The sequence below is a fragment of the Pontibacter oryzae genome, from assembly GCF_003576375.1.
GTDB lineage: Bacteria > Bacteroidota > Bacteroidia > Cytophagales > Hymenobacteraceae > Pontibacter > Pontibacter oryzae.
On record NZ_QWGE01000006.1, the window covers coordinates 57672 to 173014 of the forward strand.

At 47.2% G+C, this 115343-nt stretch carries 98 protein-coding genes, 4 tRNA genes and 1 pseudogene (2 of these 103 cut by a window edge); 54 read left to right on the forward strand and 49 right to left on the reverse strand.

Going from position 1 to position 115343, the window contains the following annotated elements:
* The 7 genes from D1627_RS16590 to lpdA form a co-directional block, all read right to left on the reverse strand.
* Positions 1-911: the 5' portion of a YpdA family putative bacillithiol disulfide reductase gene (locus tag D1627_RS16590; RefSeq protein ID WP_119433407.1), read on the reverse strand. The gene continues 76 nt to the left of window position 1, outside the view; 911 of the gene's 987 nt are visible here — the first part of the coding sequence; its start codon is at positions 909-911; its stop codon lies beyond the left edge, outside the window.
* Between the two features lie 79 nt (positions 912-990).
* Positions 991-1515: a GNAT family N-acetyltransferase gene (locus D1627_RS16595; protein WP_119433408.1), complete on the reverse strand. Its 525-nt coding sequence runs from the start codon at positions 1513-1515 to the stop codon at positions 991-993.
* Positions 1516-1578: 63 nt separating this feature from the next.
* The gene (locus D1627_RS16600) at positions 1579-1971 is read right to left on the reverse strand and encodes a response regulator (protein ID WP_119433409.1); all 393 of its coding nucleotides are present in this window, start codon (positions 1969-1971) and stop codon (positions 1579-1581) included.
* Between the two features lie 16 nt (positions 1972-1987).
* Complete coding sequence (locus tag D1627_RS16605; protein ID WP_147383355.1) at positions 1988-2779, reverse strand: hypothetical protein; 792 nt, start codon at positions 2777-2779, stop codon at positions 1988-1990.
* A gap of 80 nt (positions 2780-2859) precedes the next feature.
* Entirely contained in the window at positions 2860-3447 is a 588-nt protein-coding gene (locus tag D1627_RS16610) for a carboxymuconolactone decarboxylase family protein (protein WP_119433546.1), read from the reverse strand.
* Positions 3448-3594: 147 nt separating this feature from the next.
* Positions 3595-4707, reverse strand: a complete 1113-nt coding sequence (locus D1627_RS16615) for a fatty acid desaturase family protein (protein ID WP_119433411.1) — start codon at positions 4705-4707, stop codon at positions 3595-3597.
* Positions 4708-5023: 316 nt separating this feature from the next.
* Positions 5024-6418, reverse strand: coding sequence for a dihydrolipoyl dehydrogenase (gene lpdA / locus D1627_RS16620; RefSeq protein ID WP_119433412.1), 1395 nt, complete (start codon positions 6416-6418; stop codon positions 5024-5026).
* A gap of 195 nt (positions 6419-6613) precedes the next feature.
* On the opposite strand from lpdA, the gene D1627_RS16625 reads away from it, so the two are divergent.
* On the forward strand, positions 6614-7222 hold the full coding sequence (locus tag D1627_RS16625) for a tetratricopeptide repeat protein (RefSeq protein WP_233555674.1): 609 nt from the start codon (positions 6614-6616) through the stop codon (positions 7220-7222).
* 103 nt (positions 7223-7325) lie between these two features.
* Here the strand turns inward: D1627_RS16625 and D1627_RS16630 are convergent, their stop codons facing one another.
* A complete protein-coding gene (locus D1627_RS16630; RefSeq protein ID WP_119433413.1) occupies positions 7326-8663 on the reverse strand; it encodes a M23 family metallopeptidase in 1338 nt (445 codons plus the stop codon).
* 281 nt (positions 8664-8944) lie between these two features.
* Here D1627_RS16630 and fabG point away from each other — a divergent pair, with 281 nt between their 5' ends.
* The 3 genes from fabG (at position 8945) to D1627_RS16645 (ending at position 13110) form a co-directional block, all read left to right on the forward strand.
* The gene (gene fabG / locus D1627_RS16635; RefSeq protein WP_119433414.1) at positions 8945-9691 is read left to right on the forward strand and encodes a 3-oxoacyl-[acyl-carrier-protein] reductase; all 747 of its coding nucleotides are present in this window, start codon (positions 8945-8947) and stop codon (positions 9689-9691) included.
* Between the two features lie 444 nt (positions 9692-10135).
* The gene (locus D1627_RS16640) at positions 10136-12130 is read left to right on the forward strand and encodes a vWA domain-containing protein (protein WP_233555675.1); all 1995 of its coding nucleotides are present in this window, start codon (positions 10136-10138) and stop codon (positions 12128-12130) included.
* Between the two features lie 305 nt (positions 12131-12435).
* Positions 12436-13110, forward strand: coding sequence for a pseudouridine synthase (locus tag D1627_RS16645; protein WP_119433416.1), 675 nt, complete (start codon positions 12436-12438; stop codon positions 13108-13110).
* Positions 13111-13116: 6 nt separating this feature from the next.
* Here the strand turns inward: D1627_RS16645 and D1627_RS16650 are convergent, their stop codons facing one another.
* Both D1627_RS16650 and D1627_RS16655 read right to left on the reverse strand, forming a co-directional pair.
* Positions 13117-13659 carry an RBBP9/YdeN family alpha/beta hydrolase gene (locus tag D1627_RS16650; protein ID WP_119433417.1) on the reverse strand — a complete coding sequence of 181 codons (543 nt, stop codon included), beginning with the start codon at positions 13657-13659 and terminating at the stop codon, positions 13117-13119.
* 104 nt (positions 13660-13763) lie between these two features.
* Complete coding sequence (locus tag D1627_RS16655) at positions 13764-14357, reverse strand: porin family protein (RefSeq protein WP_119433418.1); 594 nt, start codon at positions 14355-14357, stop codon at positions 13764-13766.
* A 162-nt stretch (positions 14358-14519) separates the two neighbouring features.
* Between D1627_RS16655 and D1627_RS16660 the strand changes: the two genes are divergently transcribed.
* Positions 14520-15077, forward strand: coding sequence for a GNAT family N-acetyltransferase (locus D1627_RS16660; RefSeq protein WP_119433419.1), 558 nt, complete (start codon positions 14520-14522; stop codon positions 15075-15077).
* Positions 15078-15147: 70 nt separating this feature from the next.
* Entirely contained in the window at positions 15148-15774 is a 627-nt protein-coding gene (locus D1627_RS16665) for an L-threonylcarbamoyladenylate synthase (RefSeq protein ID WP_119433420.1), read from the forward strand.
* A 152-nt stretch (positions 15775-15926) separates the two neighbouring features.
* Here D1627_RS16665 and D1627_RS16670 read toward each other — a convergent pair whose 3' ends face one another.
* The gene (locus D1627_RS16670) at positions 15927-16835 is read right to left on the reverse strand and encodes a lysophospholipid acyltransferase family protein (RefSeq protein WP_199688458.1); all 909 of its coding nucleotides are present in this window, start codon (positions 16833-16835) and stop codon (positions 15927-15929) included.
* Positions 16836-16998: 163 nt separating this feature from the next.
* Here D1627_RS16670 and D1627_RS16675 point away from each other — a divergent pair, with 163 nt between their 5' ends.
* Together D1627_RS16675 and D1627_RS16680 are read left to right on the forward strand one after the other, a co-directional pair.
* The gene (locus D1627_RS16675) at positions 16999-17604 is read left to right on the forward strand and encodes a WbqC family protein (RefSeq protein ID WP_233555676.1); all 606 of its coding nucleotides are present in this window, start codon (positions 16999-17001) and stop codon (positions 17602-17604) included.
* 126 nt (positions 17605-17730) lie between these two features.
* On the forward strand, positions 17731-20328 hold the full coding sequence (locus D1627_RS16680; RefSeq protein WP_119433421.1) for an ATP-dependent Clp protease ATP-binding subunit: 2598 nt from the start codon (positions 17731-17733) through the stop codon (positions 20326-20328).
* 204 nt (positions 20329-20532) lie between these two features.
* Here D1627_RS16680 and D1627_RS16685 read toward each other — a convergent pair whose 3' ends face one another.
* Entirely contained in the window at positions 20533-21579 is a 1047-nt protein-coding gene (locus tag D1627_RS16685; RefSeq protein WP_119433422.1) for an AI-2E family transporter, read from the reverse strand.
* 93 nt (positions 21580-21672) lie between these two features.
* Between D1627_RS16685 and D1627_RS16690 the strand changes: the two genes are divergently transcribed.
* The 5 genes from D1627_RS16690 to D1627_RS16710 all read left to right on the forward strand — a co-directional run bounded on the left by D1627_RS16690 (position 21673) and on the right by D1627_RS16710 (position 25080).
* On the forward strand, positions 21673-22971 hold the full coding sequence (locus D1627_RS16690) for a M20/M25/M40 family metallo-hydrolase (protein WP_119433423.1): 1299 nt from the start codon (positions 21673-21675) through the stop codon (positions 22969-22971).
* A 98-nt stretch (positions 22972-23069) separates the two neighbouring features.
* The gene (locus tag D1627_RS16695) at positions 23070-23450 is read left to right on the forward strand and encodes an NTF2 fold immunity protein (RefSeq protein WP_119433424.1); all 381 of its coding nucleotides are present in this window, start codon (positions 23070-23072) and stop codon (positions 23448-23450) included.
* A 97-nt stretch (positions 23451-23547) separates the two neighbouring features.
* Positions 23548-23979 carry a DUF4279 domain-containing protein gene (locus D1627_RS16700; RefSeq protein ID WP_119433425.1) on the forward strand — a complete coding sequence of 144 codons (432 nt, stop codon included), beginning with the start codon at positions 23548-23550 and terminating at the stop codon, positions 23977-23979.
* A gap of 108 nt (positions 23980-24087) precedes the next feature.
* Positions 24088-24543, forward strand: coding sequence for a DinB family protein (locus D1627_RS16705; protein ID WP_119433426.1), 456 nt, complete (start codon positions 24088-24090; stop codon positions 24541-24543).
* Between the two features lie 135 nt (positions 24544-24678).
* The gene (locus tag D1627_RS16710) at positions 24679-25080 is read left to right on the forward strand and encodes a hypothetical protein (RefSeq protein ID WP_119433427.1); all 402 of its coding nucleotides are present in this window, start codon (positions 24679-24681) and stop codon (positions 25078-25080) included.
* Positions 25081-25226: 146 nt separating this feature from the next.
* Here the strand turns inward: D1627_RS16710 and D1627_RS16715 are convergent, their stop codons facing one another.
* Entirely contained in the window at positions 25227-26090 is an 864-nt protein-coding gene (locus D1627_RS16715) for an endonuclease/exonuclease/phosphatase family protein (RefSeq protein WP_199688459.1), read from the reverse strand.
* A gap of 386 nt (positions 26091-26476) precedes the next feature.
* Between D1627_RS16715 and priA the strand changes: the two genes are divergently transcribed.
* The 9 genes from priA (at position 26477) to D1627_RS16760 (ending at position 38979) form a co-directional block, all read left to right on the forward strand.
* Positions 26477-29008, forward strand: coding sequence for a replication restart helicase PriA (priA, locus tag D1627_RS16720; RefSeq protein WP_119433428.1), 2532 nt, complete (start codon positions 26477-26479; stop codon positions 29006-29008).
* 34 nt (positions 29009-29042) lie between these two features.
* Positions 29043-29876, forward strand: a complete 834-nt coding sequence (locus tag D1627_RS16725; RefSeq protein ID WP_158607206.1) for a glycosyltransferase — start codon at positions 29043-29045, stop codon at positions 29874-29876.
* Between the two features lie 167 nt (positions 29877-30043).
* Positions 30044-31150 carry a glycosyltransferase gene (locus D1627_RS16730; RefSeq protein ID WP_119433430.1) on the forward strand — a complete coding sequence of 369 codons (1107 nt, stop codon included), beginning with the start codon at positions 30044-30046 and terminating at the stop codon, positions 31148-31150.
* A gap of 21 nt (positions 31151-31171) precedes the next feature.
* A complete protein-coding gene (locus D1627_RS16735) occupies positions 31172-31540 on the forward strand; it encodes a hypothetical protein (RefSeq protein ID WP_119433431.1) in 369 nt (122 codons plus the stop codon).
* 3 nt (positions 31541-31543) lie between these two features.
* Positions 31544-32878, forward strand: coding sequence for a glycosyltransferase (locus D1627_RS16740; protein WP_119433432.1), 1335 nt, complete (start codon positions 31544-31546; stop codon positions 32876-32878).
* 32 nt (positions 32879-32910) lie between these two features.
* Positions 32911-35238 (forward strand): glycosyltransferase, encoded by a 2328-nt coding sequence (locus D1627_RS16745; RefSeq protein WP_119433433.1) that lies wholly within the window; start codon positions 32911-32913, stop codon positions 35236-35238.
* A complete protein-coding gene (locus tag D1627_RS16750) occupies positions 35239-37389 on the forward strand; it encodes a glycosyltransferase (protein ID WP_119433434.1) in 2151 nt (716 codons plus the stop codon). It abuts the gene before it with no gap.
* Positions 37390-37392: 3 nt separating this feature from the next.
* Positions 37393-38190: an ABC transporter permease gene (locus tag D1627_RS16755; RefSeq protein WP_119433435.1), complete on the forward strand. Its 798-nt coding sequence runs from the start codon at positions 37393-37395 to the stop codon at positions 38188-38190.
* Between the two features lie 6 nt (positions 38191-38196).
* Positions 38197-38979, forward strand: a complete 783-nt coding sequence (locus tag D1627_RS16760) for an ABC transporter ATP-binding protein (RefSeq protein WP_119433436.1) — start codon at positions 38197-38199, stop codon at positions 38977-38979.
* Positions 38980-39046: 67 nt separating this feature from the next.
* Here D1627_RS16760 and D1627_RS16765 read toward each other — a convergent pair whose 3' ends face one another.
* The 5 genes from D1627_RS16765 to D1627_RS16780 all read right to left on the reverse strand — a co-directional run bounded on the left by D1627_RS16765 (position 39047) and on the right by D1627_RS16780 (position 46163).
* Positions 39047-40165 carry an O-antigen ligase family protein gene (locus D1627_RS16765; RefSeq protein WP_158607207.1) on the reverse strand — a complete coding sequence of 373 codons (1119 nt, stop codon included), beginning with the start codon at positions 40163-40165 and terminating at the stop codon, positions 39047-39049.
* Between the two features lie 491 nt (positions 40166-40656).
* Positions 40657-40836: a hypothetical protein gene (locus D1627_RS18300; RefSeq protein WP_147383357.1), complete on the reverse strand. Its 180-nt coding sequence runs from the start codon at positions 40834-40836 to the stop codon at positions 40657-40659.
* A gap of 23 nt (positions 40837-40859) precedes the next feature.
* Positions 40860-42302 (reverse strand): SLC13 family permease, encoded by a 1443-nt coding sequence (locus tag D1627_RS16770; RefSeq protein WP_119433438.1) that lies wholly within the window; start codon positions 42300-42302, stop codon positions 40860-40862.
* Between the two features lie 85 nt (positions 42303-42387).
* The gene (locus D1627_RS16775) at positions 42388-42921 is read right to left on the reverse strand and encodes a DinB family protein (protein ID WP_119433439.1); all 534 of its coding nucleotides are present in this window, start codon (positions 42919-42921) and stop codon (positions 42388-42390) included.
* A 686-nt stretch (positions 42922-43607) separates the two neighbouring features.
* Positions 43608-46163 carry a M14 family metallopeptidase gene (locus D1627_RS16780; RefSeq protein WP_233555677.1) on the reverse strand — a complete coding sequence of 852 codons (2556 nt, stop codon included), beginning with the start codon at positions 46161-46163 and terminating at the stop codon, positions 43608-43610.
* Positions 46164-46588: 425 nt separating this feature from the next.
* Here D1627_RS16780 and D1627_RS16785 point away from each other — a divergent pair, with 425 nt between their 5' ends.
* Positions 46589-47284: a TIGR02117 family protein gene (locus D1627_RS16785; protein WP_119433440.1), complete on the forward strand. Its 696-nt coding sequence runs from the start codon at positions 46589-46591 to the stop codon at positions 47282-47284.
* A gap of 63 nt (positions 47285-47347) precedes the next feature.
* Here D1627_RS16785 and D1627_RS16790 read toward each other — a convergent pair whose 3' ends face one another.
* The gene (locus D1627_RS16790; protein WP_119433441.1) at positions 47348-48061 is read right to left on the reverse strand and encodes a pirin family protein; all 714 of its coding nucleotides are present in this window, start codon (positions 48059-48061) and stop codon (positions 47348-47350) included.
* Positions 48062-48065: 4 nt separating this feature from the next.
* Positions 48066-48668, reverse strand: a pseudogene (locus tag D1627_RS16795) (nitroreductase family protein).
* Between the two features lie 282 nt (positions 48669-48950).
* Here D1627_RS16795 and hisC point away from each other — a divergent pair.
* Together hisC and thiL are read left to right on the forward strand one after the other, a co-directional pair.
* On the forward strand, positions 48951-51098 hold the full coding sequence (hisC, locus tag D1627_RS16800) for a histidinol-phosphate transaminase (RefSeq protein ID WP_119433442.1): 2148 nt from the start codon (positions 48951-48953) through the stop codon (positions 51096-51098).
* A 136-nt stretch (positions 51099-51234) separates the two neighbouring features.
* On the forward strand, positions 51235-52260 hold the full coding sequence (thiL, locus tag D1627_RS16805; protein WP_119433443.1) for a thiamine-phosphate kinase: 1026 nt from the start codon (positions 51235-51237) through the stop codon (positions 52258-52260).
* 133 nt (positions 52261-52393) lie between these two features.
* Here the strand turns inward: thiL and D1627_RS16810 are convergent, their stop codons facing one another.
* Positions 52394-52762 carry a hypothetical protein gene (locus tag D1627_RS16810; RefSeq protein ID WP_119433444.1) on the reverse strand — a complete coding sequence of 123 codons (369 nt, stop codon included), beginning with the start codon at positions 52760-52762 and terminating at the stop codon, positions 52394-52396.
* A gap of 163 nt (positions 52763-52925) precedes the next feature.
* The gene (rlmD, locus tag D1627_RS16815; RefSeq protein WP_262697047.1) at positions 52926-54338 is read right to left on the reverse strand and encodes a 23S rRNA (uracil(1939)-C(5))-methyltransferase RlmD; all 1413 of its coding nucleotides are present in this window, start codon (positions 54336-54338) and stop codon (positions 52926-52928) included.
* Positions 54339-54641: 303 nt separating this feature from the next.
* Between rlmD and D1627_RS16820 the strand changes: the two genes are divergently transcribed.
* The gene (locus tag D1627_RS16820) at positions 54642-55451 is read left to right on the forward strand and encodes an SDR family oxidoreductase (RefSeq protein WP_119433553.1); all 810 of its coding nucleotides are present in this window, start codon (positions 54642-54644) and stop codon (positions 55449-55451) included.
* A gap of 78 nt (positions 55452-55529) precedes the next feature.
* On the opposite strand, the gene D1627_RS16825 is transcribed toward D1627_RS16820, so the two are convergent.
* Complete coding sequence (locus tag D1627_RS16825; protein ID WP_119433445.1) at positions 55530-56267, reverse strand: SH3 domain-containing protein; 738 nt, start codon at positions 56265-56267, stop codon at positions 55530-55532.
* 73 nt (positions 56268-56340) lie between these two features.
* Here D1627_RS16825 and D1627_RS16830 point away from each other — a divergent pair.
* Both D1627_RS16830 and D1627_RS16835 read left to right on the forward strand, forming a co-directional pair.
* Positions 56341-56413 (forward strand) — tRNA-Lys (locus tag D1627_RS16830).
* 133 nt (positions 56414-56546) lie between these two features.
* Positions 56547-56619 (forward strand) — tRNA-Lys (locus D1627_RS16835).
* A 95-nt stretch (positions 56620-56714) separates the two neighbouring features.
* On the opposite strand, the gene D1627_RS16840 is transcribed toward D1627_RS16835, so the two are convergent.
* The gene (locus tag D1627_RS16840; RefSeq protein ID WP_119433446.1) at positions 56715-57146 is read right to left on the reverse strand and encodes a BLUF domain-containing protein; all 432 of its coding nucleotides are present in this window, start codon (positions 57144-57146) and stop codon (positions 56715-56717) included.
* Between the two features lie 250 nt (positions 57147-57396).
* Between D1627_RS16840 and D1627_RS16845 the strand changes: the two genes are divergently transcribed.
* Genes D1627_RS16845 through D1627_RS16855 form a run of 3 tightly spaced genes read left to right on the forward strand, consistent with a single transcriptional unit; the run spans position 57397 to position 60430 of the window.
* Positions 57397-58491: an efflux RND transporter periplasmic adaptor subunit gene (locus tag D1627_RS16845; RefSeq protein WP_119433447.1), complete on the forward strand. Its 1095-nt coding sequence runs from the start codon at positions 57397-57399 to the stop codon at positions 58489-58491.
* A gap of 2 nt (positions 58492-58493) precedes the next feature.
* Complete coding sequence (locus tag D1627_RS16850) at positions 58494-59750, forward strand: ABC transporter permease (RefSeq protein ID WP_119433448.1); 1257 nt, start codon at positions 58494-58496, stop codon at positions 59748-59750.
* A 2-nt stretch (positions 59751-59752) separates the two neighbouring features.
* On the forward strand, positions 59753-60430 hold the full coding sequence (locus tag D1627_RS16855; RefSeq protein ID WP_119433449.1) for an ABC transporter ATP-binding protein: 678 nt from the start codon (positions 59753-59755) through the stop codon (positions 60428-60430).
* 28 nt (positions 60431-60458) lie between these two features.
* Here the strand turns inward: D1627_RS16855 and D1627_RS16860 are convergent, their stop codons facing one another.
* Both D1627_RS16860 and D1627_RS16865 read right to left on the reverse strand, forming a co-directional pair.
* Positions 60459-61820 (reverse strand): hypothetical protein, encoded by a 1362-nt coding sequence (locus D1627_RS16860; protein ID WP_119433450.1) that lies wholly within the window; start codon positions 61818-61820, stop codon positions 60459-60461.
* A 73-nt stretch (positions 61821-61893) separates the two neighbouring features.
* Positions 61894-62652 (reverse strand): ABC transporter ATP-binding protein, encoded by a 759-nt coding sequence (locus D1627_RS16865; RefSeq protein WP_119433451.1) that lies wholly within the window; start codon positions 62650-62652, stop codon positions 61894-61896.
* A gap of 287 nt (positions 62653-62939) precedes the next feature.
* Between D1627_RS16865 and D1627_RS16875 the strand changes: the two genes are divergently transcribed.
* Positions 62940-63021: transfer RNA gene (locus D1627_RS16875), tRNA-Leu, on the forward strand.
* A gap of 121 nt (positions 63022-63142) precedes the next feature.
* Here the strand turns inward: D1627_RS16875 and D1627_RS16880 are convergent.
* From D1627_RS16880 to D1627_RS16890, 3 genes are all read right to left on the reverse strand, one after another.
* Entirely contained in the window at positions 63143-65230 is a 2088-nt protein-coding gene (locus D1627_RS16880; RefSeq protein WP_233555678.1) for a ComEC/Rec2 family competence protein, read from the reverse strand.
* Positions 65231-65256: 26 nt separating this feature from the next.
* Positions 65257-65685, reverse strand: a complete 429-nt coding sequence (locus D1627_RS16885) for a GNAT family N-acetyltransferase (protein ID WP_119433454.1) — start codon at positions 65683-65685, stop codon at positions 65257-65259.
* An 83-nt stretch (positions 65686-65768) separates the two neighbouring features.
* A complete protein-coding gene (locus D1627_RS16890; protein WP_119433455.1) occupies positions 65769-66815 on the reverse strand; it encodes a PhoH family protein in 1047 nt (348 codons plus the stop codon).
* A gap of 97 nt (positions 66816-66912) precedes the next feature.
* Between D1627_RS16890 and D1627_RS16895 the strand changes: the two genes are divergently transcribed.
* Both D1627_RS16895 and D1627_RS16900 read left to right on the forward strand, forming a co-directional pair.
* The gene (locus D1627_RS16895) at positions 66913-67689 is read left to right on the forward strand and encodes an SAM hydrolase/SAM-dependent halogenase family protein (protein ID WP_119433456.1); all 777 of its coding nucleotides are present in this window, start codon (positions 66913-66915) and stop codon (positions 67687-67689) included.
* 85 nt (positions 67690-67774) lie between these two features.
* Positions 67775-68065: a putative quinol monooxygenase gene (locus D1627_RS16900; RefSeq protein WP_119433457.1), complete on the forward strand. Its 291-nt coding sequence runs from the start codon at positions 67775-67777 to the stop codon at positions 68063-68065.
* Between the two features lie 134 nt (positions 68066-68199).
* On the opposite strand, the gene D1627_RS18375 is transcribed toward D1627_RS16900, so the two are convergent.
* Both D1627_RS18375 and D1627_RS16905 read right to left on the reverse strand, forming a co-directional pair.
* Complete coding sequence (locus D1627_RS18375; RefSeq protein WP_158607208.1) at positions 68200-68364, reverse strand: hypothetical protein; 165 nt, start codon at positions 68362-68364, stop codon at positions 68200-68202.
* 137 nt (positions 68365-68501) lie between these two features.
* Positions 68502-69140 (reverse strand): LuxR C-terminal-related transcriptional regulator, encoded by a 639-nt coding sequence (locus D1627_RS16905; RefSeq protein WP_119433458.1) that lies wholly within the window; start codon positions 69138-69140, stop codon positions 68502-68504.
* A 182-nt stretch (positions 69141-69322) separates the two neighbouring features.
* On the opposite strand from D1627_RS16905, the gene hscB reads away from it, so the two are divergent.
* A complete protein-coding gene (hscB, locus tag D1627_RS16910) occupies positions 69323-69859 on the forward strand; it encodes a Fe-S protein assembly co-chaperone HscB (protein WP_119433459.1) in 537 nt (178 codons plus the stop codon).
* A 289-nt stretch (positions 69860-70148) separates the two neighbouring features.
* Here hscB and D1627_RS18380 read toward each other — a convergent pair whose 3' ends face one another.
* Complete coding sequence (locus D1627_RS18380) at positions 70149-70286, reverse strand: hypothetical protein (protein WP_158607209.1); 138 nt, start codon at positions 70284-70286, stop codon at positions 70149-70151.
* A gap of 117 nt (positions 70287-70403) precedes the next feature.
* Here D1627_RS18380 and D1627_RS16920 point away from each other — a divergent pair, with 117 nt between their 5' ends.
* The 5 genes from D1627_RS16920 to D1627_RS16940 all read left to right on the forward strand — a co-directional run bounded on the left by D1627_RS16920 (position 70404) and on the right by D1627_RS16940 (position 75372).
* Positions 70404-71936 carry a catalase gene (locus tag D1627_RS16920; protein ID WP_119433461.1) on the forward strand — a complete coding sequence of 511 codons (1533 nt, stop codon included), beginning with the start codon at positions 70404-70406 and terminating at the stop codon, positions 71934-71936.
* Positions 71937-72047: 111 nt separating this feature from the next.
* Positions 72048-73307 (forward strand): glutamyl-tRNA reductase, encoded by a 1260-nt coding sequence (gene hemA, locus D1627_RS16925; protein ID WP_158607210.1) that lies wholly within the window; start codon positions 72048-72050, stop codon positions 73305-73307.
* A 30-nt stretch (positions 73308-73337) separates the two neighbouring features.
* The gene (locus D1627_RS16930; RefSeq protein ID WP_233555679.1) at positions 73338-73856 is read left to right on the forward strand and encodes an ankyrin repeat domain-containing protein; all 519 of its coding nucleotides are present in this window, start codon (positions 73338-73340) and stop codon (positions 73854-73856) included.
* 413 nt (positions 73857-74269) lie between these two features.
* Positions 74270-74353 (forward strand) — tRNA-Leu (locus tag D1627_RS16935).
* Positions 74354-74823: 470 nt separating this feature from the next.
* Complete coding sequence (locus D1627_RS16940) at positions 74824-75372, forward strand: REP-associated tyrosine transposase (RefSeq protein WP_119433464.1); 549 nt, start codon at positions 74824-74826, stop codon at positions 75370-75372.
* A gap of 223 nt (positions 75373-75595) precedes the next feature.
* On the opposite strand, the gene D1627_RS16945 is transcribed toward D1627_RS16940, so the two are convergent.
* A complete protein-coding gene (locus D1627_RS16945; protein WP_119433554.1) occupies positions 75596-77440 on the reverse strand; it encodes a PLP-dependent aminotransferase family protein in 1845 nt (614 codons plus the stop codon).
* 350 nt (positions 77441-77790) lie between these two features.
* A complete protein-coding gene (locus D1627_RS16950; RefSeq protein ID WP_233555680.1) occupies positions 77791-78714 on the reverse strand; it encodes a LysR family transcriptional regulator in 924 nt (307 codons plus the stop codon).
* 86 nt (positions 78715-78800) lie between these two features.
* Here D1627_RS16950 and D1627_RS16955 point away from each other — a divergent pair, with 86 nt between their 5' ends.
* Positions 78801-79049, forward strand: coding sequence for a hypothetical protein (locus D1627_RS16955; RefSeq protein ID WP_233555681.1), 249 nt, complete (start codon positions 78801-78803; stop codon positions 79047-79049).
* Between the two features lie 205 nt (positions 79050-79254).
* Positions 79255-79446 carry a CsbD family protein gene (locus D1627_RS16960; protein WP_119433467.1) on the forward strand — a complete coding sequence of 64 codons (192 nt, stop codon included), beginning with the start codon at positions 79255-79257 and terminating at the stop codon, positions 79444-79446.
* Between the two features lie 154 nt (positions 79447-79600).
* On the opposite strand, the gene D1627_RS16965 is transcribed toward D1627_RS16960, so the two are convergent.
* The 5 genes from D1627_RS16965 to D1627_RS16985 all read right to left on the reverse strand — a co-directional run bounded on the left by D1627_RS16965 (position 79601) and on the right by D1627_RS16985 (position 95121).
* Positions 79601-80932, reverse strand: coding sequence for a type IX secretion system membrane protein PorP/SprF (locus D1627_RS16965; protein ID WP_119433468.1), 1332 nt, complete (start codon positions 80930-80932; stop codon positions 79601-79603).
* Between the two features lie 46 nt (positions 80933-80978).
* Entirely contained in the window at positions 80979-83993 is a 3015-nt protein-coding gene (locus D1627_RS16970; protein WP_119433469.1) for a cadherin domain-containing protein, read from the reverse strand.
* A gap of 90 nt (positions 83994-84083) precedes the next feature.
* Positions 84084-93410: a LamG-like jellyroll fold domain-containing protein gene (locus D1627_RS16975; protein WP_119433470.1), complete on the reverse strand. Its 9327-nt coding sequence runs from the start codon at positions 93408-93410 to the stop codon at positions 84084-84086.
* 825 nt (positions 93411-94235) lie between these two features.
* Entirely contained in the window at positions 94236-94535 is a 300-nt protein-coding gene (locus D1627_RS16980; RefSeq protein ID WP_119433555.1) for a hypothetical protein, read from the reverse strand.
* A 127-nt stretch (positions 94536-94662) separates the two neighbouring features.
* Complete coding sequence (locus D1627_RS16985; RefSeq protein ID WP_119433471.1) at positions 94663-95121, reverse strand: hypothetical protein; 459 nt, start codon at positions 95119-95121, stop codon at positions 94663-94665.
* 200 nt (positions 95122-95321) lie between these two features.
* On the opposite strand from D1627_RS16985, the gene D1627_RS16990 reads away from it, so the two are divergent.
* Entirely contained in the window at positions 95322-97514 is a 2193-nt protein-coding gene (locus D1627_RS16990; RefSeq protein WP_119433472.1) for a M3 family metallopeptidase, read from the forward strand.
* A gap of 436 nt (positions 97515-97950) precedes the next feature.
* Here the strand turns inward: D1627_RS16990 and D1627_RS16995 are convergent, their stop codons facing one another.
* The 3 genes from D1627_RS16995 to D1627_RS17005 all read right to left on the reverse strand — a co-directional run bounded on the left by D1627_RS16995 (position 97951) and on the right by D1627_RS17005 (position 99687).
* Positions 97951-98406 carry a DUF4440 domain-containing protein gene (locus D1627_RS16995; RefSeq protein ID WP_119433473.1) on the reverse strand — a complete coding sequence of 152 codons (456 nt, stop codon included), beginning with the start codon at positions 98404-98406 and terminating at the stop codon, positions 97951-97953.
* A gap of 77 nt (positions 98407-98483) precedes the next feature.
* Complete coding sequence (locus D1627_RS17000; RefSeq protein ID WP_233555682.1) at positions 98484-98975, reverse strand: glycine zipper domain-containing protein; 492 nt, start codon at positions 98973-98975, stop codon at positions 98484-98486.
* Positions 98976-99246: 271 nt separating this feature from the next.
* Positions 99247-99687 (reverse strand): hypothetical protein, encoded by a 441-nt coding sequence (locus D1627_RS17005; RefSeq protein ID WP_119433474.1) that lies wholly within the window; start codon positions 99685-99687, stop codon positions 99247-99249.
* 201 nt (positions 99688-99888) lie between these two features.
* Between D1627_RS17005 and D1627_RS17010 the strand changes: the two genes are divergently transcribed.
* Entirely contained in the window at positions 99889-100776 is an 888-nt protein-coding gene (locus tag D1627_RS17010) for a YihY/virulence factor BrkB family protein (protein WP_158607211.1), read from the forward strand.
* A gap of 53 nt (positions 100777-100829) precedes the next feature.
* On the opposite strand, the gene D1627_RS17015 is transcribed toward D1627_RS17010, so the two are convergent.
* The 3 genes from D1627_RS17015 to D1627_RS17025 form a co-directional block, all read right to left on the reverse strand.
* Positions 100830-101366, reverse strand: coding sequence for a YceI family protein (locus D1627_RS17015; RefSeq protein ID WP_119433476.1), 537 nt, complete (start codon positions 101364-101366; stop codon positions 100830-100832).
* Positions 101367-101654: 288 nt separating this feature from the next.
* Positions 101655-102011 (reverse strand): histidine kinase, encoded by a 357-nt coding sequence (locus tag D1627_RS17020; protein ID WP_119433477.1) that lies wholly within the window; start codon positions 102009-102011, stop codon positions 101655-101657.
* Between the two features lie 39 nt (positions 102012-102050).
* Positions 102051-103331: a PAS domain-containing protein gene (locus D1627_RS17025; protein ID WP_119433478.1), complete on the reverse strand. Its 1281-nt coding sequence runs from the start codon at positions 103329-103331 to the stop codon at positions 102051-102053.
* A 488-nt stretch (positions 103332-103819) separates the two neighbouring features.
* Here D1627_RS17025 and D1627_RS17030 point away from each other — a divergent pair, with 488 nt between their 5' ends.
* The 4 genes from D1627_RS17030 to D1627_RS17045 all read left to right on the forward strand — a co-directional run bounded on the left by D1627_RS17030 (position 103820) and on the right by D1627_RS17045 (position 106712).
* A complete protein-coding gene (locus D1627_RS17030) occupies positions 103820-104308 on the forward strand; it encodes a DUF4168 domain-containing protein (protein ID WP_119433479.1) in 489 nt (162 codons plus the stop codon).
* A 205-nt stretch (positions 104309-104513) separates the two neighbouring features.
* A complete protein-coding gene (locus D1627_RS17035) occupies positions 104514-104930 on the forward strand; it encodes an ester cyclase (protein ID WP_119433480.1) in 417 nt (138 codons plus the stop codon).
* A gap of 157 nt (positions 104931-105087) precedes the next feature.
* Positions 105088-106059: an aldo/keto reductase gene (locus tag D1627_RS17040; RefSeq protein ID WP_119433481.1), complete on the forward strand. Its 972-nt coding sequence runs from the start codon at positions 105088-105090 to the stop codon at positions 106057-106059.
* A 203-nt stretch (positions 106060-106262) separates the two neighbouring features.
* Entirely contained in the window at positions 106263-106712 is a 450-nt protein-coding gene (locus D1627_RS17045) for a GNAT family N-acetyltransferase (protein WP_119433482.1), read from the forward strand.
* A 76-nt stretch (positions 106713-106788) separates the two neighbouring features.
* Here the strand turns inward: D1627_RS17045 and D1627_RS17050 are convergent, their stop codons facing one another.
* The gene (locus D1627_RS17050) at positions 106789-108021 is read right to left on the reverse strand and encodes a multidrug effflux MFS transporter (protein ID WP_119433483.1); all 1233 of its coding nucleotides are present in this window, start codon (positions 108019-108021) and stop codon (positions 106789-106791) included.
* A 174-nt stretch (positions 108022-108195) separates the two neighbouring features.
* On the opposite strand from D1627_RS17050, the gene D1627_RS17055 reads away from it, so the two are divergent.
* The 4 genes from D1627_RS17055 to D1627_RS17070 all read left to right on the forward strand — a co-directional run bounded on the left by D1627_RS17055 (position 108196) and on the right by D1627_RS17070 (position 110296).
* Positions 108196-108441, forward strand: coding sequence for a DUF3820 family protein (locus D1627_RS17055; RefSeq protein ID WP_119433484.1), 246 nt, complete (start codon positions 108196-108198; stop codon positions 108439-108441).
* Positions 108442-108608: 167 nt separating this feature from the next.
* A complete protein-coding gene (locus tag D1627_RS17060) occupies positions 108609-109319 on the forward strand; it encodes a hypothetical protein (RefSeq protein WP_119433485.1) in 711 nt (236 codons plus the stop codon).
* Between the two features lie 3 nt (positions 109320-109322).
* Entirely contained in the window at positions 109323-109604 is a 282-nt protein-coding gene (locus D1627_RS17065) for a GNAT family N-acetyltransferase (protein ID WP_119433486.1), read from the forward strand.
* A 14-nt stretch (positions 109605-109618) separates the two neighbouring features.
* The gene (locus D1627_RS17070; protein ID WP_119433487.1) at positions 109619-110296 is read left to right on the forward strand and encodes an outer membrane beta-barrel protein; all 678 of its coding nucleotides are present in this window, start codon (positions 109619-109621) and stop codon (positions 110294-110296) included.
* Position 110297: 1 nt separating this feature from the next.
* On the opposite strand, the gene D1627_RS17075 is transcribed toward D1627_RS17070, so the two are convergent.
* Complete coding sequence (locus D1627_RS17075) at positions 110298-111821, reverse strand: gluconokinase (protein WP_119433488.1); 1524 nt, start codon at positions 111819-111821, stop codon at positions 110298-110300.
* A 558-nt stretch (positions 111822-112379) separates the two neighbouring features.
* Here D1627_RS17075 and D1627_RS17080 point away from each other — a divergent pair.
* A complete protein-coding gene (locus tag D1627_RS17080) occupies positions 112380-112874 on the forward strand; it encodes a hypothetical protein (RefSeq protein ID WP_147383359.1) in 495 nt (164 codons plus the stop codon).
* Positions 112875-112907: 33 nt separating this feature from the next.
* On the opposite strand, the gene D1627_RS17085 is transcribed toward D1627_RS17080, so the two are convergent.
* Together D1627_RS17085 and D1627_RS17090 are read right to left on the reverse strand one after the other, a co-directional pair.
* A complete protein-coding gene (locus tag D1627_RS17085) occupies positions 112908-113408 on the reverse strand; it encodes an META domain-containing protein (RefSeq protein ID WP_119433490.1) in 501 nt (166 codons plus the stop codon).
* Between the two features lie 140 nt (positions 113409-113548).
* A complete protein-coding gene (locus D1627_RS17090) occupies positions 113549-114391 on the reverse strand; it encodes a hypothetical protein (protein ID WP_119433491.1) in 843 nt (280 codons plus the stop codon).
* A gap of 339 nt (positions 114392-114730) precedes the next feature.
* On the opposite strand from D1627_RS17090, the gene D1627_RS17095 reads away from it, so the two are divergent.
* Positions 114731-115343 carry the beginning of a M61 family metallopeptidase gene (locus D1627_RS17095; RefSeq protein WP_119433492.1) on the forward strand. It continues 1187 nt past the right edge of the window, so 613 of the gene's 1800 nt are visible here — the first part of the coding sequence; it begins with the start codon at positions 114731-114733; its stop codon lies off the right edge, out of view.

The following is a 115343-nucleotide window of genomic DNA, read 5'->3' on the forward strand; positions in this document are numbered from 1 at the left end:
AACCACACGTGGGTATCCATGCCGCCGCAAATTACGCCGGCCAAATATACGCGTGGCAGGTTGGTTTCCATGGTATCGGGGTGGTACTGCGGGTAGCGCTTCTCGTCTTCTGTCAGCTTTACGCCGATCTTCTCCAGGAAACTAAAGTCTGGCTGATAGCCAGTCATGGCCAGCACAAAATCGTTTGCCACGGTTACCTTGCCTTCCGGCGTTTGGATATCTACCTCCTGCGCACGCACCTCGGTTACGCTAGCGTTAAAATATGCCTTTATTTCTCCGGCCTTTATGCGGTTCTCCAGGTCGGGCTTGGTCCAGTACTTTATACTTCCGAGCTCCGGCTGGCGCACCACAAGGGTAACCTCAGCCCCTTTTCGCCAAGTTTCCAGGGCGGCATCGGCGGCAGAGTTGTTAGCCCCAACCACCAGCACTTTCTGCCTAAAGTAATAATGCGGGTCGAAGTAATAGTGCCTTACCTTGGCCAAGTCCTCGCCGGGCACATGCAACAGATTCGGGATGCCGTAAAAGCCTACGGCAACCACTACATTGCGTGCCTTGTAGGTGCTTTTGCTGGTTTGGATATGATATATCTCGCCTTCGGGCTGCAGGTGCTGCACCTCCTCAAACAGGTTTATATTCAGGTCAAATGTATCGGCTACACGGCGGTAGTACTCCATGGCCTCGGAGCGGGTAGGCTTTGCGTTGAGCGACGTAAATGGTACGCCCCCAATCTCCAGCCTTTCGGAGGTGGAGAAGAAGGTCATGTTGAGCGGGTAGTTGTAAATAGAATTAACCAGGCAGCCGCGCTCCAAAATCAGGTAACTCAGGCCTTCTTTCTGGGCTTCCAGGCCGGCAGCCAAGCCTATCGGGCCGGCCCCTATAATAAGTATGTCGTATGTTATATCCAAGCCCATTCGTTTAGTAGTATAGCAAAATGCAAAGCCATAACAACTGCCGGTTGTGCAAAGTTTTTGTGGCAAATTGTGAGTATACCTACAGAACCAGCTTCATGACATGCATGCCCCGGTATTCTGGCTTCATGTGTTCATACGTTAAGGTATGGGTTCCGCACTTCTTAAAGCCGTTTTGCTCATAGAATCCGATAGAAGAACTACTATCCATAGCTTTTAGCCAGATAAGCTTTTTGTTGTTCTCTAACGCCAACCTTTTGGTAAAGTCCAGTACCTCCCGACCAATGCCTCTACCAGCCGCTGCTTTAGACAGATAGATGCGCTCCAACTCAAGCCCCTCTTCCTCGGAGGCCTGCCCCTCCAATGCTTTATGCAGGTTTAACTTTAGGAAACCCACCAAGCTATCCGCGTTGTAAATTAAATAGAACGCTGCGTTAGTATCCGCTATTTCCTTTTTCAAGGTTTCTTCCCTGAAACTATTGTCGATATACCACATCCCGCCATCGTACCACAGATACAGGTAATGGTCACCGTAAGTGTTTATGGCTATATCCTGTAGCGTGTGGAGTTGGTCATTGCCGCAGGGTATTATATTGACTTGATGCATTTTTTATATTTGTATATACAAGTGTAGCTCAAAAAACAGGGAATGTCTAATTTTGTAAACCATTTAAATATGCTGGAATGAATTTCCGCTAGCATCCTCGTTTTCGTGCAGTATCTCCTCCAGAAGGTCTTCTTCTACGGGCTTAACCAGAAACCTGGCTACGTTAGTGTAGGCGCTGGAGCGCTGCCTGTCGAGTTCGCTGGTTGATGAGGTAAGAATGTATACTTTATGCTTTAGGTTTTTTTGCTGCATCCTATCCAAAAAGGCCCAGCCATCCATTTCTGGCATGTTCAGGTCCAGGAATATTACGTGCGGGTCTAACTCCTCAAGGGCAGTAAAAGCCATTACCGGATCGGTGAAATCGTGCACAGCAAAGGCAGGGTCCACATTTTTGATCGAGGTAACCATGATGAAGTTAAATATCTCCATATCATCGACCAGTACTATTCGCTTCATCTCTCCAACTTCTAACTTAAGCTTTTAATTTTATTAAATCTGCCGTAGATTTTTCGATTACCTCTTTCAGGGCTTCGTCCAGATCTTGCGCCGATACTTTAAGGCGCGGCATAATACTTTCCTGTATTTCATTAAGTGGCCACTCCCGCAACTCCAGTAAGTTTACCAAGCCAAGCACACGGCTAAGCGGCTCTCGCACGGTGTGGGCATTTAACACGGATACCTCCAGCAACCTTGCGTTTTTAGAGGCAACTTCCTGCGTGCGCTCAATAATAACATCCTGCTGGTACTCCATGATCGATGAAATAACGGCATTCTGCTCATTAATCTTATCGAAGGCTGCCTGCAGTTTGCTGTTTTTATCGTCCAGCTCCTGTAGCAGGCAGAGCTCAAACAGCTTAGCCTCTAAGTTCTCTGCCACCAGCCTCAAAAAAGCGATGTCTTTGCGGGTAAACACTTTACTTGCTCCGCCTAGCACCGATACTATAATATCCCTGCTTTCATCGTTTTGTATATACCAGCCCCATAGCTCGGCTTTTTCTTCTTCAGGTAGTTTGTAGCGCAGTGGCAGCGCCAGTTCGGCCAGGTTCTGCCAATGCTTAGGTACACGGTGTTTCAGAAGGTCTTCCTCGAAACATAAATAACCGGAGCACTCCTGTTTTGTTATGGTGGCACCTGCTGCGGTAACTTCCAGGTGCAGGTAGAGGTTACCACGGTTGTAGCTAGCCCTAAACGTATGAAAGTTGAAGAGGTACTTCAGATTAACCTGAAAGCTTTGCGCAACTGCCTCCATTGTACGGCAGCGCATGAGGTTGTTAGAAAACCTGGAGAAAGCCTCGTAGGTTATTCTGTATATCTGATTTTCCAATTCGGTAACCTCTCTGTTCTCTAGAACTCAGCCTCTGCCAACTCATTATCCAGCTTAATACCAGAAATAGTGGCAATGGTATTCAGCATGTTTACCAGGTCAGCCTGCGACATTAACTCCTGCACCTCGGCATCAGTAAAACCTTCTTTCTGCAGTTCCTCAAAGTCCTCATCAGACAACTGCTGCGTATACAAGGCTGCCTTAGTAACTAAACGAATAGCTGTTTTATAACTGCCCGGCAACAAGGACGACTCTAGGTTAGTGGCACGATAACCATTCTCTCCACTGATCATTGCGCTCATGCTATCGGCGAAAATCCCATGTGCCTGGGCACAATAATCACAGCCGCGCAGGTTGGATACGTTATAGATAATCAACTGCTTAAGCACGTTTGGCACCTGCCCCTCAATCAAGGTTGATTTTAATTTAGACCAGTTTCCACGTAATAGTGTGGCATTGTTCCCTTGGCATTTAAACCAGTTCAGTACAAACGGTAATTGTAACGACTGCATCGCATCGTCATAAATTGCCTTCACTTCAGGGGTGGCCTCATTGTACTCTACCAGGCGGTAGCGGCTCTGAGTGGTTTCGCTCGTGGGGTTGTTCATATCTGCTGTTATTTGAGCATATAAAATTAAGTATTTTTTCGATAGCATTTTGAAAAGCGACCAAATATTTAGTAAACGCAATATCATGTATAAAAAAACCGGCGCAAGACAATTCTTACACCGGTTTTCTACTGAACTGATTTATACTTAAGCAATTGCCTCATTTATATTTGGCAGCCGCCCAAAGCGGTGCAGGGTGGCAATATGCGACTTAACGGCATCATAAAATGTACTATTTTCCATATAAGTAATACCGTACTCTTCGGCGGTATCGCGCACAATCTGTGCAATTGCCGGGTAGTGCACATGGCACACGCGTGGGAATAAATGGTGCTCTATCTGGAAGTTGAGACCGCCCACGTACCATGATAGCAGCTTGTTATTCCTAGAGAAGTTTACGGTCGTGTTAAGCTGATGTATCGCCCAGTCATTCTCGATGGTACCGTCCGCAGACGGCCTTGGGTGGCTAGTCCCCTCCACGGTATGTGCCAGCTGAAACACTACCGTAAGTATGATTCCTGCCACAAAATGCATCAGCAGAAAGCCAAGAAGCACCTGCAGAAAAGGTATCCCGAACAACATGGTTGGTGCCACCAGCATCGTGAAGAAGTATACTATTTTCAGGACAACCATTTTTAGGAGCATCTCCTGGTTTTGAGCCGCTGAGTTAGCGTTTACGCCATTCTTTTTAAACGAGAAGTATTGCACAAAGTCTTTGGCCACAACCCAGTACAGCGTAAGCAAGCCGTAAAAAACAAACGCATACACCCACTGCAGCTGATGGTAGAACTTAACCTTCGTGTGCGGCGAGAAGCGCAGCACCAGCCTATCCTGAATATCTTCATCCATCTCCACCACATTGGTGTAAGTATGGTGCAGGATGTTATGCTGCAGCTTCCAGTTAAAGGCCGAGCCGCCCACCAGGTTCAGCGAGTGGCCCATAAGGTAGTTTACCGTTTTGTTTGTGGAGTAAGCGCCATGGTTGGCATCATGCATCACGCTCATGCCTATACCGGCCAGGCAAAGTCCCATTAGCAGCCACAAAACCATACTTACGCCCATAGCTGGTTGCCATACCAGCAGTGCCACAAATGGCAGAATATACCCTGCTAACAGCACAATACTTTTAATAACCATTGTGGCATTTGCCGTTTTTGAAAGCTGGTTTTCTACGAAATAAGCATCCACGCGCTTCCTAAGCGTCGGAAAAAACATACTTTTATTTTTATTGACGAATTTTACTTTGCCTTTTAACTTCATTGGGGAAATAATTTGTGTGATAAAAGAACTCACACGATGAGGCGGGAAATACTCAGGAGTGAATCGCGGGTAGAAAACCCTGCAACATGCAGTTCAGGGCAAATGCTGCCATAACAGTGCCACAAACGCCTGCCCGCGTAAATTGCACTGTTTCATACCTGAGCAAGGTAAGAAGAAGTAAGCAGCTTGGCTATGCCTTCCGGTTTAAATTTTAATTCTGGCAGGTATAAAAAGCGAAAGGCAACCCAAACGGTTGCCTTTCGCATAAAAGTTAAGCCGAACCGCCATGCAATTCGCGGCCTTCTTGTATCAGATATTATAAGTGGATCACTTCGTCGTAAGCAGCGGCGGCCGCTTCCATAATCGCCTCGCTCATGGTTGGGTGCGGGTGTACCGATTTGATGATCTCGTGGCCGGTAGTCTCCAGTTTACGGGCTACTACTACCTCAGCGATCATCTCCGTTACATTTGCACCGATCATGTGCGCGCCCAGGAACTCGCCATACTTGGCATCGAAGATCACTTTTACGAAGCCATCTTTGGCACCGGCGGCGCTAGCCTTACCTGATGCTGAGAACGGGAACTTGCCAACCTTGATCTCAAGGCCTTGCTCACGCGCAGCTTTCTCGGTTAAGCCTACAGAGGCGATCTCCGGAGAGCAGTACGTACAACCCGGGATGTTGCCGTAGTTCAACGGCTCCGGATCGTGGCCTGCGATCTTCTCCACGCAGATAATACCCTCGGCAGAGGCGACGTGCGCCAGCGCAGGGCCCGGCACGATATCACCGATCGCGTAGATGCCATCCACGTTTGTTTTGTAGTACTCGTCCACGATCACGCGGCCTTTGTCTACTTTAATGCCAAGCTCTTCCAAGCCGATGTTCTCCAGGTTAGTCTGGATACCTACCGCAGAAAGCACGATCTCAGCCTCAAGGGTTTCCTCGCCTTTGGCAGTTTTCACCTTCACTTTGCAGATATCACCGCTCGTGTCCACAGACTCCACAGAAGAATCAGTCATGATACTGATACCTGACTTGCGAAGCGACTTAGACAGTTGGCGCGATACTTCCTCGTCCTCTACCGGCACGATGTTCGGCATGTACTCCACGATGGTTACCTTTGTGCCCATCGCGTTGTAGAAGTATGCAAACTCCACCCCGATGGCACCAGAGCCAACCACTACCATGCTTTCCGGCTTCTTGTCCAGCACCATGGCCTGGCGGTAACCGATAATCTTCTTGCCATCGATTGGCAGGTTCGGCAGCTCGCGCGAACGGGCACCCGTGGCGATGATGATGTTATTGGCCTCTACTGTGCTTTTCTTGCCTTCTGCGTCCGTAACCTCCAGCTTGCCTTTGGCTACTACTTTACCGGTTCCCATGATCGCATCGATCTTGTTCTTGCGGAACAGGAACTGTATACCTTTGCTCATGCCATCCGCTACGCCGCGGCTGCGCTGAATCACTTTATTAAAATCAACGGAAGCCTCGCCTACGGTAATGCCATAGTCGGAAGCATGGTTGATGTACTCGAACACATTTGCGCTCTTCAGCAGTGCTTTCGTCGGGATACAGCCCCAGTTAAGGCAAATGCCACCCAGCGACTCGCGCTCGATAACGCCCACCTTCATGCCAAGCTGCGACGCACGAATAGCGGCCACATAACCACCCGGGCCACTACCCAGCACTACTAAATCGTATTTTGATGCCATAGTTTCTTTATTATTAAGTTGACAGACAAAATTAAACGATAATCCCAACTCTGCAAAACCCTCTCCCGGAGCGCCACCATTAGTAGGCCGTAGCGCAACCTGAAGCCCATTTGCGGGCATAAAAACAAGAAAATCCTTTTAAGACTGCGCCGCGCTGCTGTACTTTACAGTCTAAAGTATAAATTATCCGTGCCCATGCGTAAAATTCTACCCCTATTACTTTTTGTGTTTATAACCATTGGCGCTACTGCCCAGAAATCTGCCAAAGATTATTTTTTAAGCGGCAACGATAAGTTTGTGGCCGGCAAGTATAAAGAAGCCATTGCGGACTACGACCAGGTGCTGAAGCAGGAACCCAAGCATGCCCCTACCCTCACTAACCGTGGCGTAGCCAAAGACCGCCTGAAAGATTACCGCGCCGCCATAGAGGATTTCACCAGCGCCATTGCCGCCGACCCAAAGTATACCGAGGCATACCTGAGCCGAGGCCTCTCAAAGTATAACCTGAAGGATTACCGCGCCGCCCTGCTGGACTTTAACAAAGGCATCGAACTGGACCCCAAAGACGCCAAAGCCTACAATAACCGTGGCCTGGTGCGCTATGGCCTGAAAGATTACCGTGGCGCTATTACAGACTATAGCAAGGCCATACAGCTACACCCAAAGTATGCCGAGGCATACTATAACCGCGGTGCACCATACTACAACCTCAGCGAGAAAGCCAACGCCTGCAACGACTGGCAGGAAGCAAAAAAACTCGGCATAAAAGACGCTGACCTCTACCTTAAAAAATACTGCAACTAAGCCCGTTTAAACTTATTGCAACTAACACAACTGCCCTAAAACAAGAAAGGCCCTGCATGCAGGGCCTTTCTTGTTTATAAAATCAAATAGTCACTGGGTAATTCTAAGCATCGGTGGGTTGCTTGTGCTTGCCGGTTGCCAGCAGTTCCTGTTTCACGCTCTTAATGTCAATTGCCTGCATGCGGCGGATGGTTTCGTCTTTCACCGTGCCGAACTTCTCCAGGTTCTTTCTGCTTACCGGGTTGGCGGCTGGCAGTTTTACGCGGAGGGCATCCACCTGGCGGCCGTTCTTCCAGAAGCGGTAGCAAAGGTGCGGGCCCGTAGCTAGGCCAGTGCTCCCTACATAGCCTATGGTTTGCCCCATTCTTACGCGGCTACCCTTCCGGATACCTTTGGCAAACTTAGACATGTGCAGGTACTGTGTAGTATAAGTTTTGTTGTGGCGCACTTTTACAAAGTATCCGTTGCCGCGCGTATAGTGCGCAGCCACTACCACGCCATCGCCAACCGTGCGGATAGGTGTGCCACGCGGAGCGGCAAAGTCGGTGCCCAGGTGTGCTTTGTAGCGCTTTTGCACCGGGTGGAAGCGGCGCTTAGAGAAGCGTGAGCTGATGCGGCTATACTCTAGCGGCTCTTTCAGGAAGGCTCTTTTCAGGCTCTGTCCCTTTTCATCATAATAGCTCAGGCCGTTCCCTTCGTCAAAACCGATGGCATAGATCTCCTGGCCCTCATGCTCGAAAACGGCAGACTTTAGCTCACCGTACCCTATGGTCTGGCCGTTCACCACTTTCTCGTCGTAGATCAGTTTAAAGTTATCGCCGGGCTGGATGCGGTTCAGATCCAGGCGCCAGGCGTAGATATCGGCAAACTTGTTTACCAGCTGCGGTGAGCCGCCGGCATCCACTATACTTTCGAAAAGCGAGCTGCGGATCTCGCCGGCCAGCGTGCGCTCCAGCACCTCCACCTCGCGCTTCTCTAGCGTTACGTCCAGGCTGTCGCGCAGGTCGAAGATCACGTACTCTACCAAATTGGGCTCATAGATAAAATAGCGGGCAGTTTGGGCGGAGTCGCGCTCGTGCAAAACCATGTAGTTGCGGCCCGAGGCAATGCGGCGCACGTTAAACACATCTTTGGCTTTTTGCGCCAGGTTGTGCACGGTGGTGGCATCTACGTTGTAAGAGGCCAGTATCTGCGACAGCACTTCGCCCCGCTCCACAATACCTTCAACAATTTCCAGCGAGTCGGTGGCGATGCCGTAGACAATAGGCGCCGGAACGGCTTTTTGGGCAATACTTTTTTCTACTTCCGTAGTCTCGGGGGTTACTCTTTTCTCCAGGGCCAGCAGGTCGCCTGGGCTAAAGTCTAGGGTTTGCGCAGCCGTGATGCAGATAAACAACGACAACGCGATCAGGATGGCAAGTCCTTTACTGCGTTTCAACATGATATGAGGGGTACCTTTGGTTAAAAATCACTACAAAAATATGCTTTAACCGATAGAAATAAAAATCAAATCTCACACAATAATCAGATTATAAATATGTTACAATACTTTCCCTGGCATCGCACATAGTATACTTGCCGGGCCCTGCCATACTTCTCCCCTCTATTTTACCTTTACCATACTTCCTTCAAGGGCTTAAAACACAGTTCGTTTCGGGCATATTTTCGGCTGTGGCCGCGCCTGCCTACGGATTATAAAAATCTTTTTTAACTTTGGCTCCTATGAAAGCATTAGAAGGAAAAGTAGCCCTGATTACAGGGGCCTCAAAAGGAATAGGTCGTGCCATTGCACAGCAATTTGTAGAGATGGGCGCACAGGTAGCGTTTACCTACCTCTCAAGTGTAGAGAAAGGCCAGCAACTGGAGCAGGAACTGGCGGCCGGTGGCGGCAAAGTAAAAGGCTATCGCTCCGATGCCTCTGATTATGCCCAGGCAGAGCAATTGGTAGAGGACGTGGTAAAAGAGTTCGGCAAAATTGACGTGGTTGTGAACAACGCAGGCATTACCCGCGATGGTTTGCTGATGCGCATGAACGAGGAGCAGTGGGATGCCGTGATGAACGTGAACCTGAAGTCTGTGTTTGCGGTAACCAAAGCAGCTACCAAGCACATGATGCGCGCCAAGAGCGGCTCTATCATCAACATCACTTCGGTGGTAGGCATTAAGGGCAACGCAGGCCAGGCGAACTATGCGGCCTCTAAAGCGGGTATCATTGGCTTTACCAAGTCTGTGGCGCTGGAGCTTGGCTCGCGCAACATCCGCTGCAACGCTATTGCCCCAGGCTTTATCGAAACCGAAATGACCGGTGAGCTGGACCAGAAAGTGGTAGACGAGTGGCGCAAGGCTATTCCGCTGCGCCGCGGTGGTACTCCAGAAGATGTGGCTAAAGCAGCTGTGTTCCTGGCTTCCGATGACTCTGCCTACATCTCCGGCCAGGTGTTGCAGGTAGATGGCGGCATGCTTACTTAGGAGAGTTCTGAGTTCTGAGTTCCGATTTAGACGTTAGATTTTAGACACTAAACGTTAGACACAAGAAACAAGACTTTTCGCCTGCGGCGGTTTGTTGTTTAGTGGAAATGTTATTTGTAATTCAGAAATCGTAATTCTAAAAGCCAATGCTGTAGCATATGTGTTAGCGGCATTGGCCTTTTTGTTTTATCTTGGTTGCAAAGTATGGCTAAAGTTTAGCAATAGTTTTACCTGGCATGAGTACATACTTATGCTACCAAGAAATACCCATACATTGCAAGCTACCGTAAAGCAAAGCCAAGTCATTTTAACTTTCTAACTTCTCAACTCTCTACCTCTTTAACCCTCTAACTCAAACCGTTGTTCTCATTCCGCCTCATAACTACTGCCTCTCCTTGGCTTATACTTGCCTGCCTAGCAGCTGGCGCGCTATACGCCTGGTTATTGTACAGTAAGAAAACTCCCTGGCCCAAAGCCCTGAACTATGGACTGGCGGGCTTGCGCTTTATGGTGGTAAGTATACTTTGCTTTTTGCTGATGGGGCCATTGGTGCGCTATGTCGCCAATACCACGGTGCCGCCTACCATTGTTTTTGCGCTGGATAACTCACAATCCGTTAAGCTGTTCTCCGACTCCACTGCCTTGCAGGCTACGCAACAGGAACTGCAACTGGTGCGCGATCAACTTGAGGCCCAGGGCTACCAAACAGCGGTGCAAACCCTTGGCGGTAACCAAACGGAAAGTATAAATACAATAACCTATACCTCTGAAACATCTAACCTGAGCCAGTTGCTGGAGCAGGTGCAGAATGGCTATTCGGATCAAAACCTGGCTGGCGTAGTGCTGCTCTCGGATGGCATTGTTAACCAGGGCCTCTCCCCTACTTACAGCAATTTTGGCTTTACAATTTACCCCGTGGCCGTTGGCGATACCGTTCCGAAGAAAGATATAATGATTGCCTCGCTGCGCTACAACAAGGTAAACTACAGCGGCAACCGCTTCCCGATGGAAGTGGAGGTGCAGCATGAGGGCTTTGGGGGGAGAACCGTGAATGTCATACTTCAGGAAAACGGCAAAACCCTTGCCAGCAAACGCGTCCTGCTGAAAGAGGGCCAACCGGTGCAGCAGGTTCCGTTTCAGGTGCTGGCAAGCGGCTTGGGCAAACGGCATTATGTGGTGCGCATAGAGCCCCTGCAAGGCGAGTTTACCACGCTCAACAATACCAAGCATGCCTACATCGATGTGGTGAAGGGCAAGATAAAAGTACTGCTTGCCGCCGCGGCTCCGCACCCCGACATCAAAGCCATCCGCACGGCCATAGAATCTAACGAGAACTACGAAACCGCACTTTTTATACCGGGCGTGAACGAATTTCAGGTACAGGATTACGATGTGGCTGTGCTGCACCAGTTGCCAGGGCGCATGGCCGGCGCAGAGTCCGCCCTAAATCTAGTGCGCCAGAAAAACCTGCCCGCCCTTTACATACTTGGGCCGCAAAGCGACTTAGCAAACTTTAACCGCCTAAACATTGGCCTGAACGTCATTAGCAGCGGACAAACCGACGAGGTATCGGCGGTGCCTAACTCCAACTTTAGCAATTTCCATTTACCGGAACAAGCAGCGGAGCGCATGCAAGAGTACCCGCCGGCCCGCGTGCCGTTCGGGGAGATCAGGTTGGCTGCCAACACCGAAACCATACTTTACCAGCAGGTTGGCCGCGTGCGCACCACCAAGCCTTTACTAACCCTACAAACCTCCGGCGACAAGCGCAACGCCGTACTGCTTGCCTCCGGCACCTGGCAGTGGCGCCTGCACGAAGCTGCCAACCACGAGCAGCCGCAGGTATACAACCAGCTCATCACCAACCTGGTGCAGCTACTGAGTGCGCCGCGCAACAAAAAGCGCCTCAACGTGTACCCTAGCCAGACAGAATACACCACTTCAGACGAGATACGCTTTAACGCGGAAGCCTACAACGAAGCCCTGGAGCCCATCTATGGCCAGAACATTACGTTAACCATCACCGACGAAGACGAGCAGCCCAGAAACTTTACCTTTGCCAACGGCGAGAACCAGACTGGCGTGAACATAGGCACGCTGCCCGGCGGCCGCTACACTTACACGGCTACTGCCACCATTACCGGCAAACAGCAAAAAGACCAGGGCGAGTTTGTGGTGGAAGAGCTGCAACTGGAGGCCCTGAACGCCGTGGCCGACCATAACCTGCTTTTCCAGTTGGCAAACAACTCAGGCGCCAGTTTATACTTCCCGGGTGAGATGCGGCAGTTAGAGCAGGACATCTTGCAGGCTGACCACAAAAGCATCATCTACAGTCAGGAAGAACAGAACGAGGTCATTGACCTGAAATGGCTGTTTTTCCTATTGCTTGGCCTGATAAGCATCGAGTGGTTTGTGCGGAAGTATAACGGCAGTTATTAGGCCATGGGCGCGGCAAAGTATAAGATCATGCGCAGCGCCATACTTTGCCGGCCTGTAGTATAATTACGCACCGCTAATGCCCGAAGCGCAGGAAAGTATCCGTACCTTTGGCATTTAGAATGCTGGCTTTATTTAGTGTTAAGCTTTTTTTGCGGAGTGATGTTTCTCAACATAAATAAGTATTAACTCGCATATTTTAAGGTGATGCCGTAGCAGCTAAAGTATAAAGCTGACTTATTACCTATCAGAAACCGTAAACCAAAGCCCAGCAAGTATAATTCATCATCCCTTTTACCATCCAGACATTGAAATACATCATCATCAATAAACCGTTTGAAGTACTTACCCAGTTTACCGACGAGGCTGGCCGCGCCACGCTGAAAGACTATGTGCCTGTACCGGACATTTACCCGGTTGGCCGCCTCGACTACGACAGCGAAGGCCTGGTGCTGCTAACCGATGACAAGCAGCTACAGCACCGCCTCTCCGATCCGAAGTTTAAAATAGAGAAAACGTATTTGGTACAGGTTGATGATGTTCCATCAGATGAGGCTTTGACACGTTTGCGCCTGGGCGTACAGGTGAAAGGCACTAAAACGGCTCCGGCTAAGGTAAAACTATTGGAGCAGGCGCCGCAAATATGGGAACGCTCCAAGCCAATCCGTTTCCGGAAAGAAATACCGACATCCTGGATGGAGATAAAAATATCGCAGGGCATGAACCGCCAGGTACGCCGCATGACGGCCGCCGTGGGGTACCCTACGCTTCGCCTCATCAGGCCAAGCATAGGCCCAATAAACTTAGGCGAGCTGCAACCCGGAGAGTACCGTGAACTAAGCACAGAAGAAGTGCAGGAATTAAAATCCTTAATCAGTAAAGCTCCTAAAACGAGCAGCGCTACCAGAAACAGCGGGTTTAAAGGCGCAAGCACAAACAAAAGAAGCGGCGGCAAAGGCGGTTTCCGGAAGCAGATAAACTAGCCTGATCTATGAGTTACCGGTAAGTCCTTTTAAAAGCTCCAAACCTTCGTCCCAGCGGCCATAGCCTGATGTGGCGTTTATGTGCCCAGCCATCCCGATGTTCACATAGCGGCTCCCCCAGGCCTCGGCCAACTGTTGCGCGCGCTTCGCGGATAGGTAAGGGTCGTTCATGCTGCTAACCACAACACTCCGGAAAGGCAGCGGCTCCATCGGAATCGGGGCAAAGCCCTGCACGGCATCCGTCAGGGATGGGTATTCGGTATCGGCGGGGGCAACCAGCAGGGCACCCTTCAGGCGGAGCTTAAACTTTTGCGCCCAAAACACAACCGCCATGCAGCCCAAGCTGTGCGCCACTAGCACCACCTGCTCTAACTGATGCTTCCGGATAGTTTTATCCAAGTTCTCCACCCAGTCTTCTAAAGCCGGGGCCTCCCAGTTCTTTTGCTGCACGCGCTCAAAAGTAGCAAACTGTTTTTGCCATAGCGTTTGCCAATGCTGCTCGCCCGAATCGCCGAGGCCAGGTACAAGTATAACTGTGCTACGTTGCATAAGTATGGTTTATGGTTTATAGGCGACATTCTTTTACGTGGAACTCGTGCGGAGCACTAAAAGCACGGGCAAGTTTAACAACTCTTAAAGTATAAATCTCAGCCTTAAAAGTTAATACCTGCAGCTACTGAAAACGCCCGGCCCTTCCCTTCGGACCTGCCATCGTTCAGCAGCGAGGTGATGTAATGATGATAAAGCAGGTCAAGGTGCAGCACCCATACTTCGAAAGCAAGGCCACCGTTTAGCGCAAACTGCGAATTATGGATGTCCTTCCGTTCAATGTCGATGTTATTGTCTGCCACCGAGAGTGCAAACGAATAAGACGGCCCCGCCATAAACCGAACCCGCGAGATAATCGGGCCATCGTAGCCGGTTTGGTAGCCCAGGTATACAGGCACGCGCAGGTAACGCACCAGCAAGGCGTCGCGCTCGTTGGGTGTGGTTTGGTTCCTGGTGATCAGGTGGGTTTTATGGTTCACAAAGTTAAGCTCGGGCTGCACAAAAAAGGTTTCCCCAATTCGCCCGTACACGCTGTATTCCGAGCTAAGGCCGGTGTCGTCGTCCATGACCAGGTCATCGCTGCTAAGTTGGTAGAAATTGATGCCTACTTTGGCTCCAATCCTCAGATGGGGTTCATCCTGCCCAAAAACAGGGACTGCAAAGGCTAGCAGGAAACAGGCAAGTATAAGGTGCTTCATATAAGTATGATTTTTTTAAGTGATTGAAAGTACAGGACTACCGACTCCATACTTTAGCTTTAACTACAACCACCTGGCTTAAGTTTGCCTGTACAAGGCTTAAAATCGTTGGAAGTATGTTTGGGAGCCACTATCTTGCCTTTACACTTACTATCACTGCCTATGAAACTTACTTATTCCTCGCTCCAGTTACGCATAAGCCCGGATCTTTACCTGCAAAAGGCCTCCTTACCCGATGCTCCTGCCCTTTTCCAGATCATTAACCGCGATCGTGAGTACCTGCGCCAATGGCTTCCCTTCGTGGATTTTAGCGTATCTATAGCCGACACTTCTAATTACCTTAAATTTGTAACGGCACCTGGCAACACCAGCGACATGGTTTTTGTGATTGTGTACAACCACGAAGTATGCGGTCTGATCGGGTTTAAAGGGATAGATAGGCTCAACAAGAAAATCGAGATTGGCTATTGGTTGGCCGAGGACAAACAGGGGCTTGGCATCATGCGTCGGTCTTGTCACAGGTTGCTAAAGTATGGGTTTGAAAAACTGCACATGAATCGCGCAGAAATCAAAGTAGGTGTAGGCAACATCCGCAGCAGCAACATCCCCAAAAAACTAGGGTTTACACGAGAGGGCGTGCAGCGGCAAGGCGAGTACCTGAACGGCAGGTTTCACGATTTAGAAGTATACAGCTTGCTTCGCGTTGAGTTTAAAGGCTAAGGTATATTTTGCAACGCTTATGCTACTTAATCAGTACTTTTATCTTATTATTTAAAACGACACTGAAACTATGAGTAACGCAGCCTTCATTCAGATTCACCCCGAGACCCCGCAGGAGCGAAAAATACGGGAGGTGGCAGACATTCTGCGCAATGGCGGAGTGATTATTTATCCTACAGACACTATCTATGGGCTCGGCTGCGACATTCATAATGCCCGCGCCATTGAGCGTGTGTGCCAGATAAAAGGTGTGAAGCCAGAAAAAGTAAACTTGTCCTTTATCTGCTCTGACCTGACGCACATCTCTGACTATGCCAAGATAGACACGCCCACGTATAAAGTGATGAAAAAGGCGCTTCCGGGGCCGTTTACGTTTATTTTGGATGCCACCAGCAATGTCCCCAAGTATGCCAGCGCCAAGAAAAAGACGGTTGGTATACGAGTGCCCGATAATAAGATTGCGCTGGAACTGGTGAAAGAGCTTGGCAACCCCATCCTATCCACCTCTATCCGTGACGAAGATGAGGTGATAGAATATAGCACCGACCCTGAGTTGATCTACGAAAAGTATAGAAATCTTGTAGATGCCGTGATAGACGGAGGCTACGGCAATAATATCGCCTCCACGGTAGTAGACGCCTCCAACAACTTCGAAGTCCTCCGCGAAGGCGCCGGAGACATTGAGGAGTTTTTGTAGTTAGAAAGTTGGGAAGTTAGAAGGTTAGAAAGTTTGGGAGGTAGAGAGTTTTGATTGTAGCTTGAGCTTATTTTCATTTATACTTCACAAGTATACCCAGCCCTTCTGAATCCCTGAGTACGTCACCTCTCCCTTTCTAACTTTCTAACTTCCTAACTTTCTAACTCCGCGGCCTCCGGCCGCGTATGTTTCCAGCGTTTGTGGGTCCAGAGATAGTCGGCGGGGTGGCGGCGGATGGCAGCTTCCAGCTTTCTGGCAAAGGTTTCTGTTATTGATGCTTCCGTGCTGGCATCTGGCTTTCCGTTAGAGATAAGTTCGAACGTTAGGGTATAGTGGCCGCGGCTTGTGCGGTGCGTATCCAGGAAGAGCACAGGATAGCCAAACTTGTTAGCCAGCTTTTCAGCACCTTCATAAAAAGGCGTATCCTGGTGCAGGAAAGTGGTCCAAAATGTGATTTCGCTTTTTAAAGGCGTTTGATCCGAGAGCATAGCTACCACGCGCGGCATGTTGCGGTTAGCGGCAAAATCGCGCAGCGTGTCTTTCATCTTGATCAGCTTTGCCCCCAACTTGCTGCGTGTGCGCAACATAAAGGTTTCAAAGAAAGCGTTGTTCAGGGGTTTGTAAACGCCATAAGCCGGAAAGCCAAACTGTACTGCCCCCGCAGATAGCACCCATTCCCAGTTAGCGGCATGGGAGCCCATGGTAATTACTGTTTTGCCTTGTTTTACAAAATCGTCAAGCAGATCTTGGTTCGTAAACACAATGCGCCGCTCCATCTCCGCAGCATCCATCGACAGCAGCTTAAGCGTTTCCACGATCACATCGGCAAACTGCCTGTAAAAACCCTTGGCGATCTGATGTATTTCCTCCAGGCTCTTTTCGGGGAAGGCACGCTGCAGGTTGCTTAGCACAACCTCCTTGCGGTACCCAACCACATAGTATACTACAAAGTATAAAAAGTCGGCCAGCAGGTAAAGCACAGAGAGCGGCAACAGCGACAAGCCCTTCAGCAGCAGCCAGAGCGGATAATAAAGTGGCGGTATAGATGTCTTTTTATTCATAGGCCAAAGCGCGACCACAAAGGTACAACCCTCCTCCGGATTATGAAATTCCAAAACTTCTGCTACTTTAGCGGGTAGCCACAAGATGTGGTTTAGTTCGCCATATCATCTAACCCGGAACGCCAAACCAGATACTTTTAACTTTAAAAACTTAACTACACCTGTGCTTCTGCTTACCGAAATAATGTATAACCCGCCTGTGTCATACTTCTGGCATGCCCTGCAAGCTGAGCGCCTGCAGCTAGAGGCACACGAAAATTATATTAAACAAAGTTACCGCAACCGCTGCCATGTGCTTACCGCCCAAGGTGTGCAGCCGCTCAGCGTACCGGTTGTTAAGGGCAACAGCCAGGTTAAAACACTCATCACCCAGATCGAAATTGACTATAGCCAGAAGTGGCAGCAAGTGCACTGGCGAACCATACAGGCTGCCTATGGGCGGGCACCATACTTCGAGTTTTACAGCGACTACCTGAAGGCTGTCTATGACCAGCAGCACAAATTTTTATTTGAGCTAAACGTTGATCTTTTGAAGCTTTATCTTAAATTACTAAAACTAAACAGAAACGTAGATTTTACGGCGTTTTATCAGGTTGAGGCCCCAAGTAGCGTGCACGATATGAGAAATAGGATACATCCAAAAATCTATCCTGACAATTTGCACGTAAAACCCTATATGCAAGTATTTGGCAAACAATTTGTACCAGAGCTTAGTATAATTGACTTGTTGTTCACGCAGGGGCCAGCATCACTTTCATACCTTCAGTAACGGCGCTAATTCAGCTAAACAATTGTACTGGCCAGCTTGTTCTTTTAAGAGTGCTTACTGGTTTAGCCTCAATCAATTATAATTTTTATATTTTTTTAAGAATACACGGAGTATAGTATAAATTAAATGGAAGCAAAATTCTCAAACCGAGTAAAAGAGGTCATCTCGCTTAGCCGGGAGGAAGCTATCCGGCTCGGTCACGATTACATCGGCACTGAACACTTGGTGCTGGGTATGATTCGGGAAGGAGAAGGTACGGCCATTGCTCTGCTTAAGAAGCTTGGCGTTTCGATAGATGAATTAAAGTACGCTTTAGAACAGGCTACACGAAATACCGCTACGCAAAGCAGCAATATTACGGGCAGTATCCCTCTCACGAAGCAGACCGAGAAGGTGCTGAAAATCACGTATCTGGAGGCTAAAATCTTCAAGAGCGATATTATCGGCACAGAGCACCTCTTGTTATCCATCCTTCGGGATGAAGACAACATTTCTTCACAAATTTTAGGGAAATTTAACGTGAACTACGAAGCAATAAGAGACTCGCTGGATTATCATAGCAATAATCCACTGGCGTCGTCAGACACAGATGATTCTGACGATTCTGACAAATTGTTTGGCAGCTCCTCCTCGCGCTCTGGCAGCAGTTCCAGTAAGAAAGCTGGCGAAAAATCACGCACACCAGTGCTGGATAACTTTGGCCGCGACCTTACCAAGTTAGCCGAGGACGACAAGCTGGACCCAATAGTTGGCCGTGAAAAAGAAATTGAGCGCGTAGCTCAGGTTCTAAGCCGCCGCAAGAAAAATAACCCAATCCTGATCGGTGAGCCGGGCGTTGGTAAAACAGCAATTGCCGAAGGCCTTGCCCTGCGTATTGTTCAGAAAAAGGTAAGCCGCGTGCTGTTTAACAAGCGTGTGGTAACCCTGGACCTTGCCTCTTTGGTAGCCGGTACAAAATACCGTGGCCAGTTTGAGGAGCGTATGAAAGCCGTGATGAACGAGCTCGAGAAGTCTCCGGATGTGATCCTGTTCATTGATGAGCTGCATACCATTGTGGGTGCTGGTGGCGCTTCTGGTTCTCTAGATGCCTCTAACATGTTTAAGCCAGCGCTTGCCCGCGGCGAGATCCAATGCATCGGGGCCACTACCCTGGATGAGTACCGCCAGTACATTGAGAAAGATGGCGCATTAGCCCGTCGTTTCCAGATTGTGATGGTAGACCCTACTACGCCAGAGGAGACTATCGAGATCCTGAATAACATTAAGGATAAGTACCAGGATCACCACCACGTTAATTATACCGATAAAGCCATTGAGGCCTGCGTGAAGCTATCAGACCGCTACATGAGCGACCGCTTCCTGCCAGACAAGGCTATCGATATTCTGGACGAGGCAGGTGCCCGCGTGCACATCAACAACATTGTGGTACCAGATGATATCCTGAAGCTGGAAGAGCAGATCGAGAACATCAAGGTGGAGAAAAACCGCGTGGTGAAAAGCCAGAAGTATGAAGAGGCTGCCCAACTGCGTGATAAGGAGAAAAAACTCATCGACCAGCTCGAAACTGCTAAAAAGAACTGGGAAGAAGAGACCAAGAAGAAGCGCTACCAAGTAAAAGAGGAAAATGTGGCAGAAGTTATTGCCATGATGACAGGTATACCGGTTAAGCGTATCGCACAGAAAGAAGGTGTGAAACTTCTGAATATGGGCGAAGAGCTGAAAGGCAAAGTAATCGGCCAGGACAAAGCGATCGGGCAGTTAGTAAAAGCTATCCAGCGTACGCGTGTGGGCCTGAAGGACCCGAAGAAGCCGATTGGTTCCTTTGTATTCCTTGGCCCAACGGGTGTAGGTAAAACGGAGCTTGCCAAGGTGCTTGCCACTTACCTCTTCGATAAGGAAGATTCTTTGGTGCGTATCGATATGAGTGAGTACATGGAGAAATTCAGCGTGTCTCGCTTGGTGGGAGCGCCTCCGGGGTATGTTGGTTACGAAGAAGGTGGTCAGCTTACCGAGAAAATCCGCCGCAAGCCATACTCTGTGGTATTGCTGGATGAGATTGAGAAAGCGCACCCGGATGTGTATAACCTGCTCTTGCAAGTGCTGGATGACGGTATCCTTACAGACGGACTTGGCCGCAAGGTTGATTTCCGTAACACCATCATCATCATGACTTCCAACATCGGAGCGAGAGATCTACAGGATTTTGGTGCCGGTATCGGTTTCATGTCGAAGAGCAAGCAGGAGAACGTGGACGATATCATGAAAGGCACTATTGCAAGCGCCCTGAAGAAAACGTTCTCGCCTGAGTTCCTTAACCGTTTGGATGATGTAATTGTGTTTAACTCGCTTAACCGTGAGGACATGCATAAGATCATCGAGCTGTCGCTTAAGAAATTGTTTACTCGCGTAGAAAGCCTTGGCTATACTATCGAGCTGACAAAAGAAGCGAAAGACTTTGTAGCTGAAAAAGGCTATGATCCGAAGTATGGTGCACGCCCGCTTAACAGGGCCATCCAGAAGTATATCGAAGACCCGATTGCTGAGGAAATTCTTAAAGCCGAGGTGAACCAGGGAGACGTTATCCAGGTGAGCCATAAGGAAGGTGAAGAAACGCTGACTTTTGTTTCTAAGAAATCAGGAAGCAAAAAGGTAAAAGGAGCTTCTGATGAGGCCGAAGAGACAGAGCCAACCAAGTCATCTGATTCTGATAAGACGAAAGAATAACCCATTGAAGCATATTGAAAAAGGCTACCTAATTAGGTAGCCTTTTTTCGTTGTGGCTGGCTTTTATACTTTCTTAGGCTTTTAGTAAGCAAATGTATCACTTGTTCACTCAAACAGAAAGCTTGCTATCATGGTAATCCACGACTTGAAGATTCACGGAAGGTTATAGTATCCTTAAGATTTGTATTTTGCCCCAAGTATAAATTACCTATCGTTTCCATTGCCCAGCAGCAGCGACAGCGGGCGCATGCTTAGGTGCTTATCAGCGATTAGTTTAAGTATAGCCAGGAAAGGTATAAAGAGGACCATACCGGCGGCTCCCCAAAGTATACCGCCGGCTACTATGGCCAGCAATGTAAAGAGCATGTTCACCTGAAGCCGCGCGCTAACGGCCCACGGAAAAATGAGGTTGGCCTCCAGGTATTGCACCGCGCCAAACACCAGCACCACGCCCATCGGGTACCATAGCGAGTCATAGGTTATCCAGGCAACTGCCATCGGGAGTATAGCTCCAATCGAAATGCCCACATAAGGTATAAACGTAAGTATGGATGCCACCACGCCAAAGAAGAGCGCATGCGGCACCCCGATCATGTATAGCCCCAAACTGTTTAGAATGCCCACAATAACATATACAATCAGCATCCCTTTGATAAAATTATAATACGTGGTAATAGTTTCGTGGAGGATTTGCCGGATTTTATGATGCTCGTTTTGTGGGAATAAAGAATTTAAGGCTCTGGCGAGTTGCTCCCGGTTGTAAAGTATGAGCGCTACGTAAATAGGGATAAGTATAAACAACACCACCGATACGGCTGAAGTGTACACCACATCCTGCACCGTGGCAAATGCTGAAGACGCGACATTTCCGGCTATACTTTCTACCCAGGCTACTTGCCGCGCCGCATCAATGCCGTAGTGCTGTTCAAGGTATGCACTTAGGTTTTGCCAACTCAGAAGCAGTTTTTTTTGAAGTGCAGGCCATTCCTCCCCGAAGCGCAGCATCTGTTTGAACAGTATGAACGCAAGTCCGCCAACTAAAACCATAAGCAGCAAAAGGCAAAGCGAGATAGCAAGCCAGCGCGGCCACTTTTTTAGCTCCAGCCAGCGGCAAATAGGATACAGTACAAAACTTATGAGCAGCGCAAAGCTTAGCGGAATAAAAAGCGAGCGGCCCACATACAACACTATGCCAACAAGCACGGTGTATTGCAGCCATTTCAGCCAGTTAATTGCTGAGCTATTGTTCATAGAAATGCTATATTTGTTTAGCAAAGGCAAAACCTGCTTCTGCCTGTTTCCATCTATACTTCACCTAAAAACAAATCTTTATACCTGTATACCATGACGTATAAATTCGCCGCCCTTGCCCTGGCCTGTGGCTTCGCCACTACCCTATCCGCTCAAAATATCAACAGCATTACACAGGAGCAAACTACAAGAATCGTATCTACGCTTAGTTCCGACGACATGCAGGGCCGTGCTTCGTTTACGCCTGGCATAGACAAAGCGGCTAAATTTATTCAAAATGAGTTTCAGCGCGTAGGCTTACAGCCCTTGCCAGGCAAAAACAGCCTAATGCAAACTTTTGAAGTATACCGCGTGGCCCCAGTTGCTTATAAGGCAAAGCTGGATGGCCAGGACGTTGCCCCGGAAAACATCTTCGCTACCACAGAAAAAACAAAAATCAGCTGGAAGCAGAAAAATAAGAAGGCGTTAGTGCGTATCAGTGAGGCCGATGATTTTAGAGCTGCCCTGCGTAATTTAAAACCTGATGAAGACGCGCTAGTGTTAGTGCACCCCAAGCACACTGAGATCTTTAAACGCTACCAGCATTATCTAGGCGAAGGAAGCGTAAAGCAAAAGCTGGGAGAAAACACCAGCCGCGTGTTTATACTTACAGACCAGCAAACGGAGCCATCCAAGTATAAAATTGAGGTGAAGAATACTATCGAGAAGCTGCCGTTAACCAATGTGGCCGGCATGATTGAGGGCAAGCGCAAAGATGAGTTTGTGGTGTTTTCGGGCCACTACGACCACATTGGCATTCAGGAAGCCGTAGAAGGCGACAGCATTGCCAACGGCGCCGACGACGATGCAGCGGGCACCACTGCCATGATGATGCTGGCCGAGTACTACAAAAAGCAGCCACAGCCGGAGCGCACACTTCTTTTTGTGGCCTTTGCCGCAGAAGAGATCGGTGGTTTTGGATCTAAATACTTCTCGGAGCAGCTGAACCCAGACCAGATCGTGGCTATGTTTAATATTGAGATGGTGGGCAAACCTTCCAAATTCGGCCCAAATAGCGCCTACCTCACCGGCTTTGAAAAGTCTGATTTGGGCAAACTGATGCAGAAACGACTAGAAGGCACGGCATACAGCATCCACCCCGACCCATACCCGGAGCAGAACCTGTTCTACCGCTCCGACAACGCCACATTGGCCCGCCTCGGTGTACCGGCCCATACTATTTCCTCGGTGCAGATCGATCAGGACAAAACGTACCACACCGTAAACGACGAACTGGAGCAGCTAAACATGGAGCACCTCACCAACATGATCCGCGCGGTTGCCCTGGCTTCTGAAGGTGTAGTTAACGGCGAGGATACACCAACGCGAGTGGATAAATCGCAAGTGAGGTAAATTTAGTATGTGAACATCCGGTTATCAGCTGTATTTAGCTAATAACCGGAATAACTCCTTATATACAGTAGTTGTATGGTATAGCAAGTCATTAAAGAATGAAAAAAATTTTACTACTCTTCATATGCTTACATCTATACTTTGTAGCCTCTGCACAAGATGGAACTGACAGAACAAAGCTTGGGGTAGAGTATGCTAAGCGGGAATTAGCTGACGCACTAAAAAATAATTCACAGAAGCAGATACTTGTAGAGAAGGTTATCAAGGATAAACCGACAGCTATTAGTGTGGCAGAAGAAATGCTGTTCAGTATTTATGGAAAAGAGAACATCGTTAGGCAGCGACCTTACGAAAGCCATTTGATTGACGGTTACTGGGTGCTTAATGGAACATTGCCGAAAGATTGGGTAGGAGGAACATTTCTTATAATAATTAACTCAACTGACGGCAAAGTAATCAAGTTGACGCACGGAAAATAAGAACAACACCATACAACAAAGTGCAGCACTTAGCCTCGGCTTTGCCTCGCCTATTGGCTGCACAAGTAACGTTGGTGGTAACTGAAATTATAGAAAAATGTACGCAGACGACTATAAATCATGTGAAGAAACCTTTGTCACTCTACGAATTTTCTATGATGCTCAACCGCCAGACTATGTATCTGATTTCTTGAAAATAACCCCTTCAAGGACACAAGTAAAAGGAGAAGAGCTGAGTAATAGAAGTAAGTATACTTCTAACGGTTGGTTTTTAAGTTCAGAAAGAGCAATAACTTCAAAGGATGCAAGAAGGCATATTGATTATCTTTTAGACCAGATTTTACCACTAAAAGAGAAGATTGACGAACTACAGAAAGGCAGCGCTCAAATTGACATCACTTGCTATTGGGTATCAAAAACCTGCAATGGCGGACCTACTTTATCGAATCAGCAGTTGAAAAAGTTAGCAGATTTAGGTGTGGATTTCTGGTTCGACTTTTATTGCAGCGATGAGTTAGACGAAGTATAGAAAAAGAAGAAAACAGCAGCCACCAACAAGGTGCATAATTTAGGCTTCGGCTTACGCCTCACCCACATTATAGCACGAGACCGTTAGGTGCAACCGTAAGAAAGAAAAATGACCTTTGATAAAATTTTTTCTGATTCATTTGACACGTTTAAAGTATTTGACAACATGGATGTGGCAAAAGCCAGTCATCAAGCTGGTAATACTCCAAAAAGCCTTTGGCAAATCTTAAATCATATAACAGTCTGGCAAGAATTCCAATTGAACAAATTAAAAGGGTTAGACTCTACGGACATTGAAGAATTGGATACTTGGGAAAATGACCCTGTTGTTCGTGACCAAAGATTATTACAGCAAACTATCAATACTTTCAATAATCAGATTGAACAGATAAAAAATGAAATCCAAACATTATCTACTGAAAGTAACGATATAGAGAAGAAGTTAAAGATAGTACAAGACCTATCAGTCCATCTATCATTTCACCTAGGAGAGATGGTTTTGCAAATGCGGCAAAACGGACATTATCCGATGCCGAGTGAAATGAAGGAATATTTAGCCAGCTAAAAACGGCTGTACCTAACCACGCATATACTCCACGCTTCGGCCGACGGCCTCGCGCACCGCCTATACTAGTCCGTTGAGCTTAATAAGAATTTATAGACCTTCGTTGCCTGAAGGCAGAGGTGAACCATAGCACTAATGCAAAAGCTTAGCAAAAAATCAAGGACTCTAATTGTAGCTGGTGCAGTTATATTATTGCTGTTACTATACTTTCGAAGTATAAAATTAGAAAAGGGAAATAAAAAAGAACAAGCACAAGCAGTAGCAACAATAGCAGAATTGAAGGCAGGTTATCGAGGTGGCATAACCATGACTTATAGATTCTTCTACAAAAACAAGAGGTACTCAGGAACAAGAAAAGTATTTATCAGCAGTTCATATATTAAAAGGTTCAAGGACAAACACTTTACAGTCGTCTTTAATAAACTTGAGCCAAGTAAAAACCGGCTGTTACTATTGGCTAAAGATTTCGAAGAGTTTGACGTGGCCTATCCAGATAGTTTGGAATGGATAGAAGTTTTGAAAAGAAAGTCTCTATGACACCTATAAAACCTGAAGAATTACTGAGCTCAACAAAAACTATAGGTTAGCGTTGCCACCCTATAGCCCAGACCGTTAAATTATGCACGAGATGTTAAGCACAAAGTAACTGAAAAGCGGCTCCCACTCAGGAGCCGCTTTTTTATTTACTTCTTCTTCACCTCATACATTACCTCGGCCATCACCGGGAAATGATCCGAAGGGAAAAGGCCATTGGCGTAGGTGTCCGTCAGGATGCCATACTTGCTGACGCTAAAATCCGGGCTGAGCCAGATGTGGTCGATGCGTTCGTCGGTTTGGCGGGTGGCCTCAAAGGCATTGAAAGTGCCGCGCGGTGCATAGCGGAATTTAGCCAGTTGGTAAGCTGCCTTCAGGTTGCTACCGTCGCTCATGGCTTTATACTTTTCGTCGTGCTGGCTAAAATTAAAGTCGCCGGTAAGTATAACAGGCGCTTTTCCGGCAATCTCTTTTATCTTTCGCTGCACCAGCTTTACGCTTTCCTTGCGGGCCTGCTCGCCACGGTGATCGAAATGCACATTGAACAGGTAAAAAGTATAACCCGTGCCAAGTTCCCGAAACTGCCCCCACGAACACACGCGCGGGTAATCAGCATCCCAACCCTTGCCTGGCTTATCAGGCGTTTCTGAGAGCCAAAAGTTGCCTTGCTTCAGCAGTTTATACTTATCCTTTTTATAAAATACGGCCGCATACTCGCCTTTTTCCTTGCCATCGTCGCGGCCCACGCCAATATAATTGTACCCCGTAAGTTCTTTAGCCATGCCTTGCAGCTGGTGGTGCATTACCTCCTGCGTCCCAAACATATCAAAATCATTAAACTGCACCAGCCCGGATATAATAGGCAAACGATTGTTCCAGGCATTCACGGTATCGTTTACATTATCGTAGCGGATGTTGTAGGTGGCCACGCGCATGGTTTGAGCCTGTGTAAGTACAGAGGCACTGCAGAACAGCAACACCAGGCTGGCAAAGTATAAGGCTTTACTTATCATGGGTATTGGTTTAAGTATAATTTGAGCCTACAAAAAGGCATTCTAAGGCTTAAGGTAGCACTTTTGCCTCACCTGCCAAAGTATAACTGCTCTCGCTGGTGCGAGCTTGCAGCTCGTACCTTAAAACGCAATGCATTATGCTGCTTTTCATCTGACTTAAGAAGAGTACGAGCTATAAGCTCGCACCAGCCTACAAATTTTACAGATTTGTCTACTTACTTAATCAAGGGCATGGCAATCATTTCCGAAAGTCTCTCATAGCTTTAAGCCAACTTTTCCCCGTACCTGCCAAAGTATAAATCAGCACTGCGCACTTCGGGGGCTGCCCGCTAAGAACAATCATCATTTTTTACGACCTTTGCAAAGAGCTAAAAGTATAATCACCCTTGTCTGAGTTACTGAACTTTAATTACCCGCCAGAGCCAAGCACAGATCGCGTTACGCTGTTTGCCGACGTGATACTTCCGCTGCCTTTGCCCAAGCTTTACACCTACCGCATCCCTTACGAGATGAACGACGAGGTGCTGGTGGGCGTGCGGGTAATTGTACAGTTCGGGGCCAAAAAGGTACTAAGCTGCATCGTAGCCGACATCCACGAAAATGCCCCCGCCGATTACCAAGCCAAGTATATCCTGGATGTGCTGGATGATAAACCTATCATCACGAAACCGCAGCTGCGCCTTTTTAAATGGATCGCCGATTACTACATGTGCACGCTTGGCGAGGTGATCAATGCCGCACTGCCATCTGCACTTAAACTCAGCAGTGAGTCTCGGATACAGCTGCACCCGCATTACAACCCCGAGGAAGACGAGCTTATACTTGCCCCGCAGGAGGAAAAAATCATTTTTGCGCTGAACAACAACCAAGCGCTAACGTTTACAGAGGTAGGCAACTTGCTGCAGCTCAAGAGCTACCATAAGTTTATCAAGTCGCTGATCCAGAAGGAGGCGATCATTATTTATGAGCAGGTAAGCGATAAGTTCTCGCCTAAAGTGGTAAAGAAAATTCGCCTTACAGAGCATTTTGTGCAGGAAGAAGGCTTACTGGAAGAGCTCTTTAACCAGCTCACGCCGCAGCCCAAGCAACTAGACGTGCTCCTGAATTACCTGCAACTCGTGCCTGTGCACCAGGACATTAACCTGAACTACCGCGGCACCGAGAAAAGCGCCCTGACCAATAACCCGCACCTCTCCGCCTCCTCCATCAACACGCTCATTAAAAAAGGCGTGCTGGAGCAGTTCGACCAGATCGTGTCGCGGTTTCCGATGGAGCATGGCAACCAGCAGCTCCCTATGGCGCTGTCGGAGCACCAGTTGCAAGCCAAGGATGAGATCCTGGGCTTGTTTAAGGAGAAAGATACGGTGCTGCTGCATGGCGTAACCGGCAGTGGCAAAACCGAAGTATACATCGACCTGATAAAGCACGCCCTTGACAGCGGCGGCCAGGTGTTATACTTGCTGCCCGAGATTGCCCTCACAGCCCAAATCGTAACGCGCCTGATGAAGGTCTTCGGCGACAAACTGGGCATATACCACTCCAAGTTCTCCGACAACGAGCGCGCCGAAGTATGGCAAGGTATACTTTCGGGCCGTTTTCAGGTGATTGTCGGGGTGCGCTCGTCCATCTTTCTGCCTTTTCATGATTTATCGTTGGTGATAATTGATGAGGAGCACGAGCCAAGCTACAAACAATACGACCCGGCGCCGCGCTACAATGCCCGCGAAACCGGTCTGATGATGGCGCACCTGCAAGGCGCTAAAACGCTGCTGGGCTCGGCCACGCCATCCATAGAAAGCTATTACAACTGCAAAACCGGCCGCTGGGGTTTGGTAAGTATGACCAAGCGTTTCGGGGAGGCCAAACTGCCGGAAATTGAACTGGTGGATACGCGCCGCGAGCAGCAGCGCAAGAATATGCACAGTCACTTTTCGGCCAAACTACTCACCGAGATCGAGGAGCGCCTCAAGCGCCAGGAGCAGGTAATCCTGTTCCAGAACCGCCGTGGCTACGCCCCGTTCATCAGCTGCGACGAGTGCTCATGGATTCCGAAGTGTAAATTCTGTGCCGTAAGCCTGTCGTACCACAAGTATAACAATGAGCTGCGCTGCCACTATTGTGGCTACCACGAGCGCATGCCCCACGACTGCCCCGCCTGCGGTGCCACCACGCTTAAAAGTATGGGTTTCGGTACGGAGAAGGTAGAAGACGAGCTGAAACTGATGCTGCCCAGCGCCGAGGTGCAGCGCATGGACCTGGACACGACCAAGAAGAAAAACAGTTACCAGCAGATCATTTCTGATTTTGAGAGCGGCCGCACCAACGTGCTGGTGGGTACCCAAATGGTTACCAAAGGCCTCGATTTTGAGAATGTAAGTTTGGTGGGCATACTTAATGCCGATACCATCATCAACTTCCCGGATTTCCGGGCGCATGAGCGGGCGTACCAACTGTTTGTGCAGGTTAGCGGGCGTGCAGGCCGAAAGGGCAAGCCGGGTTCGGTTATCATCCAAACCCGCGACCCGCTGCAGCCAATTTTCAATAAAGTACGCAGCAACGATTATTCTACTCTTTACGAGCATGAGATTGAGGAGCGCATGCGTTTCGGCTACCCGCCCTTTACCCGCATGATCCGGATTACGGTAAAGCATGCCGATGATAAAGCAGCCGAGAACGCCGCTATTGTGCTCACCAAAGACCTCTCTGATCGCTTAGGCAAGCAGCAGGTACTGGGGCCGGAGGTGCCCTATATCTTCAAGATCCGTAATCTGTTTCTGCAGGAAATCCATATAAAACTGCCCCGCGATTCCACAAACCTAAAAGCAGCCAAAAGCCAAATCGCGCAGGCCATCTTCAACCTGAAGCTGCTCGCTGATTTTAAGGGTATTCGGGTTGTGGCGGATGTGGACCCGGTGTAGTAGCTTAAAACCATCAATTTTAAATTACGCAATTATGCCAGCCGATATATATCCTGCTAGTATAAAACCAAGGTTTGACTTCTGTGTCCTAATCCCGTGTTACAATAACTTCGATGGGTTAGTTCGATCCATCAACAGTATTGTTTATAGCACACACAGGTTTTGTGTAGTGATTGTAGATGATGGCAGCCAAATGCCTGTAACTGCAGCTGCCATTCATCAGTATTGCGATCCCAAAATTGAAATATACACATTACGTCTGCCTTCAAATAGCGGGATAACTCATGCACTGAATATAGGCCTAGAATGGATCTCTGCTCACATAGCAGTTAATTACATAGCTAGGCTGGATTGTGGGGATATCTGCTTAAAGGATAGATTTATTCTGCAAATTAAGTTACTCCAAGCAAACCCAAGTATAGGCTTAGTGGGCAGTTGGTGCACTTTTCAATCTAAGGATAAATCGGTAAGCTATCTATATACTACCCCAACGTATCATTCAGAAATATCCCGCGCTATGCACTACAGAAACGTGTTTATACATCCTACGGTAATGTTTCGGGCAAATCTTTTAAAAGTTACGGGCTACTATCCACAGAACTATGATTATGTTGAAGATTATGCACTATTTTGGGATATGCTAAAAAATTCAGACACTCAGATTATTAGTAAGCCCCTAGTAATTTGCGAAATTAACCCTGCTGGAATTTCTATGAGTAACCGCAGAGGCCAGCTTTTGGGTAGGATTCGTGTAGTATCACAGTATGGAACTAGATGGTCGCATAAAATGCTAGGCACGCTAAAGCTATGGATGCTCATGCTGCTGCCCTATAAGTTTTTGATAAAGCTTAAAGCAAATCTGAAATAAAATTAACTGTCAGTTCCAAAACTATGTCGAAACACTAAAATTCTGATAAGAACAAAAAAAGTTAAGATTACCTACTTTATCTCATTAGAAAATTGCTACTTTTGTGTAAGTAAGGATTTCAGACTAAACAGAGCCTATTCTAAAATCTTTACTTTATAAACAAACTTATGATCATAGTACACGTTGTTGAGCCCTTTGCTGCGGGGGTCGCAGTTTTCGTAAAATCCCTTACGGAAACAATGCCTGAAGAGTTACATATAGTAATTCACGGTGAGAGAAAGCATGTCATGTCGGCAAAAGAGGTCAAACTTACCTTCCCTAAAAATAACGTTCGCTTCATACACTGGAAATCTGCCCAGCGATCAGTTAATCCCAAAAAAGATTTACTGGCCTTAGGGGAACTATACAAAATTTTAAGAAGGCTTAAACAAAAAAAACTTGTAGATGCAGTTCATCTACACTCTTCTAAGAGTGGTCTTTTAGGGCGTGTTGCCTGCCGTATGGCTGGAATAAAGCAAGTAATTTACACCCCTAATGGTGCTCCATTTTTGTCTGGAGGGAATATGTTAAGCAACTTCGTTTACATGCAACTAGAAAGGTTCGGCAGTAAGGTAGCTGGGTCAGTAGTTTGTTGCTCTGTTTCAGAGCTCCAGGAATATGAAAAAAGAGGAATCAAAGCATCCTATATAAGTAACGGTATTTCTTTGCCTAATGCATTAGAAGTAACCAAGCCCCAGAATGCTAAAAGTAAATTCCAGATTATTACAACCGGAAGAATCGAGGGACAAAAAAACCCACAGCTTTTCAACGAGATAGCCTCATATTTTGAAGAGTTTGATCAGTTTGAGTTTATCTGGGCCGGTGACGGAGTTGAGCGTTCTGTACTTACAGCAAGTAATATTAAAGTTACAGGGTGGGTTCCTTCTCAACAAATAAAGAAACTCGTCACGCAAGCCGATATCTACCTTTCTACATCTGTTTTCGAAGGGCTTTCATTTGGAGTGCTTGAAGCTTTAGCATTTAAAAAACCTGTATTACTAAGCCAATGTGTCGGTAATAAAGATGTTGTAAAAAGAGGCATCAACGGCGACATATTTAAAAATCAAACCGAGGCTGTTGTCAAAATATTAAGCTATTTTAATAACCGCGACATGGTCAATGTGATGGGCCAGCACTCATACGATATTTGCAAATCGGAATTTGACATGTTCCGAAACTTCAGATTGTATAAAAATATTTATCAAGGCCTTCCTATTTTCTCTCTAGCCTCCTAGGCGATTTATATTATTTACTTTATGAGTACATTACTTTTTCAAGAATTCAGCTCTCCCACTGATTCTTCAATGGAGAATATCCACAATACTTTAGAGTTGATTCAGCAAAAGCTGCTACAAGAGATCGAAGCAAAACAATTCACAATTAAAACCCTCGAAAATAAGTTAGGGAGGCTCGAATCTATCATAGACGGCAACCAACAACTAATTAGTACGCTTTACGCAGAACTGAATCAAAACCAAAGATCAACGGAAGGTAACAGGCAGTTAGTAAACAAGTTGCTCAATGACATTGATCGCTTACAACAGGATATAGAGTGGTATAAGCGAACTTATGAGAACAGAAGTATGATAGGGATTTTAAGAGAGAAGATATTTGGAAGAAAGTAAAGCATGATACCTAAAATTATACACTACTGCTGGTTTGGAGGGGCTGAAATACCCTTAGAGTATCAAAAGTATATTGCAGAATGGCAAGAGCTTCACCCTGAATGGGAGATAAAGAGATGGGATGAGCTTAACTTTCCATTAGATAACACTTATATAAAAAACGCAATTGAATCAAGCCATTGGGCTAATGCAAGTAACTATGCTAGGCTAAGAGTACTGGAATTATATGGCGGAGTTTACTTAGATACCGATGTTAAACTCTTGAAACCAATTGATGCACTGTTAAACGACAAGTGCTTTATTGGTTTTGAAGAGGGGGATGCGGATAACAACACATTTTGGGTGAACAATGCTGTGATGGGCTCTGTAGCATCTCACTCTTTAATTTCTAGATGCGCTGCGAAAATAGTTTCCGATTTTGATGGCACAGAACGAGCAAATGAATCTGCACCTAAACTTGTTACAAAGCTACTGATTGAAGAATATGGCTTAAAAAATTATGGCCGTCAGCAGTTATCTGATGGAATCAAGTTATACAATAAAGAAGTCTTTTACCCTATTCCTTGGAACTACGCTAAGAACGTGCGGAATTATGAGCAGTTCCTATATTCCGATACCCTTGCAGTGCACATGTGGGGAAGGACATGGTTTAGCAGAGAAATGATGCTAGATATGATCGATAATTTGCAAGAGTGGTCAGGTGAACAGCAGCAACTTATCACAGACCTCAAAGCCAAGCTAGAGCAAGGACAGATAGTTGAGGCAGCTATAAATCAGCTCCAGAATAACCTTAGTGCTGATAACAACAAAGTATTTACTACACTTCAAGAGCAACATACATTAGTATGTGCTAGTCTTCAAAAGTTTAATGAGGTATACACTTCACAAAACGAGGAGGCATCTTTGCTGCGCCAAACACTCCATGACAGACAAGAAGAGATATCTCTGCTGCACCAAAAACTACACGATAGACAGGAGGAGATATCTCTGCTACACCAAAAACTACACAGCAGACTAGAAGAGATATCTCTGCTGCACCAAAAACTACACAGCAGACAAGATGAAATATCTTTATTGAGCCAGAAACTTCATGGCCAACAGGGGGAAATATCTCTGCTACACCAAAAATTACATGACAAACAGAAGGAGATATCACTTCAAGATCAAAAACTGCATGACAGGCAGGAGGAAATGGATACTTGCCAGTCTCATTTAAGCCAAGCGTTATCTGCAATAGATAGCAAGGAAAATGACATACAGTGGTATAGAAGAACTTATGAGCAGAGAAGCTTGATAGGCATTCTAAAGCAAAGAATCACTAGCTATTTCAGAGGATAAAGTCAAAAAGCAAAATAGTAAATATTACATACGTGGATAATTTTTTAAGTAATCGAATCGCTAAAACCAATTATTACTATAGCGAAGAGGCACACCACCTATTTCAGGTTCAAAAACTAAATAAAAGTAATTTTGCTGAGAATGGTAAAAACTTAACCATTAGTCTGCTCAGTTTAAATAGAGTTAAACTCACTATTAAACTATTGCTTTCAATTGAGTATTACTTTCCAAACTATCAAGGAGAAGTACTCATTATAGACAATGGATCTGCGGTTGATCAAATTACTCAACTAATAGAATTCTCTAAAACTTCTTCTTTAAAAATTAATATTAAAGAGTTGGGAGAAAACCACGGAGTTGGGAGAGCTAGAAACATTGCAGCTCAAGAAATAAGTACCGACTGGATTATGTTTATTGATAACGACATGTATTTCATAAACAATCCTTTACCTGCTATCAAAAGTGCAATTGAACTTTTAGGCTGTAATTTTTTAAATCTTCCTTTAATCAATTATGATAATAAAACGGTATTTGCCTTAGGCGGAGCTTTATTTCCAACATCTCTTGCTGATGGATATTTTATAGGTGGAGGTAGTAGCTTTAATTTTAGGCAAGAAAAAGAAGCTGACCAAATAAATCTTCAGGCCCCATTTTTATCTGATTTCTTATTTGGGGGGGCTAGTGTAGTTAATAGGCATGCATTCAACCAAATGGGTGGGTTTGACTATGATATGTTTGTGGGGTTTGAAGACATTGACTTTTCCCTAAGATTATATAACAGCGGAATCAAGATCGGCAATATTCACAAGTTTACATTAATTCATAACCATAAGCCGCCAGTAAACGAAAATGACCTAATAGCTGAAAAGAAACGATTTAGTAATAGCGTAATTAAACAATCAGCTAATGCATTCAAACAAAAAAATGGACTTATAGTTTACGACTCCAATACAGAAGAATGGTTGCGTGAAAGGGAAAATGAATTGAATATTACTTCCTCCCAACTCATCCAAAACAGAGAGGAAAAGCCTAAAGTTGCACTAGTTGTTGATGCACAAAATTGGGCATTTCATAATATTGCAAAAAATATAGTTAAAGAACTTTCAGCTAAATATGATTTTGAAATTTTATTTCAATCCAGTTATCTCGGTGAGGATTGGTTAAACCTGTACTTAGATATTTACAATGCTAAGCCTGAGGTCATTTTATTCTTTTGGAGACCAGCAGTGAATCATATGTTTGGTGAAGCCTTACACTATGAACTTCAGCATAAATTTAATATTGATCCCAATGCATTTTGTGAGTTCCTGAATAAAACGACAATATTAACTGGTGTTTATGATCATTTGTTTTTAGATGATCAAAGTATAGAGGCCAATAATCCACTCTACCGCCATCATATTGACGGGTATTTTGTTTCTTCGAATTTATTGAGACAAATTTATGAGACTATAGATGGATACCCATCTCCCTATAGTGTTATTCAGGATGGTGTCGACACATCCATATTTTACCCCAACAATTCAAAAACTCCTTCCACTAGTAATCAACCTTTAGTTATAGGATGGGCAGGAAATAGTAAGTGGGGTATGGAGAAAGATGGTGTCGATCATAAAGGGTTAATTAGTATAATTAAGCCCGCTGTACTTGAGTTAATAGAGGAAGGTTATTCTATTAACCTAATATATGCCGATAAACAAGAGCCTGACACTCAAATCCCTATGGCTCAAATGAATCAATTCTATAATAAACTTGATGTTTATGTTTGCACCTCTGATATAGAAGGAACTCCTAACCCTGTTTTAGAATCTATGGCTTGTGGCATAGCCGTGGTTTCTACAGATGTCGGCATAGTCTCAGAAATCTTTGGTAAAAAACAAAGGGAGTTTATTCTGCACGAGAGAACAAAAGAAGCTTTAAAAATTAAGATCAAAGAAATCTTGCAGGATAGATCTATATTAAGAGAATTAGGTAACGAGAACTTAACTCGAATAAAACATTGGACGTGGGAGGATAAATGTGAGCGCTTTGATGAGATGTTTAGCTACTATCTCTTCAAGAAAAAAGCAAAGCTTTCTTCTTTGAAAAGCTTCCCATATTCTGCCATAGATAAATCAGTAGTAAGGCAAGAACCGGTGTCTCAGGGAGAGGCATTGCCTATACTAGAAGAACATACACACGGGTTGGAATACGGTAAACTGCCTAACCAGCTTGCCAACAATTTTATAGAAATCAAGGAGTGGTATCACAAGGAGTATGAGGTACTCCCTATATGGTACAAGAGAATCGGCCATGTTATTAAAGCGTTTCAGGGCAATAGGTCTTTTAAATCATTATTAAAGAAGACTGAGAAAATCTAAATGATTTACTGGATACTGACCACGGAGTTTCCACCTAGTCATGGAGGGGGAATTAGCACCTACTGCATTTACACGGCAGAAATGCTCCAACAGCGGGGGCACGAAGTCACCATCTTCGTGCCTGACCACTCCATAACAGACATTTCCGAACAGTACATAAACAACATTAGGGTAGTGCACTTTCTACCGCAGCGGACAGAGGCCAGGCACTTCCTCGGTTACGATGCCCTGCTAAGCTATGAGTTTGCCGAGGTAGTGCGAAAGCAAATGCAGAAATATGGAGTGCCTGACATTCTCGAGACACAGGAGTATCGTGGCATAGGCTACTATACCCAGCAGTTCAAACTGATGGGCTACCCACTTTTTAAAGAGCTAAATATACTGGTCACCTGCCATGCGCCTGCATTCCTATACCTTCAGTACAACCACGACCCTGTGTACAAGTTGCCTGAGTATTGGATTGGGCTAATGGAGAAATCCTCGATACTTTCGGCAGACATCGTAATTTCGCCAAGCCAATACCTCGTAACGCAACTGAAAAAGGAAATGAGTTGGCAAGGGGTTAAGGAAAGTATTGTCGTGAACCCAATGGACACCAGCAAGACGCCTGCCCCAGCCGCTTCTTTCCAAAGGAACCATATTGTGTGCTTTGGAAAGCTTTCTCCGCTGAAAGGCACCTTCAAACTGCTTGAGTACTTTGATAAGCTCTGGAAAAACGGTTTTGAGCAACCGTTGCACATCATTGGAGGCACACAGCAGGTGTTTCACCCTGAGGGTCGCACCATGGAAGATATAGTCAGTCGAAAGTATCAGCCTTACATAGATAGTGGGCTGCTCAAACTTCGGGGGCAAATGTTGCCTGAGCAATCTAAGCAGGAGCTGCTAAGCGCCCATGTCGTACTTGTGCCAAGCCTTGTTGATAACCTGCCCTACACGGTACTGGAAGCAATGAGCTTAGGAAAAGTTGTTTTAGCCTCTTTACAAGGTGGGCAAAGCGAAATTATAGAAGACGGAGTTGATGGCTTTCTTTTTGACCATTCGGTGCCAAATAACTTTCAGGAAAAGCTGCTGCATGTGCTCTCCTTGTCCGACTCCGACGTGCTCGGGGTGGGTAAAAAGGCCACAAGTACCATACAGACTAGGTATAGCCCTGAAAAGGTATATTCCCAAAAGATGGGCATCATAGAAGGCTACATGCTTCAGGCTCCCGCCAAAGCCCGCTTTCCTTATACTGCGTGCAACGACAGCCTGGCTGAGGGGACGGCTACTGGCGCACTGCTGTCAGTGGTAATACCTTATTACAATATGTCTGGGTGCGTGGAAGAAACAGTTAGGTCTGTACTAGCAAGTGAGTACCCCTACAAAGAAATTATCCTGGTGGATGATGGAAGCAATGAGGAAGGCACTGATGAGGTGCTTGCCTACCTTGAGGAATCATACCCAATCAGTGTTCTGCGGAAGGAGAACGAGGGGCTGCCCCTAACCAGAAACTACGGGGCTGCCGCTGCCCGCGGGGATTACATAACCTTTATCGACGCTGATGACACTGTTCATGCCAGTTATTTCACAAAAGCGATTAGTGTACTAGAAACGTATGAGAACGTGCACTTTGTTGGGTGTTGGGTAAAGTACTTTGAGGGAAGCTCTGGCCATTGGCCAGCCTTTAATCCTGAGCCTCCGTTCCTGCTGGTGCATAACATGGTTAACAGCGGACCTGTTTTCAAGAGACGCTCTTATTTACAGGGTGGCCTTAACGACCCAGAAATGGTGTACGGTATGGAGGACTGGGACAGCGTAATTGGTATGATTGAAAAGGGTTATCCGGGGGTAGTGCTGCCAGAGTTGCTTTATAATTACAGGATCAGGAAAGAATCTATGGCAAGGGCATTTACTAAAGTAAAAAAGCTTCACCTCCACAAAATTATTGCTGAAAAGCATGCACCGCTTTATCAAAAATATGGTGTTGAGGTTGCAAATCTTCTTAATAGCAATGGTAGCGGACTTTATTTTGATAACCCAACTAGGGAGGTCGCTCAGAGTACATATTTTCAATTTCCCTCAAACCTGAAATTGACAGTTAAAAACAAGGTAAAAGGGAACAAGTTTCTAACAAAAATGGCAGTTGCCATTTACCGACGAATTAACAAATAATCAATGGGAGTTAATACAGTAAGAGAGAGAGTCTCTTCTTCGAATAAACTGGAGCGCATCTGGCTTTTAGCAAAAATTGAGTATAAGCTCAGATACTACGAAAATAGGCTTGGGTTATTATGGGCACTTATTAAACCAATAACAGACGTTTTAATTTTTTATGTTGTATTCAAAACTATCTTAAAAACCGATATTCCAGCATTTGCGTCCTATTTATTCATAGGTCTAATTCTTTGGAATTTCTTTCTGGAAAGTACTTCGGGCACTATACAAATTCTGTATACAAAGAAATATCTGTACGAATACAGCAACATGAATAAGATGGAGATTTACATTTCTACACTACTAAGCAGTAGTATAGGCTTATTCTTCAACATGATCATGTTTATATTCTTTTATAACTTTATCGAGTCAAGCACTGCCGGATTAGGGGTACATAACCTCTGGATCATACCTTTATTTATTAATCTATTTATCTTATCGCTTGCCTTATCCTTGATTTTATCAAGCATATACATATTCGCTAAGGATATAACGCAGATTTGGCAGGTATTTTCTATCGCCTTATTTTATCTGTCTCCAATATTCTACAGGTCTGAATTGTTTCAAACTGCCCTGCCTGCTTTTGATTACTTAAACCCAATTGCTGGTATTATTATAAATGCAAGGCGCGTGATGATGCAAGGTGTGCAACTAGACTTCAGCCTATTTTTATTTGACTTCGGATATGCCTTACTATTCTTACTTGGCGGCCTTTTACTTTTAAATAAACTCGGCTCTAAAGCTGCAGAAAAACTGTAACCCCGTATGAAAAACAGTATCGCTATTAAAGCTCAAAACATAAGCAAGTCTTTCCACATTTCCCAAGACAGCCATAATACAGTTAAGCACAGGCTATTCAATATTTTTAAACCGTCTGGAAAAAAAATTGTACCAGCTGTAAAAAACATGTCACTCGAGATTATGCAGGGTGAATGCATCGGGCTACTCGGTAGAAATGGTTGTGGCAAGTCAACGCTAGTCAAACTACTGGCAGGGGTTTACCCTACTGATAGTGGCCACATAACTATTAATGGCTCTACTATGCTTATGAACTTGGGTGTTGGCATGAGCCATGAGTTAACAGCTAGAGAGAATATTTACGTTTCTGGATCTGTACTTGGCCTCAAAATAAAGGAAATTGATACCATTTTTGACCAGATTGTTGAATTTGCTGAATTAGAAGGCTTCGTAGATACTAAGATCAAATTTTACTCTTCTGGTATGGCAGCCCGCTTAGGCTTTTCCATTGCCGTAAATGCGGGCGCCGATATTATGTTTCTAGATGAAATTTTCGCTGTCGGAGATGCTAAGTTTCAGGAGAAAGCTATCAGAGTTTTTGAAAGTTCCTGGATTAATGGCAAAACTGTAATTCTTGTTAGCCATTCCATGGATGTGATTCAGCAATATTGCACGAGAGCGGCATTTCTAAAAGATGGAGAACTTAAATTCTTTGGAGATACTCAAGAAGCGATTAACCTTTACCTGAAGGACAATGAGATCGCTTCTGAAACCACGGCTCCGGCTTTGCAAGAAGCACAGGCTGTATAAGCACGAAGAATTTAAAGGACCCTTTGCTAGCATGTAAAACGGTTAATAAACGCTGAAGTATAAAAATTTATACTTCGGCGTTTTTCTTATCGGTTAAAAGAAAGACAACAAAAAAGCCACTTATCATTCCTCCTACACTTCTATCGAAGTAAATCTCAGTAACCCAGGCAAGCGCCAACGTTATCAGCATCATCAATGCCAGGATATCGTGGTATTTAACTGCCTCTATTAACGGAAATATTACCCAGGCAAGCAAGAAGAATGCAAAGCCAATCAAACCCATACTATATAGAATGTCTAGGTAGTTGTTATGCACATTCTTATTTGTTTCGATAGCGAAATAAAAGTCCTTTTGCTTATATTTTTGTATAAGTTCCTCTTTTTTATCCCCTAAACCTACTCCTATTAGCGGGTTTTCTTTAAACAGCTCCCAACCGCAATTCCAAGCCGCTAACCTAAAATTAGTACCATTCCATTGGTCGGGAGTCAGTTCCATAAAGTAATGGCTTTCTGTACCTATATGATCGTATTCAAACTTACTGTAGGCAAGCTCTTTATACCTATTAAGCATTAATGGCTCAGCTTTAAAAACGATGAAGGCACCTACCACAAGAGCAATAAACAGGGCAACCCCATGTACAAATAATTTCTTGTTAAGTATATAGTATATGCTAATCCCTACACACATCACAAGTAAAATTGCTAAGTTAATACGGCTACCAAGTAAGTAGCTTATGCCAGTAAGAAATAAGATGCTGCAAAAGACTCCTGCCCTAAATGACACCTTTCGGAAAAGCAGTAAGTATAAAAAAATGTAGATCGCAAAATTTACCAAAAGTGCTACATACACCGATTGATGCCCAATTAACAGTGTTAGGTTATCGTTATACATAGCATCTGCACGGCCAAGGATAAAATAGTTGTATAATGCATACCCAAAGCATAAAACACAAACCAGGGTGGTTATATAGGCAAAAGTTAAAAGGGCCTTCTCTTTAAAAGTTGCACTAAGTTGCAGCAGCCCTAAGCTAACAGGGAAAATCACTAATGGTAAACGCAAGGTTAAATAATTTATACCCTGGCTTAAGTTATATGATAATGCAAAGCTTACCAGTATAAGTACTGAAAAAAAAATCATGGCTTGTACACCTTTTCTCTTTTTTAAAAGGCTGAGCTTTTCACTCATCGGAAATGCTACATAACTGTAAATAGTTATGCCCGCTGTTATTACAACGTTTGCAACTCTAAGCCACGATACTAACAGCGTGAAGAAGAATAAGCTAATAAGTATGTACAGTTTTTTTTCTTGCGGAGTCATGCACTAGAAATTATCAGAGTGCAAAAATACAATATCGATCGGTTTCAAAATCAAAAAACTCAGAATAAGAAAGTAGCCCCACACTCGAAGCGCCAAATCCATCTTCGGCATCAGCGCACATACAAGCTCTTACCCCTACTGAAGATTCAAAAATAAAAAGTCAATAAAAACAGGCTTTACAGGTAGCTAAAAGCGATTTTGAAAAATTTTTTGTTTTTTTCATCCAATTATAAAACATCTGCGAACCACTGCCGTAAATATAGATACCTTTGGCTAAAAGTTGAGAACCTGAAAGTATGATTGTTCAGAAGGGACAATAGATACTTTCAGGTTTTTCTTTTTTACACCTCATTCTCCGACTACTCTATGTTCTTTCGCGTAAGCGATATCACATACACAATACCTATCGCCAGGAACACAACCATCAGAAACACATCCAGCATGGTATACTCTCCGGTTAGCACGCGGTACCCATTCAGGCCAGCAAAAATAAAAGACACAATAGTCATCACGATACGATAAGTGCGTCGGCTCTTCATAAGATTCAATTAAAGTTTCCGGGCTAAGTTAGCATATAAAACAGTATCCAGAGCGTAATAAGCATAGTGGCTGCTATATTCAGGATTACGCCTGCACGCACCATTTGCCCAATTGGCACCTGCTTGCTTCCGTATACAATGGCATTAGGCGGCGTGGCAACCGGCAGCATAAAGGCCATGCTGCAAGCCAGCACCGCCCCGAGCACCGGGTACAGTAGCGGAAGATCGAGGCCATGCAGCACCCCGATGATGATAGGCACAAACGTAATGGCAATGGCCGTGTTAGAGCTGATCTCGGTAAGCATGAGCACCAGGAAAACCAGCACCAGAACCAGCAGCGCCTGTTGGTTAGGGTCTACGAAGGCTGTCATGGCCCGCCCGATGATGTCCGCCAGGCCGGAGGTAACCACCAGTTGCCCAAGCGCCATTCCACCCCCGAAAAGCAGGATGGTATCCCAATCAATCTTCACAAGGTCTTCGGAAGTTAGTGTGCCGGCTCCCATGTTTTCCTTGCCGGGCGGGATCAGGAACAGAAGCAAGGCTGCCAGAACCGCCACAGTGCTTTCGGCAAAGTAAGTATCCATGAACGCGTAAGCCTCCTGCATGCCCAGCAAGTTAAACACGCCTGGGGCCAGCCAAAGTATAACCGCAAGAATGAATACGCCCATCGTTATTGACTCGCCTTGTCGCAGCTTCTCTCGCCGCGACAACTGTTCGGCCACATACGTTCGAACCACTTCTTGCCGGTACCCGGCCTTTCGCAGAAAATAGCGCATATAGAGCAGCAAAAAGCCATACATACTCAGCGATATAGGCAGCACCAAGTACATCCACTGCAGAAAATCAATCCGGATGCCCTGCTCTGCCAAGTAATTTACACCGATCAGGTTTGGCGGCGAGCCGATGATGGTGCTGATGCCCCCGATGGATGCGCTATAGGCAATGCCTAGTAAGAAGTATACCGCAGGGCCTTTTCCGGCCTCGTTGGGAGGGCAAACCAATTGGGTAACCCCAAGTATAAGCGGCAGCAACATGGCCACCGTAACCGAGTTGCTCACCCACATCGAGAGCAGAAAAGAGATAAAGGAGAAGCCCAGAAACAACCGGAACAGGCTCTGCTGGAAAAAGCGGCGCGAAAGTATAAATAAGGCAATGCGCTTATCCAGGCCATGGCGCGTCATGGAGCGGGCCAGCAAGAAACTACCGATAAAGAGCAGGATTATAGGGTGGCCCAGGTTCTGAAAAGCTGTACTTATTTCGGCAACACCAAGCATCACAGCCAGCAGCACGCCCAGAAAGGCTGTCATGGAGAGCGGAATCACCTCGGCTATCCAAAACACCAGACAAAATGCCATGATTGTAGCAACAACTCGTGCCTGATAAGGTAGTACTGGTGTAAGCCACCATACTAGTAACGCAAGGAGTGGCGCTAATGCCAGCCCCAGGTTTCGACGTGAAAGAGACATAGATGGATAGTGCTATACTTTTACTTCCCTTAAAGATATAGAAAAGTAAAAGTACAGCAATTTGCAATTACCCATAGAGCAAGCTTTAGCGCTTCAGGTAACGCTCCTGTATAACTTTCTGGTGGTGCACTTCGTGGCCAAGTATGACATAGCCCAGTGCCCGCACGCTTACTTCCAGGCCGCTGGCCATGCCACGCTGCTGCAGGGCCTCCTCATCGAAGCTTTTGAACAACTCGATAGTGGCAGTACGCAAGGAAGTATACTCGGCAATAATGGAGTTTATATCACGCACATCAGCTTTTGCCGGCGGCATGTAGGCATTCTCATCGAAGCCGGGCAGTGAGGTTTTGTCTTGGCGGGCAAAGCGGAGGGCACGGTACGTAAAAATTCGCTCCACGTCCATCACATGCACCATTACTTCTTTGATGCTCCACTTCTCCGGTTGGTAACGGTAAAGCAGTTGCTCATCGGTCAGTCCTTGTACCAGCCCCGTAATAAAGATATAGCTGGCTGTAAGGCCTTCGATCAGGTCATCTGTTTTGGCCTGCTGCACATAGTTGCCCAGGTAACCATTATATTCTTCCGCCGCTGGGGGCGTGATTGCTTGTTGCGTCTGCATAACTGATTTTCAGTAAGTATAGATGCCGTACAAGGTACGAATTTATACTATATAGTTCGTAAGGATGATAGTAGTGGAATTGAAGCTGTGTGGTTGGGTTAACAACCCTAATTCATTTATCCCTTCAACTTGACTAAGGGTATCTTTTCCAGCCACAGTTCATGCTCTGCCTTATATTCTCATTGGTTGCATTTCTAATTTTGGTGCCCTCAAGCCCGGGGGGGGCTCGTCCTTGGGCATCGCGCTGTGTACATTCCCTGTCCTCGTGCCTCGGACTGACTCACTGCGTTCGTCACCGGAAATCTACAAGGCGCTCTTTTTCGAGGGCCCCTACCCCCACCCAAGGACTGGGATCATTTTAGTAGCTACCACTTTTGCAACTACAACCATTTTGTAGAGACAGGTCGCGACCTGTCCTTGCGTTAACCGCTACTATGCAAAGCCACAGGCTGAAAACCTGCTGCATGTGGGGAAAGCTTGCGGCATGTGAGGCTCTAACGCTGCCGCAAGCTTTCAGCCTGTGGCTAAAATGATGTTGAGTTTGTAACTCAATTGGGCCACTGGCCAAATTACAACTGCAACAGTACAAGCTCTGTTAAAGCAGAAGGCATTGCCATTTCATCCTGCAAAAAAAATCCCCTGCACTTTACCAGCACAAGGGATTTAAATAGATTTTTATAAGTATACTACTGCCCAACAACAAAAACCGCGTTGCCGAACAAGAGCTTGCCGCCTTGCCAGAATCCTCTGAAAAGCGGGTTATCTGCCAGGTAAACCACTTCGCCGCGCCCCATGTTTTGGGTACCGATAATGAGGGCATCCTTCAGCTTATCTTTCGCCTCTTTACCTACAAAGCCTGTGGTATAATTATCCTTCTTGAGCACGCCTACGTTCCAGCCATCCGCTAAAAACTCAAAGGCGTTAGAAGAACGAACCAAGGCAAAGTAATTGTCGCTATAGCCAAAGGCCAGCGGGTGCGTTTTATCCAGGTCTATGCGGAATATGCTGCCTTGCACTTCGCTATCCAGGGCTGCTCGTTCACGGTTTGCATACGCACGCAGGTTTTTATAAGGGTCTTTTTCCTTGCCGTTGCCTTTCTCTTTGTCCTGCTCAGCATCTGATTTGCGCTTCAGCTCGAAGCCTTTTTTGCCAGCCAGGTAACTCATGGCGCTTTCCAGGGCGATCAGTTTGCCACCGCTGCGCACCCAATCCTGCACTTTCTCCAGCGTTTTCTCATCCAGCACGTTTCCGTAAAACCCAGACGGTAAAATCAGGACGTCAAACTCATGCAGCGGCACCTGGCTAAAGTATGAGGTGTTCAGCACCGTGACTGGGTAATTTATCTGCTGCTCAAAGAAGTGCCATACTTCTCCGAAACCATACGGTGATATACCCTCACCCGACATGAGGGCCACTTTTGGCATTTTCAGGGAGCGCACGTTGCCAGAGCCAAAGTCTGCGCCGCTAGTTACAAAGCCTGTGGTGGTGGCGCCAAGCTGCACGTTAAACTGTTGGGCAAGGCTGCGAACCGTGCTGTCAAAGGCACCACCCATGCGCTCGTTTCCGGTGCGGGTGATGATTACGGTGCCCGGTTCATACTTGGTGCCATCAATCTCGAAAGGGCGCTCGGCCATGCGCACCTTCACACCTTTTTCCATCAACTTGGTTGTAAACTTCAAGTCTTGCAGGCTGTGCCAAGGTGCCAGGTAGGCGTATGGTTTTTCAATCGTGATGCTGGTGCTTTCTGTAGCAGGCTTGGTCTGGCTCATGTCCACTTTCCCTCTCACGGCATAGGCCTGCACGCCGTAAGCATACGGCAACGACCAGGACGTAATGTCATAGGTCAGGGAGTCCTCGAGGCTGGCATTCGGCTCGAAAAGCACTTTTACCAAAATCGATTTTGGCTGATACATGCTGATAACCACATCCTCTGGTGCCAGCTTTATACTTTCGGTTTTGCCATTGCTGTAATTATAGCCTTTCACGGAGTTTGATTTGCCCGCGTAGCCATAGGCAATGCCTTGCTGGCCCAGGTAATCGGTTAACATGCGCAAGTTTCCAATGCTGCCGCTACTGCTCTTTATCACAAAGGATTTATAGTTGCCCTCTGGGTTCTTGAGGCTGCTGTCATAATATTTCCTGAACTCCTGCTTCAGTTGGTCGGCTTTCTCGGACGTGGCTTGAATGGTTGCTTTGCTGGCCGCCACGTGGTGCGCAATGCGGTCGTGCAGGGTAAGCGTATCGCCATCCTGTTTCTTGTACGCCAAACCGGCCCGGCCAGAGCCGCCCTGCTCATAGGTCATGCCAATGGCACCGTTATAGGTTGGCCAGGTATCGCCGTAGCTCGGGTAAAAAAGGTCGAAACTTTCGCGGGTGAAGTATAACCAGTTATTTTTATCGAAATACTGGCGGTTGTACTCGCCAATGGTATTTTGGAACTGGCGCTGCCAAGGTGTAATGCTCTCATGGAAAGGTTTAGCCGCCGGCGAGAAATAGTACGGAGACTCCACACCCATCTCATGGAAATCGGCGTGTACCTGAGGCAGCCAGTTGTTGTATACTTTTAACCTTTCCTGAGACTCTACTTGTGTTTGCCAGGCCCAATCGCGGTTAAGGTCGAAGTAATAGTGGTTTGGCCTGCCGCCCGGCCACGGCTCGTAATGCTCCCAGGCATAAGGCGAGGCGTTACCGCCGCGGTTAGATGCCTGCTGGTACCACTGCACATAGCGCTCACGGCCGTCAGGGTTTACCATCGGGTCAAGTATAACCACCGTGTTCTGCAGCCACTGCTTACTTTGGGCATTGCTTGGGTTTACCAGGTCATACAGCACCTGCATCACCGACTCCGAGCTTACCGATTCATTGCCGTGCACGTTGTAGCTGAGCCAGGCAATAGCAGGCTGGTTGCCCTGCACCTGCCCTGTTACTAGCTGGGCCTGGCGCAGGTTGTTCTCCCGGATTTGCTCCAGGCGGGGCAAATTTTCGTCAGAAGCTACGAAGGCCAGCATCAGGGGGCGGTTTTCATAGGTGCGGCCATACTCCTGCAGCTTTACCCGGTTGGGAGCTTGCGCGGCAACATATTTCACATAATCCAGGATGCGGTTTTGCGTGGTAAACTGCTCCCCCAGCTCGTAGCCCAGGAACTCAGCCGGCGACTGCAATGCCTGCTGCGCCACAGCCAGCTGCACGTTAAGTAGAACCAACATCAAAGCGGCCATGCGCTTCAGCGGTGTAAATATCATGTATGATTAGATGTTAAATGAATGATGTGCTTATTTTATACACAATCTGGACAAAAAAGGCGAATAAGACAAACAATGGCATCATTTGGCGCCATTGTTTGTCTTATTCGCCGCTTATACTTTGTTTCAAAGATGTTTAAACAATTGTGAAATTTTTAGTAGCTTTGCACCCGAAACCCGATTTGGGTTTCCAATCGCCCTATCCCCTACAGAAAACAAATTCCATGTTATGGCTTTAGGCCATGCCTTATAGCGTTCAGCTTTTTCTCGACTCAGCTTTTAGGTGACACCAACTGAATTTAAACTGACGGCAAGAAGGCATTCGGGCGATAATTGAAGAGAAACTAAACTAACTAAGCTACACTCAGACCCGGCGTTTTGCGCCGGGTTTTGTTTTTTATTCGCTAGTCGCGTAAAAGCAAAGTATGCAAGGCGTATTTCTCAAAATGATTCGGGTTGTTAGCTGGGCGCTACTTATAGTTGCTGGCCTAATGCTTGCTTTTGTAGTTACTGCCTTTGTGCTAAGCAGCATCCCGGTGAATAGCGGCTTTGCGCAGCCCCCTGCCCAGCAAAACCAACTGGAGATATTTGTTACCTCCAACGGTGTGCATACAGATATCGTGGTGCCGGTGGCAACCTCATACATCGACTGGCGCACTAAGCTGCCCTTACATCAGTTTGAGGGCATCGATAGCAGTTATCAGTACATCGCCTTTGGCTGGGGCGACCGCCGCTTTTACATGGAAACACCTTCCTGGACCGACCTTACCCCATCAGTGGCTCTTACTGCAGCGCTCTGGCCCACCCGAGCCGCCATGCATGTAGAGTATATCAAACATAAACTGATACCCACTAAACGACAGCAGCCGGTATATATCTCCCCAAAGCAATACCTACAGCTGATTCATTATATTGAAGCATCGTTTGTGCAGCAGCAGGGGCAATTCAAGCATATTCCAGGGTCTGGCTATACGCCGCAGGATACATTTTATGAAGCGCACGGCAGGTTCTATATACTTAATAATTGCAATAATTGGGTAAATAATGGACTGAAGCAAATGGGCTTTAAAACAGGATTATGGGCCCCGCTGCCCTTTGCCGTGATGCGCCACCTCCGCTAAAAGAAAAACCCTGGCAAGCGCCAGGGTCCTTTCTTCATCAATCACTAAACACAATTACTATCTTTATTTCATCGGAATTTCTATTAACAGCAGTTCTGCATCAGCCGAGGATTTTATACTTACCCAATCGGCATCGCTAATGCCCATGCCATCTCGCTTTTCAAGTTTTTCGCCGTCAATCTCAACTTCCCCTTCCAGCACAAAAGCATAAACCCCATTACCTCGTTTATGCAGTTGGTAATCTTCCGAAAAACCGGCTTTTAAACTCCCAAGCGTAAACCAGGCATCCTGGTTAATCCAAAGGGCATCACTTCCTTTTTCCGGGGAAATTACGGTTTGTAGCTTGTTTTGCCGGTCTTCCGGCTTGTACGCCTTTTGCTCATACCTTGGCTGGATGCTCTGCTCTTTAGGAAACACCCAGATCTGCAAAAAGTTTACAGGTTCTGTTTTAGATGCGTTAAATTCGGAGTGCGTCAGTCCGCTACCTGCCGACATGATCTGCACTTCGTTCGTCTCGATCACTTCGCTGGTGCCGGTGCTGTCTTGGTGGGCAAGCGCGCCTTTCAGGGGTATCGACACAATCTCCATATTATCGTGGGGGTGCGTGCCAAAGCCCATGCCCGGCGCTACAATATCATCGTTTAGCACGCGCAGCAGGCCAAAACCCATACGCTCCGGATTATAGTACCTTGCGAAGCTAAACGTATGGTGTGAGTTTAACCAGCCGTGGTTGGCATGCCCGCGCGTATCTGCTTTATGGATTATTTTCTTGCTCATAGTTTTATACTTGGTTGCCAGAGTCGTTTTGTGGCCATTGCCCTTTAAATGCCATTTCTTCGAGTGGCTTGCGGCTTCGTTTTGCCAGTTCGCGCGCCTTCAGGTTTTCCGGAAGCGAATCCGGGTCGCCAACATAGCCTATTGCCCCCATCGATACAGCTTCGTAACCGTCTGGAATGCCCAGCGCCTCGTGCGCCTTACTCACGTCGAAGCCACCCATCAGGTGCACATGCAAGCCCAGGTCCGTAGCCTGGAGCAGCAGGTTGCCAGTTGCTAGCCCCACATCGTGCCAGGCGTGCTTATTCGGTTTCCCGTTCAGGTCGTAATGTATTTTGGCCACTGTAACAAAGAGTGCACCGGCATTCTTGGCCCAACTGTTCCCTTCCAGCAGGCAACCAAACAAACGCTCAAATTTCCCCTTGTCATCCTTTGTAGCATAAATAAATCGCTAGGGCTGCTCGTTCATGGCAGAAGGTGCCCAACGCGCAGCTTCAAATAGCGTAGCAAGTTGGGCTTCACTTATGCTTTCGTCTCGAAACGCTCTTGGGCTCCAGCGCCGCTCTATTAAATTATGTATGGCTATAGTATCTTCTGTAGGTGTATTCATGTCTTGTTAATTAAACCTCTTACCTTATTACGTGTTTAAGCTATGAGCTAGAGACGCAATTTAATGTACATACATTTAATGTACAAACACAACATGCATTTAGTTTCCGACAGAGATAATTATTTTATGCTAAAACTGGCATGTCACAACTCCTGAGCACATTATTTCATTGTAAAATGAAATAAACGACATAGTGTTCATACATTGCAGACAATATTTATATATATTGGGCACTTGAAATCAACCCGTATAAACTGCTCCAATTCTACGTCTTTTACTTTTATGGAAACATCCGCCCAGTTACATTACAATGGCTCCACAAACGAAAATCTTTTCGGGATCTCGGCTAAGGTAGCCGATGCCCTTCAGCATGCCATCACCTTTACACATACTTACCCCAACCCGGATGCTTCGGCACTCTCTTCGGCAATTGCTGCACGCCTTGCCGTAAATCCTTCTCAGGTTGCAATTGGCAGTGGGTCTGCGGAGCTTATCTCGCTGCTGGTAAGAGCTATTTGTAAACCACACCCCGATAGCAACATTGTATCCGTAATGCCAACCTACCCGCTTTACCGGCTCGAGGCAGAGGCATTGGGAGTGCATTACAAAACTGCCCCACTCAACAGCAAGCATGAGCTTGAGATAGAGTGCCTCCTGCAGCAGATTGACGAGAAAACACGTATAATTTTCTTGGCTAACCCCAACAACCCCACTGGTAACTACCTGACGCAGCCACAACTAGAGCGCCTGTTACAGGAGGTTCCGCCGCAGGTGCTTCTGGTGCTGGACGAAGCTTACGTGGAGTATACCACTGCCCCGGATTTTACAGATGGGATGGCTTACCTAAGCCAATATCCAAATCTTGTTGTGCTACGAACATTCTCTAAAGCTTATGGCCTTGCTGCTCTACGTGTTGGCTACCTGGTGGCCCAAGAGCAGCTGGTACAGAAGATTCTTACCGTAAAGCTGCCCTACAATGTAAATCAATTTGCTCAAATGGCCGCTCTGGCTGCCCTTGAAGATCAGGAGCATTTAAACCATACTGTATCTGAAACGCTTATAAGCAAAGCGCATTTGCAGCAACTACTGGATGCATGCGGTGTGCAGTGGTGGCCTTCAGAGGGTAATTTTCTTTATGTTGATGCAGGTGTTCCGGCTGCCGGAGTAGTGGCGGGCCTGGCCCAGTATGGCATCCGCGTGCGCGAAATGGACAGTAAATTTCATTTCAGAATCACGGTAGGCACCCACGAGAACCAGCAACACCTCCACGAGAAGCTCAACGACATACTTGCACCTGCCCAAATCTGGCCCGACAAAGCACTTGCACAGATACTTGAGACAGGTTATCAACTACCAAATATAGAAGACGTGTTTCAGGGGCTTGCCGCCGTTGCAGATCTTGCCGAAACAGCCAATAGCATTGGTACTGCCGCCGAGCGTATTGCACTTGCCTTTGCGCGTGCCTTCAGCGCCTGCCTTGGCCCGGAGGGCAACGAACACGCCGGCAACCTGTATAGCAGCACCTATGGCGAAACCGACATGATCTCAGCGTTCAACGTGTTGGTGAAATCGACGCCACTCGTTACGTTTGGGCACTTGTTCGGGAATCTGGCTATTGCCAAGGCTACAGAGCAGTCTAACGACATTCATATATTGGACTTGGGTATCGGCAGCGGCTTGCAGTGGCTACATTTGCTTGATGTATTGGCAGCCCGCCCCGGCAAAGCCCCTAAAATAAGTATAACCGGCGTGGATATTCCGGCAAGCACGGGCACGCCTGATGCACGCCTGCGCCAGGCCGGCTGTATGCTGCAGCAACATGCCGCACGCTTAGGCTTGGAGTTTCATTACTCGTGCCTGGCAAAGCGCCTGGAAGACGTAACGCTGCAGGATTTATACTTCTCCCCTACCGAGACGCTTGTTGTGAACTCAACCTTTACGCTTCATCATTTGCCAGATAAGCTGCAAGGCGAGGTGGACTACCGCGACAAAGTATTGCAACAGGTTAAAGCCCTTAAACCCGCTATCGTTACGCTAACCGAGCCGGACTCTGAGCATAACAAGCTAAACTTTTTGCCTCGCCTGCGCGAATCGCTGCGGCATTATTACACTGTTTTTGATGCTCTGGACACTTTACTACCACGCTTTATGCCTGAGCGCCAGGTTATTGAGCAGGAGTTTTTTGGCCGTGAGATCATCAATGTGATATCTTGTGAGGGATCGCAACGCGTAGAGCGCCACGAGCGCCACGAGGCCTGGCGGCAGCGCCTTGCCCGCAATGGCTTTGCTCCCGCAGACCACCTGATCAAACCTAAAGACATACACCAGGCGCTGGAACTGCACCCTAACTTCTCGTTGCAGCCAAACGGTGCCGGTTATACTTTGTGCTGGAAAGGTACGCCCGTGGTGGCAGCTACGGCATGGGTATAAGTATAAATCACACGTGATACTACAAACGGGCCGCCTGCAATGCGGCCCGTTTTCATTTTAGCGCAAGCCAACGTACCGAAGTCATCACCTCTGTTTCTTATTTTGTATCTTTGCACTTTGTAAACTGATTTTAAGTATGAGCGAATATACTCCACTTAGTGCGGTAGGCGAATTCGGCCTTATCCGGAAAATTAAAGAGAAAATTGAGCTGCGCAATAATTCTACTATCAAAGGGATCGGGGATGATGCGGCAGTGTTGGCGCCACAGGAAAAGCAGGTAGTTGTATCGTCGGATATGCTGCTGGAGAGCGTGCACTTCGACCTGACCTTCTGCCCCCTGAAGCACCTGGGCTATAAAGCCGTGGCCGTAAACGTTTCCGACATTGCCGCCATGAACGCCAAGCCTACGCAAATTACGGTGAACATTGCGGTTGGCGCGCGCTTTACCGTAGAGGCCGTTGAAGAGCTTTACGAGGGCATCCGGCTGGCCTGCGAGAGCTACAAGGTGGACCTTGTAGGTGGCGATACCACCTCTTCCAGGGCAGGCCTGGTGATCAGTGTGACAGCTATCGGAGAGGCTAAACCCGAAGAGATAGTATACCGCAATGGTGCAAAAGTAAATGACTTAGTATGCGTTACCGGCGATCTGGGTGCTGCATACATGGGCTTGCAGATACTCGAGCGTGAGAAGCAGGCATTTATGGCAAACCCTGAAATGCAGCCGGAGCTCGACGAGAAACAATACATTGTGGGTCGCCAGTTAAGGCCTGAGGCACGCATGGACGTGATCTACGACCTGAAGGAGCGCGGCATACAACCAACAGCCATGATCGATATTTCTGACGGGCTGGCCTCAGAGCTGTTCCATATCTGCAGCCAGTCGGGCGTAGGCGCTGTGGTATACAAAGACAACCTGCCTGCTGACCCACAGATGCTGGAAACCGCCGTTGAATTTAACATCGACCCGCTTACCTGCATCATGAATGGTGGTGAAGACTATGAGTTGCTTTTCACGGTTCCGCTTGCCGCTTACGATGAGCTAAAGAACCACCCGGACATTACCATCATCGGCAACATCACCGAAGAAAGCGAAGGCGTAAACCTGGCCACCAAATCCGGACAGGTGTTCCCGCTGAAAGCCCAGGGATGGAGCCATTTTTAAGATTGGCGTATCTCGTATCACGTATCACGACATTAAATTGGATAGACTGTAAACAGAAGAGGAGCACAAAATTGTGCTCCTCTTCTGTTTTTATTATTGTCGTGCTACTTGATACGTACTACGTGCTACGCAATCAATCTTCCGGGAAAGGTATAAACACGAAGTTCTGAAACTCGCCGTCTACCACAAAGAGGCAGCAAAACTCGTCGGGGTCTTTGTAAGCGGCTCTGAACTCCTCTATTTTATCATCCGCGATTAATTGCCGGTTCACGAAGTCCTCCAGGTAAGAGGCGTTGATGTGCCACTCCAGGGCTACCTCCTCTTTCGCCAAAAACACAGAGCCAACGGGCACCTGTGTGCGGCTAAACACAAAAATCGGGTATTCAGAAATCTGACGCTTGCGCACCTGGTACGATGCCTCCTTCAGCGTCTCGGCTACCACTACAAAGTCCTTTGAAATGGTGCCTAGGTATTTACCGTTCAGTTCCGGATCGTTTTCCATATTTATTTTTACGTATCGCGTAGCACGTATCAGGTAGCACGATTATAATCTATACTGTGTATTTCAACTTTATACTTGCTCAGGTTTTCTCTATAGCAAGTATAAAGTTCCTCTTTCTGAGAAGAGCTCGTGATACTTGATACGTGTTACGAAGTACGCTTTTCTATTTAGCTGTTAACAATACTATATTTTCTACGTGGTGCGTTTGCGGGAACATGTCCACGGGTTGCACACGGGTTACGTCATACTTCTCGGATAGCCACTCAATGTCGCGGGCTTGCGTGGCCGGGTTGCAGCTTACGTACACAATGCGGTTCGGGTGCACCTGCAGCAGCTTTTGCACCACATCCTCGTGCATGCCGGCGCGCGGCGGGTCCGTGATTACGACCTCCGGTCTGCCGTGCCTTGCAATCAACTCATCCGAAAGTATATCCTTCATGTCGCCGGCATAGAAGGTCGTGTTGGTAATATTGTTGATCTGTGAATTGATTTTGGCATCCTCGATGGCGCTCGGCACATACTCAATACCAATCACTTCACGGGCCTGCTTAGCTACAAAGTTGGCGATGGTGCCGGCCCCAGTGTACAGGTCGTATACCAGTTCATTGCCGGTTAGGTTAGCCAGTTCGCGCGTTCTCTTGTACAGCTCGTAGGCTTGATCGGCATTGGTCTGGTAGAAAGACTTTGGCCCAACCCTGAACTTAATGCCTTCCATTTCCTCGTGTATATACGGCAAGCCCTTGTAGCAAATCACCTCCAGATCGTGGAAGGTTTCGTTGCCTTTAGCGTTCACCACATACTGCAGCGAAGTAATTTCTGGGAACGTAACAGCCAGGTGCTCCATTAGTGCCTGCATTTCCTCTGGCCTGTCCTCATACACCTGCACAATCACCATCAGCTCGCCGGTATTTGCGGTCCGGATGATAAGGTTACGCATATACCCAACCTGCTTCACGATGTCGAAAAACGGTAGGTTATGCTCCTTGGCATACTTACGCACCTCCAAACGAATGGCATTCGACGGGTCTGGCTGTAGGTAGCAATGCTTAATGTCGAGGATCTTATCGAAACGGCCAGGGATGTGGAAACCCAGCGCGTCGCGGTCGAACTCCTGCCCCGACTGAATTTGCTCCTTGGTCAGCCAGCTTGTGTTAGAGAAAGTATACTCCAGTTTGTTGCGGTAATAACGGGTTTTCTCTGAGCCAAGTATAGGGTCAAACTCCGGCAACGGCACCTTACCAATGCGCTCCAGGTTATCCTTCACCTGCTTTTGCTTAAAGTATAACTGCGTATCGTAGCCGATGTGCTGCCACTTACAGCCCCCGCAGGTACCAAAGTGCTCGCAAAACGGCTGCACGCGCAGCTCCGACAACTCATGGAAGTGAACAGGCTCAGCCTCCAGAAAGCTTTTCTTTTTGCGGGTAATGCGCAGGTCCACCACATCGCCGGGAGCTACGCCAGCCACAAAAATCACCATGTTATCATGGCGCGCAAGGCATTTCCCCTCGGCCACCATGTCCTCGATCTTAACTTGCTCGAGTATCTCGAATTTCTTCTTCTTGCTCTTATTTCTCACAGTGGCGCAAAATTACAAAAATCTCAGTAGATACAGGTGCTTGGTTGCCAGTTATTGGTTAATCGTTGATGGCCTATGGCAATGTAGCGGTGGAACACCTTGTATCTTGTCTGCAGCTGAGCGGTAAGTTTACATTATGTCATTGGTTTATGAGAACACAAGGGCGCACTATACTTGCCACTGAAAGCATGCTGAAGGTCAAAGCGAGACCGTACATTCATCCACTCAACAATTTAACCATTCAACAATCAACCATTAACTTTATCTTTGCACCAAATTATTGCAGATGAAAGTATAAACAAGATGAAAGATAAAGTAGTGCTGATTACCGGCGGCACCTCAGGTATAGGAAAAGCGCTGGCCTTCGCCTTTGGCCGCGAGGGAGCAAAAGTTGTAGTATCGGGACGTAACCAGCAAAACCTGGATGCCACAAGCCAGGAACTAGCAGCGGCAGGCATCGACAACCTGGCCGTAAAAGCCGATGTTAGCGTAGAGCAGCAATGCCAGGAAATGGTGCAGGCAACGGTCCAAAAGTATGGCAAACTGGATGTGCTGATCAATAACGCCGGCATCTCGATGCGCGCCCTGTTCGAGGACCTTGACCTGGACGTGATCCGCAAGCTGATGGATATTAATTTCTGGGGCACAGTGTATGCCACTAAGTATGCGCTGCCTTACATCCTCGAAACCAAAGGCTCGGTTATCGGCATTTCTTCCATAGCCGGGTACCGTGGCTTGCCAGCCCGCACAGGTTACTCTGCCTCTAAGTTTGCCATGCACGGCTTCCTGGAAACGCTGCGCACCGAGCTCTTGCACAAAGGCGTACACGTGATGGTTGCTTGCCCTGGCTTCACGGCCTCTAACATTCGTAACACGGCCTTGGCTGCCAACGGCTCCCAGCAAGGCGAATCGCCGCGCGAGGAAGGAGACATGATGACTGCTGAAGAAGTAGCAGACCGCATCCTGAAAGCCACCAAGAAACGTAAGCGCGACCTAGTCATGACCTTCCAGGGCAAACTCACTGTGTTCCTCAACAAGTGGCTGCCTGGCCTCACCGATAAGCTGGTTTTCAACCACATGGCCAAAGAAAAAGACTCGCCGCTTAAGAAGTAAATTTACTTGCTGGTTGCTTATTGTTGATTGTTGTGGTTAGCCTGAAAACAATCGACAACAAGCAATCAACAAGTAACATTAAGGCAGCTCCAGCACATTGCTTTTGCGGATGTAAGCCTTCTCCCCTTTCCACTTTATCTCGTACCAGATATCCTGCTGCCCGGTAATGGGTACCTTATGCCCCTCAGAGGCCGTAGCCAGCCAGTTTGCTCCAGCAGAAGGCGCAGACATAATGGCTACATGGCTTGCCTTGATAATGCCCTCCTGCCCCAGCGTCAGGAAATTAATGTAGTAAAGTATAAACAGCAGATACAGCGTGAACCCAAGCTTATATGGCTTGCCAAACTGGTGCCCCCTGCGCCAACTAATGAACATCACCGTAACCGCAATAACAGCAGCTAGCAGCAGCAACTCCAGAATACGCATGTAATGCTTGCTGAACTGGGTTTTAAAGAACTGCAGGTCGTTATACTCATAGCCCTGCAAGCGGTGTGCCTGCGCCAACTCCTCCATTTTTTTTAGCGTGGATCGGCTGGGCTCCTTGGTATAAAAAAGGTGGAGGTAGTACATCGCGCCGGTATAGTCGCGCAAGCCTTCTTTTATGTAGGCCATCTTCAGCAGCATCTGAGGCGAGTAGTGCTCCTGCTTTTGCAGAATAGTTTCGTAAAGCACAAAAGCATCGGTGTAATGCTGTTTCTGGAACAAAGAATCTGCTTTAGCCAGTGTTAAATTATCTGCCTGAGCATAAGCCGGTTCTGCCAGAATGGCCAAAAAAATAATCAGAAAAGCAGATATTTTGGACAAGATGTTTTGCATTTAAAATCTTAGCTGTTACTTTTGCATCGCAATTCAGGGGAACGCCTTGAGAACGCAAGTTAAGAAATAAACCGATTCTGTAGCTCAGCTGGTAGAGCAATACACTTTTAATGTATGGGTCCTGGGTTCGAATCCCAGCGGGATCACAAGCGAAATAAAAAGCCTTTTAAATCGAAGGCTTTTTATTTCCTCTTAACAAGGAGAGAAAAAAGCTGAAATAAATTTTGCGATTTAAAATAAAGCTCTTAATTTTGCCCTCCCAAACAACAATAAAAAAACGATTCTGTAGCTCAGCTGGTAGAGCAATACACTTTTAATGTATGGGTCCTGGGTTCGAATCCCAGCGGGATCACAACGAAAAGCCACTCTTAACCGAGTGGCTTTTTTTATTCGACACAATTCTATACCCGCTTCCCAATATCTTTGCCTAGCAGACTTTCGCCTTGCTCAATAGTCGCTTACCTCAGGTTCATAGAATGCCTTTAAAATTTGAAGCGCCGGGTGCGATGAGTTCCCGATATGGACATTCAAGAACAAACTTGAGTCGAGGTCGCGGAAACCGGTTTTTTTAGAAAGTTCTGTAAAGGTAATCGAGCGGAGCCCCATACTCCAGTCCGGGAAATTCCGTTGCTGCAAGGGTGCTTGTGTGAGTATTTCTATGTGGCGGTGCCTGGTGTCGACTAAAATTCGCTGCATTGTGTCTTTTACGGCCCCTTCCCTGCCCTCCAACAGCTGCATGAAAGTTCCCTCGATAAACAAGAGCAAACCTGTCAAGTCATCTCGTTTGTTGTGACATAGGCTTACCTGCAATATACTTTCGAGATCTGCAGCTGTAATACCAGAAACAGCTTCGCTTTTATACACCAGATAATATAGCATGCTTCAAAGTTTATTTCACATTGCTTTAGCAACCTAATATACTATAATTCACGAAAAAAATACCATAACAGTTTAACCCTATCACATGGGTGTGCTCCTTAAGCACGTGAGCAGGTTATTTTTAGAAGCCTTGGGCAAGACTACCAGCAACCTGCGCCCTATCTACTTAGTACACAGGTTATACAGACTGTTTATTTATTGTGTAACACCCCAGTCGTTGTAGCAACTGCTACTCTTAACACAAAGCCTTATGCGATCAGCTTCAAAGCTGCTGCTTTACTTTAGTTTGCTCCTAAGCGCCTGCGGGGATAGGGCACCCTCTACGCAGCCAGCCTACCGGCAGCTGACCGAGGCTGTGTACGCCTCTGGAAAGATCCTGCCCGACAATGAGTACCAACTCTCGGCCAACGCTGATGGCATAATCACGGCCATACTTGTAAGCGAGGGCGATACCGTGCGCGAAGGCCAGGAGCTTATGCGGGTAAAGAGCGAAGTACAGGATGCCCGCCTGGAATCTGCCGCTGAAGCCTATCGAGAGGCCCGCGAAAACTACAGCTCCAACTCGCCAGTGCTCCGCGAGCTGCAGGCAAAACTGGCGGCAGCCAAAACCAAAATGCAGAACGACTCCATAAATTACATACGCTACCGTAACATGCTTCGCGCCAACGCCACCTCGCAGGCCCAGTTCGACCAACGGGAGCTTACCTACACCCTATCAAAGAAAGATTTCGAGGCCCTCCAGAGCACTTACAGGCACACGCGCAGCCAACTATACCTTGCCCTGAAGAACGCCGAGAGCCAGTACCGTATCAGCGCAGAAGACAAAGCCAATTACGCCATCGCAAGCCGCATTAATGGCCGTGTGTATGACTTGTACAAGGAGCCCGGAGAACTGGTGCGTCGCAACGAGCCTGTGGCACTGCTCGGCGATGCCGGCAACATGTACATGCGCCTGCTCGTGGATGAGTTAGATATTGCCCGTGTGCGCGCAGGGCACCAGGTTTTAGTAAGAATAGATTTGTACCCCGATCAGGTGTTCGAGGCGAGCGTTACCAAAGTATACCCCAGACTGATATCAGAAGATCAGTCCTTTCGTGTTGATGCGAAGTTTACCGGCGAGAAGCCAGAGATATTCTACGGCCTCAACATAGAGGCCAACATCATCATCAGCGAGCGCGACAGCGTGCTTACCATCCCGAAATCATACTTGGTAGGCCAGGACAGCGTGTGGGTGGAGCGCGGCAAAGACCTGGAGAAGGTAAGAATACAGAAAGGCGTGGAGAACTTTGACCTAGTGGAGATACGTGGCGGCATTGATAAGAATACAACCATTAAACAGCGCTAAGCATGGCACTGGGGCTGGCTGCAAATATCGCTAAAACGCACTTGCTGGCCAAGATACGGCAAACGGTGATTGCCTCGCTTGGCGTTACCTTCGGTATTGCCATGTTCATTGTTATGATCAGTTTCATGACCGGCGTAAACAAGTTCCTGGAAGACACTATGCTCACCGCTACGCCGCACATCCGCATTTACAACGACATCGAAACTAACCGACGAAGTATACTTGATGAGGTAAAGAGCGGTGAGGGCCGCATGAATGTGGTATATCATCAAAAACCGAAAGACGAAAAACTGAACCTAAAGAACGGCCTGCGCATTGCCGAGCGGGTTAGGCGGGAGCCAGCTGTGCTGGGCGTGTCGCCACAACTCACTTCACAGGTTTTTTACAACTACGGCCCTTCCGAGCTTACAGGCATACTCACCGGCGTGAACATTCTGGATGAGGATGCGCTCTACGATATCAAAACCAAGCTTAAATCAGGCTCCCTAGAGGCGCTGCTCTCTTCATCGGATGGGGTGCTGATGGGCAAGGGATTGGCCGAGAAGCTGAATGTAACCATCGGCAACCGCGTGAGCGTAACCACACCCAAAGGTCATACTATCCTGGTAAAGGTGGTGGGCACCTATCAGGTGGGTATCGGCGAGATAGATAATGTGCGCAGCTATGCCAACCTCTCCACGGTACAAAAAGTGCTGCAAGAAGACCCGCGTTACATCACAGACCTGCACATTAAACTTACCGACCTGGAGCAGGCCAGGCCGCTTGCCAAGCGCCTGCAGAACACCTATGGCTACAAAGCCGAAGACTGGGAAACGGCCAACGCCAGTATCCTCGTCAGCTTCACAATCCGAAACGTGATGACTTCTGTGGTGGTAACGACCCTGCTGATAGTGGCCGGCTTTGGCATTTATAACATCATGAGCATGACGATCTACGACAAAATGAAAGACATCGCCATACTTAAGGCAACCGGTTTTGATGGCCACGACATTGTGCAGATGTTTTTGCTACAGGCAATTGTTATTGGCGCCATTGGAGGCACAGCGGGCCTGCTGATAGGCTATGCCCTCTCCTACCTGCTATCCATTACCCCATTCGAAACCGGAGATTTTCTCGCCATCGATACCTTTCCGGTCAACTTTAATCCTTGGTTTTATGTGTCGGGCATTGTGTTTGGCATACTTACCACAGTGCTGGCGGGTTACTTCCCGGCTAAGCGCGCCTCCAAGGTTGACCCCGTCAGTATATTAAGAGGCTAAGTATGAAAACGATCCTCAGAACCAGCCAGATAAATAAGTACTTTCTGGAACCTGTAAAGTTCCATGTGCTGAAGGACATCGACTTTGAGATAAACGCGGGTGAATTCCTGACGATCGTGGGCAAATCGGGATGCGGCAAAAGCACACTGCTTTACATACTTTCTACCATGGATACAGCGTATGAGGGCACACTGGAGATAAACGGCCAACAGCTTACGGGCTTGCCGCAGAACCAGCTAGCCAAATTCCGGAACGAGCACATCGGCTTCGTCTTTCAGTTTCATTACCTGCTGCCTGAGTTTTCGGCGATAAAAAACGTGATGCTGCCCGCCATGAAGCTAGGAAAGTATACTCGCAAGGAGATTGAGGAGCGAGCCTACGAGAAGCTGCGCCTGCTGGATGTGCACGAGCAAGCCCTGAAACCCACCAATAAGCTATCTGGGGGGCAGCAGCAGCGCGTTGCCATTGCCCGTGCCCTCATCAACGACCCGGCCGTAATCATGGGCGACGAGCCAACAGGCAACCTAGACAAATCCAACAGCCAGATCGTCTTCGACATCCTGAAAGAGCTATCGCGCAGCTACAACCAAACCATTATTGCCGTTACCCACGACACCGATTTTGCCGATAACTCGGACCGCACCATCGAGATGAGCGACGGCATGATCATCAAACAGTAAAATCCATACTTGCCGGAAATCTAACCTATCAGGCTTCGGACTTAAAATGCGTTTCGAATAGTTTATACTTATACCTCGGATACTCTTTCAGAACGGCGGCAAGCGCGAAAAACACACCCCCTAGCAGCACAGGATATATAAGGTACAACAGCGGGTGCAGCAGGGGTAGCAAAAGCAGGCTAAACAGGGCAATAGAGATGACGTTAAACAGGTATGATGACTTGGCACTAAAGCTGAACAGCCCACCCGATACCGTTTTTGGCCCCACCACCGAGGCAATTATACTTAGCGGCGTCATGAGCAGCACCCCGGCCAGATACATCATCACGATAAAGAAAGCATCCGTGTGGTTAAAGATCGCTACATACACAAAGGTAATTATGGCATCCAGCATCAGAGGCAAGCGCAGAGCAAGCCAGGTGGCACTGATCAGTCCTTTGACAGAGCCGCTGGAGCGCTCCACTGTTAGCCACAGGTTGCGGTAAAAGCCCCACACGTTGTTAAACACATAGGAGAAAACCACCAGCGGGCCCACAAACAACCAGAGCGTTACAATGTCATCGAAGATATGGCCGCCTTTTTTCACAAAGGCAAAGGCATCGGCCGCAAGTATGATCGTTTTAAAAGAAAAACCGAATAAGAGCATTTGGCGGGCTTGCTTATGGTTTTTGAACAAGCGCCAGCCTAGGCTACGGCGGGCATCGCTGCTGTAATTAATGGTCTTGCGCCGAGGCTCGGCGGCAGCTTTCTCCAGAAAGAAATCTGCCGTAACCAATGCGCCAAGCGAGGCCATGTGCACCACAAGCATCAGCCACTCGGTAGCAGGCATAAACATAGGTGCCCGCGCTTGCAGTGCAATAAAAGCACCGGCCATCACCACCGACGAATAAAGGTTAAGCGTGCGCCAGCGCATTTTACGTTCTACAAAAACCTGCAGCGAGCGCAGCGTAACATGTGCCGTCAGGATAACCAGTACACTCTGCATCAGGTGCAGGACTGTATAGGCCGGCGAAAGTATAAATAGCAGCCCCAGGAAAAAAAGCAGCACAGTATACAACGGAGAAATAAGCTCAACCAGCAACTCCGTCCGGAAGCGCTCTAAGGCCGATACCGGATAGAGCTGGTGTATCAGGTTAACCTTGGGAATGTATGCCGGGAAAAAACCCTTCAGAATGATAATAGCTAGTATAAACAGGTTAGTATACTCTAGCACCGTATCCACGCTCTGGCTGATGCCGCCCTGTGCCGCTTGCCGTAGCATAAATGCAAACAGCCAGCTATAAACGCCAGCAGCCGCCAGCCCAAATGCCATCAGCAAGAGGCGTTGGGTGCGTTTAAACCGAAAGAAACTATGTATGCGCGCGCGGCAGGAGAAAGCAAGAAGATCCATTTAAATGAGTTATGAGGTCAGCGTTTGGAGCCATGGGTTCACAACCCTAGTACTCTCAACTTCCAATTACTTACTAGGTTAGCATCCAGTCGAGGTTCGTCTCGGTGTTGTGGTGTGGCAGCAGCAGTTGGAAAAGGGCCTGGTCTATCAGGTTGGCACCGTTCATGGTAAACTCCTGCACTGAGCCGTTATACATCAGTTGTCCATCGTTTAAAACGCCAATGTGCGTGGCAATCTTTTCCACATAGTTTAGGTCGTGGGATGAAATCAGGATAACGCGGTTAGCAGCACGATAACTCCTGATAAGCTGCACCAGCAGCTGCGCTGCAATTGGGTCGAGGCCGGTAAAGGGCTCGTCAAGTATGAGCACCTGCGGTTTATGAAGCATCGCGGCGGCTATGCCTACTTTCTTTTTCATACCGGTGGAGTAACCAGCTATGTTTTTATGCAAAGCCTGTTTATTCGAGAAGAAATAGTTGACAAGGCTCGTTATGCGCTCTTCGGTTTCGGCGGCGGAAAGCTTATAGAGGCGGGCCACAAAGTTTAGGTACTCGAGGCCTGTAAACTCCTCGATCAGTGGATTATCTTCGCAAAGCGCGCCAAGGTTTTGCTTCACCTCCAACTGGTGTTGGTGGTAATCTTTGCCAAAAAGCGTGATGTTGCCGCTATCTGGCTGCACAAGGTCCAGAATGCAATTTAAGAAAGTGCTTTTGCCCACACCGTTTTTGCCTAGCAAGCAATAAATCTGCCCCTGCTCAATCGACAGGTCCAGCTGCTGCAGTACAGTATTTTTCCCAAATTTTTTCGATAGTCCTTGTATTGCTATGCTCATAAATACTCTTCAAGAATCGGCTTAAACTTTTGCGATGTAAGCCCATGCCATAAAAGCCCAAACAGTTTACACAAGTTACTGAACAGCCTGCGCTTATGCTTTATAACTTTATACTTCCAGGATATTGGCCGGGCAACTCGCTCCCTTCCTAGTGCTAACACCCGCAAGCCATATTTAGGTTCTGCCAAAGCAGTATTTAGCTTTAAAGTATAGATAAAGTATATTTTTGATGTTTTGCTTTTGCATTTGTCAGCGTGCCTCTTTACTTTTGCATCCACCTTTTACCAGCGCACGTGGTGAAATCGGTAGACACGCCATCTTGAGGGGGTGGTGCCTTCGGGTGTGGGAGTTCGAATCTCCCCGTGCGCACTTTTTACCTGATTGTTTTGATTAGTTAGGCCGGGGCAGCGAAAGCTGCTTTTTGCTTTTATAGGCCTTTCTCTACTTCCCGCTTCTATTTTTTTTGCATGTAGTTTTTCTTACAGCTAGTTTATTCTATTGTAAGCACAAATGCGCCTGAATCTGCCACATCATAATATGAAATACCTAGTGTATCCAGTTGCTGATGCAGGCGCTGCCGGTACCATGGTGCGCTGGATCCATCCAGAATCAATTTTTTGAAAGTATACGTTTGCAGTTCCTGTGGCTTTAACCGCACGTTTTGGCGCAGCAGCAGGTAATCAACTGCAAAGCCTGCTTTGGGTTGCAACTGTGGCGCATGAGAAAGTATAAGCCAGCGCTGCCCCTGCCACACCAGCAGTTGGTTGCTATCAGGAAGTATTTGCACAGGAGCTAGCATACGCGCGGCATTTCCCAGCGATATAAACTCAGGTAGATGCACCCCAAGCTGCCAAAGGTGCGGCTGTACGTTAAACGTATAGTTGCCAGGGTTCTGGCTTAAGGCTGAGTCTGCCAAAAGGACTGCCTGCTGCCCCTGCACCAAGCCTATACCGGTTGCCCCTCGCACACTATACACGGCAAGAGTCTGCTGCTCCTTTTGCCGTATGCCCTCCCAAACTTCCTGCACCACAAGTATGGCTACCGCCGCTACGACCATTGCAAAATACCGGAGCCGCTTCAGGGCCAGAAAAAGTATGACTGCCAGCATCAAGGCATAGAGTAGGTATGTTTGAAAAAGCGAAATATCAATGCCATTGATGAGTGCCTCGGGCCAGCGCTGAATCCAGAGGTTAAATTCGTTCATCGACCAGATCATCCAAAAATGCACCTGGAAGAGCAAACCGCCCAGCCCCGGAACCGCATTTAAAACCAATGCTATCATACCGGAATAAAGCACTAACGTAGCCAGCGGCACCACAATAATGTTCGCCAGCCAGAAGTATACCGGAAACTGATGGAAGTAAAATAAGCCCAACGGAAAAGTAGCCAGCTGCGCAGCAAGGGCAATCGTGAAGTATTCCCATACAAAATCCAGCACGCGGTTCCGTAACTCGAGTAATTTATAAAGCCTTGGCTGTAGGTACACAATGCCGAGTACAGCTAAAAAAGACAACTGAAACCCGACTTCCAGCAAATTATATGGGTTTATGTACAAAAGCACCAAAGCTGCCAGCGCCACAGTATTATAGATTATGGTGCGCCTTTGCAGCGCAAACCCAACCGTTACCAGGCTAAACATAAGCACTGCCCGCAGCACCGAAGGCGACAAGCCTGTGATGAAGGCATACAGCCATAGCACAACCATTACAAGTATGGCGCCCAGCCAGCGCTGCCCGACCCGTTGCCTGAAATACTTTAGTGCAAACATAAGCACCCCGAAAATAAGCCCGACATGCAGCCCCGAAACAGCCAGCACATGCATGGTACCCGTATCGGCATAGGCTTGTCGGATGCTGTTATCCAGATCGTCTTTCACGCCAAGTATAAGCGCCGAGGAAATGCCATACTCGCGGCGCTCGTTTATACGTGCGCGCAGTAACGCATCGAGGTAGCGCCGTAGCCGAATGCTATGGTATAAAACAAGGTTGGGAGGTTCAGAAGCTATTTTCTGAAACTGAAACGATTGCAGGTAATGGCGGTGATAAATATTCTTGTTGGCCAGATAAGCCCTGTAATCGAACTGGTTGGGGTTGAGCGGACCAGCCACCTCCTGCGGTGCCCCTTTCACCAACAGCACGTCGCCGTAGCTCAGCTCAAAATCCTGTTCTGAATCGTGGGGAACAGAGAGCTGGATTTTACCTGTGGTGAGCTGCCACTGGCCGTTTATTTGCACCTGCTGCACCGCAAGCACCGTGCTTTGGTAGCCCGGCTTTTGCAGAATATAGTCATCCACCACGCCCACGTAATATGCAGGCGCTTCCGGCAAATGCGTTAAATGGCTAGGCTGGTGCCGCACTGTGTGCTGCTCAGCCACTGCCAAACCCAGCGCAAACCAGGTTAGCAGCCCAAGTATACCGCTCAGGTCACGGGAGAAGGCAGTTTTATACTTTCGGGCAAGTACGAACGCGAGGCAGAAGGCACCAAAGAAAAAGGCAAGCAACCCGAGACTATACCCGAATTGCTTGCCTAACACAAGATACAGCAGAATACCCGCCATAAAGCTCAGCGTGATGCGCACTATAGGATATGGCGCCCACCTGAACATCAGCCCTGGTAACTCATTTTATAATGCTGTATGTCGCACTCGCTAAACAGATCGCCTTCGGTGGCAAAGCCGTGGCGTTTGTAGAAATTTACGGCTGGCAGTTGGGCATGCAGGTAGATCTTCTGGCCCGGTTGCTCGGCCTGCACATCGGCCAGCACGGCTTGTAATATCTCGCCGCCCACGTTTTTGTTACGGTACTCGGGCAACACGGCAAAGCGCTCCAGTTTTACGCCTGCATCTGTTTTGCGCCAGCGCGCCGCGCCGCAGGGCACTCCGGCATAGGTAGCCAGGTAATGGCTGGCCGTCGGCTCATGGGCATCGTACTCGGCATCGCGGGGTACCTGCTGCTCCTGCACAAACACCTTCTCGCGTATGGCAAAGGCGGCTTTCAGGTCGTGGTCGTTATCAATTCGCTTTAACTCGATCATGTGGCAGGTATAAAAACATCGAGACGCAATAGGCTTGCGTCTCGATAGGTATACTTACAAGTATAAATTAAATAAGTTTCGGGCTATTCGGCTTTCTCTACTCTTGGCTTGCGGCTACGCCCGTTTAGCTTTACAGGCTCACTGGCTTCAGCGGCCTTTGCGTCCTCGCGGGCAGCACGGCGCTCCTCTTCCAGCTTGCTGTAAGCGTTTACGATGTCGCGTACCAGGCGGTGGCGCACCACGTCCTCGGCGGTCATCTCCACAAAGCCAATGCCTTTTACGCCACGCAGAATGTTCAAGGCTTCCATCAGGCCGGAGCGTTGGTTGCGCGGCAGGTCAATCTGCGACCAGTCGCCGTTTACCATCAGCTTGGCGTTAGGGCCCATACGCGTCAGGAACATCTTCATCTGAGCCGGTGTGGTGTTCTGGGCCTCATCCAGCAAAACAAAGGCATTGTTCAGCGTACGTCCGCGCATGTAGGCCAGCGGCGCAATCTCTATGATCTTATTTTCCTGATAGTACTTCAGCTTCTCCACCGGAATCATATCCTCCAGGGCATCGTAGATCGGGCGCAGGTATGGGTCTACCTTCTCCTTCATGTCGCCGGGCAGGAAGCCAAGGCTCTCGCCTGCCTCAACCACCGGCCTGGAAATGATGATCTTCTTGACCTCCTTGTTTTTCAGGGCGCGCACCGCCATGGCCACCGACACATAGGTTTTACCCGTACCGGCTGGCCCGAGGGCAAATACCAGGTCGTTTTTCTCCACCGAGTCCACCAGCTTCTGCTGGTTAGGGGTTTTGGCTTTAATCACGCCGCCCTTGCTACCGTACACAATCACGTCCGGCGAGGTTACGATAACTTCCTCCTCGGTGATGCCATCGGGGGCGAGGTATCTATTTACGCTGTTATGCGTAATCTTTCCAAACTTATGATAATGATCTATCAGCGAAGACAGGATTTCGTGGATTTTAGTGATCTCGGGCGTTTGCCCCTGGATCTTAATCTCGTTACCTCTCGAAATAATCTTGCTGCTCGGGAATGCCGCTGCCAGCTGTTTTATGTTTTGATTCTCTGTTCCCAGAAAATCGATGAGAGATATATTCTCTAAGGTTATTACTTTCTCTACCAAATGCTTACCCTCTTATATAGTATCTTGGGAATATTTTCTTTAATTTAATTAAATTCAATAATATTAATACAAATCTACTCAAATTATAGTTCGTAATATGGCTGTAATTACGTTTCTCTCTGATTTTGGATATGCTGACCATTATGTGGCTGCCGTTAAAGCCAAAGTCCTTTCGCAAGACCCGCACGTGCAGGTTGTGGATATAACGCATGCCGTTGAGCCTTACAACATCGCGCAGGCCGAATATGTTTTCGGGGCTGTTTATCGCGATTTCCCGGAAGGCACCGTGCATCTTATCGCCGTGGATACCTACGGCTGCAAGTATGGAAAATACCACGCAGCCAAGTATAAAGGGCACTACTTCCTGCTGCCCGACAATGGCCTGCTCTCGCTACTGACAGACGGACAACCAGACAAGGTAGTTGAGCTGAAGACCGACAAACCGCTCATGCCTTTCCCGGCCAAGGACCTGCTGGCGCCCGCCGCCGTTTTCTTGGCAAAAGGCGGCGATTTGGAAGTGCTGGGCGAGCGCACCGATACGATCCGGCATCTGTTTAACCGCCAGCTGCGCCTCGGCGACCACGCCATTACCGGGCACGTCATCCACGTGGACCGCTATGGCAACCTGATCACCGACATTACCCGCGACAGCATCGAGACCATTGCCCATGGCCGCACGTTTACCATACATTTTGGCCGCGAAACCGTGGGCCGCATCTTCCCTAATTACAGCCAGGTAGACGACGGCGATTGCTGCTGCACCTACAACAGCCAGGATTTGCTCTGCATTGGCATAAACAAAGGCCACGCTGCCGAGCTGCTAGGCCTGGGCTTCGACTCGCAGGTAGACGTGCGCTTTTACCCGGGAAGTTGAGCCAGTTTTGAATAGCTGAATAATTGAAGGACTGAATAAAAAACTAACTTGCATTCAGTTATTCAAAAATCAGTTATTCAAAATTATGATTATTCGCATCGTCAGGATGACGTTTCAGGAAGATAAGGTTGAGGAGTTTCTGGAGATTTTCCGGGACTCAAAGGATAAGATCAGGGGGTTTGAGGGCTGCCGGCATGTGGAGCTGCTGCAGGATGCGCACCAACCAAACGTGTACAGCACCTACAGCCATTGGGAGTCCGAGGCAGCCCTGAATAACTACCGCCGCTCCGAACTGTTCGGGCAAGTATGGCCAGCCACTAAAAAGCTGTTTGCCGCAACGGCGGAGGCCTGGTCGTTGAAGCCTGTACAAGTATAAACTACCATCCGTTAGAAAACAAAAAGCACAGCTTCCCGCCCTTGGCGAGGGCATCTGCTGCGCTTTTGTGTCCCCGGCTTTAATGAGTTCGTAAAGCACCGGGCTTTCACCAATCTAACACTAACAATAGAGTCTTAAACTACTTTAATATTTATACTTAGCTCCTCCCTGAAAAAATCAGACAGGGATTGGCTCCATGCCAGAGCAGCAAAAAAGGCCACGCCTACCTTAGTAAACTGGGTATAGCTGCTGTGCTCTAACACCTGACTTACAAACTGGGTTTTCTGCATTTTTTTCATGTGGCATACCCTTTTGTTTCAGATCATTACTAACTGTTACAAAGGTATGGACTGGCGGAGGGTGCTGCAATCGCTGATGCTAGCCAAAATAACAGACTCCAAATAGCTAGCACTAGGGAGTAGCACATATCAGAGGCTTAGCGGTGAGGCTTTACAATGCCTAGGTCAAGGGCTTTTACGATCAGTTCTGCCGGCGATTTTATTTTGAGCTTGCGCAGAATGTTCTTTCGGTGCGAGTTAATGGTATGATGGCTCAGAAACAGCTGGTCGGCGATCTGCATCGTGGACTTACCCTCAGCAATGAGCTCGATAATCTCTACCTCGCGCGGTGTTAGCGGATGGCTGCTCTCTGGGGTGGCATCTTCGGCAAAAACAGCCTCCAGCACCTGACTGCACATAAAACGCTCTCCTCGGGCTGTGGCGCGTACGGCATTCACTATTTCCTGCTCGCCGCAAATCTTAAGCACATACCCTGTGGCGCCTGCCTTTAGCGTTTCCAGCACAGTTTCCTTGGCACAGTCATCAGTAATAATGAGTAGGTTAATTTGCCCGACGGCCCCTCGCAGCGCCGCAAAACGTGAAGGCTCCAACAAACCCGGTTGGTTGCAGTCCAGCACAACTACATCGGGCATGTGCGTGGCTACAAGCTGCAGCAGGTCTTCTTCGCTGTCGGCCTCGGCAATAACCTGTAGCCCCTCCTGCTGCTGCAGAAGCGCTACTATCCCTTTCCGGATTAAAAGGTTAGCATCGGCTACAAGCACTTTTGTAGATGGCATATCAGTTTTTAGCAGGTTGATTACTCAGGAGTTGATGTAGAAAGCTCAAATTTATTTAGAAATAGTCTAAATAAAAAGAAAATAATATATAATGCAAGTTATAACCTTGAAGTGGTGCAAAACATTAGTGCCGCGGTTTCTGTACCTTTGTGAGGCAACGCATACTTTAAAGCATTTTGCAGATGAGCAACTACTTCGAATTCTATAACATCCCGGAAAGTTTTCTGCTGGACGAAAAGGCCCTGAAAAGCACATACTACAAACTTAGCCGCGCGTATCATCCTGATTTTTTTGCCAACGAGCCGCAGGAAAAGCAGCAGGAGATTTTGCAACTGAGCACGCAGAACACTAACGCCTACCGAACTCTCTCCGACCCTGACCTGCGCATGCAGTATATTTTAAAGGAGCACGGCCTTTTGGAGGAAGGCGGCAAAAACGAATTACCTTCAGATTTCCTAATGGAGATGATGGATCTGAACGAGGAACTGATGGAGCTGGAGTTTGACTTCGACGCTGCCAAACTGCACGAAATAGGAGAAAAAAGCAGCGGCGTGATGGCGGAATTGGAAAATGACATACTGCCAGTTTTGCAGCGTTACCCTGAGCTACATGGCCTTACAAAAGAAGAGGCTTTGCAGGAGGTGAAGACCTACTATCTTAAGAAAAAGTATTTGTTGCGCATCCAGGAAAGTATAGCAAAACTTGCGACAGGCTCATAACACTGGGCTTAAAACCTCTTGCATAGGCAACTCCTAAGATAAGGCTACCTACCGCAAGTTTTCAATTTCTGATTTATGATGGCGTTGAGTTTGTAACATAACGGGGTCAGCGGCCCAAACTATAGCCTGTTAAAAGCGAGTAAGCCCTTCCTTTGCCATTACATATGCCAGAGATACCGCAAGTATCGCTTGGGCAGCTTCCAGTTTATATAAGCTGCCCAAGCTATACTTTAAAGCATTCTTCAAGATTAGTCTTTCATTGATGTTATTCACAAGCTGAAAGCTTGCCTCAAGTATAGCCACGAGTTGAAAAATCGCGGCAGAATTTGCCATTCCTATACTTCCTTCGGAGCAGCCGTTCTAAAATAATTGCTCCGTTCTCATTCGTGGTTTTATACTTTGCCATGGCAGCAACAGTCTCAGACATAGCTGCTCACTTATATTTATAGCCACAAACTATCATATCATCAGATTTATTGATTTGTTCTATGATAGGCCGTCAACCAATTTTGTGATGTAAAAAATAACAATCCACATCACAATTATGATAAGAAGAGTACTTTTACTAGGAGTAACTTTGTTGGCATCCGGGCAAATGATTTTTGCGCAGCAGAAGCCGTTAACCACTAATACCGGAGCCCCGGTTGGCAACAACCAAAGCTCTAAAACTGCCGGTGAGAACGGCCCGGTTCTACTGGAAGATGTTCACCTGATCGAGAAGCTTGCCTCTTTTGACAGAGAGCGTATACCTGAGCGCGTGGTGCACGCACGCGGCGCCGGTGCACACGGCGAGTTTGAAAGCTACGGTGATTTCTCTGCATACACCAAAGCCTCTTTGTTCGGCACAAAAGGCAAGAAAACACCGCTTTTCGTGCGTTTCTCGACGGTAGTGCACGAGCAGGGCTCGCCAGAAACGCTTCGTGACCCGCGCGGATTTGCCGTGAAATTCTACACCGACCAGGGCAACTATGATTTAGTTGGCAACAACCTGCCGGTGTTCTTCATCCGGGATGCCATGAAGTTTCCGGACATGGTGCACTCGTTCAAGCCCTCGCCTATCTACAACAAGCAAGACCCGAACCGTGTATTCGACTTTTTGTCGCACCAGCCGGAGGCCACCAACATGCTCACCTACCTGTACACAAACCTGGGCACACCTGCCAGCTACCGCCAGATGGACGGCTTTGGCGTGCACGCCTTCAAATGGGTGAACGCGCAGGGTGAGGTAACTTATGTGAAGTATAAATGGACATCATTGCAGGGTGTGAAGAGCCTGTCTGCCATGGAGGCCTCGCAGATGCAGGGCAAAGACCACTCGCATGCCACCACCGACCTGTACGAGCAGATCAGCAAAGGCAATAACCCAAGCTGGGAGCTTTCTGTGCAGATGATTAAGCCGGAAGACCTGGACAAGTTTGACTTTAACCCACTGGACCCAACCAAGATCTGGCCGGAGTCTGTGGCGCCAAGTATGAAAATCGGTAAGATGACGCTGAACCGCGTGCCGGGCAACTTCTTCGAAGAGGTAGAGCAGGCAGCTTTCTCGCCAGGCACCTTGGTACCGGGCATTGAGCCATCGGAAGACAAATTGCTGCAGGGCCGCGTGTTCTCATACTTTGATACGCAGCGTTACCGCTTGGGCGCAAACTTCCAACGCATCGATATAAACGCCCCAAAGGTAGAGGTGAACAGCAATAACCAGAACGGCACGTTTAGTAACCGTGGCAAAAACTCCAACATCAACTACGAGCCATCCGTGGTGCAGCAAGGCACTTATACTGATAACAAGGCCTATGAGTACTCGGTGCGCAAGATAGATGCGGAGACCATGCAGCGTGTCATCTCCAAGCAGAACAACTTTGCACAGGCTGGCGAGCTGTACCGTTCGCTTTCCGAGGCCGACAAGAAGCACCTGATCAGCAACCTTGCCGGCGATCTAGGCCAGGTTAACAACAAAGTGATCGTCAACAAAATGGTGAGCCACTTTTACCAAGCCGATGCCGACTATGGCAACCGCCTGATTAAAGCCCTGAAACTGAACAAAGCCGAAGTAACAGGACTGGTAGCCCAGAACTAAACAGTAGGGCGGGCCAGATAAAAAGCCTGGTCCGCCTTTACTATACTTTACCCTAATCATACTTGCGCGATGCAGGTTTATACTTTCATCACGACGCATCTAATAGTTTACATGAGCACGTTACAGGTTATTTCTATCTCACACCAAACAGCCACGCTTGCATGGCGGCAGGCCCTGCAGCTGAGCAAAGAGGAGGCGGCAGCCTTTATGCAGGAGCTAAAAGAAGCGCACTTAGTAGAAGGTGTGATGGTACTGACTACCTGCAACCGCACCGAAGTATACTATGAGACAAATTGTGCCACACCCGGCATGATTCAGGAAAAACTGCTGCGCTTTAAGCAAATACAAGATACTGCTGCCTTTGCACCACTCTTTACCCATTACACCCATAGTGTAAGCGCGCTGCGCTATTTGCTGGAGGTTGGGCTTGGGCTCCGCTCGCAGGTTATCGGCGACAGGCAGATTATCACGCAGTTTAAGGAAAGTTATACGCTGAGCACCAACCTGAAAATGGGAAGCCCACTTCTGCACCAGGCGCTCCAAACACTTTTCAGGACGCATAAGCGCGTGCACAACGAGACAAATTTTAGGGCAGGCGCTGCCTCGGTGGGCTATGCCGCCCTGGAGCGTTTAATGGATTTCTTCCCGAGAAAAGACTTTGCGGCCAAACGAATGCTGATCATCGGCACGGGCCAAATGGGAACTGATATTGCCCGCTACGCCGCCTCGTTTGGTTTTAAAGCCGTGAGCCTTACCAACCGCACCGATGCCAAAGCAGCCAAGCTTGCTACCGACCTTAACATGCACCACCTCCCCTACCAGCACTACCTAACGGAGATAAACGAGTATGATGTGGTGGTAAGCTGCGTGGGTGGCGGGGCGCAATTGCAGCATTCGCAGCTTGGTTTGGCTAAAGCAAAACGCGTACTCCTGGATTTATCGGTGCCACAAGGTATAGCGACAACAGCCGGACAGCTGGAAAATACCACCTTAATCAACATTGATCAAATTAATACCCGAACACAGGCAGTACAAGCTAGCCGGCAAGCCGCTATTGCGGAGGTAGAACATATTATTACAGAGCAGGCTACTGAATTCTCTGCCTGGCTCCAGGACTTGCCCGTGGCAAAAGCAATAGGTGAGCTAAAGAGCTTCTTCGCCAACATTCTGACCTCGGAACTGGAAAAGCACCAACAGGCAAGTGAGCCTGAAGCTATACAAGCAGCTACGAAAGTCGCCCTGGACAGGCTAATCCGTAGGCCGGCAGGCGCACTCAGGGCCACTGCCGGAGACGACAGGCAACAGCTGCTCGCTTCTATGCAAGCCCTTTTTAATATCACTCCTCCCGAGGAATCAGCCATACATCACTAACAACACAACCATTTAAGTATACTTTTTACCATGAGATCAATTTTCTTAAACATCCTTTTCATGATACTTCCCGCCCTGGCTTTTGCCCAGTCTGATAACCTGATTATGGCAGCCCGAGCCGGCGATGTGGCCGCTATAAAGCAGCAGCTCCAAAACAAAGCCGACATAAACGCTACCGACGCCAGAGGTTTCAGCCCCTTGATTGTTGCCGTGTATGGCGGCTACCAGGATGCCGTGGTCGTGCTTTTGGAGGCTGGTGCCAACGTGAACCAGCAAGACGCAAGCGGCAACACCGCCCTGATGGGTGCGGCGTTTAAAGGATACCCGGCCATTGCGGAATTGCTGATTAGCAAAGGCGCCGACGTGAACCTGCAGAACGGCAACGGCGGCACAGCCCTGATGTTTGCCAGCATGTTTGGCCGCAACGACATGATAAAAGTGCTGGTGAACCACAAGGCTGACAAGCAGCTGAAAGACCAGCGCGGCCTTACCGCCCTGGACCTGGCCACGCAACAAGGCAACCAGGAAGGCATCAGCCTGCTTAAGTAACCCACTTTATACTTTGGTATAAAAAAGCCCATGCCGCAGCTCCTGAACAGACTGTAGCATGGGCTTTATACTTTGGTGCCGGCAATAACGGCTTATAGTCTTTAGGCTATAAGCCGTGCCTCGCCTCTGCAGGAAAACAAAACAGAACAGCCTATTTGTTGGTGTAGATTGTAGAACTGAAATTTAATTCTGACAGCACCAAGCGGCACGAAACAGCAGAAAAAAGCAGCGGCCCGATGGCCGAATTGCAAAATGATATACTTCCGGTTTTGCAGTGCTACCCTGAACTACACGGAGTTACAGAAAGAAGCCGTCGCAGCGTGTATAAACCTACTCTCGGAAGAAAAATATCTATTGCGCATTCAAAAAAGTTTATCTAAGTTTGCATCACGTTCCTGAAAGAGGAACATGATGCCTTGGTGGCGGAATTGGTAGACGCGCTGGTCTCAAACACCTGTGAGGTTACACTCGTGCCGGTTCGACTCCGGCCCAAGGTACAACTAGTAAAAAGCCCTTGTAAGTTAATGACTTGCAAGGGCTTTTTTTGTATCCCATTTCCTTAAAAAATTAAAAATCCTATTAGATTCTACTTGCATATAAGCACTATATTCAGGTATGAAAAAAAGAGATGTTTTCTTGTTTGGAGCCGGTTCCGTAATCGATTGGAAAGGCCCCCTTGCTCTAGCAAAACAACTTTCGCTTAAAACATCTTCCCTAACAATGGCAACACAAGCGGACGCTTGCGCTAGGTGGGTTGTGTTTTGTTAGTTGCGGGTGCCTTGCGCTAGCAATACAACTTTTTCATAAAGCATCTCACCCTAAAAATGGCAGCACATGCGGACGCTTGCGCTATGGTTTTTGTGTTTTTTTATTCGTTAGTGGTCTGTGTTATTTCAATTTATACTTAATTGCAAGAACCAAACAAGCTGCCGCAAAGTATGGTGAAGCTAAAACCATACGTTAGCACATGAGCAGGAAGTATAAATTCAGGGACCAGGACAAATTGCACTTTGTGAGCTTTTCGGTGGTGTATTGGCTAGATGTGTTTATCCGGGATGAGTACAGGCAGGTGCTGCTCGACAGCCTGCGATATTGCATGCAGCACAAAGGACTGGAAGTATACGCCTATTGCATCATGACGAGCCACGTACACCTGATCATCGGTAGCCAACAGGAACCGCTCCAAAATATCATGCGCGACTTTAAGAGCTATACTTCCACACAACTCAAGAAAGCCATTCGGGAAAACCCACAGGAGAGTAGAAAAGAATGGATGCTGTGGCTAATGGAGCGGGCCGGAAAAAAGAACGGCAACAACAACGCGTTTCAGTTTTGGCAGCAGCACAACCACCCAATCGAGCTAAACACGAATTTTCTGCTGCAGCAGAAGCTGGACTACATCCACGAGAATCCGGTAAAGGCTGGATTTGTCAGCCTCCCCGAGGCGTATACTTACAGCAGCGCCGCTGCCTATGCAGGAGAACCTGGTTTGTTGGATATTATGCTGATTGAGTAATGTGGGGATAACATAAACCACCGTTAGTACCGCGGCACAAGCGGACGCTTGCGCCAGCTCACTTGCTGTTGTCATAAAAATTAAACTCATCTCTAGCCCCACCATAGTTTCTAAAGGGGTTCGTTTCAAATCAAAATTAGCCGCTACATTACATCGCGTGAGCGAGTAACATAGCGGCTAATACAGGTATAGTTGGCTTTAGTATAAAAAACCTCTGCCAGTTTTAGATTTGCTTCACGAAATCAGCGAATACTTTCTTGTGAAGCGCAAGATCCATGTCCGGGGATAGCGATACGCGGGCAATGTAATCTTTGTCAGCTTCTTTGGTTGTGCCTTGCGTGGAGGTAGCCGGGATGGTCCAGTAGCAGCCTTTTAACTGCCCGTAGCTCACGCAGTACTTACTTTCATGCGGAATTTCAGTGATCATCATATTGATCAACTTGTTATTTAGCTCCCGTTTGTAGCCTTCCCGTTCTTCAGGCGTGTTGCCCTTGGTGGGCAGGTCCAGCGAGAACACAGATGGCGTAAAGCCCTGCTGCGCTAGCTCTTCTGACACAAAATTGATCTTAGCCTGGGGCAACGTATCCTTGATGAAGTTTACAAACGCACGTGTATTTTTGTAGGCTTCCGCAATCCGTTGGTTCATAGAGGGAAGCTGTTCGGCTAGTATCTCCAGTTGGAGCTCGGTTGCCTCGTTATCACACAGCTGCAGGTGCTTGTCTATTTTCTCGAGCAAAGCCTCGGCTTTCGTGTTTGCCACGCAGTAGCCGGCTGTAGCCTTGCCACCGCTCGGGAACTTAGAGCCGCTAACGTAGGAAATAGCCCTTACCGTGGAGAGCACTCCATCTTCAGCCAAAAACTGCACATTCGGGCAGAACGTTTGGTCCAGAATAAACACCGGATCAATGGCAGGCTGCCCGGCAGCGGTGTAGCGCGCCTTGCTAAGCACCTCCTTCAATTGTATAAGGTTGGGCACCTCAACCCTCGGGTTGGTCGGTATTTCAGCTATAATGTATGGCACAGCATCCTGGCTGGCAATTTTCTCTAGCACTGTGTCTATACTTTGCACCATGTCATTCTCCCCGTCAACCAGCAGATCCACTACTTCCACGTTGGCAAGTATGGCGGCTATGCGCCGGGCCTGGTCGTTGGTGCCGCCGTAGCAGTTTGGCGGAACAATAAACTTGATGTCCTTGCCGGGGTGTTGGTCCAGGGCATCATGCACAAGGCCCATCATAATTGCGTATTGCATCGACAGCCCCGAAGAGCCAATCAGCGCTTTCGCGGTGGTGCCTGTAATCTCGTTAATCAAGCTTCTAACCTTTGCTTTGGTGGCTTCGGCATCGCTTTTCTTTTGCTCCGGAGTGGGCTTTTTTAGCAGTCTTTGCAGGGCAACAAGGCAATTGGCCGGCGTCATAGCGATGCTCTCCCTCCTTCTCACGTGCTGTATCTCAGAAACATATTCGCTGTTCTGCTCACCGTTTACCAACAGCACACTTCCCAGACCCATATACACGCTTACATAAAAGTCGATGGCTGGGGAAAGCCTGGCCTGGCCAACTTCATCTTCCTCTGAAAAGAAAACAGTGCTCCCATCAAACCCGGCAAGCTCTTCCAACTTCTCAACGCGCTCTAGCTCAAATTTATACCCATACACATACTGGAGCGTTTCCGCATCGAAGAAAGCGGGCAGATTACCGGTATAAACAATGCGGGTGTTTTTCTGAGTTAGTAAGTTCTTTCTTAGAACAGCCAATACAGGCATCGTCCGGGATGAGAAACTGATAACATTTTCCGGCTTCAGGTTGTGCAAACGGCCTAGTGCCCACTCCAGTACAGAAGATAGCGGGTGGCCTAAGCGGATATAATCAAAGGCGGTGGGTAGAGCACTAAGCGCGGCTGTCTGTGCGTTGCCTGCCTCGAACAAAGCCTCAAACTGCTCCAGAAACTGGGTTTTGGCTAACTGTTCGTTATAAATATCCAGCCGGTGAGTTGTTAGCCTCAGCCAATCCGCTGGCATGTTTTCTAGTACGCTGTCAATATAAGTAAGCACCTTGTTATCTTCCATTCTATTTGTCTTGTGATAAGCCATACTTCAATGGCCCAAATTTATTAAAAAAATGCCGCACCGCCTTTGCCACAGCGCAGCACCTTGCCGGCTTAGCCGCTAAGTGAACACTTATACTACGGATATAGTTTTGCCCACCGCACGGCTATCTACAATGCCTGTCTGAAACTACAGCTCCCTCACCTTATCATACTCTCGCCGGATGCCTATTGATTGCTATGTCCCATCATTCTCTCCGCGGCGTTAAAGCTGGCGGGGTAAGTCGGTAGTCTTTTCAGGTATACTTAGAAGTAAATAAGAAGACTGAGGTAATCCGAATTAAGATCTACTGCCTTTATAACTAGTAGCCTTTACATTACCTCGGCGCTATACTTGCTGGCAGCTTCGGTTACTTTCTGCAGGATGTTTTTAAGGATGGGGCTGTTGTCGTTTTTGCGCCAGGTGACGTAGAGGTTCACGGTGTAGGGCAGCGTAAGAAAGCGCACGTTGGGCAGGGCGCTGAACGAGTAGGAGTATGGAAGTATGGACACTCCCAGGCCCTTCGATACCAGGCCCAGCACCATGCCGCCAAAATCCGTTTCGATGTGCACATCCGGGGTAAAATTGTTATCCTCGAAAATCTGCCGCAAACTGGAAGTATAAAACGTAGTTTGCGTTAGGTTCGAAAGTATAAATTTCTCCTCCCTCAGGTCGTGTATTCCGGTAAAGTTCTGGGCATTTAAGCGGTGGTTCTGCGGCACAACAAGCGCAAAAGGCTCCGAGTACAGGCACTCCGACTGCAGCGCGGGGTTCTCGGCGGGGTCGCGCCGAAAGGCCATGTCCATCTGGTAATTCAGCAGCATCTGCTCAAAACTTACATCCGTCGGCTCTACCAGGTCAACCTTCAGCTCGGGCAGCGAGTGCGATATGCTTGTGATAAGGTCAGGCAGAAAACCATAGGCAATAGAGCCCGGGTACCCGATCCGCAGCGTTCCGTAAGCGCCCTCATGTATTTTGCGGGCCTGCATATGGGTGCGGTTAATCTCGTCGAGCAAGGGTAGCCACTGGTCTCTTAGAAAGGCGCCTGCTGCTGTCAGTTTCACGCTGCGCTTGTTGCGCTCAAAAAGCTGCACGCCCAGTTCATCTTCCAGTGCCTTAATCTGCCTGCTAAGCGCCGACTGCGTAATAAACATCCGCTCCGCCGTGTTCCAGAAGTGTAGCTCCTGGGCCAGCGCCAGAAAATACTTTATCTGCTGTAGCTCCATCCCTAGTGATTCAATTTTCGCATTACTCAAGTCAATATTAGCATTTTTAAGTCCGGCAGCATGCTTTTCCTTTGTATTACTTAAAAAATTTAAAATGCTGTGATGCCATGATTACGATGCGCAAATATTTATGGGAAGGACTAGGCTGGATAGGCGCCTTATTTTCCTTGCTGGCTTTTACCCTGAACAGCCTGAACTTTATCGGTAGCCAATCGGTGCACTATCTGGGGATGCAGATCTTTGGCTGCCTGCTTATGGCGATGTACGCAGCCTCAAAGAAAGCCTATGCCAGCTGGGTAGTAAATGTCATTTTCTTTGTGGTTGCAATTATCGCGTTGGCTAGGGTATACCTGTTGCAGTCTTGATGAGGTCGCTTGTTTCAAACTTTCTTTTTCGCTAGCGCTTGGCTGAGCGTCCTAAACTACACTCCAAAGTATATTTTCAGGAAAACCCGTTACTGTAACAGCACTTTGCAGGGCAGTTGAAATTATATTGTATAAAGCTGTGTCAGTGGTAGCACAAAGCGCAGAGTTATTCGTAAAAGCATCTACCACTAAATAAAATAGAACGATGAACGAAGCAGAATATAAAGCAAGAGGAAACTGGAACGAACTAAAGGGAAAGCTAAAACAAGAATACGGCGACCTAACCGACGATGACCTGACTTACGAAGAAGGCAAGCAGGACGAATGGCTCGGAAAACTACAGCAGAAGACCGGCAAAGCTAAAGGCGATCTCAAAAAATGGATTGATTCTTTGTAAGGGAATAGAATAATAACCTTGCTGGAGTTTTTATTATCTAGAAGGGTATTTACTTTTTGTTGCCTTTAAAGGCACTTTCTACCATTCCCTATTAAATAGTGAAGCGGCGCAGGAAAACCTGCGCCGCTTCACTATTTAATATATTATACACCACTTACTTAATTTCAAAAATCCAGCTGTCTCGGAAGCCTGCTTTGCGCATGTGGTTCCGGGTTTTTAGAGCTTCACGCAAGCGGGTGAAGCTATCTACATATACACGATACTTTTTGATTTCAGATATATACATCACCTTCGGAGATAAACCTAAGGTATCATACTGCTGCATAAAAGCATTTACGCGCCACATGGTGTCGAAGGAGGCGATGGCCACGTAATAGCCGGCAGAAGCAGATACCGACGGTGTTTCATCTAACATAGGCGGCTCAACCGTGGTGGCAGGTTCCTTGCGCAATTTCAGTAAGGCTTGCAGTGTATCGGTGTGGGTTTTCTGGGTTTGCTCCAGTTTATCTTCGGTTTGCTTCAGCAAGTCTTTGTAGTTATCCAGCAACTGCGTCTTCTCTTTCAGAATCATTTCCAGTTGCTCGCGCTCCTCCAACTCTTGGGCTTTACGGCGTTTGCTTTTCGCGAAAACATCTCCAAAGTTATACCCAACGTATAGGCGGTGCCCCATCTGGTTCTCATACCCTTCTTTGGCAGTTTTACCTGCATTATAGCCGTACCCTACAGTGAAGGAGTTATAAGCCACTGTTGCTTTAGCCCGTAAGGCGTTTTCGGAGGTAAAGCCTACTTCCATAGCCAGACGGTCTTTATAACTTGCGTACAGGCCGGTTTCGTACCAGTTGCCCAGCGCTTCCAGGTTCTCGAAGTAGAAATTAGGGCGCACTTGCCAATCATTTTTAACAAACGAATAGCCCATATACATACTGTAATTTCTACGGGCGTAGCGGGTGCCTTCCAATGGCAGCGTTTCAGGGGCGTTTATAGCCAAACGCAATTGCTTCCATTCATACAAGAAACCAGTTGAAACCAAGATGCTGTTTTGTTGAAACAAATCGCCATAAAGCATCGGGTCATCTACATTGGAGTGTTCCACTGAGGCTCTGTTCAGACTGTTTTTAAAATAGATGAACTTCACACCCGCTGACAGGCTCTGATTTTCAGAGAGCCGGATACGGTAGGCGTAATTGGCACCTACACTGTTACCTGAAAGTATACCTGAGCGGCTGCTCTGTATGTTTATACCTACGCCATGCCCCGTACCAACATTGGTATGAAGTTGTAGCTGGCCGCCCACGTTAGTTTGCACACCACCCACCATATCCTGGCTATACGTTAGGTTTCCGACCATACTTGTGTCATAAGCCACAGCAGCCGGGGTTACATAGGAAAGATCCCAACTCTTAAAAAAATAATCTTGAACTGTTTGTGCCTGTCCCGTACTGTTTACCAGCAAAAGCAACAGAGGCAGTAAAACTTTGTATTTCATATCTTAATAGCCAAACGGCTCACTTTTTTATACCTGAATGATTGACCTAGTGAATGATGTTGAGCGTGCCCTTATACACTTTCACCTTATTTACCGACTGAATAGTATAGATGTATGTACCGCTTGGCAGCTTTTTGCCGTTGAAGGTGCCATCCCAGAAATTATTGTGGTAGCCACGGCTGAAAAATACTTCCTGGCCGCGCATATCAAACACCCTGAAAATGTAGTTTTGGTATAGGTAGCCTTTTTGTATCTCCCAGTAGTCGTTGTAACCGTCGCCGTTTGGAGTAATCACGTTGGCAATCTCCATTTCGATTTCGCCTTCCCCGATCACAGTTACTGTTACTTCCGCTTCTGTTACATTTACCTGGTCGCTTATTGCTACTTTAAACTTGAATACCTTTTCATTTAGCAGCGCCAACACTTGTTTGGTCGTAAGTTTCCCGTCTGCAGAGAGCTCGAAAACACTATTAGGCGATACAAAGGAATAAGTAATTGGTGAGCCATCATTGTCAGCGTCAATAGCCTCTAGCTGCAGGATCATGGTGCCTGGCGCTAGGTAATTTGGTACTTCTATTGCAGTGGTTATGAGCACAGGTGCCTCATCGTTTTCATTGATCACTTTTACCGGGAAGGCAAAAGTCTTTTTGTTTAATCCGTCGCTTACCTCAATTTTCAGGTCATATGATTTTACCTGCTCATAATCCAGAGGCGCAGCGACTGTAATTAGTCCATCAGCATCAATTGTGAAAGGCATACTCCCTGCGTTCAGGATGCGATACAAAAAGGTAGTGGCACCATCAGCATCCGTTGGCTGCAACTGATGAATGTCCATACCTACTGAAAGCGTTTCTTTTACTGCTAATGTTGTCTCGGCAACAACAGGCGTCTCATCGTTCACATTTTGCAATTCAAACGTAAGGCTAGCAAATGATTCATTCACGCCATCAGACACACGGATAGTTAAATTATAAGTTCTTTTTTCCTTTTCGTAGTCCATCATTTGCTGCACGCGCACCTCGCCCTTCTTGTCGTGGATCACAAATTTACCATCCAGGTTGCCGTCGTAAATGCTGAAAGTATAATTGCTGGGCCCGTCCGGGTCGGTTACTACCATTGTATGCACCAAGGTAGCTACGGGCTGATTTTCCGGGATGCTGATTGTGGCACTTACTGGCTGCGGCTTCTCATCGTTCACGTTCTGCAGTTCAAACTTAAGGGTAGCAAACCCTTCGTTCACACCATCCGATACACGGATAGTTAGCTCGTAGCTCCGTTTTTCCGTTTCGTAGTCCATTACCTGTTGCACGCGCACTTCACCTTTCCTGGCATCCAGTGCAAACTTACCATCCAGGTTGCCACTGATAATGCTGAAGGTGAAGTTGCTCGGCCCGTCCGGGTCGGTTACTGCCATGGTGTGTAGTAGCGAACCTGTTGGCTGGTTCTCTGCAATACTCACGGTAGCACTTACCGGCTGGGGCTTCTCGTCGTTCTCGTTGATGATCTGAACCGGGAAAGTAAAAATTTTTTTGTTAAGCCCGTCGCCAATCTCAATCTTTAAACTATAGGTTGGTTGAGTTTCATAGTCAAGGGGGCCTGCCACGGTAATAATTCCATCGGCATCAACCGCAAACGGAATGTTAGCCGCGTCGAGCAGGCGGTAGGTAAAGGAGGTTACACCGTCAGCATCGGTTGGCTCCAGGCGATATATCTCTGTGCCAGGGGCAAGGGTCTCATTTGCTGATATGGTGGTTTCGGTAACCGAGGGCGCTTCATCGTTCACGTTTTGCACCTCAAACTTAAGGGTAGCAAACCCTTCGTTCACGCCATCCGACACACGGACAATCAGTTCATAGTTTCGCTTGTCCTTCTCAAAATCTATTAGCTGTTGTATGCGCACTTCTCCTTTTTTGTCGTGCACAGAGAATTTACCATCCAGGTTGCCTTCGTAAAAGCTGTAAGTATATTCACTGGGGCCATCCGGGTCCGTTACAACCATCGTGTGCACCAACGTAGACACAGGCTGATTTTCCGGGATGCTAATTGTTGCGCTGGCTGGCTGAGGTTTTTCGTCGTTTTCGTTCAGAGCTGCAACCTGCAAGGCTGCTTCAACAGCATTGCCAACCTCGTCTACTGCCTTTGCCCTAAACGAATAGATGCGTTTAGTCTCATAGTCCAACCTTTCTTTCAACACTAGTTTATCGCCATCTATCCTAAAGTGGCGGTTGTCGTCGCTTCCTGCCCCGTTTACCAGCGTATAGGTAAAACTGCCGCTGCCATCCGGGTCAATAGCTTTTAGCGTTCCTATATTAGTTCCGATGGCTGCAGACTCGCTGAGTTGTGCATTGCTAAGCTCTATGCCCTGTGGCACTGCCGGCGCATAAGCAACAGAGACCTTATAGCTCTTTTCTGTGGTAGCATCTGCTGCAATCACTTTGTAAGTGACCGGCAAACTGAAGTTATTCTGAGTTGTTCCGCTTGTTTGCAACTGGTTCTGTACATATACTTTTGCAAGAGGTGAGGTAGTATAGCTGGCAGCCAGGCTATTTAGGTTACTACCGAAAGGCATCATTACAGAAATATCTGTTCCGTTAACTGCAGAGCTAGCTTGGTTTGGCAAATTGAATGTCAGGATATTAGACTCGCTGCTTAGCCTAGGGTGCGAGTAAGTTACCGGTGCCTCTGTGTTACCTCTCAGGCTTTGGATTTCGAAGTTTTCGGTCTGCTCCAGGTTTACTACCCTGTTCTGGCTAGCATCGTATACTTTAAAGCTAATGGTGCCGCTGCCCTCGTTGTGGTAGATGTTCATGTACACCACATAGCGGTTATACTTTGCCAGGTACTCCGGCTGCCCTACCCCTCTAACTTCTCCGTTAATAATTGCTGCTAGCTTATCATTTGGGTCAGTAGATTCTATACCATCGAGGTTAATAACCCCTACTATAGCCATCTGGTACTGATAATCCTGAACATTCACGCTCCAGTTAGGAGCCTGTGCGGTAACCTGTGTTGATAGTAGGCACATGAAGATGCCTATCGTGTAAAGTAAAATTTTCCGCATGATATAATTTTAATAAAGAACCTGTTTCCCGGTGAAATGTGAATACCACAGGAAACAGGTTCTTTTCTTTAGATTTGATTTAAAAGGGGATTACTTTTTAACTACTCTGATAATCTGCTGCTGCCCTGCCTGTTTGATGCGTATGATGTACACACCAGCCGGTAAAGCGGCTGCAACACGATCCTCCCAGACGAAGTTTCCATACTCCCCATCCTGCGTTCCCTTATAAATGGTGCTCAGCTTACGCCCTGCCAGGTCAAGCAGGTCGACTGTTGCTTGCTCTTCAGGAGTATTCACCCAGTTTAGGGTAAGCTTATCTGAGAATGGGTTAGGATATACTTTCGTAGAAATTACCGCAGGCACCAGCGCAGGCAGTTCTGAAGTTGAAGTAAAGCGGTAAGGAACAGACAATGTACCTAAACTCTGCTCACCTTTAAAGGTCTCCTTCTGCTCCAGAATCGCTAATTGTTTCCCGTCGGCATCGTGGTAAGCGAAGTATAAATCCTGTTTCTCCTGGTTGCTATAGGCCGTTATAAAGTATAGCACTTTGCCTCCTATTTGCTGGCCTACTCCCCAGCCCACTTTCTCGCCTTGGGCATTGGTTGCAGAAATAACAGTACCTTCCTGCACTTTGTCTGAGGCAATCTCAGCCACCATGTTCATCGAGAACTGGTAGTTATGAGGCGATACAAGTTCTGAGAACAACAGGTTCGTGGCTGCAAACGCCTTATCGTTTTCAGATTTAGCAACCCGGGCACCAGAATTAACAGACGCTTTAGGATAAGTGAAGCTCACATCTGCCGTTTTAGAGGATTTAACGCGGTAACCCTCGCCGCTTCTCAAGTAAGACAAACTACCAATCCAGCCCATATAATCATCATATATGGCAAATCCGGTCTGGCCTTTAATCATATCACCACTGTTGAGGGTTGCACTTGCTAAGGCATCTTTCACCGGCATGCTGGCTTGCGGTGTATAACCTACCCAGTTCCAGCCTTTCTTCAGTATAATGCGTTCATTCGCAGTGTTCAGTAGTCCACCCTTCACTCGCATGGCAGCATCGGTCTCCACTTTAAGCAAGTAGCTTTCGATGTTATTAAACTTCTTGCCAGGTGGCGACCAGGAATTGCCAGAGTAATCTGCGGTCCACTGCTGAGACATCAAAATGCTTCTAGTATTCAGCAAATCAGGATTAATCACGTCTGAAATCTCCTTGTTGGCAACCCCCACGTTAAAGGAAACCCAGTTCCATCCCTTCTTGAGCGCAATACTTTGGTATACCTCGTTATTTGCAGTCAGAACAAGCGGGTTGGCAGGCGAACCATATAACTCCCCATCTCTGAACGTTACAGCGGCTGGCGTAACATCGGTGTGCACCACGCCTAAGCTGGCATTCCAAATGTTAAATTTCACCTGCTCCGCTTCGTTTACCTTTCCATACACATCCATAAAGAACATGTAGCGATCATAGCCTGCCACATACTTTGGTTGGGCTACCCCTCTTACTTCACCGTTTACTAAGGCGACTACTTTATCATCAGGATTCGTAGAAAAACGGTCGTTCATCTTAATTTGGCCGGTTATACTCATCGACTTGTCAAAGTCTGCCGGGTTTACTGTCCATTTAGGTGATACGGCAAACACTTTCAGGTCCAAGGAAAGTTTCTCGTCGTAGCCAAAGTTGGTGCGCAGGAATAGGTCTTTAGAGTAATTGCCAATATTCAGGCTTTCCTCCACCACAAACTTGATAGTTTTGCGGCTATTAGGCTCAATTACCCCTGTGGCAGGTTGCGGTGTAAGCCAACTTGGTACACCTTCTATGGTGAAGTTCTCCTGAGAACCTCCCATGTTTACAATTTCTACTTCAAAGGAAAGAGGTTCGTAGAGCTGTTTCTCAAAGCGCAAGCGGGTATTGGCCCACTTCACCTGGTTCTTATCCACAAACACAGACCAGGTTTTAGAACCTTGCATCGCGTTGCTGTTCTTGTCAAGGATGCCTTGTACCGTAATATCCAGTTTGGTCTTCTCTACTAAAGCAGCAGGCTCGTTTAGGCTGATCAGAATCTTATCCTGATTTACGACATAAGTAAAGTTTACTTTCTGCTCTGGCTGCGGCCTGTCAATCAGCGGCGACTCTGCAGTATAAGTTGTATTTACAAAAGTTGCTTCCTTCTTTACCGTTTTTCCGCTGAACTCTCCTGCTGAGTTGGTAGATACCATGATACCGCTGTTATTAATATAACTTTCGAATGGCAGGTAGATTTGTAGGTCCGGCAGGTTATCACCCTGCTTACTGCGCATGGCTCTGTTAATTTGCTCCGCTGTTCTGGCAGAATTCCAAAGGCGGATCTCATCCAGGTTACCCTTATAGTTTCTGTCGATGGTACCAGCTGGCGTCCCTCCTAAGTTGGTCGTTGCCACGTAACGGGCACCAAAGTATAAAGCAGGCGCTGTCAGGTTTGCTAGGGCACTTGCCTTGCGTGAGTTCTTTTGCTCACCATCCAGGAAGAACGTCAGGTTTCCTCTGCGGTCGGTTACCATTGCCAAATGGTGCCACTTGTTATCCAGAACATCATTATCAATGCCCTTAAATTGCACCTCTGCCTGCTTCAAGAAAATCCCGCCTTTGTTATCGATATCTAAAGACCACTGCATGTCTGTGCCTAGCAAGCTGGCCGAGAAAAGCGTAGTCTCCTTGGCATCGGCACCGGCCTTAAACCAGAACTCAAGCGTGAAGTCTGTATTTTTCGTGATTGGGCTGTGCTCGCTTGGCACTGAGACATACCCATTACCGGTAAACTTAATGGCTTTGGAAGCTGGTTCTGCTACCCACTGTGCTGTGGATACCCCATGTAAAGCGCGCGCTACATCCTTTACTCCTGTTCCGGCCAGATCATTCATTGGCCAGGCACCTACCAGGCTACGCTCTGTGCCATTTAGGTTCTTAGACTGTAGGGCATATACTTCGTCACGGCTCTTATATGTATCCCATACGCGCAGGGCGTACAAGTCTCCATTGAAAGCCTTGTCACCGTTAAAGCTCTTACCTACCAGTATTTGTCCAATTCCTTCGTAGGCTTTTGCATAATTTAATTCGGCAAGTATTTGCTCGTTTCCGTAAAGGCTAGCATTTCCTGTAGCAGCATCAAAGCTTACGGCATAGTGATTCCAGGTAGCCGATGCTAGAGCTTTGTTCGCTGTTAAACGTTGGTTGGCACCCCATTCCGTGTAGAACTTGCCGGTGGCATCAAATCCAATGTTGATTATCTCATTACCTGCGCCCTGCGTTACAACAATACTTTCGGCTGTCCCGGCGGCGCTTCGTGCCCAGAACTCTACGGTAAATGATCTATTGTCCAGTCTAAGCCCTTCCGGGATTTTTACATAAGCCTGCTGGCCATCAAAGTTCAAGAAGCTACCATGCGCTCTGTCAGATCCGTTAAGTACGCCTCTTACCGAAATGTTATTCTTCGAAACCAGTCCAGCCTCTATAGGTTCGGCAAACTGGATCATGATCTCGTCGTTTGGCGACAAGATACCATCTGCTGGCTGCGGTGTACCAAACACTAATGGAGGTGTCTCGTCTTTGAGGCCTTTGCTAACCTCTGTATAACTAACTGACCCATCTGCACATACCGATTTAGCCCTTACCTCATAGTTACGGTCAGGCAAATCAGAAATTTTCCAATCATAGGTAAGTGTAGTTTTCTTGTTGATGAACGCTACACTACTCTCTCCATTTGCTATTGCCTCGTTATAATCGTTTTCCCGGTTATAATAAGTATAAATAGTTGCCCATGTATTTGATGCGGTAGACTTATACTGTATTTCTACAGACTTAAATGTTCCCAGGTTTACATCATAACCGCTCACAACTATTGGCAGTACACCATTAGAGTCTACATTGGCTAACCAGTTATTTAGTGGTGCAATAAGTTTAACCGGCGTACAAGCTGGGTTAAAGTGCGCAGAAACTAGTACAGTATCAGCAATCTCCTCGGTCTGGCAACTAGATGATAGTATAATGCCTAAATTTTTATAACTAAATACTGCACCTGGCCCTTTTCTTACAGTTAGTACTTTTTCAACAAACTTACCATAAGGAACATTAAATGCGCGATTAGGAGAAGCGCCATCTATTTGCAGAATAGCACCATCTTGGTTTGATGATTCATCTACTCTTATACTGTACCACATATCTTCTTCGGACTCACTGTTGTTTTGCAACCTAAGTTTGAAGACAGCGGCACTAGTTTCTGGCACTCCTGATACACTCTGGTTATCTACTCTTATTTCTGGCTTTTCACGCTGTAGAGTAGCAGCGTTTAGTTGTTTAAGACCTTTTTGATAGTACTTTGTAAACTCTCCACCCTCATAAGGGCAAGAAGTCTGACCACCTCGTGTATAGAACATTGGAGTATAAAAAGTACTAGAGCTGGTAATAGTATTACTATTCACAGAAGGGTCTATGACATCAACACTGAAATAATCTCCCTTATTAGCATCTTTGAACTCATACCCGAAAATCATTCCTTTTGAAGTAGTACTACCGTCAGTTGTGGATTTTGCATTGCTATAACCCGACATCACTCTCAACTCCATACCGAACCCGTTAAAGCTGGCACCAGTTACACTTTCAAGGGAAGCATCAGATGTAACTTCAAAAGTGCTTATAACAGTTCTTTCCGTTTGCAGGTTCTTCTCCCAGGTATATGTTGTGCCTCCATCAAAGGTGATGTTGTTCTTACCCCCTTTAGCTTTATCTAGAGAAACGATTTTATTTTCTTCGTTGTCACTCAACGCTTCCTCCCATAACCTGATTTGCTGGTTTAGAAGATAGACAGAGTCTCGGTCGCCTTCTTTTCGAGGGTTAAAAGCATAGCTAGGGCCTGTATATTGAGATCTTGTTGCTACGCCTACACCTTTTACTTTTGGAAGATAAGTAGTAGGAAATGCTAACGAGTCATAATTATCTGCACCAAACCGTACATTATCTTTCGTAATTTTTGGTACAAATACACCATCTCCTCTGAGCAACAGATGGTCTCTTAACCTTTTAAGACCTGGTATTATCTGGTTTTCGATGGCAAATTGAGAGACCATAAAGCGTGTAGCGAAGTTATCTTTAGCTGCAGCTATTCCTTTTCGCTTAACCAAGGCATACTCCTTGTTACCAATCATAACAGCCTCAGAACGCTCAAGATTCCTGTAAACGCTATCCATTGGGAGCAACTCTAGGTTATTGGTTTCTGCGATAACAAAGTTCTGTGCTTTGCCTACAAAAAGGTCACCAGCACTACCCACAAATTCTTCACTATCGCTAGTTTTGATGCTCTCCTTTATTTCGGTCGTTTCAATAAACTCACCCTCATCTGTAGTAGCCTGTGTAATGGCTAGCTGTGATGAAACATCTTGTGTGACTTCAGCCTCGGCTAACACCATAACCCCAATGCCTGTACCAATCGTTGTTTCTACCCCCAACGAAAATGTAGGGTTAATCTCTGTAGTCCCACTATTTGTTGTACTGATAGTAGTGCTATTAGAAAAAGAAGACCCTTTTTCTAAGTAAGCATAACTTGAGCTTCCAGGAGGGTCGCGTAATACAAACTCCACTAAATCTGGCCCGTTCGTTATAATGCCACTTCCATGAGTTTCTTGCCCTAACACGTAGCCTGTTTTAGTCCCTCCGGCTACGGCAGTATAACTGCTTTCGCCAAGCTTTACCAATACTTGTAACTGAGAAGTGTATGGAGCCGTCAAATTAGGCCCACCTGCTCTAAACTCATAGTTCAATACCCCCTGTTTGTCAGCAAGATCATACTCTTCGGGCCTTCCCCCCTTCCAGTCATTTTGTATACTAACTTTGGCTGTAGTTATTGGCACCGTAGTTCTTACGCTATTATCAGCATTTTCAAACTCTTCGTAAAACTTGATTGGGTACCGATACACAGAATTCATCTTGAAAATTGGGTGGTTAAATGGTTTACCAGATAAGTCTATTGCTGGCCCAGCTTCATCAATTTTCAGTGACGTTTCCCCTAGAACATTTCCATCGTTAATGCTCATTGTCGGAGATGTATGGAAGATAAAGTTTTTGGCAAAATTATAGCCAACCGAATCTACCTTTATACCTTTATTATTGAGCTTATAAGACCACGTAGAGTCTTGGGCTGGTAAGGTCAGATTAAGTATGGGATGCTGTTCGTAGGTATAGTAGCTCCCATCGTCTTTAGCGTTTATAGATTTAACACTTTCGACTATAAATTTTTCGGGTACAATTAAAGCTGAATATTCTCCGGTTATCTGATCTGTGGTTAGCTGGATATAACTTTGAAGGCCCGGAGTATTCTTATCCATATCATAACCACTTCTTTCCGGTACAAGCTTTATAATAGCTCTTCCTATATTGTTTACAGATAAACCCATTCCTAAAGGTTTATCCCCTTCAACCTGTCCACCAACTACCCGCCCTATTAACTTCCTCTTAGATGTGTCAACTATTTCTAAGGCCCCGGCCAAATTTGTCTGAAAATCAAACGTTTCACCCTTTCCAGGCCAATAAGCTTCACCTGTCAGTACACCTTCTTTGCTAAGAGACAAGTCATGGCCATGTTTAACGAAAGAGAGCGTGTGCTGGCCTATTGGAACTCGTGCTTCGAACTCACCATTAGCACCGGTTACAACAGGTAAATTGTTTGCACCTATAATCGTTGCTCCATCTACTAATACCTGAACCCCTTCTACTGGGAAAGTTGTGTTTTGGTAGTACGCTGCTCCTGTAACCACAAACGAAGACACATCTTTAAAGTCTTTGCTATTATGGCTCAATGACCCCTCTCCGATAAATAACTGCATGGAAGTAGGGTCAAACTGGTGCACGCCCAGCATTGGGGTTATTTCATACGTTTCACCTGAGCCATGGAACTGGATTCCCGTCATTTTATAATCACCTTTGGCATCCGTGTAGGCTACATTGGCCAATTGGCTTTCAGAAGGTATGATTGACGTCCACTCGTAGCCATTGCCAGACAGTAACGAAGCGTGGTTTTCATTATACTTCCTGTCAAATTTAGAGGCATCAAACAGTGATGTGCCAAAGCCCTCATCTGCTCTCCAGTATGCTACGAGGCCTGGTTCGCTTCCTGTTAGGTAGCGGGTATGGTCTCTCACCATTTCTGTACTTGTGCGTGCCTTACTCCATACTCTTATTTCATCTAGCACACCTATAAAAGCCTCACCATTTTTTTGGCTGTTACCGATTACTAACGGAGGGTTTATAAAGGTGCTGCGTGTAAATGCTGCGCTTAAGTGCTGTACAGGATATATTTTATCATTTATAACCCACTGTACTTCACGGGTTACCGTATTTAAACTTACTGCAATGTGCGTAAACTCATTGTTTCTAAATTGCCCTGTAGGCATTATGCTTATCTGGTCTGTGGTAGTTTGTAAAACATACTTTGTTCCATCAAAGTATACTTTTAAACCAGAGTCTGATTTGTAGTGGTCGTATAACACATAGGGTTTCGTGGCATCGTCTGGGCGCACCCAAGCTTCAAGGGCCCAACCCTGCTGGCTTGGCCAGAATACGTCTGCGGAAAATACTGCCAGCATGGCTTGGGAGTTTTTAAAGCGAATTGCTTTACCAGCAGGGCCTTCTGTGTTACGTGCTCTTACCATCACGCCTTCTACCCCCTGCCCGCCAGCAAAGGAAATGCGCCCACTTACATTACCGTATGGCGCCCTGAAACCCAGCGTTGTTGCCTGCATGGTTTGGATTGCCTGCCCATCGCAGGTGGAAACCCCTTCTATGGTATACTCATAAATCGTATTGGCCTCGGTATATTCATCCATCCACAGGGTAGCACTTCCGCCCTCTACCACTTTCACCAGTTCTTTATTGCTTGTGGTACCTACAACTTTGCGGTATATATTGTAGCTCTGGATTTTGCTTTTATAACTCGCATCCCATTGCAGTTGAACGTAGTTTGTGTAAAAGCCCTTTGAGGCCTTAAACTTGTAGTCGTGGTTATAAAAGGTGTGCTGTGGGTTTGTTTTATCTCCTAAAGAGATTACAAACGCATCCGCTATGTTATCAGAAACCGCTCTCTCTATCAACTTGCTTATTGCAGAAGCAGACGCATTGCGAGCCTTGAGCTGATACTTGTAAGTATTACACGTTTGCAGGTTATTATCAATGTATTTAAACGTGTTTTTGGGTATTATTATAGACTGCTCATTCACTAAGGTGTTGCCTTGGTAGGTTTTTCTAAGCAACTCAAAATCAGTAACGTTAGAACAAGCATATTCACTCCAGCCGATGACAAATCTGTTACCTTCGTCTGTTAAACTAATAACCGGCACACTAGGCTCCAGATTTGTTTGAATCGATACCTCGCTAGAAGATAACTGGGACACAAGTTTATTATTGACGTCAAGAACTTCAATCTTGTAATAGCTTGTGCCCATATGGGTTAATTTAGAATCATCGAAGTACGTGGACTTGCTGATACTTTCAATATTAAATATTTGCAAGTCAGTGCTGAAGTCTGAGCGGCTGCTTCGGGTTATTTTGTACTTGTAACTATCATCCAGCTCAGGAGTACCCCATGCCAGTTTTATACCGGTGTCGCAGGGTGCATAGCTTGGAGTTATTGAAAGCTTGGGATTTTTCCAAACCTCTAGTGAGTTCCCTATGCTACTGTAATTACCTCCTGAAGGGAACGCATAACGCACCCGTACTTTGTAGGAGTATTTTACTTTATCAGATGTATTATTATCGGCGTAAGTTGTTGTCCCGTAATTTAAGGTAGCTATTGCTACATTGTTGCGTAATAAATCATATTTAATATTGTTCGTTGAAGCCTGTAACGCTGCCGAAATAACCTTAGGCTCTGTTTCGTTCCAGTTTACTGTAATAGTATTCTGCTCACCATTGGAGCTTGAAGTAAGTATGTTAGGCGCTGCTAAGCCCGCGATAGAAAAGGTGTCAATTTTATCACCACCTAAATCTCCTGGAAATCCCCAATAATAATGCGTTTTAATTATTACATTTTTCCCCATCCACTCTATGGGCACCTTTATGTAGTATCGTTGTTTATCTACATTGCCATCCCACCCAGAGCCGTTATCTACTAGATAGGATAAATCAGGGTCTCTTCCCATGTAATTATCTTTTCTAGCCTCTTTCAATATATCATGGTAAGTAGCTCCCCCATCAAGGCTAAAAGATATATAAACATCATACATGGCATTTTTAGAGTTCTTATCCTCTTTGCCAAGTTCCATGTAAATTCTACTCTCAGCATGGTTATAGATGACAGAATAGTGCCAAACTCCAGCAAGTGCACCTTGCACTCCAAGAATAAAAAAAGAGAAAACAAACAGATAAATTGTCCGTAAGTAGAGTTGTTTCATAAACAATTGGGTTATATTAAAGCTTTAAGGTTACTATTCCAGGCTAGGCAACACAATCAGCCCTGCAGCTTGCTGCCAATAAGAAAATTGCGATATAGGAGATTTCTCAAATTATAGAGGAATGCGCAAACAGGATTTAATTTCCTAAATTTGAAAGATAAGAAGTCTTAAGGGATTGCCATACATTTCAAAAGGCAGAACTCTGTTTTAGTCTTTAGAGATTCGTTTACATTTCACAGAACTATATAAAGGCATAGCGCTACCGGCTACCAGGCACTTTAAACAGCTCAACAGCTAAAAATAATCCCATTATTAATCAAACATAATGAAACCTTAATATTTAAAAAAAAGCCTGATACTCTGAGACTAAACATAGGTATTGATTGCATTAGCAAATATATACTTCTAAAATAATACAAGGCAAATACCACAAACTTAATATGCGATATTTTATATTATTATTTTGTGTCAGTTTTTAAATTATGAATCGAGCAATTCAATAAAACAACATATCCACTTTTAAAGCTAGCAGCTTAATGCCCTAAATTTAGATAGAATCAAATATAAAGTATGGTGGCAAGGATAGGCGGTACACTAGATGATCTTATATTATTTTGACAACTGTATGAATATTAGCTTTAAAAAATATTTGTATAATCCAACTAAACACCAGCAATTGAAATATAACTATAAAGCTTATAAATTAACATTTATCTATAAAGCACTGACTCATACCTAATACTACAGTATTTTAATAAGATACATTATGTGTTTATAAACCTTCATATCTAAGAACGTAGTTAATATAAATGGACACTCCTTAACTCACCCCCGCTCCACTACAATGTACCTTGCCGAAAAGCCATTGTTTTTATAGAGCGCCTGCAATGCGGTAATCAAAGAATTGATGGCTGTGCTTTTGTTGAGCTGGCTGTTTAGCGGGTTTAGGTAATTTTTGAAGCCGCTGCCACTGCGCCATACATAGCCTCGCACGTCTGTCTCCTCCACTTCGGTGAGGGCTTTTGCGAGCACTACACGTCGCATATAGGGTAGCGCCGCTTTCATGCTTTGGTAATCAGAAAAAGCGTAAAGACGATAGTAATTACTCAGCTTGATAGAATTCATGGCCATAAAGATAAACCACAGCTCTTAAACCACCCGCTTATCTCACTCAGCACACTCCCGGTTTCAGCTCGTCAAGTTTACCTTCATACTTTACAAACCAACACTAACATCAGTTTGCCTAGCTAACTTAATCGGATAAACCTTGTAGCCTTTCCGTTAGGGTATCTATCAGGTCCTCGGTCCATTTTTCGGCCAGTTGGTTATACTCGCTCTGCTCCCAGCGCTGCCCATATTCTTTCTCCAGCCATGTGCTTTGCTTATCCGGGCCAATAGAATAACCATACTTTTCCAGCCTGAACAGCAAGTCTTTAGCCAGGTCAAACGCTTCGGCGCCGGCTTTCTGGAAACCTTCCAGCCGCAGCCGCAAGCCAAGTTGCTGCACGTTTCCATTCTCTATACTTATCTCCTCGCCCTCGGAGGCAGCGGGGTCTTTGGTCCAGGTGTCTATCACGCGCTCCAGATGGAAATCGTGGAAGAGCGGCAGTACCGGCGAGAGGTTCCGGTGGATGTGCTGTGCCAGTTCCGGTAAAATGGTATTGTATAGTTGCTGTATGGTTTGCTTTGAGCGTGCTGGTTGTGCATCCATGTTTTAAGTTCTAAATCTGACTCTACGTATAAATCCTCGGCTTTACGAAGGTAAACATTTACCACTATCTGATGTTTACTGATATTCGTCAGAATACGCCTCTGCAACGCTATCAGTTATTTTTTAGTAACTTGTGGTACAGTTATGGCTGCATACTGTGCAGTGTACTTCAATCTATTTAACCTACTTTATTAATTTCTATGGAAAACCCACTTCTATATGCCGGCAAGAAATCAAGTATAATTGCCCTGCTGGCCTTACTCGGCTGTACCTCTACGCAGGTGCAGCAAACTCCACAAGCACAAGCATCTATGGAATTGAAAAAAGATATAGATAACCCTTTACTCGCTGAATGGACTGGCCCATATGGTGGCGTGCCAGCATTTGATAAAATGAACCTGGCCGACCTGAAGCCAGCCATAGAGAAGGGCATGGCGATACAGCTGGCCGAGATAGAGGCGATTGCCAACAACCCCGCTCCCGCTACGTTCCAGAACACAATTGAGCCGATGGAGAAAGCCGGCGAAGAACTGAACCGCGCATTTACATACTATAGCATTTGGGGCAGCAACGTTTCGTCGCCGGAGTTCCGAGCTATTCAGGCAGAGCTGGCACCGAAAATCTCCGAGTTCAGCTCTAAGATCTCTCAGAACGAGAAGCTGTTCCAGCGCATTAAAACGGTTTACGACAACTCCCAGAAAAAGCCATTGCCTGCCGATCAGCAACGCGTGGTGCAGCTGGTATACGAAGGCTTTGCCATGGAAGGTGCCAACCTGGATGCGGCTGCTAAAGCGCGTTACGCCGCCATCAACAAAGAATTGTCATCGCTTTATACTGAGTTCTCTAACAACATACTTGCCGATGAGGAGAACTACGTAGTGTACCTCACCAAAGACCAACTGAGCGGACTGCCGGAGTCTTTTGTGAAGGCTGCTGCCAAAGCTGCCGCAGACCGTGGCCAAGCCGGCAAGTATGCCGTTACCAACACCCGCTCCAGCATGGACCAGTTCCTGACTTATTCTGATGAGCGTGCCTTACGCGAGAAAGTATGGACCACTTACTACTCCCGTGGCGACAACGGCGACAAGTATGATAACAACGAGAATATCAAGAAAATACTGAAGCTTAGAAATGAGCGTGTAAAACTGATGGGCTACGATAACTACGCCGACTGGCGCCTGCAGAACCGCATGGCCAAAACGCCGGAGCGTGCCATGGACCTGATGAATGCCGTTTGGCCAGCCGCCATTGCGCGTGTAAAAGAGGAGGTGGCTGATATGCAGGCCGTAGCCGATGCCAGCGGAAAGAAAATCACTATCAAGCCCTGGGATTACCGCTATTATGCCGAGAAGGTGCGCAAGCAAAAGTATGACCTCGACTCTGACGAAGTGAAGCAGTATCTGGAGCTTAACAACCTGACCCAGGCGCTGTTTTTCACGGCTGGTGAGCTGTTTAACTTCAACTTTACACCAGTGCCGGAAGGCTCGGTTCCTGTTTTCCATGAGGATGTGAACGTATGGGAAGTAACCGACAAAACGACCGGCGAGCATATCGGGCTTTGGTACCTCGACCCATTTGCACGCCAGGGCAAGCGCTCGGGTGCCTGGGCCTCGCCTTACCGCAGCCATACTACTTTTAATGGCAAGAAAACGGTGTTGGCTTCTAACAACTCAAACTTTATTAAGCCTGCTCCCGGCGAGCCGGTGCTTGTTTCCTGGGACGATGCCACTACGTTCTTCCATGAGTTTGGCCATGCGCTGCACTTCCTGTCGTCTAACGTGAAGTACCCAACCCTGAACGGCGGCGTGCGCGATTATACCGAGTTCCAGTCGCAGTTGCTGGAGCGCTGGCTGTCTACAGACAAGGTGATAAACCAGTTCCTGAAGCACCACGAAACCGGTAAGGTTATTCCTGCGGAGTTGGTTGCCAAGATCAAGAAGGCATCGACCTTTAACCAGGGCTTTTCTACGACTGAGTACCTGGCCTCTGCCCTGATGGATATGAAGTACCACCTGGCAGACCCGGAAGGCATAGACCCTGATACGTTTGAGCGCGAAACGCTTGCCGCCATGAACATGCCGGAAGAAATTGTGATGCGCCACCGCTCGCCGCACTTCGGGCACGTGTTCTCCGGCGAGGGCTATGCCACGGCGTACTATGGTTACATGTGGGCCGACGTACTGACAGCCGATGCCGCAGAAGCCTTTGAAGAAGCGCCGGGCGGATTCTATGATAAAGAGGTAGCAGCCAGACTAGTGAAGTACCTGTTTGCCCCGCGCAACTCCATGGACCCCGCCGAAGCCTACCGCAAATTCCGTGGCCGCGATGCCAAAATAGATGCTCTCATGCGCGACCGCGGTTTCCCGGTAACGCAGCCGCAGTCTAAGAAGTAACAGTATGTTTTAGTGGCTACGGCCATACATACCAAAAGCCTCTCACTGGTTGTGGGAGGCTTTCTTTTTTCTGATTGGTTTATGAATTGGGGTGTTTATACTTGATGTGTAGCCAGTAATTGTTTAGTATTCGTTGGCATAACTAATGACAATCCTCAGTCTTGCATGCTAATAGTTTCAAATAGCTATTGTGCGCTCCAAGTCCGCGAGGACTCGTTTTCCCGCTCAGCGCTATGTTCCCTCATGCGCCAGGGCGCTGCCCTCCGGGCACCGGATCTCAAAAGGCGCCTCCCGGAAAAACAGGGAACTGTTTTGCTCTGAATGTATGGAGTAGAATTGTTTTCACTGATTTCATCATTACATAAAAAAACCGCTTGCTCAAAGCTTCATACTTTGGGCAAGCGGTTTTTTTATACTTTAGGTGCTTAGGGTATACTTAGTTTTTAACCTGCACCGGCAGTCCTTCTAATTGGGCGTAACTTAGTTTCCATTCGCCGTTGTCGCTTTTCTTCCAGAGCAGAATAAAATTACCTTCTCCCATACCGCGTAACTGGTCCGGGCCCGATGGAAGTACATCTACAGAGAAAGTACCGGCTTCGTAGGCAATTGCGTTATCAGCGCCTGTGCTCACTACATTTGTTTTCAGGTCACCGATGGTAGTATAAGTATCTTTCACCCATTTATCGGCTACCTCGGCTTTTCCACTGAAATGTGTTTCGCCTTGTAAAAACTGCACATCCTCGGCCAAGTAAGAGATTACCTTATCCGGGTCGTTGTTGTTCCAGGCGCTGATAAACTCTTTATTCAGGTTCTGGATAGTGGCTGCATCCTCCGGTTTAGAGCAGGAAGAAAGTATGGCAGCAAAAAACAGTATATATAGGATTCGTTTCATGGTTTCTAAGTTTAGGTGTTACAGAAAACGCCCGGACTATAGCCGGGCGCCTCCTTAGCGTATAATTTCTCTAGTGCTTACCAGCTTTTTCTTCTAACCTCCGACGTTGAGTAAGCCGTAGACTTGTCGCCATAGTCTGGGTTTGCCAAAAAGGCGATGCCCATGATTGGGTCCTGCACCTCTGTGTAAGCGGCATAACTTACTGCAGCTGGGGCTGGCTTGCTGGCAGCTGGCGCACTGTTACGCTGGCTGTTGTTTGTAGCTACCGCACGTGCGGCGCGTGCCTCGGCGGCAGCGGCTCTGTTGGCAGCGGCTATTCTTTCAGCTTCTGCAGCGGCCTCTGCCTTATTTTTATTGTCGATTTTCTTACCGATCACATAGCCGGCACCACCACCAACTACGCCACCCACAACCCCACCAACAGCGCGGTTTCTCTTATGGATAATTGCACCAGCTGCTGCACCAGTGGCAGCGCCAATTACAGTGCCTTTAGCCTGTGGGCTTATCTTTTTCTTTTCTGACTGTGCAAAACTTGCTGTGCTAAGTATGATTGATACTATAAAAACCATACTAAAAATTAATGTTCCTCTTTTCATAAGTACGTTTTTAATGTTTATGAACAAACTTTTACGTAACTGATAGGGGATTTACAATTTGCATGCCATTCAGGTTGCTCACGCATCCCTAAAAATCTATAACCATTAATTAACAATTTGATTTTCAGGATTTTAAATTTTAAAAATTTTTATATAAAATAATTTATACATGCCTGATAGCGCTATACATAAACTCTGCTTCAGGTAGAGGAAGTGTATACTGAATAATCAGAGCATTTCATTTTTATTTCCTGAAAAGCCATTTAAGAGCAGTTTCTTTTTCTGCAAAGTTCTCCGCGGCATAAGACAAGGGTTGAGCTAACCTAAAGATGTTATCAAGCGCAAGATTCTGGAAAATATCAACGGAAAGCAGCCTGGCCAGCCGCTCTATACCCGACTTCCGTAACTGAGGCATGGCATGGGTACCAGCCCAGGCTTGGTCAGCCAGCGTAGGAGCGGGCATTTTAGTGTAATCAATCAAGACTAACTGTGCTTGCGTAGCAGTGGCACATTGGATAAACGCTTCCATACCTAGCCTGTACTCTTCCTGCTGCAGTGCTTTTTTCCATACTACTTCCAAGAAGCTTGCAGTTTCTGATTTCTCAATGTGTATATAATCGTTGCAGAAAACTGGGAGCATGTGTGAGTGAAAGGAGCTATGCTCTTGCGGCTTATTCTCAATCATATAAGGGAAATTTTAAGGACATCTTAACGCCTGGTTTCCCATTATATCAGGAGGGCTTCATTAACCTAATAGTGAATTGGAAACGTTAAACAGCCTTTTTATACGTATTTCGGCTTAACTTATGCTGCCATTCAGCGTTATTCATCAAACAAATTATTTGCCTGCATAGCACGCGCTAGCGTTACCCTTAAAAAGAACTTTGTGGATAGATTTTTCACGAATACCTGGGAGATTTTAAAGGCTTCTCAGAAGAGTTTCAGACGTGGTGAGCCCATCGTGTTTAGTGCTGCTATCGCCTTTTTCACAATTTTCTCGTTACCGGCCATCCTTATCATCCTTATGTTTGCCGGCTCCATGTTCTTCTCGGAGCAGACTGTAAGGCAAGAACTTGTGAAAGAAGTGGGCCAGCTTATCAGCGCTCAGGCTGCAGAGCAGGTTGCCAGTATACTTACGAATGCCGTGGAGGTACCTACCAGCTTCCTGGGCATACTTATAAGTATACTTGTAATCACGCAAAGTTCGGCCATTACATTTTTTATCATCCAAAAAGCATTGAATGCGGTGTGGGATGTGCGCATCCGGTCGGGTGCAGGCATTGTGAAGCTCTTAAAAAACAGGTTGACTGCGGTAGCCATGGTGGGCGGGCTAGGGTTGCTATTTGCGCTTAGCCTGCTGTTTGATACGGTGATTGCTATGTTCAGCGATGACTTGCGCGCTGTCCTGAACCAGTACTTCTCGCCAACAGTACGCACCCTAAACACGGTTTTTTACCTTACAATCGTCTTTGTGTTTTTTACCTCTATTTTAAAGCTACTGCCCGATGTATGGGTATCCTGGAAGGACGCTCTGGCTGGAGGGGTTATTACCTCACTCCTGTTCCTGGTTGGCAAGCAGATTATAAACTTCGCACTCAGCAAGATGGTTATTGCCGGAATTTATGCGGCGGCGGGCTCTTTGGTCATACTGTTGCTCTGGGTTTTTTACTCCTCCGTTATTCTGCTGTTGGGAGCCGAAGTAACCAAGGCGTATGCCACTAACAGGGGGCGCGAGGTACAGCCCAAGGATATTGCTGAAAAGTATGAGCGATAGTATGGCTGCCCCATAAACACAGAGGCAGCCATGCTTAACGTAGACTTTATGGACTAGCTTTGTTTTACAAGTTGGATTTCGCTGTTCAGTTTAATCTCATCGCTCACTACTACACTTCCAGCTTCCGTTACTGCGCTCCAGGTCAAGCCAAAGTCCTTTCGGTTTATTTTACCAGTTACGGTAAAGCCAGCCTTTGTCTGGCCGTAGGAGTCAACTACTATTCCGCCAAAAGCAACATTAACCGTAACAGGTTTTGTGGTACCCCGGATGGTGAGGTTGCCGTGCAATTTATACTCCTCGTCAGATTCCTTCTCAAACGTTTTCCCCTCAAACTTTACCTGCTCATGGTTGGCGGCATCAAAGAAATCAGCCGACTTTAAGTGCGTGTCGCGCTGTTCGTTGTTAGTACTAATGGAATCTACGTCCGCTGTGAACAGAATGCTTGATGCTTTTGCGAAGTCATCGCCTTCTGTTGCCACCTCTACATTAAATTTCCCGAAGTAGCCTGTTACCGTAGTAATCATCAGGTGTTTAACTTTGAACTGAACCTCGCTGTGTGTGGGATCTACTACCCATTTTGTTGTTGCCATAGTCCTGTGCTTTTAGAATTAATCACATTGATTTAAAAAAGAGTCGCGCTTTCTAGGGCATACGCAACAGCAGCACGCAAAGGCAACATAAACCCTTGGTTCATAACCAATAAGCAGATAGCTACATGTACGGGAACAAAAATTTGAACGCGATTGGGAACAAGACTTGCAGCTGTTAGCGGAAACTAAACGGGATCATCACTTATCTTAGGGTAGGTGATAAAAATCGAGGCACAGACCTATGCTGGTGATAGGAATGAGGATGTGTAAAAAGCCGGCGCCAAGCGATTAGCTATAGGCTTTATACTTATCTTCGAGGCTGTGCAGCGTGCTCAGAAAATCCTCTGAGTTATCTTCCAACTTTCTGAGCCCTTCATGAGCCTGGTCTATTCTGCCGCTGCTGTAAAGGTTAAAAAGCTGTAGCGCGATGGCATTAAGAGCCAAGTGCATGCGGTGCAGCGTTTTGATGCCAGGCTCATTGTAATAATAAGATAGCCCTATGGTGCTAAACCATACTTCTATCGGCCCTGATGTGGAGAAGAAAGCATGATCCATGTTGCCACCATAAAGCACGGAACGCACTTTAGACTTAAACAGAATATGCTTTATCCTAAGTTGTTGAAAATCTACCTGGGCTTGGTTCATGTAAGGCAATTAAACCTGCTACGCTATACTTTTACTGGGCTACTGCTGAGCGCCTGCTGTATCATTTAACTGTTGCAATTTCTGTTTAGCTTCTACATAAGTGGTTACATCGTATCCGAAGAATATAATACCGGTAACCTGGTCTTTTTCATTAATTAATGGCTGGTAATTTAGAGTTACATAAATATCCGATGTCTCGCCGGTGCCGAAGCGGTCCAGTTTCACTAATATCTCATCAACTATTATCGGCTTGCCTGAATTATATACCGCGTCTAGCATCTCTATAAAGCCTTGCTCAACTACTTCAGGCATGGCTTCTACCACAGTTTTGCCAACCAACTCTTTGCCGGGCATCATCTGCTGATAGGCCGGGTTTACCAGTTCGAACCTGTGATCGGGGCCTTTAAGGATGCAAAGGAGTGCCGGTACCTGCATAAACACGCGCTCCAATGTAGTGCGCTCCAGTTCAACCTTCTTGTATGCCAGCTGCACCTGGTCCGATAGCGCCTCCATTTGCTCGTTTGCCTCGAGTAACTCGTGCACCATTTGCCGCATATCGTGTATATCCGTGGAGCTGAAAACCCACATGATCACTTTCCCGTCTTCGCCCTGCATCGGTACGCCACGGGTAAGGTGCCAGCGATATGCCTTATCTTTCTCCCGGATTCTTAGCTCTACCTGCAGGCTGCTGCCGTTCTCATAGGCTTCCTTCCTGCGTTGCAGAAAGATTTTCAGATCGTCGGGGTGTATAGCATCTAAAGAGGCTCCGCCCAACAGTTCTTTAGGGGATAGACCTGTATAATTTACCCAGCGCTGATTAAAGTAAGTATACTCTCCTGCGGCATTGCTTGTATTGATAAGCTGTGGCATGGCCTCTGCCATAAACCTAAACTTCTCCTCAGTCTCAGATAGGACCAGCTTCGCTATTTCCCGTTCAGTAACATCGGCAGTACGCTGGATGATAAACATCACATTACCCGCATCATCAAGCACAGGCGTATGCGAGGCTTCCCAGAAACGTATATCAAAGCCGCCGCCCTGCGCCGCAGGCCGAGGTATATCGTAGCGTGTTACCGGGAAAAGGTCTACCTGTTTGGTATGCAGCGCATTATCCAAAGACTGGCGAAGCGTTTTCACGTTCTTAGATGCCGCACTGTTTGGGTTATCCGGAAAAGCTTTTAAGAGATCCTGCCCTATAAGCTCTTCCCTGGTCCGCATGGTAACCTCCAGGTACTTATCAGTGGCATCTAAAACTTTATACTCAGGAGATATAACTACAATCGGCTCCGGAATATGGATGAATAACTTATATAGATCCATGTTAACAGCAAGTGTAAATTAATTTAGGCGTTCTCCATGCCTTTTGGCTAAAAGGCTATAGCAAAGATAGCATAATTTGAGTTTTTGATATCTGCTTTGCGTAAGGCTACTGGTAGCAAAAACTAGCAGATCAATATTCAGGATAACTAATACTTGGTGAAATTCTTATTACGGGAATGTTCGCTAAGAAGTCGATTTTTATCAAAATCAGGATACTTTGCTAGTTGAGTAAGAATAGATAAAGCACACAATAGCGGCAAGAGCCAATTATACTTTACGGGCATCCTGATGAATTATACTTATAAATCCGTGCTGAATTTGCCATTCCGGATCAAAAACCTTATACTTAACTAGGTATGGAAACTTACCAGGTCATACTTTAAGGCCTGTTCTCAACCTGTTTCAGACGTGGCAATTCAGCCAGGCGCCAGGTTTTCCGGCCTAACGTTCAATCAATTTCTTAACCCAATCCTAACAAGAACCACTACATGGTATTATTAAAGAAAGGGACTATTGCAGCCGCACTTGTCATGACATCACTTTGCTTCGGGCATGAGGCACTCGCTCAGGAAGCCGCAGGGCCACAGACAGAGCAATCAGAACACAGTTTTTCTAACCAAGACCTGAAAAACTTTTTGGAAGCTAACACCAAAGCCACCGAAATACAAAAAGAGAGCCGTACCGCATTGGTAGCCGCCATAGAAGAGCAGGACTTGAGCGTGGACCGTTTCAATGAGCTTGCAAAGGCACACCGCCAGAAAAAACTGGAAGAGGTAGCCGAAAATCCGGAAGAAATCTCCGCTTTCAGCAGCGCGGCGCAAACCATCGTACAACTACAGCCCGAAACACGCCAGAAGGTAAAAGAAGCCATTGAAGAAGAAGGCCTTACCATGGAAGAGTATAACAACATTCTGAAAGCTTATAAAGAAGACCCAGCCGTGCAAACCCAGATCAGGAAAGTAATGGCTGCCGAATAAGCCCACCTAGTATAACGAGCACGCGTGCCCTTCTTAGTTTCTAGGAAGGGCACGTCCGCTTTTAAAAGCTATACCTGCTGCATAACCAGACTTGCCGCCTTGCCGTACGCTTTAGGGTTTGCACCTTATCGGCCACAGGCACGCTGTAAGCAACCACTAAGTATAACCAGCGCTGTTTTTTACAAGCGCACAACTATGAAAACAAATGAGCAAGCAAACCAATATCGAAACCCAGAAAAAATTTGGCGAAGCCATTAACACCGGCCAGCTTCAGAAATTTCATGAGCTGATGACGGCTGACGTGCTGGACCACGACCCCGCACCTGACCAAGGGCCTGGCCCCGAAGGCTTTATTCAATTCTTTTCTACATTCCGCGCTGCCTTTCCCGACCTGAAAGTAAACGTGGAGCATATGGTTGCCGATGATGATAGTGTGGCCATTGCATACACCGTTACAGGCTCGCACCAGGGAGATTTTATGGGCATAGCACCCACCAACAAATCCATCAAGGCCAGGGGTGTGCAGATTGCCCGCTTCGAGGGTGGTAAAATCGCCGAGCGATGGGGCAGCTCAGACGAGTTAGGCACCCTGAAGCAAATCGGGGCTCAGATCAGCGCTTAAATCTCAAACCAGTTGTAGCCGCAGCTTATAGTACTCATACTTTAAACCATGCGGGAGTGTCTTTACCTACCCATATTAGCTAGCAAACCTTGCGGCATGAAATACCATTCTGTTTAAAAGTTTTATACCTTGAGCTAGTAATTACAAAACAGATACGATGCAATACAGACGATTTGGCCGAACAGGCTGGGAAATAAGCGAAGTAGGCTACGGCATGTGGGGCATGGCAGGCTGGACAGAGTCAGATGACCGGCAATCTGAGCAATCCCTGGATTTGGCAGTGGCAAACGGCTGCAACTTTTTCGACACGGCCTGGGACTATGGCAGCGGGCACAGCGAAGAATTGCTAGGCAAACTCCTGAAGCGCCACCCGGAGCAGAAGCTCTACGTAGCCACCAAAATCCCGCCCAGGAACTTTACATGGCCTTCTAAATCAAACTTTAAGCTGGAAGATGTTTTCCCGGCTAGGCATATTATGGAGTATACCGAGAAAAGCCTGAAGAACCTGGGCGTGGAAACCATCGACCTGATGCAGTTTCATGTGTGGGAAGATAGCTGGGCAAACCAGGACGAGTGGCAGCGTGCCGTGGAAAAACTGAAAGCCGATGGCAAAATTCAGCACATGGGCATTAGCGTGAACCGTTGGGAGCCAGAAAACGTGCTCGAAACTTTGCGCACCGGCCATATCAGCGCGGTGCAGGTTATCTACAACATCTTCGACCAGGCCCCGGAAGATGAACTGTTCCCGCTTTGCGAGAAACTCGATATAGGGATAATTGCCCGCGTACCATTTGATGAAGGTACCCTGACCGGGAACCTCACCAAAGACAGTACTTTTCCGGAAGGCGATTGGCGCAACACATACTTTGTGCCCGAAAACCTTAACAGCAGCGTAGCGCATGCCGATAAGTTAAAGCCACTGGTACCCGAAGACATGACTTTGCCCGAAATGGCACTGCGCTTTATACTTAGCAACCCGCAAATCAGCACAACCATACCTGGCATGCGCAAAGCCAACCACGTAAAGGCAAATACCGCCACCAGCGATGGAAAAGGCTTGCCAAAAGAATTGCTTGAAGAACTAAAAGGCCACCGCTGGGACCGTAAACCAACGGAGTGGTCACAGTAAGATGCTCAGTTAGAAAGCATACTTTCATATTTTATTGGCGACGGCCACTTACTCAGTACAAATTTGGGTTAGTGGCCGTTGGTACTTTATACTTCCCATCAACCTGCTGTTTGTACCGCAATATCGTTTCTAATCAAAAATTTTAGCACACTTCTTAGTAACAGATTTCGTAACATCGCGGTTGTTTATACAAATCACTTTAAATGCCTTATTCTAAAATTAGTAAAGCTTTCGCTGAGCTTACCCCTTACGAAATGTATGATATGCTTCGCCTGCGCAGCGAGGTGTTTGTAGTGGAGCAGACCTGCGTTTTTCTGGACATGGATAACAAAGACCAGAAATGCCAGCACCTGCTTCTGTATCAAAACGATGAGTTAGTGGCCACCTCACGGCTTGTGCCGCCCGGTCTCTCCTACCCCGATGCCATGTCTATTGGCCGCATTGTGACAAGTATGGCCGTGCGTGGAAAAGGCGCTGGCAAGTTTCTGGTGGATTTCTCCATACAGGAATGTTACCGCTTATACGGTTCGGGGCCCATCAAAATTGGCGCACAGCTATATGCTAAAGGTTTTTACGAAGCGTTCGGTTTTGTGCAATCGGGCCCGGTGTATGACGAGGATGGCATCGACCACATTGAGATGACGAAAGTATAAATTATACTTTAAAACAAAGCCCCGGCAAACTACACTGCTTACCGGGGCTTCGTGTTTTATATTTTTATAGACGCACTTATACCAGCACCGATGTATCCTCTTCCACCTCCCGGCGGTTGGCACGGTAGCGGATAGTGCGCTGGCCTACCAGCAGAATAATCAATCCGGCAATAGCACACCCTGCCATAACGCTTACCATGGGTAGTGTTGTATTGTTGTGGAGCACACTCACGGCAGCCGACATCAAGCCACCCATCGCCATCCTGAAACTACCCAACAGCGCAGCCGCACTACCAGTGTTCTTGGTAAATGGCGCCAACGACAAAGCCGTAGCATTGGGGTTAAGCAAGCCCTGCCCCGTTAGGAAGATAAACAACAGCCCAATCAGGCTATACTTCCCATACCAGCCATAGTAAGTGCCTACCACCAAAAGTACGGCCACAACGGTTTGGTAAACTAAGGTAAAGTTGATGACCTGTTCGCTTTTAAACTTGTTAAGTATCACATGGTTGAGTTGCGTAGACCCGATCATGGCGAATGCTAGGAAAGCGAAAATCCAGCCGTACTCCTGCTCGCTTACATGGTAAATGTTCATGAACACATCCGAGGAGCCCGCGATATACGCAAACGGAGCCGCCGTAGCGATGCCTCCGGCCAGCGCATACAACAGAAACTGCTCTTGCTTCATTACGCTCAGGAAGTTATCTAACACCGGTTTAGGTTTTAGCGAGATAGATGCATCGGGTTGCCGCCCCTCTGGCAGCGCCACAAATACGCCTACCATAATGAGAGCCGTAATAGCCGCCAGAATAACAAAAACCGAGTGCCAGCCAAAGGCTGCCGTAAGGTACCCTCCAACTGTTGGTGCTATCATGGGGGAAACCGCAATTACAAGGGTAAGCAACGAAAAGGCCTGTGCTGTTTTGTTTACCGGAAAGATATCGCGCACAAGTGTCTGGGCCGCTACCATGCCCGCACAACCGCCTACTGCCTGTATAAAGCGCATCACGATAAGCGAGTTAACAGAGTCGGTATAGGCACAGGCCAGCGAGGCCACAATATAAATGGCAAGGCCGGCATAAAGTGGGTTTTTACGGCCAAACCTATCCAGCAACGGGCCGTACAGCAACTGCCCTACCGAAATACCGATCAGGTACGCCGTCAGGGAAAGCTGCACCTGCGAAATATTGGTGTCAAGGTCCTTTACGATTGCCGGAAAACCCGGCAAGTACATATCAATGGAAAAAGGACTGATGGTGGCTAAAGCGCCAAGCACCAGGATGATGATAAAATGTTCTTTACGCGTCATGTATTTGTCTTGCCCTCAAAGTTACAACATAAATTTAACATCGCTCTGCCCTTAAAATCAGGTATGCTGCCATTCGGCTTTAGCTTGTTTTAGTTCAGGCCCGCAAAAACCTTGGGCCGAAGGTTACTAACAACTAACTTGGCACAAAGTTCCCGATTATTTACCTTGCCTCCTATGACTGCATCAAACACACAACCAAACCCGAATATCCTCGAAGAGCTGGTGCGCCACAGCATGCCCTTCGGAAAGTATAAAGGTATATTGCTTTGCAACCTTCCGGTATCATACTTAGAGTGGTTTGCGGCCAAGGGTTTTCCGGCTGGCAAGCTGGGCATGCAACTGGCCACCATGTATGAGATCAAGATCAATGGCCTCAATTATTTGTTAGCCCCTCTGCGTAAGCAGTTTGCAAGGCGCTAAACGCCAGTTTATACTTATTAGACAAGTTGTGGTTTTATGATTCAGCGAATATTCTAAATCTTAAGTCGATTGACTTGCATTGCAATACAACATCTACTTAAACTTAAATAATGCTGCATATCTACTATATCAAAAATTTAGTATATTAATGTGCTGATTACTGAACTATGAAAACACTGCTTCGTTTGCAACCCTCGCTTTGGTTGCTTGTTTTAATCCCTTTCCTATCAGGGTGCAACCAGGAAAAAGACGACTATATTAGTAAGTATTGCCCTGGCTCCTGCACCATAATTAAAGGCCGCGCTACCATCAACAACGGCTCCACACCTCTGGCTGGTGTTACGTTGCTGGCGCAGTGGCATTACTCTCGCTACCTCAGCGGCAGCACCATCCGCAAAAAAGCCTTCGCCACTACCGATGCCAACGGCAATTATGAGCTTCGCTTTCTGCTGCGCGATGATGAACTGCAGGGGGGCTACATCGAAGTAATCACTAACCTGGACCCGGAAAAGTATACTTATTGCCAACCCGGCGACTTTTATTACGCTGGCGAACTGGAGCGAAATACCACGTTAGAACGAAACTACGCCCTGGCTGCCAAAGCAACCCTGGAGTTGCAACTAAGCAACCCCGACGCCCTCGGCCCTAATAATTCCCTCGTAGTAACGGCACGCTATGCTACTGCCCCAACCCAGGGGGCGGAATGCGAGCAGCGGATTTTCTGGCCCCAAACTACCGCTACTCAACTACTAACTGTGGCATCCGGCACGCCGGTTACCATCAGCATTGCCCGGACTAAAAACGGCCAGCAAACCACAGAAAACTTGACTGTGCAGCTGCAGGAAGGTGAAACACTGGCATTGCCCTTAACTTTTTAGCCCATGGATTTCGAGATAATACACGAAGAGCGCTACCAGCAGTTTACAGCGCACCTGCCGCATAACCAGGAGGCTGAGGTTGCCTATGCCCGGCCAGAGCAGCAGGTGCTGGACTTTACCCATACCTTTGTGCCCGAAGACTACCGCGGCCAGGGGCTGGCGCAGCAGCTAATCAGCACCGCCCTGGACTTTGCCCGCCAGCAAAACTGCAAAGTAATAGCTACTTGCCAGGCCGTGCAGCAGTTTATCGCGCAAAACCCCGAATACCAGGACCTTTTGGACTAGTTTAAACCCTCGCTATGAAACGCTTTATACTTATAATTCTGGTAATTTTTACCGGAAGCCTTTGCGCAATGGCACAGGACAATGCGCCCATCGAAAAGCATACCATGTACTTGCAGGTTGGCGTGGCTACCCCTAAAGGAGATTTTGGGAGCGCTGATTTTGAAGACGATTACCCCGATTTTGCGGATCAGGGCCCTTTGCTGCAGGCTGGCTACCGGTACCGTTTCAGCAAGTTTTTTGCCGCCGGAGGGTCAGTAACTTACCGTTATAATAAATTTAGAATGGATGCTTTTGTGGATGACTCAGACGACCTGGTAACGGACAAAGAGGCACGGGGCTGGCAATCAGCAATGGCGCTGGCAGACATGTATGCGCTGTATCCCCTACCTGATGAGACCACTATACTATATGCCAAGGCATCGGCTGGCGCATCGGTTAACCGCAGTGCCTCCTGGCGCATAAATACAGTTTATGGTAGCTTAAGCATGCCTGCCGACAATGCCAGCGCTTCCGCATTTGGCTGGGCAGTTGGCATAATGCTGCGCGCAAAACCTGTAGAGCTATACGTAGAAAGCGGCATGCTCTACACCAAACCAGCGTTTACCGTGGCAGGCGCGCAAGGCAACCGTTTTAAGCACAAGCAAGCCATGAACACGCTTCATGTCAGCCTTGGCGTTTCCTATACTTTATAGTTCAAGCTTTAGCCAGCTGCTCAAAGCTATCTTTTAATTTAGGATACAGCTGCTCATAAACAGCGTAGCTCTTTGCGTAAACCTGGTGGTTTGCCATGTTAGGCTTGAAGGTCCTGCTTATACGTATCATTTCCTCAGCCGCCTCTAGCGATGGCAGTAATTTTAGAGCATACATCCCCAGGATGGCAGCCCCAAAAGCAGAGCCTTCCGGGGTTTCGGTTAGGCGCACCTGCTTACCCGTTACATCAGAAAGCATCTGTACCCAAAGTTCCGAAAACGCGAAACCGCCGTTGGCATAAATGTTAGTAACCGGGCCCACGGTTTGCTCAAGGGCTTGTACTACGCTGTTCACGCCAAAAATCACGCCCTCCATAACTGCCCGCAGAAAATGCGCGCGCGTGTGGCTAAAGGTAGCCCCAATAAAGCAGGCCCGCGCGGCGCCATCCCAAACCGGGGCACGCTCGCCGAGCAGGTATGGCAAAAATAACAAGCCTCCCGCTCCTGGCGCAACAGACTCTGCCACATCATTCAGCAATTCGTAAATATCCTGGTCTTTGGCTAACGCCTCCACGCTTTCAGCGGCATAGAAGGCATCTCGGAACCAGCGTAGCGCCACGCCGCCATTATTCACGGCCCCGCCCAGCACAAAATGGTTTTCGTTCAGGATATAGCTAAAAACACGCTCCTGTATGTCTGTGGCAGGCTGGTTGGCCATTACGCGCACCGCACCGCTCGTACCAATAGTTACCACAGCTTCTCCCGGACGCACGGCATGCGAGGCCAGGTTTGCCAGGCATCCATCGCTTGCACCAACCACGAAAGGAGTAGCTGCATCAAGCTGTAGAAAATCAGCATCGGTCTCAGAAAGGCCCCGAAAGGTATAGGTTGGGGCAACAGGTTCGGGCAATTGCTCTGGATTTATGCCGGCTACCTCTAGGGCATCCTTGTGCCACACAAACTCAAAAATATTAAATAAGCCCATGGCAGAGGCTACCGAGTAGTCAACTTTATACTTACCAAACAACCGGAAAAGGACATACTCTTTAATACCGATAAACTTGGCGGCACGCTTAAATAATTCCGGTTGCTCCTGCCGCAGCCAGCACAGCTTTGGCAACGGAGACATGGGGTGCACCGGCGTGCCTGTTTGCAGGTATATTTTATGCCCTACAGCGCTATTTTTTATACTTTCGGCACAGACACGGCTACGGGTATCGGCCCAAATAAAACAGCGGCTAATTGGCTCGCCAACGGCATCCATCAGGATAAGGCTATGCATGGCGCTGCTAAAGCTTACGCCTAAAGGCTTAACGTTATGCTCACTAAGCCAAGCAGACACGGTGCGTAAAGTACTGCGCACAGCCTGATACACCTGCTCAGGCTCCTGCTCCGCCTGCCCAGGCTCTCTGCTGATAATCGGGTACTCTACAACCTGATGGAACAGCACTTCGCCCTGCAAACTAAATGCCACTGTTTTTGTACTGGTGGTTCCAATATCAACACCGATAATGCTGTTTTGCTGCATATATACTAATTTTACTTTGCTTACGTAGATGCTGCTTTAGGTTTTGGGATTAACTGTTTATACTTAAAAGTTACTGCCAAATCAGCAAGCTGCGGTTTAACAGCCACGCATAAATTGCCTGCTTATGCAACGCTTTGCTCAAATCAACGGATTGTCGCCTTGTTATTACTCGCATTTATAGCAAAAGCTAAGAAAGCGTTTAGGCGATGGGGTATATCCCAAATTTCTCCAGTTTTATACTTAGCTGTTTTGTTACAGCTTTTACACAGCATTTCACTATGCAGGCTCTTGTGTGTTAGTGCGAGTAAACTATACTCACAATTTCACTTAGCATGCTTGAGGCTGAGATTAAGTATAGGTACCTTATGCTAACTCATGAGCAAAATCTCAAAGCAACACGAGGCCTCTTTGGTCGGCATAAGTCTGTGGATAACTGTGGATAATGTATAAAAATGTAGATAAACCTTGTGCTGCCAGCAGTAAAAAAAATATAACGCATTGCATTTCAGGCATTTTTACAGAACATACCCAATCGCACCAGCTATAAACGTGTAAAATTTGTCCACATTCACATTTCATACATACGGATTACCTATTTTTGTAAAGGAAATCATACTTACACAACCAGGTAACGTGCTGCAGCGAATGATCAAGACAAATACACATAGAGGCGAGGTAATACGCGAGGCAATTAAGGCCAGCGGAGTAGCCATTGGCTTAGTGGCGGAGAAGATGGGTATCAGCCGAAAAACGCTTTACAACAAGTTTAAGGAGTCTAGTATTCCGTACAGCTTTATTTTAAAGCTAGGTGAGGTGATCCACCACGACTTTTCACAGAATTTCCCGCATCTGAGTAAAATTGTGAAAAAAGATGCTCCTAAACCACAGCCCCAGACGAGCACCAACCTGCTCCTCCCCTTCGATGGTGAGCCCCAGGAAGTATATAAGCCAAACAACCTCCGCGATTGCGAGCAGGAACTGGTTAACCTTCAGCGCAAGTACATTACCCTGCTGGAGAAGTTTAACGAGCTGTTGCTTAAAACGCAGGCATAAAAAAAGCGTAGCCTTGGCTACGCTTAATCAGCATTAGTAAATGCCTACGCTGTCTATGCCAATGTTCACATCTTCGGGCACGGTGTTATCTATACTTTGCTCTGTGCCCGTCATAAACGTGGCCACGGCTTTGCCTCGGGCATATAATGTAAGGATATTGTCTGAGAGGCGATAACTATCTACGCGGCCAAGCACTTCCAAAAACTTGTTTTCCTGCTCCATGTCCGGGCAAGCCATACGCGTGGTACCTAACTCGGATAGCACTAAGTTCTTTTCATTTGCCTCATACTTTCCAAAGAATTTATTGCAACCTGTAAATCCATGCACGTCATCGTCTCTTTCCTGAAAACGGATAAAAGCTGTTTTCGTGTTCTGAGGCTGTTGCATATCCTGCCCTTCCAACGATACCAAACTCCAGTAAGCATCTTTAATACTTTCTACCTCACCGGCCAGGTCCTTGTTTTGTACGGTGCAGCCACTTCCTAACCATAAGGTAACCAGCAGGAAGGATAACAAGCGTAGTAGTTTTTTCATGTTTTTAGCATTCGGTTATACATACAGGCTGTGTATGGCAACACCACAGCCGCCTTCTTTTACGCAAGTTTACACTTAAAGTATGGCACAAAAAAGTCCACGATGCAACTGCACCGTGGACTTTAAAGTAGGTAGTGACGTTACCCTCTCGGGTTTTCGTTGCCGTAGCCACTGATGCGGGAGTCAGCACTATAGTCAGGACCCGACGACTCGCCGGGGCGCCGATAACGGCTGCTGCGCTGGCTATAGTCACTTTCGCTTCTGTGCCTTGGGTTGCGGATTTCGCTGTGGTGGCTATAGTCGTCGTGGTCGGAGCGGCCTTCGTAAAAGCGATGCTCATCACGGTTGCCGCGGTTATAATCGTTTTGGGAACGGCTTTGCGGGTGCTCTCCACGGTCATAGTAGGCATCGGTACCAAGCATGTTGTAGCCATGGTCTGAGCGGCCTCTGTAGCTCTTCTCATGCTCATCGCGACCAAAATCTTCGTAACGGCGGCCAGAGCCACCATATTGGTAGCTGTTGTCTTGGCGGCTATAGCGGCCACTGTCTTGTGAGCCGGCGCTGTAGTTGGTGCCGCGTGCCGTGCCAGTGGTACCGTATTCATCATGATCTTCACGGCCAGTGCCTCTGTTGGGCTCATAACCTCCACTGCGCCTGTTGCCCATGTAGGGGTTTGGGTCGCCGTAGTGGTAATGGTCCTGGTTTTGCTGGCTGTGGTTTTGCATTGCACCACGGTGGCTGCTTGCATCGTAACCAGCCACAGGCCCACCGCTTCTGTAGCCATAGTTCTCATCCGGGTGGCTTACACGCACGTTCTTGTAGGCGGCATCCTCGTTGTTCATGCCGTAATAATTACCGCGGTGGTTGCTATAGCGGTCACGGTAATTTCCTAAACTTTCGTTGCGGTCTTCATTGTTATAGTTATCGTCGTGCTGTCTCCTATACTCGTTTGATGAACGGTAGTTAAAGTCGTTTCTTTCCATAGGTTCAGTTTATTTGTTTTAATGTTAATACTTTACCTCTAAACGGACATCAGCCGCATACGTTGGGTTCTTTTGCCTCCAGCTGCTCCAAATAACCTTTCTGGTGATTTATAACAAACTGATCATCAACACAAAACATTCAGCATTTCACTTAAAGAGCGCCTCCTTGCAGGGAGCCAGTACAAGTTTAACCTTTAGGTTTGCCCGCGGCATATTTGGGCAGGTACAAGTGTAGTAGGTGTGGTTTGGTCGATTTATCCGGTGGGTTTATCTATTTCATTAGCTCGCCAGAAGTATAGTTCATACTTTTAATCAGACGAAAAAACTCAACCCGGAATCATGACAAAACTATCTGCTGCCCTTGCGCTTGCTGTGTTGCTTTCGGTGGGGCTAACTGCCGAGGCTGCCAAAGGCCCTGAGCTAACCTACCACGTAAACCTGAACGACCGCGCCGACGACCGCTTTAAGGTTAGCCTGGATGTAAAAGGCCTTTCGGATGAGAACAACATCTTCCAGTTTGCCGCTACGGCCCCGGGCACTTACCAGACCATGGACATTGGCCGCTTTGTGGAGAATTTCAAGGCATACGATAAAAAAGGGCGCGAGCTGGAGGTAAAGCAGATCAGCACCAACCAATGGCAGCTGAGCAAGCCGGGCAAAGTGCGCAAGATCTCGTACCAGATCGCCGAAACCTGGGACACGCCCGTTACCGAGAAAAAGATATACGGCATGTGCGGCACTTCGCTGGAGCAGGACCACGCACTTATAAACGGCCAGGGCGTGTTCGGCTATGTAGAAGGCTTGCAGGCCTCGCCAATGCGCATTAAGCTGGATTACCCGCAGAACTGGGAAGTGGGCACCGCCCTGCGCAAGGACGCCAAAGGCTACTACACCGCCACTAGCTACGACCACATTGTGGACTCGCCGATACTGCTGGGCACGCTTACCAAAG

Bases quoted from the DNA above. Each gene is read 5' to 3' on its own strand.
- D1627_RS16595 (WP_119433408.1), bottom strand. From the start codon at position 1,515: ATGCATCAAGTCAATATAATACCCTGCGGCAATGACCAACTCCACACG.
- D1627_RS16600 (WP_119433409.1), bottom strand. From the start codon at position 1,971: ATGAAGCGAATAGTACTGGTCGATGATATGGAGATATTTAACTTCATC.
- D1627_RS16605 (WP_147383355.1), bottom strand. From the start codon at position 2,779: ATGCGCTGCCGTACAATGGAGGCAGTTGCGCAAAGCTTTCAGGTTAAT.
- D1627_RS16610 (WP_119433546.1), bottom strand. From the start codon at position 3,447: ATGAACAACCCCACGAGCGAAACCACTCAGAGCCGCTACCGCCTGGTA.
- D1627_RS16615 (WP_119433411.1), bottom strand. From the start codon at position 4,707: ATGAAGTTAAAAGGCAAAGTAAAATTCGTCAATAAAAATAAAAGTATG.
- lpdA (WP_119433412.1), bottom strand. From the start codon at position 6,418: ATGGCATCAAAATACGATTTAGTAGTGCTGGGTAGTGGCCCGGGTGGT.
- D1627_RS16625 (WP_233555674.1), top strand. From the start codon at position 6,614: ATGCGTAAAATTCTACCCCTATTACTTTTTGTGTTTATAACCATTGGC.
- D1627_RS16630 (WP_119433413.1), bottom strand. From the start codon at position 8,663: ATGTTGAAACGCAGTAAAGGACTTGCCATCCTGATCGCGTTGTCGTTG.
- fabG (WP_119433414.1), top strand. From the start codon at position 8,945: ATGAAAGCATTAGAAGGAAAAGTAGCCCTGATTACAGGGGCCTCAAAA.
- D1627_RS16650 (WP_119433417.1), bottom strand. From the start codon at position 13,659: ATGCAACGTAGCACAGTTATACTTGTACCTGGCCTCGGCGATTCGGGC.
- D1627_RS16655 (WP_119433418.1), bottom strand. From the start codon at position 14,357: ATGAAGCACCTTATACTTGCCTGTTTCCTGCTAGCCTTTGCAGTCCCT.
- D1627_RS16660 (WP_119433419.1), top strand. From the start codon at position 14,520: ATGAAACTTACTTATTCCTCGCTCCAGTTACGCATAAGCCCGGATCTT.
- D1627_RS16665 (WP_119433420.1), top strand. From the start codon at position 15,148: ATGAGTAACGCAGCCTTCATTCAGATTCACCCCGAGACCCCGCAGGAG.
- D1627_RS16670 (WP_199688458.1), bottom strand. From the start codon at position 16,835: ATGAATAAAAAGACATCTATACCGCCACTTTATTATCCGCTCTGGCTG.
- D1627_RS16680 (WP_119433421.1), top strand. From the start codon at position 17,731: ATGGAAGCAAAATTCTCAAACCGAGTAAAAGAGGTCATCTCGCTTAGC.
- D1627_RS16685 (WP_119433422.1), bottom strand. From the start codon at position 21,579: ATGAACAATAGCTCAGCAATTAACTGGCTGAAATGGCTGCAATACACC.
- D1627_RS16690 (WP_119433423.1), top strand. From the start codon at position 21,673: ATGACGTATAAATTCGCCGCCCTTGCCCTGGCCTGTGGCTTCGCCACT.
- D1627_RS16695 (WP_119433424.1), top strand. From the start codon at position 23,070: ATGAAAAAAATTTTACTACTCTTCATATGCTTACATCTATACTTTGTA.
- D1627_RS16700 (WP_119433425.1), top strand. From the start codon at position 23,548: ATGTACGCAGACGACTATAAATCATGTGAAGAAACCTTTGTCACTCTA.
- D1627_RS16705 (WP_119433426.1), top strand. From the start codon at position 24,088: ATGACCTTTGATAAAATTTTTTCTGATTCATTTGACACGTTTAAAGTA.
- D1627_RS16710 (WP_119433427.1), top strand. From the start codon at position 24,679: ATGCAAAAGCTTAGCAAAAAATCAAGGACTCTAATTGTAGCTGGTGCA.
- D1627_RS16715 (WP_199688459.1), bottom strand. From the start codon at position 26,090: ATGATAAGTAAAGCCTTATACTTTGCCAGCCTGGTGTTGCTGTTCTGC.
- D1627_RS16725 (WP_158607206.1), top strand. From the start codon at position 29,043: ATGCCAGCCGATATATATCCTGCTAGTATAAAACCAAGGTTTGACTTC.
- D1627_RS16730 (WP_119433430.1), top strand. From the start codon at position 30,044: ATGATCATAGTACACGTTGTTGAGCCCTTTGCTGCGGGGGTCGCAGTT.
- D1627_RS16735 (WP_119433431.1), top strand. From the start codon at position 31,172: ATGAGTACATTACTTTTTCAAGAATTCAGCTCTCCCACTGATTCTTCA.
- D1627_RS16740 (WP_119433432.1), top strand. From the start codon at position 31,544: ATGATACCTAAAATTATACACTACTGCTGGTTTGGAGGGGCTGAAATA.
- D1627_RS16750 (WP_119433434.1), top strand. From the start codon at position 35,239: ATGATTTACTGGATACTGACCACGGAGTTTCCACCTAGTCATGGAGGG.
- D1627_RS16755 (WP_119433435.1), top strand. From the start codon at position 37,393: ATGGGAGTTAATACAGTAAGAGAGAGAGTCTCTTCTTCGAATAAACTG.
- D1627_RS16760 (WP_119433436.1), top strand. From the start codon at position 38,197: ATGAAAAACAGTATCGCTATTAAAGCTCAAAACATAAGCAAGTCTTTC.
- D1627_RS16765 (WP_158607207.1), bottom strand. From the start codon at position 40,165: ATGAGTGAAAAGCTCAGCCTTTTAAAAAAGAGAAAAGGTGTACAAGCC.
- D1627_RS18300 (WP_147383357.1), bottom strand. From the start codon at position 40,836: ATGAAGAGCCGACGCACTTATCGTATCGTGATGACTATTGTGTCTTTT.
- D1627_RS16770 (WP_119433438.1), bottom strand. From the start codon at position 42,302: ATGTCTCTTTCACGTCGAAACCTGGGGCTGGCATTAGCGCCACTCCTT.
- D1627_RS16775 (WP_119433439.1), bottom strand. From the start codon at position 42,921: ATGCAGACGCAACAAGCAATCACGCCCCCAGCGGCGGAAGAATATAAT.
- D1627_RS16780 (WP_233555677.1), bottom strand. From the start codon at position 46,163: ATGATATTTACACCGCTGAAGCGCATGGCCGCTTTGATGTTGGTTCTA.
- D1627_RS16785 (WP_119433440.1), top strand. From the start codon at position 46,589: ATGCAAGGCGTATTTCTCAAAATGATTCGGGTTGTTAGCTGGGCGCTA.
- D1627_RS16790 (WP_119433441.1), bottom strand. From the start codon at position 48,061: ATGAGCAAGAAAATAATCCATAAAGCAGATACGCGCGGGCATGCCAAC.
- hisC (WP_119433442.1), top strand. From the start codon at position 48,951: ATGGAAACATCCGCCCAGTTACATTACAATGGCTCCACAAACGAAAAT.
- thiL (WP_119433443.1), top strand. From the start codon at position 51,235: ATGAGCGAATATACTCCACTTAGTGCGGTAGGCGAATTCGGCCTTATC.
- D1627_RS16810 (WP_119433444.1), bottom strand. From the start codon at position 52,762: ATGGAAAACGATCCGGAACTGAACGGTAAATACCTAGGCACCATTTCA.
- D1627_RS16820 (WP_119433553.1), top strand. From the start codon at position 54,642: ATGAAAGATAAAGTAGTGCTGATTACCGGCGGCACCTCAGGTATAGGA.
- D1627_RS16825 (WP_119433445.1), bottom strand. From the start codon at position 56,267: ATGCAAAACATCTTGTCCAAAATATCTGCTTTTCTGATTATTTTTTTG.
- D1627_RS16840 (WP_119433446.1), bottom strand. From the start codon at position 57,146: ATGCTATATTATCTGGTGTATAAAAGCGAAGCTGTTTCTGGTATTACA.
- D1627_RS16845 (WP_119433447.1), top strand. From the start codon at position 57,397: ATGCGATCAGCTTCAAAGCTGCTGCTTTACTTTAGTTTGCTCCTAAGC.
- D1627_RS16850 (WP_119433448.1), top strand. From the start codon at position 58,494: ATGGCACTGGGGCTGGCTGCAAATATCGCTAAAACGCACTTGCTGGCC.
- D1627_RS16855 (WP_119433449.1), top strand. From the start codon at position 59,753: ATGAAAACGATCCTCAGAACCAGCCAGATAAATAAGTACTTTCTGGAA.
- D1627_RS16860 (WP_119433450.1), bottom strand. From the start codon at position 61,820: ATGGATCTTCTTGCTTTCTCCTGCCGCGCGCGCATACATAGTTTCTTT.
- D1627_RS16865 (WP_119433451.1), bottom strand. From the start codon at position 62,652: ATGAGCATAGCAATACAAGGACTATCGAAAAAATTTGGGAAAAATACT.
- D1627_RS16885 (WP_119433454.1), bottom strand. From the start codon at position 65,685: ATGATCGAGTTAAAGCGAATTGATAACGACCACGACCTGAAAGCCGCC.
- D1627_RS16895 (WP_119433456.1), top strand. From the start codon at position 66,913: ATGGCTGTAATTACGTTTCTCTCTGATTTTGGATATGCTGACCATTAT.
- D1627_RS16900 (WP_119433457.1), top strand. From the start codon at position 67,775: ATGATTATTCGCATCGTCAGGATGACGTTTCAGGAAGATAAGGTTGAG.
- D1627_RS18375 (WP_158607208.1), bottom strand. From the start codon at position 68,364: ATGAAAAAAATGCAGAAAACCCAGTTTGTAAGTCAGGTGTTAGAGCAC.
- D1627_RS16905 (WP_119433458.1), bottom strand. From the start codon at position 69,140: ATGCCATCTACAAAAGTGCTTGTAGCCGATGCTAACCTTTTAATCCGG.
- hscB (WP_119433459.1), top strand. From the start codon at position 69,323: ATGAGCAACTACTTCGAATTCTATAACATCCCGGAAAGTTTTCTGCTG.
- D1627_RS18380 (WP_158607209.1), bottom strand. From the start codon at position 70,286: ATGTCTGAGACTGTTGCTGCCATGGCAAAGTATAAAACCACGAATGAG.
- D1627_RS16920 (WP_119433461.1), top strand. From the start codon at position 70,404: ATGATAAGAAGAGTACTTTTACTAGGAGTAACTTTGTTGGCATCCGGG.
- hemA (WP_158607210.1), top strand. From the start codon at position 72,048: ATGAGCACGTTACAGGTTATTTCTATCTCACACCAAACAGCCACGCTT.
- D1627_RS16930 (WP_233555679.1), top strand. From the start codon at position 73,338: ATGAGATCAATTTTCTTAAACATCCTTTTCATGATACTTCCCGCCCTG.
- D1627_RS16940 (WP_119433464.1), top strand. From the start codon at position 74,824: ATGAGCAGGAAGTATAAATTCAGGGACCAGGACAAATTGCACTTTGTG.
- D1627_RS16945 (WP_119433554.1), bottom strand. From the start codon at position 77,440: ATGGAAGATAACAAGGTGCTTACTTATATTGACAGCGTACTAGAAAAC.
- D1627_RS16955 (WP_233555681.1), top strand. From the start codon at position 78,801: ATGCGCAAATATTTATGGGAAGGACTAGGCTGGATAGGCGCCTTATTT.
- D1627_RS16960 (WP_119433467.1), top strand. From the start codon at position 79,255: ATGAACGAAGCAGAATATAAAGCAAGAGGAAACTGGAACGAACTAAAG.
- D1627_RS16965 (WP_119433468.1), bottom strand. From the start codon at position 80,932: ATGAAATACAAAGTTTTACTGCCTCTGTTGCTTTTGCTGGTAAACAGT.
- D1627_RS16970 (WP_119433469.1), bottom strand. From the start codon at position 83,993: ATGCGGAAAATTTTACTTTACACGATAGGCATCTTCATGTGCCTACTA.
- D1627_RS16975 (WP_119433470.1), bottom strand. From the start codon at position 93,410: ATGAAACAACTCTACTTACGGACAATTTATCTGTTTGTTTTCTCTTTT.
- D1627_RS16980 (WP_119433555.1), bottom strand. From the start codon at position 94,535: ATGAATTCTATCAAGCTGAGTAATTACTATCGTCTTTACGCTTTTTCT.
- D1627_RS16985 (WP_119433471.1), bottom strand. From the start codon at position 95,121: ATGGATGCACAACCAGCACGCTCAAAGCAAACCATACAGCAACTATAC.
- D1627_RS16990 (WP_119433472.1), top strand. From the start codon at position 95,322: ATGGAAAACCCACTTCTATATGCCGGCAAGAAATCAAGTATAATTGCC.
- D1627_RS16995 (WP_119433473.1), bottom strand. From the start codon at position 98,406: ATGAAACGAATCCTATATATACTGTTTTTTGCTGCCATACTTTCTTCC.
- D1627_RS17000 (WP_233555682.1), bottom strand. From the start codon at position 98,975: ATGGTTTTTATAGTATCAATCATACTTAGCACAGCAAGTTTTGCACAG.
- D1627_RS17005 (WP_119433474.1), bottom strand. From the start codon at position 99,687: ATGATTGAGAATAAGCCGCAAGAGCATAGCTCCTTTCACTCACACATG.
- D1627_RS17015 (WP_119433476.1), bottom strand. From the start codon at position 101,366: ATGGCAACAACAAAATGGGTAGTAGATCCCACACACAGCGAGGTTCAG.
- D1627_RS17020 (WP_119433477.1), bottom strand. From the start codon at position 102,011: ATGAACCAAGCCCAGGTAGATTTTCAACAACTTAGGATAAAGCATATT.
- D1627_RS17025 (WP_119433478.1), bottom strand. From the start codon at position 103,331: ATGGATCTATATAAGTTATTCATCCATATTCCGGAGCCGATTGTAGTT.
- D1627_RS17030 (WP_119433479.1), top strand. From the start codon at position 103,820: ATGGTATTATTAAAGAAAGGGACTATTGCAGCCGCACTTGTCATGACA.
- D1627_RS17035 (WP_119433480.1), top strand. From the start codon at position 104,514: ATGAGCAAGCAAACCAATATCGAAACCCAGAAAAAATTTGGCGAAGCC.
- D1627_RS17040 (WP_119433481.1), top strand. From the start codon at position 105,088: ATGCAATACAGACGATTTGGCCGAACAGGCTGGGAAATAAGCGAAGTA.
- D1627_RS17045 (WP_119433482.1), top strand. From the start codon at position 106,263: ATGCCTTATTCTAAAATTAGTAAAGCTTTCGCTGAGCTTACCCCTTAC.
- D1627_RS17050 (WP_119433483.1), bottom strand. From the start codon at position 108,021: ATGACGCGTAAAGAACATTTTATCATCATCCTGGTGCTTGGCGCTTTA.
- D1627_RS17055 (WP_119433484.1), top strand. From the start codon at position 108,196: ATGACTGCATCAAACACACAACCAAACCCGAATATCCTCGAAGAGCTG.
- D1627_RS17060 (WP_119433485.1), top strand. From the start codon at position 108,609: ATGAAAACACTGCTTCGTTTGCAACCCTCGCTTTGGTTGCTTGTTTTA.
- D1627_RS17065 (WP_119433486.1), top strand. From the start codon at position 109,323: ATGGATTTCGAGATAATACACGAAGAGCGCTACCAGCAGTTTACAGCG.
- D1627_RS17070 (WP_119433487.1), top strand. From the start codon at position 109,619: ATGAAACGCTTTATACTTATAATTCTGGTAATTTTTACCGGAAGCCTT.
- D1627_RS17075 (WP_119433488.1), bottom strand. From the start codon at position 111,821: ATGCAGCAAAACAGCATTATCGGTGTTGATATTGGAACCACCAGTACA.
- D1627_RS17085 (WP_119433490.1), bottom strand. From the start codon at position 113,408: ATGAAAAAACTACTACGCTTGTTATCCTTCCTGCTGGTTACCTTATGG.
- D1627_RS17090 (WP_119433491.1), bottom strand. From the start codon at position 114,391: ATGGAAAGAAACGACTTTAACTACCGTTCATCAAACGAGTATAGGAGA.